We start from the raw sequence: 110887 nt of genomic DNA, 5'->3' as shown, positions 1-110887 counted from the left end.
ACGCTGATGGTGGGTGATTCCAGCAACGACGCGCAGGCAGCGCGTGCGGCGGGCTGCCCCGTGGTGCTGGTGACCTACGGCTACAACCACGGCCAGCCGGTGCGTGGGGTGGATGCCGACGGTTTTCTCGATGCGCTGGCCGCTCTGCGGTGACGGTGCCGCAAGCCTGAAACCGCCGCCGGGGTGGTCCTTGGCGCTTATCCAGCCGCCAGCCTGCGAGGCGCAGCACCCGCCTGGTAGCCCAGTCGCGCGGCCCCTGGCGGCGGGGGCGATGCTGCCGGCACCATGGCCGCTGCGGAGGCGCCCGCTGCGAGCCTGAAAACGGCCACCGCGTCCACCAGCAGCCCGGCCTGCGTCTTGAGGCTGTCGGCCGCCGCTGCGCTTTGCTCCACCAGGGCTGCGTTCTGCTGCGTGGTCTGGTCCATCTGGGTGATGGCTTCGCCCACTTGCGACACGCCCTGGCTCTGCTCGCCGCTGGCGGCGCTGATCTCGCCCATGATGTCGGTCACGCGGCGGATGGCGCTGACGACTTCGTCCATGGTGGCGCCCGCCTTATCCACCAGCGCGCTGCCGCGCTCCACGCGCTCCACGCTGGTGTTGATGAGCCCCTTGATCTCCTTGGCCGCCTCGGCGCTGCGCCCTGCCAGGCTGCGCACCTCGCCAGCCACCACGGCAAAGCCCCGGCCCTGCTCTCCTGCGCGGGCGGCTTCGACTGCCGCGTTGAGCGCCAGGATGTTGGTCTGAAACGCAATGCCGTCGATCACGCTGATGATGTCCGCGATCTTCCTGCTGCTGTCGTTGATGCCCTTCATGGTGTCCACGACTTCGGCGACCACTTCGCCGCCCTGCACGGCCACTGTCGATGCGGTCATCGCCAACTGATTGGCCTGGCGGGCGTTGTCCGCGTTCTGGCTGACGGTGGAACCGAGCTGCTCCATCGACGCAGCGGTTTGCTGCAGCGCCGACGCCTGCTGCTCGGTGCGCGCTGACAGGTCGTTGTTGCCCGAGGCGATCTCGGCGCTGGCGGTGGCGACGCCCTCGGCGCTGTGGCGCACGTTGCCCACGATGGTGGCCAGGCGCGTCTGCATGGTGGCCAGCGCCTGCAGCAACTGCCCGGTTTCGTCGTTGCGGCCGCTGTCGATGGGGTGGGTCAGGTCGCCATCGGCAATGTTCTCTGCGGCACGCTGACCCAGCCGCACCGGGCCGACGATCGAATGGGTGACGGTGAAGGCCAGCAGCGCGCCAAGCGCCACGGCGACCAGCGTGCCCACGCCCAGCAGCACCTGGCTGGCCGTGGCCAGGGTGCCGGTGTCGGCCTGGCCCTCGGCCAGTTGGCGGGCCATGGCCTTGCGCAGGTCGTCCAGCGATTGGAGGTACTTGTCCGCCAGCGGGCGCAGGTCCTTGTCCACAAGGGCGGGCACGTTGGGCTCGCCGCCGCGGTGCAGCTCGCGGATTTCCGCGAGCTTGTCGTTGTAGGCAGTGCGGGCAGTGGCGATGGCCGCAAGCAGCGTGCGCGCCTGCTCGCCCTGCGCCAACGCCTCGATGCGCTGCACCTTGGCGTCCATGCCCTTGGCGGTGGCGGCCGTGTCGGTGGTGAGCTTGTCCATGTAGTCGCGGTCGATGGCTTTGAGGAAGGCCTCGGTGCGCACCCAGTTCAGGCGGATGTCGGCCGCCCAGTCTTCGACGAGCAACTGCTGCTCGATCTCCTGCGTGGCCACGCGCTCGCTGGCGCGCTGCAGGCTGCCGATGCGCCACATGCCCATGGCGGCAATGAGCGCGGTGATGAGCAGGATGGCGCCGAACGAGGCGCCCAGGCGCCGGCCAACGGAGAGGTTGCTGAGTTTCATGGTGGTGTCTGGCGCAAGAGGGTCGTCGTCGAAAGCTCAAATCAAGCAGGTTGCAGGCGTCTCGTCCGGGGTGCGGGTGGCAAGCGTGCGAGGCTGCGGCGTGCCGCGATGCAGGTGGTGGCTGCGGCAGGACCAGAGGGTGCTTCAGCGCTGTGGCGGTGCTGAATCAAGGTTACGCGCCCGTGGTGCGGGCATCTGTCGGCCGCGCGACAAGGAATGGCATGTTCGCGTGGGGGTTTGCCCGGGGCTTGACCGGGCGCTCCGGCCATGGGGTCAGCCTGCTGGCTTGCCCAGCAAAGCGTCCTTGAGCTTCCAGTCCGCAGGCGCGTTGCCCAGCCAGATACCCAGCAGCGCATTGAAGAACTCAGGCTCCTTGAACGGCTCGCCCTGGGGTTCTCCCTTGACGGTGATCACGGTGCCGGTGCCAGGCACCCAGTCGATCATGAACTGGTCGCCGGCGCGCAGCTTCTTGTGCTCCGAGAAGATCTGGCTCATGCGCAGCACGCCCGGGATGAGCTTGGAGAACGCGGCCTTGTCCATGTTGTCTTCCATGCCCCGCGAGAACAGCTTGCCCAGCTCGGCGGAATCGATCTCGCGCAGCATGGTGATGCTCACGCGCTTGGGGCCCTTGAGGGCGGCGATCTCCTGGGGAGACTGGGCCTTTTTTTCCAGGTACAGGCCGGCGGTGTAGACCTTGAACACGGCCTTGTAGCGCACACCGGCGCCATTGAGCTGCAGCGTGCTGCCGCTCACGGCGGCGCTCTCCGCGTACTTCACGTCGGCCACGGTCACAGGCTCGGCGGTGGCGCTGGCTGCCAGCATCCAGGCACCCGCCACCACAGCGCACCGCTTGAGAAACTTCATGCGCAACTCCTAAAAAAGAACGGTCGTTCGTTTCAAATTGTTGCTGTGCTCGGAATTTGCCGCAACAGGGTTTTCGAGCGGTTGCGGCGCGGCCCGGAGGCTGATCAAAAAGGGCGCTGCAAAAAACCTTTGCTACACTTTGGCCCATGTTCATTCACCACGTGTTCATCACAGGTTGCAGCGACCGGGGAGCCTGGCCCTGGCGTCCGCCTGTCTGCCTGAACGCCTGATGGCACCTGGGCTCTTGCCCCAGCGTGCACCCGTGGCCCTCGCCCTGCAGCCTGCAGCGGCAGGCCGACCGAATGGACCGTAGCGCCCCGTTGATCTATCTGCTTGCTCACAAAGCCGGGACACGCGCTGCGAAATGCTGGGAGCTCTCCCCGTGATCACAGAACTTGAATTCAAAAGCCTGGCCGGCGAAGGCTACAACCGCATTCCGCTCATGGCCGAAGCCTTTGCGGATCTTGAAACCCCTCTCTCCCTGTACCTGAAGCTGGCCCACAGCAAGGACGGCGGCAAGCACAGCTTCCTGCTCGAATCCGTGGTGGGCGGCGAGCGCTTCGGGCGCTACAGCTTCATCGGCCTGCCGGCGCGAACGCTGCTGCGCGCCAGCGGCTTCGGCGCCAACGCGAAGACCGAGGTGGTGACCGATGGGCAGGTGGTGGAGTCCGCTGCGGGCAACCCGCTCGACTTCATCGAGGCCTACCAAAGGCGCTTCAAGGTGGCCCTGCGCCCCGGCCTGCCGCGCTTTTGCGGCGGCCTGGCGGGTTACTTCGGCTACGACGCGGTGCGCTACATCGAAAAGAAGCTCGAAGACACCTGCCCGCCCGACACCCTGGGCTGCCCCGACATCCTGCTGCTGCAGTGCGAGGAACTCGCCGTCATCGACAACCTGTCGGGAAAGCTCTACCTCATCGTCTACGCCGACCCGGCCCAGCCCGAGGCGTATGCCAAGGCCAAGAAGCGCCTGCGCGACCTGAAGGAGCAGCTCAAGTATTCGGTGAGCGCGCCCATCGTCAAGCCCACCGAAAGCCACCCCGCGCAGCGTGACTTTTCCAAGGCCGATTACCTCGCCGCCGTGGACCGCGCCAAGGAGCTGATCGCCGCGGGCGACTTCATGCAGGTGCAGGTGGGCCAGCGCATCCACAAGCGCTACACCGAAAGCCCGCTCTCGCTGTACCGCGCGCTGCGTTCGCTGAACCCGTCGCCGTACATGTACTTCTACGACTTCGGCGACTTCCACGTGGTGGGTGCGAGCCCCGAGATCCTGGTGCGCCAGGAGAACACACCCGACGGCCAGAAGGTCACCATCCGCCCGCTGGCCGGCACGCGCCCGCGCGGCGCCACGCAGGAAAAGGACAAGGCTGCCGAGGTCGAGCTCATCAACGACCCCAAAGAGCGCGCCGAGCATGTGATGCTGATCGACCTGGCGCGCAACGACATCGGCCGCATCGCCAAGACCGGCACGGTGAAGGTCACCGAGGCTTTTGCCATCGAGCGCTACAGCCACGTGATGCACATCGTGAGCAACGTGGAAGGCATCCTGAACGACGGCATGACGGCCATCGATGTGCTCAAGGCCACCTTTCCGGCCGGCACGCTCACCGGCGCGCCCAAGGTGCATGCGATGGAACTCATCGACCAGCTCGAGCCCACCAAGCGCGGCCTGTATGGCGGCGCCTGCGGCTACCTGAGCTACGCGGGCGACATGGACGTGGCGATCGCGATCCGCACCGGCATCATCAAGAACGGCACGCTCTATGTGCAGGCTGCGGCGGGCGTGGTGGCCGACTCGGTGCCAGAGCTCGAGTGGAAGGAGACCGAGCACAAGGCCCGCGCCCTGCTGCGCGCGGCAGAACTCGTCGAGGAGGGCCTGGAATGAGCACCCTCACCACAAAAGCCATCGACAGGGTGCAGCACTGCACCACCATGGCCGAGGTGCGTGCGCGCATCGACGCGCTCGACGACGTCCTGGTGCCCCTGCTGGTGGAGCGCAGCGGCTACATGACGCAGGCCGCGCGCATCAAGCAGAGCGACGCGCAGGTGCGCGACGAAGCGCGCATCGAGGCCATCGTGCGGCGCGTGCGTGCCGCAGCCCAGGCCGACGGCGGCCACAGCGACCTCATCGAGGCCATCTACCGCGGCATCATGGAAGCCTCCATTGCCCACGAACACCGCGAGTTCGCGCGCCTGCGCGCCGGGCACGCCAGCGACGCGGCCGCGCACGCCGCAGGGAGCGCAGCATGAAACTCTTGATGGTCGACAACTACGACAGCTTCACCTACAACATCGTGCAGTACTTCGGCGAGCTCGGTGCCGAGGTCGAGGTGTTCCGCAACGACGAGATCACCCTCGAAGGCATCGCGCAGCGCGCCCCCGACCGCCTGGTGATCTCGCCCGGCCCGTGCTCGCCCGCCGAGGCCGGCATCTCGGTGGCGGCGATCCAGCACTTCGCGGGCAAGCTGCCCATCCTCGGAGTGTGCCTGGGCCACCAGAGCATCGGCGCGGCCTTCGGCGGCACCATCATCCGCGCGCAGGAGCTGATGCACGGCAAGACCAGCGTCATCACCACCACGCAGCAGGGCGTTTTCGCGGGCCTGCCCGAGAAGTTCACGGTCAACCGCTACCACTCGCTGGCCATCGAGCGCGCCTCGTGCCCCGAGATGCTGCAGGTCACCGCCTGGACGGATGACGGCGAGATCATGGGCGTGCGCCACAAGGAACTGGCCATAGAGGGCGTGCAGTTCCACCCCGAGAGCATCCTCACCGAGCATGGCCACGCAATGCTCAAGAACTTCCTGGAGCAGCGCGCATGATCATCGAAACGCACCAGTTGCTCATGTTCGTCGCCGCCGGCTGGCTGCTCAACCTCACGCCCGGCCCCGACGTGCTCTACATCGTCTCCAACGCGCTGCGCTCCGGCACACGTGCGGGCATCGTGGCGGGCCTGGGGATCACCGCCGGGTGCTTCGTGCACATCTTCGCCGCTGCGGTGGGCGTGGGCGCGCTGCTGGCCGCATCGGCCACGGCGTTCACCGTGCTCAAGTGGGTGGGTGCGGCTTACCTGCTGTGGATGGGCGTGCGCATGCTGTTCTCCAAGGCATCGTGCGACGGCGGCAGCGGTGCGGCGATTGCCGCAGCCCAGGCGGCCCCGGCTGTTCCAGTCTCGCTGCGCAGCATTTTCATGGGCGGCTTCTGGACCAACGTGCTCAACCCCAAGGTCGCCATCTTCTTCCTGGCTTTCGTGCCACAGTTCATTGCGCCGGGCACGGACAACAAGGCGCTGGCCTTCGTGCTGCTGGGGGTGCTGTTCAACGTGAATGCCATCCCTGTGAACACGGCCTGGGCGCTGGCGGCGGGCTGGATGGCGCGCCGCGTGGGCGCGGTCCAGCGCGGCATGCACTGGCTCGACCGCGTCGCGGGTGCGATGTTCATCGGCTTCGGCCTCAAGCTGGCGTTCTCAGACCGCCCGGCGCCCTGAAAACCAAGAGACGGAGACCTCTTCCCATGTCCATCACCCCTCAGGAAGCGCTGCAGCGCACCATCGAGCACCGCGAAATCTTCCACGACGAGATGCTGCACCTGATGCGCATGATCATGAGCGGCGAGCTGTCGCCCGTCATGACGGCAGCCATCGTCACCGGCCTGCGCGTGAAGAAGGAAACCATCGGCGAGATCACGGCCGCCGCGCAGGTCATGCGCGAGTTCTCCACCAAGGTCCACGTGCCGGACAGCAAGCACCTCGTGGACATTGTGGGCACGGGCGGCGACGGCGCCAACACCTTCAACATCTCCACCTGCTCCATGTTCGTGGCCGCAGCGGCGGGCGCCAAGGTCAGCAAGCACGGCGGGCGCGGCGTGTCCAGCAAGAGCGGTAGCGCCGACGTGATGGAGGCCCTGGGCATCCACATCAACCTCAAGCCCGAGCAGATTGCGCGGTGCATTGCAGAGGTGGGCATCGGCTTCATGTTCGCGCCCAACCACCACCCTGCCATGAAGAACGTGGCCCCGGTGCGCAAGGAGCTGGGCGTGCGCACCATCTTCAACATCCTGGGCCCGCTGACCAACCCGGCGGGCGCGCCCAACATCCTGATGGGCGTGTTCCACCCCGACCTCGTGGGCATCCAGGTGCGCGCGCTGCAGCGCCTGGGCGCCGAGCACGCCATGGTGGTCTACGGCCGCGACGGTATGGACGAAGTCAGCCTGGGCGCGGCCACGCTGGTGGGCGAGCTGAAGAACGGGCAGATCACCGAGTATGAAATCCACCCCGAGGACTTCGGCATGTCCATGTCCAGCAACCGCGCCTTGAAGGTCGAATCCCCCGAGCAGTCGCGTGAGATGCTGATCGGCGTGCTCAAGGGCGAACCCGGCGCCGCGCAGGACATCGTCTGCCTGAACGCGGGCGTGGCGCTGTATGCGGCCAACGTGGTCGACTCGGTGCCCGCAGGTCTGGCCAAAGCGCGGGCTGCGGTCGCCTCCGGCGCAGCGCTGGCCAAACTTGAGCAGATGGTCATGCGCACGCATGCGCTGGCTGCATGAAGATCAACCCCCTGAGCGGCAGTGCCGCTTCCCCCTTCTCCTGCGCAAAGGGGGACGACACCCGCAGCCTGACAAAGCCAGCGCTGCGGTGTCCTCCGCTTCGGGCCGCGCGGGCGTTGCGCTCGCGCCATGTTTCAACGTTCAATCGCAACCCCGCCGGGGTTGAAAAGGCAGGTTTCCCATGAGCGACATCCTCAACAAGATCGTGGCCGTCAAGCACGAAGAAGTGGCCGCTGCCAAGAAGCGCACACCCCTCGACGCCATCCGCGCCGATGCCGAGAGCCGTGTGCTCACGCGCGACTTCGAAGGCGCGCTGCGCGCCAAGATCGCCAAGGGCCAGGCGGCGGTGATTGCCGAGGTCAAGAAGGCCAGCCCCAGCAAGGGCGTGCTGCGCGCCGACTTCATCCCCGCCGACATCGCGCAAAGCTATGCCGATGGCGATGGCAAGGTGAGCGCGGCCTGCCTGTCGGTGCTGACGGACAAGCAGTTCTTCCAGGGCAGCGTGGACTACTTGAAGCAGGCGCGCGCCAGCTGCCAGCTGCCGGTGCTGCGCAAGGACTTCATGGTCGATGCGTACCAGATCTACGAGTCCCGGGCGATGGGGGCGGATGCCATCTTGCTGATCGCGGCCAGCCTGGACGACGCCCAGATGGCCGACTTTGAGGCCATTGCGCGCAGCCTGGACATGGCGGTGCTGGTGGAGGTGCACGACGGCGCCGAGCTGCAGCGCGCGCTCAGGCTCAAGACGCCGCTCGTGGGCATCAACAACCGCAACCTGCGCACCTTCGAGGTCACGCTGGACACCACCCTGGGCCTGCTCAAGGACGTGCCGGCCGACCGGCTGCTGGTCACCGAGTCGGGCATCCTGAAGCCCGACGACGTGAAGCGCATGCGCGATGCCGGCGTGCACGCGTTTCTGGTGGGCGAGGCGTTCATGCGTGCGCCGGAGCCGGGCGAAGCGCTGGCCAAGCTGTTCGCCTGATTGTGCGAATGCTCTGTTTTTGATAGCTTATTGCGCTTGTCCATCAAGCGGTAGAGGTCTTTTTGACTATGAGTGACGCCGGTGCGAACCCTACCCAGCTGCAGGCTGCCGACCCCGCAGACTGGTCGGTGGCCCCAGGCTGGCAGCCCCTGGTCGATGCCTTCTTCGCCGGGGCGCGGGGGCAGTCGCTGCGCGCGTTCCTGCAGTCGCGGCTCGATGCCGGCGCGGTGATCTTCCCGCCGCGCCCGCTGCGCGCGCTGGAGCTCACACCGCCCGAAGAGGTGCGCGTGGTCATCCTGGGCCAGGACCCGTACCACGGGCGCGGACAGGCCGAGGGGCTGGCGTTCTCGGTGGCGCCGGGCGTGCGCCTGCCGCCCTCTCTGCAGAACATCTTCAAGGAAATGCAGCGCGACCTGGGCGTGGCCTTCCCGCCGTTCCCGCAGCCCGGCGGCAGCCTGGTGAAGTGGGCAAAAAACGGCGTGCTGCTGCTCAACACCGGCCTCACGGTGGAAGAGGGCCAGCCCGCCAGCCACGCCGGCAAGGGCTGGGAAGCGCTGACCGACGAGGTCATCCGCCACGTGGCCGAGGGCGAGCGGCCCGTGGTGTTCATGCTCTGGGGCTCGCATGCCCAGTCCAAACGGGCCCTCATCCCGCAGGGCCGGGGGCACCTGTTGCTCATGTCCAACCACCCCTCGCCCCTGTCCGCCCTGCGCCCGCCCGTGCCGTTCATCGGCAACGGGCATTTCAGCCAGGCGCGGGACTTCCGGGCGCAGCACGGCTACTGACGGGCCAGGATGCGCCCAGCCGTCAAAGGCTTCGGGCGCGGGATTGCGCGGGGGATTCGCCGTAGCGCGCGCGATAGAACGCCGAGAAACTGCTGGCCGTGGCAAAGCCACAGTCCAGCGCAATCCGCGCGATGCTCTGCGAGGTGCCCTGCAGCAGCAGCCTGCGGGCATGGTCCAGCCGCTGATCGCGCAGCCACTGCATCGGAGACTGGCCAAAACGGCTCTGAAACGCGTACTGCAGGGCTCTGACCGACAGGCCTCCCAGCTCGGCCAGCCCGCTGATGGTGAAGCGGGCCCCCGGGTCGGCCAGCATGGCATCGCACACCCTGTCGATGGCGCGCCGCTCCCGCAGGCTGCCCGCGCGCGGCAGCGGGGGGGCGTCGGTCAGCCAGTCGGGCCTGAACAGCAGGACCAGCTGGCGGTACACGACGTCCTGGAACCCGAGCTGGTGCAAGAGATGCGGATGGTCCGCGTGCAGGTTGATGGTGGCGCCGATGTGGCGTGCCAGCGCCTCCAGGGACGGCCCGGTCGCCGCGGTGAGAAAGCGCGCATGGCCGCAGTCCAGGTCCACCGGGTGGTCGGGCTCCAGCCCCCGCAGCGCCCGCGCCGCCGCGTGCAGCGCCTGCGGATCGATCTGCATCATGAGCACGTTCTGGTCCTGGCCGACGGCCTCCTGCGGGCCGGAGCCCACCGGAACGAACAGGCACCGGGTGCCGTTCAACTCCAGCGTGCGGTTCTGGATGCGCAGCCGGTTGTTCCCTTGCAGCTGGAAGGCGACGGACGTGCGCGTGTTGTCGGACACGGACACCCGAAGCGATGTGAACGACGCAGCCATCACCGACATGCCGGGCAGCAGGATGGACGCGGTCCGCCCCGCAAAGCTCCCGTCGCGCGGCTTGGCATCGCAGTCCTGCAGCCGGGGCCACAGCGGCAGCACAGCGGCTCCGAATGCGGCCGGGGCGGAGAACGTCACGCAACGGTCGTCGCCGAAGAGCAAGGGGGTGGTACTGGCGTGTGAGGCAGGGAGCAATACCGCTGAATGCAAGAGGGTCGGTGCGTGAAGAGGCAGTGCCTGGGGTGTCAGGCCCGGTCCTCGGGCTTCGCAGTGTACCGCCGAGCTGCGCAGCCAACAGCGCTCAACGCACACGCATGATCACACTTTTGCGTTAAACGCGCAGGCAATTGCGCGAATCGTGTATACGCACGGGTAACCCCTTACGGACAATCCCGCAAGGCCGGGGGCACCGGCAGCCCCCGCGCAGCGCGCAGAGCACCCCCGCCGCGCTGCCATCAACCCGGAAAAGGAAACGTCGTCGTGCAATGGTTCAAGAAACTCACGGTGGGAAGCAAGCTGATCGGAGGCTTCCTCACTGTCGCGGCCATCGGCGCGCTGATCGGTGTCAACGGCATTCAGAAGTCTTCGCAGATCAACGACCTCGCCCAACTGATGTACGAGCGCGAGATCGCCGGCATGCTGCACGCCACCGAAGCCAACATCAGCCTCATTGCCGCAGGGCGGTCCATGCGCAGTGCGGTCCTGTCGGCCACCGAGCAGGAGCGCGCAAGGCACCTGCAGTCCGTCACGCGCCGCCTGACCCTGGCGCAGAGCGAGCTGGAGAGCTCGACCCAGTATTTTGTGAGCGACGCCGGGAAGGCGCTGGCGCGTGATGCCGGCGCGGCGCTGCGTGCATATGCCTCCGGCCTGGACCAGGTGGCCGTGCTATTGCAAGGCGAGGAGCTCAACAGCACCCGCGCCTCCATCGACAAGATGCAGGCTGTTCGCCCACTGGCTGACCAGGCCGACGACCTGCTGGGCCAACTGGTCGAGCGCAAGCGCGGCGACGCGAAGGCGTTGAACCAAGAAACCGATGCGATCTACGGCCACATCCGCGTGCTGCTGATCACGCTGACGGCCGGTGGTGTGCTGGTGGGCTTGTTCGTGGGCATTGCCCTGACCCGCAGCCTCACGCGGTCCCTGGGGGGCGAACCCGCGGATGTGGCGCACGCCGCCAACGCGATTGCCGCCGGCAATCTGTCGCTGCCGATCGATACCTCGCGCGCCGGTGCCGGCAGCGTGGTGGCGGCGATGCACGGCATGCAGCGCTCCCTGCGCGAGGTGGTCGGAACCGTGCGCGAGGCCAGCGACAGCATCGCCACGGGCGCGAGCCAGATTGCGGTGGGCAACACCGACCTGTCCCAGCGCACCGAAGAGCAGGCCAGCAACCTGGAAGAAACCGCCGCGTCGATGGAAGAACTGACCAGCACGGTGCAAAGCAGCGCCGACGCGTCGCGCCAGGCGGCCGACCTGGCGCGCACCGCCAGCGCTGCGGCCCAGGACGGCGGCCGGGTGGTGGGGCAGGTCGTGACCACGATGCAGGAGATCAACGCATCGTCCCAGCGTATCTCCGACATCATTGGTGTCATCGATGGCATTGCCTTCCAGACCAACATCCTGGCCCTGAATGCGGCAGTCGAAGCGGCCCGGGCCGGCGAGCAGGGGCGCGGCTTCGCCGTGGTGGCGGGGGAAGTGCGCAGCCTGGCGCAAAAGAGCGCGCTGGCGGCCAAGGAAATCAAGGACCTGATCCACGACAGCGTGGGCCGGGTGGAGAAAGGCAGCCAGCTGGTCAACGATGCCGGCCAGGTGATGGGCGCGCTGGTCACCCAGGTGCGCAGCGTGGCCGACCTGATCGGCGAGATCACCTCGGCGACGCAGGAGCAGACCGCGGGCATCGGACAGATCAACGAAGCGGTGATACAGCTGGACACCGTGACCCAGCAGAACGCGGCCCTGGTGGAAGAGGCTGCGGCCGCGGCGGACAGCCTGAACCACCAGGCGCAGCAACTGGTGCAGGCCGTCGCGGTGTTTGACCTCGGCGATGGTGCGAAGCGCACCGTCGCCGCGGCCGGGCATGTCGCGGTGACCGCTACCGCGAAGCGGCCGGCAGCGGCGCTGCGTCCCGCGCCGGCTGCGCAGGGCGCGGGACGCGTGGCCCTGGCGGGTGACGCCTGGAAGCAGTTCTGACGTTCCGCGCCGGGCGCCAGCTTTGCGCGCCCTGGCCGAGCGCCCGGAGAGACCGCGCATGTCACTGAGACGGATTCCTGTCGAGCAGGCCGTGCCCGGCATGTTCATTCACTCCCTGGACGCACCCTGGGTGGCCCACCCGTTCTGGCGCAGCCGCTTCGCGCTGCAAGGTACGGCCGATGTGCGGGCCCTGCGCGCGAGTGGCGTTGCGCACTGCTGGATCGACGTATCGCGGGGGGCGGATGTTGTCACGACCTCGGTTGCCAACGCTGCTGCCGGCTCTGCATCTGCGGCGGATGCCGCGCAGGACAGGCCAGCGCAGCACGGGGTGGCCACCTTGCTCGGGCACGAGTACGAGCACGGGCGCGGGCGCGGGCAGCGCATGGGGCCGCATCCGCGCACGGCGGCTGGCCCGCCAGAGCCCCGGCACGCCGAGCGCCTGGCGGTGCGGGCGCGGGAAGCGGTACGCGCCTTGTTCACCCAGGCGCGCACGGGCCAGGCGGTCTGCCTGGACCAGAGCCTTGCCATCGTCGATGAGCTGGCCGCCATGCTGGCCAGTCAGTCGGGCGCGCTGGTCGGCCTGGTGCGGCTGCAGCGCAAGGACGACTACACCTTCGCGCACTCCGTGGCCGTGTGCACGCTGATGATCGCCCTGGCGCACCAGATGGGCCTGAGTGCCCCCCAGGTGCGCGAGGCCGGGCTCTGCGGCCTGCTCCACGACGTGGGCAAACTGATGGTGCCCCGGCACATCCTGGACAAGCCCGGCAAGCTCACGCCCGAAGAGTTCCGCGTGATGCAGGCGCATCCCCGGCATGGGGTGGACATCCTGCGCCGCGGCGGCGCCGTTCCGCATTCGGTGATCGACGTCTGCCTTCATCACCACGAGAAGCTGGACGGCAGCGGCTACCCGCATGGGCTGGCCGGGGCGCAGATCAGCTTGTTCGCGCGCATGGCGGCAGTCTGCGACGTGTACGACGCGGTGACTTCCGAGCGCGCCTACAAGAATGCCTGGGACCCGGCCATCGCCCTGGCCCGCATGGCGCAGTGGGAGGGGCATTTCGATTCCGCAGTTCTACATGCCTTCGTGCGCGTGGTGGGCATCTACCCCGTGGGGTCGCTGGTGCGCCTGGCGTCGGGCCGACTCGCCGTGGTGGTCGAGCACAACCCCGCGGCACTGACAGCACCCAAGGTGCGCGTGTTCTTTTCCCTGCGCTCCAGCTCGCACACCGAGCAGCGGGTGGTGGACTTGTCGCTCCCCGGCGAGGCGGACCATATCGTGGCGCGCGAAGACCCGCACGCCAGCGGCTTTCCGCGGATCGCGCACCTGTGGCAGGAGCCGCACTGACCTGGGGGCCTGTCTGCCCGCCTTGCCGAGGCCTTGCCCAGGCAGGCTCACCAGCGCTCGGGCAGCCGCTCCTTGAGCAGGTCCAGAAACGCCTGCACGGCCACTGGCAGGCTGCGGCCGGCCAGGGTCTGCACCTCCAGGTCGCGCAGGTCCATGCCCGGGTCGCTGATGGGCACGGCCACCACGGCCCCGGCGGCCACCAGGTGGCGCGCGGCGATCTCGCTGGCCACCGACAGCCCGCCGCCGTGGGCGACGAAGTTGAGCACCGTCTTGGCGTGGTTGCTGATCAGCACGGCTTCTAGCTGCAGGCCCTGGCGGCTGCAGACGATGTCGATCATCTGGCGCACCGTGGTCTCGGCCGGCGGCAGGGCCAAGGGGTAGGCGGCCATCTGCGCCAGCATCACGCTGGCCGCGCCCGCCAGCGCATGGCCGGGCGGGATCAGCGCCAGCACCGGGGCGTTTTGCCGATAGGCCACCTCGATGTCCTTGTGCGGCGCGCGGCTGAAGCACAGGCCGATGTCGGCCGCGCCGCTGCGCACGGCGTCGGGCACCTGGGCGGTGGGCAGCGAGATCACGCTGAACTGGATGCCTGCGTGGGTGCGCTGGAACTCCACGCACAGGCGCGGCACGAGTTCGTTGGCGAACGCGTCGGAAGTGGCCAGGCGCACCTGCCCCGCACGCAGGCCCTGCAGAGCACCGATCTCGCCCAAGGCCCGCTCGGCGTCCAGCACCGTGCGGCGAGCATGCACCGCCAGAATTTCGCCTGCCGCCGTGAGCACCATGCCGCGCGGGTGGCGGTCGAAGAGCGGCGTGCCCAGCTGCGCCTCCAGCCCGGCGATCTGGCGGCTCAGCGCCGAGGCCGCCACGTGCAGGCGGGTCGATGCCTCGGTGAGCGAGCCGCTGTGGGCCACTTCCAGGAAGTAGCGCAGGGCGGTGTCTTGCAAGAGTTGGGGGCGCATGGGGCAGGGAGGGGGTAAGCGGAGCACGTATTGCCGACGAAGGTGCAAAGTATGAAGTGGTTTGCCGTTGCGGCAAAGCTGCTTGCCTATTTGGCGGTGGTCACGGGCGCACAGGGTTTCTAAGATGGCCTATCCGCTGCCCAAGGCGCTCTGCTGCACGCACTCCGGGGTGCGCCGCAGTGCCGGCTTTCGAGCTTCCTTTTCTTCTGGAGTATCTGTATGCGTCTTTTTTCCTGGGGCCGTGGCGCCGTATGCCTGGCGTCGCTGATGGTGTGGGGCGCAGCCGCACAGGCACAGACCGCGTGGCCCGACAAGCCCGTGCGCGTGATCGTGCCGTTTCCGGCCAGCGGGGCGACCGACCTGGTTGCGCGCGTGGTCACCCAGCGCGTGGCGGCCGACCTGGGCCAGCAGATGGTGGTGGACAACAAGCCCGGCGCGGGCGGCACCATCGGCACGGCCGAAGCCGCCAAGGCCGCGCCGGACGGCTACACGCTGCTCCTGACCACGAGCAGCACGCACGCCATCTCGCCCCACCTGATGCCGCGCCTGGCGTATGACCCGCGCAAGGACTTCACGCCCGTGGCCCATGTGGCCGACGCACCCAGCGTGCTGCTGGTGACCAACTCCCTGCCCGTCAAGAACGTGGCCGAGCTGATCGCCTACGGCAAGGCCCATCCCGGCAAGCTCAACTACGCCACCAGCGGCAACGGCACCATCGTGCACCTGAACACGGCGGCCTTCAGCGCGCAGGCCGGCGTGGAGATGACCCACATCCCCTACAAGGGCACGGCGCTGGCCATTCCCGACCTGATCGCCGGGCAGACCCACGTGCTGTTCGATTCGCTGCCTACGGGCATGCCGCACGCCAAGGCTGGCCGCCTGCGGGCCCTGGCCGTGACCAGCGAAAAGCGCAGCACGCTGGCGCCCGAGCTGCCCACGCTGGCCGAGTCCGGCCTGCCCGGTTATTCGTCGGTGACCTGGTTCGGCGTGTACCTGCCCGCCGGGGCACCGCCCGCGCTGGTCGACAAGGTGCACAAGGCCTTTGCCAAGGCGGTGCAGGCGCCCGAAGTGGCCGAGAGCCTGGCCAAGCTGGGCGTGGAGCCTGCAGCGCCGCGCACGCCCGCGCAGTTCGCCGCCATGGTGCAGGCCGACAGCAACCGCTGGGCGACGGTGATTCGCCAGCACAAAATCACGATTGAGTGACATCCCCCTGATGCCCGATTGCTTTCAGAAATAAATAACGGTGCACGCTTGGCTTGTCGAAGCGCCGCGCAAGGCTTCGACGGGCTCAGCCCGGACGGCTTGGGCAGGAGCCGCCGTCGGTCCCCTCCCCGAGTGAACGGCACCCTCGGTGCGGGGCGGCCCTTCCCCGGCGTCCCTCGCTTTGTGCCGCGCCAGTTTCACGCGCAGCGAACCCTTGTGGGCAACCCATTCAGAACGCCATGAATAACCCAACCCTCGACTGGTCCCTTCCCTACGCCTCCCACCGCAGCGCGGTCATGGGGCGCAATGTGGTCTCCACCTCGCAGCCGCTGGCCGCGCAGGCGGGGCTGCGCATGCTGCTGGCGGGTGGCAACGCGGTGGATGCCGCCATCGCTGCCGCCATGGCGCTCACCGTGGTCGAGCCCACGGGCTGCGGCATCGGCAGCGACGGGTTTGCCATCGTGTGGGACGGCAAGGAACTGCACGGCCTCAATGCCTCGGGCCGCTCGCCGGCCGCGTGGTCGCCGGAGTATTTTGAAAAGCTGGGCGGCATCCCCGAGACGGGGTGGAACGCGGTGACCGTGCCAGGCGCCGTCTCGGCCTGGGTGACACTGTCCAGGCGGCTGGGCAAGCTGCCCTTCGCACAACTGGCGCAGCCCGCCATCGACTACGCGAGGAACGGCTTTCCCGTGTCGCCCACCATCGCCCGCCTGTGGGCGCTGGGCGGTGCCAAGCTCGGCGCGCAGCCGGGTTTTGCCGAGTGTTTTCTGCCCGGCGGCCGTGCGCCGCAGGCGGGCGAGATCTTCCGCAGCGAGGCCCATGCCCGCACGCTGGAGCTGATCGCCGAGACGCAGGGCGAGGCCTTCTACCGCGGCGTCATCGCTGAGCGCATGGTGGCCCATGCGCAGGCCCACGGCGGCGCGATGACGCTCGATGACCTGGCCTCGCACCAGGCCGACTGGGTGGGCACCATCGAGCAGCGCTTCGGCGACTCGGTGATCCACGAAATCCCGCCCAACGGCCAGGGCATCGCCGCGCTGATGGCGCTGGGCATGCTGGACGCGCATGGCATCGGCACCCACCCGCTCGACAGCGTGGAGACGGTGCACGCGAGCATCGAGGCCATGAAGCTAGCGCTGGCCGACCTCGACCAGTACAACGCCGACATCGACGCGATGCCGGTGACTCCAGAGGACCTGCTGCAGGCCGACTACCTGCGCAGCCGCGCGGCGCTCATCGACCCCGAGCGCGCCGGCGACCCGGGCCACGGCGCGCCGCGCGCGGGCGGCACGGTGTACCTGGCTGCGGCCGATGCGTCCGGCATGATGGTGTCGTTCATCCAGTCCAACTACATGGGCTTCGGCTCGGGCGTGGTGGTGCCGGGCACCGGCATCAGCCTGCAGAACCGGGGCCACGGCTTCAACCTCAGGCCCGGCCACGCCAACGAAGTGGGCCCGCGCAAGCGCCCCTCGCACACCATCATCCCGGCGTTTGCGATGCATGCTGACGGCACGCCGCAGATGGCCTTCGGCGTGATGGGCGGCCCCATGCAGAGCCAGGGCCACACCCAGATGGCGCTGCGCGTGCTGCGCTACGGGCAGAACCCCCAGGCCGCGGCCGACGCGCCGCGCTGGCGCGTGACGGGCGGCAAGGGCGTGGCCGTGGAGCCCGCGTTCGACCCCGCTGTTGTGGCGGCGCTGCGCGCGCGGGGCCATGAGGTCACGGTGGAAGAGGGCAACGGCGTGTTCGCCTTCGGCGGCGCGCAACTCGTGCTGCGCGAGGGCGGGCACTACATCGCTGGGTCCGACCCGCGCAAGGACGGGCACGCGGTGGCGTTCTGACAGGCGCTCGCGTGCACGCCTGAAACGCTGTCATATGCTTTGAAATTGATAGCTACCGGGGCATTCCGCAGTAGCGCGGGAGCCGCTTTGCTCGGTCAGCGCGCCTCGCGCACGGTCAGCCATGCGCTGGCCGCACCGCTGAGCACGATGGCTGCGATGCCCGCCATCGACCACGCGTCCGGCACGTGTCGATACACCAGCCAGCCGGCCAGCATCGCAAAGCCGATCTGCGAGTACAGAAACGGCGCGATCGTCACCGGTGTCGTGCGCGCATAGGCGTTGAGCAGCAGCATGTGGCCCACCGCGCTTGACAGTCCCATCGTGAACATCCCCACCCACATCCACGGGTCGGCAATGGGCTGCCACACCAGGGGCACTCCCAGCGACACCAGCGCCGTGGAGATCCAGCTGGTGTAGAGCTGGGTCGTCGCTGGGCTTTCGTGCCCGGCCATCTTGCTGCTGATGACCTGGTAGCCCGTGCCCGAGGCCAGCAGGCACAGGGGCCACAACAGCGCCCAGGTGAATGCGTCACTGCCCGGGCGGATGATCGCCAGCGTGCCCGCAAGGCCCATGGCCACCAGCAGCCAGCGCCAGCCGCTCACGCGCTGGTGGAGCCACAGTGCGGCCACCACGGTCACGCACAGCGGCGTGGTCGCGACCACGGCGGTGAATTCGGGCAGGGGCATGTGCGTGATGCTGATGAAGCCGAACAGGCTGGTGGCCGTGAACAGTGCCCCGCGCAGTGCCTGAAAACGCGGCTGTGTGGTGCGCAGTGCGGCCAACCCCTCGCGATGGAGCACAAAGGCCGTGGTCAGCACGGACTGGAACAGATAGCGCATCCACAGTGCCATCAGCAGCGGAACGCCCACACTCACCAGCTTGGTGGCGGTGTCCAGCAGCGCGAAACATGCGCACGCCACCACGGTCAGCACAATCCCTGCCAGGGCAGAGCGCGCGCGGGTGCGGCGGGCCTGCGGGTGGTCGGTGGCCGGGGGCGCGGGGCTCACGGCGTGCTGCGCGTGCGCTCCAGCAGCATCGCGTCGCCATAGCTGAAGAAGCGGTACTTCTGCGCGATGGCGTGGCGGTACAGGCCCATCACATGCGCGTAGCCTGCGAATGCGCTCACCAGCATCATCAGCGTGCTCTTGGGCAGGTGGAAGTTGGTGATCAGCACGTCCACCACCTTGAACCCAAACCCGGGCGTGATGAAGATGCTGGTGTCGCCCGACGCCTGGCCCGAGCGGGCCCACGATTCGAGCGTGCGCACCGTGGTCGTGCCCACGGCCACCACGCGACCCCCGCGCTGGCGGCAGCGCTCCAGGGCTGCCAGCGTGGCCAGCGGCACTTCGTACCACTCGCTGTGCATCTGGTGTTCGGACAGTTTCTCGGTCTTCACGGGCTGGAAGGTGCCAGCGCCCACGTGCAGCGTGACGCTGGCGCGCTCGATGCCGCGCGCAGCAAGGCCGGCCAGCACGCCTTCGTCGAAGTGCAGCGCCGCCGTGGGAGCGGCCACGGCGCCGGGATTGCGCGCGAACACGGTCTGGTAGCGCTGGGTGTCCTCGGCCTCGTCCGGGTCGTGGCCTGCGTTCTGCTGGCGCTCGATGTAGGGCGGCAGCGGCAGGTGGCCGTGGCGCTCCATCAGCTCCCAGGGCGATTCGCCCGCGGGGCCGTGCAGCGCGAAGCGAAACAGCGGGCCGTCCTCGTTCGGCCAGCGCGACAGCAGCGTGGCGTCGAAGCCGCCGCCGTCGCGCCCGCCGGCCATGTGAACGGTGCTGCCGGGCAGGGGCTTCTTGCTGACCTTCATGTGGGCGACGACTTCGTTGGCTGCCCCACCGGTGGCAGCCTCGGCGGGCAGCACGCGCTCGATCAACAGCTCGAGCTTGCCGCCGCTGGCCTTCTCGCCAAAGATACGCGCCTTGACCACGCGCGTGTCGTTGAACACGAGCAGGTCGCCCGCGCGCAGCAGGCCGGGCAGGTCGCGGAAGATGCGGTCGGCGGGTTCGATGGCGCGCCCGTCGAGCAGGCGCGATGCGCTGCGCTCTGCGGCGGGGTGCTGGGCGATGAGTTCGGGGGGCAGCGAGAAGTCGAAGTCGCTCAGAGTGTGGGCGCGCTGCGCGCCCGAAGAAAGGTCGGTCATGGTGCTTGAGGGCCGGACGGGCCCGTGCCAAGAAAGGCGAAAGTCAGGGAAGGATGGCGTGATTGTCCCACGCGCTTGGGCATGCGGGGCCGCCCCTCACAAGATCACCATGCCTTGTCGGTGAACCCGGACCACAGCTCGTTGAGGTCTGGAAACCTCCACTTGTCCGGGTCCTCGCGCGCCACGATCTTCTCGCTGCACCCCGGCGCCGCCAGGTCCACCAGCTCCGGAGGTATCCGCAAATCCGACTTCGTCGAGAAGAACACCTTCACCATCGGCATCGTCAGCGCCGCCGGCACCTGCTCCGTCACCACCCCGATGCGTCCCGAGGTCAGCCGCACCAGCGAGCCCACCGGGTAGATGCCAATGCTTTTCACGAACGCCTGGAAGATGCGCGCATCGAAATGGTCGCTCGTCCACTCCGCCATGCGCCTGAGCGACTCCGCCGGGTCCCAGCCACGCTTGTACGGCCGGTCGGACGTTACGGCGTCGTACACGTCGCAGATGGCCGTCATGCGCGCGATCACGCTGATGCCCTCGCCCTTGAGCTTGTCCGGGTAGCCCGAGCCGTCCACCTTCTCGTGGTGGTGCAGGCACGCATCCATGACCGCTTCGGGCACGCCCGCGCCTTCCTTGAGCATGTGGTAGCCCTCCACGGGGTGGCTGCGCACCACGGTGAACTCCTGGTCGGTCAGCTTGCCCGGCTTGTTGAGCACCGCCAGCGGGATCGCCGCCTTGCCAAGGTCGTGCAGCAGCCCCGCCATCCCCGCCAGGCGCTGCTGCTCGTCCTTGAGCTTGAGCTGCTTGGCGAGCGCCACCATCAGTGCGCACACCGCCACCGAGTGCATGTAGGTGTAGTCGTCTGCAGTTTTCAGGCGCGCCAGGCTGATGAGAGCGCCGGGGTTGCGTGTGACGGAGTCGGTGATTTCCTCGACCAGGCTTTGCGCGCCGGCGGCGTCCACCGCGCGGCCCATGCGCGCTTCGTTGAACATCGAGACCACAGCCTGCTTGGACTCCACGCAGATGGCGGCCGCGCGCTTGAGCTCGCTTTTCATGTCCGCCGGAGCGCGGTCGCGCTTGGGCGGCGGCGGCGGTGGCGGCAGGGTGACCTTGATGGGGGGCAGGTCCTCCAGGCGGCTGAAGTCCGTCTCGATCTGGGCATCGACCTCCTCGCGCGAGACCGAGGAGGTGCCGGGGGCCACGTCCAGGCCCTTGTCGGTGTCGATCCAGCACTCGTGGATCGCGGTGGACTGGATGCGGGCGAGGTCCTTGGGGTCCTTGAGCAGGAACTTGGCGCGCCAGAAGGGGTGCTCCATCCACGAGCCGCAGAACTCGTGCAGGTACATGCCCAGGGTGAGGTGTTGGATTTGAATGCGTTTGAGCATGGCCTGGAGCCTGGGGAAAAGCGCAGCCTGAGGCTGGGGATGGCGTTAACCATGGTAGCCTTTTTGCTCCATTTTGTTGATCCCCGAATCGCCGTTCATGCCCGCCGCCGCCCCCAGAGTTTCCCCTAGTGCCAAAAAGCCGGGCGCAAGCTCCCCTGGCGGCGCGAAGGGCGGCGCATCGGTCGCGCAGAAAGCACTGCAGAAGCTGGGCCTGAAGCGCGACATCGATCTGGCGCTGCACCTGCCGCTGCGCTATGAGGATGAAACCCGCATCGTCCCGCTGGCCAACGCACGCGACGGCCAGATGGTGCAGATCGAAGCCACGGTGACCGCCAGCGAGATCCAGCTGCGCCCGCGCCGCCAGCTGGTCGTGCGGGTCGAGGACGACACCGGCAATTGCGAGCTGCGCTTCTTCAGCTTCTACCCATCGCACCAGAAGACCCTGGCCGTGGGCGCGCGCCTGCGCATCCGGGGGGAGGTCAAGGGCGGTTTCTGGGGCCGGCAGATGCTGCACCCGGCGTTCCGCCTGGCGGGCGGCGAGCTGCCCGCCGCGCTCACGCCGGTCTACCCGACCACTGCCGGCCTGCCGCAGCCCTACCTGCGCCGTGCCGTGGTGGGCGCGCTGGCGCGCGTGGACCTGTCGGACACGCTGCCGCCCGGCACCGAGCCGCCATATGCGCGTTTTATGAGTCAAAACGGCCTCCCGCGCTTGTTCAGCTTGCGCGAGGCGCTCACTTTTTTGCACCACCCCACGCCGGATGTGGCGCTGTCCACGCTCGAAGACCACAGCCACCCCGCGTGGCAGCGCCTCAAGGCCGAGGAGCTGCTGGCCCAGCAACTGTCGCAGCAGCAGTCGCGGCGCGCGCGGGACATGCTGCGCGCGCCGGTGCTGCGCGTGCCCCGGTCCAGGGACGGCGCGCTGCCGCTGCACGAGCAGCTCATGGCCGTGCTGCCCTTCGGCCTGACCGCCGCGCAGCGCCGCGTGGGCGAGGAAATCGCGGCCGACCTGGCGCGCCAGGTGCCCATGCACCGGCTGCTGCAGGGCGACGTGGGGTCGGGCAAGACGGTGGTGTCGGCCCTCGCGGCCTGCCTGGCCATGGATGCGGGCTGGCAGTGCGCCCTGATGGCTCCCACCGAAATCCTGGCCGAGCAGCACTTCGCCAAGATGATCGGCTGGCTCGAACCCCTGCTGGCCGCACGCGGCCGCAAGGTGGCGTGGCTGGTGGGGGGGCAGAAGAAGAAAGACCGCGCCGCCATGCTGGCACTGGTCGAGACCGGCGAGGCGGCGCTGGTGGTGGGCACACACGCCGTGATCCAGGAACAGGTGCGGTTCAAGAACCTGGCGCTGGCCATCATCGACGAGCAGCACCGCTTCGGCGTCGCGCAGCGGCTGGCGCTGCGGCAAAAACTGGCCGAGCACGGCATGGAGCCGCACATGCTGATGATGAGCGCGACCCCGATTCCACGCACACTGGCGATGAGCTACTACGCCGACCTCGACGTCTCGGTGATCGACGAGCTGCCTCCGGGGCGCACGCCCATCGTCACCAAGCTGATCGCCGACAGCCGCAAGGACGAGGTGATCGAGCGCATCGGCGCGCAGGTGCAGGCGGGCCGGCAGGTGTACTGGGTGTGTCCGCTCATTGAAGAGAGCGAGGCGCTGGACCTCTCCAACGCCACCGCCACCCACGCCGACCTGAGCGAGGCCTTGCCGGGGTGCATGGTGGGCCTGCTGCACTCGCGCATGCCCACGGCCGAGAAGAAGGCGGTGATGGCGCTCTTTACCAGCGGCCAGATGGGTGTGCTGGTCAGCACCACGGTGATCGAGGTAGGTGTGGATGTGCCCAATGCGTCCCTCATGGTCATCGAGCATGCGGAGCGCTTCGGCCTGTCGCAGCTGCACCAGCTGCGTGGCCGCGTGGGCCGCGGCGCGGCGGCGTCGGCCTGCGTGCTGCTGTATGCCACCAATGACAGCGGCCGCGTTGGCGAGACCGCCAAGGAGCGCCTGCGCGCCTTGGCCGAGACCAACGACGGCTTCGAGATCGCCCGCCGCGACCTGGAGATCCGTGGCCCCGGCGAATTTTTGGGCGCGCGCCAGTCGGGCGACGCGCTGCTGCGCTTTGCCGACCTGGCCACGGACTCCATGCTGCTGGAGTGGGCGCGCGAGCTGGCTCCGGTGATGCTGGACCACCACCCTGAATTGGCGGCGCGGCATGTGGCGCGCTGGTTGGGTGGAAAATCGGACTATCTCAAGGCTTGACACCATGACCCTCACCGAACTCAAGTACATCGTCGCCGTCGCGCGCGAGAAGCATTTCGGTCATGCGGCCGATGCCTGCTATGTCTCGCAGCCCACGCTGTCGGTCGCGATCAAGAAGCTGGAAGAAGAGCTCGATGTGAAGCTCTTCGAGCGCAGCGCGGGCGAGGTGTCGGTCACGCCGCTGGGTGAGGAGATCGTGCGGCAGGCGCAGAGCGTTCTGGAGCAGGCTGCGGCCATCAAGGAAATCGCCAAGCGCGGCAAGGACCCGCTGGCCGGGCCGCTGACCCTGGGCGTGATCTACACCATCGGCCCCTACCTGCTGCCCGACCTGGTGCGCCAGGCCATAGGCCGCTCGCCGCAGATGCCGCTCATGCTGCAGGAGAACTTCACCGTGAAGTTGCTGGAGATGCTGCGCACGGGCGAGATCGACTGCGCCATCCTGGCCGAGCCGTTTCCGGATACGGGCCTGGCGATGGCACCGCTCTACGACGAGCCCTTCATGGCCGCCGTGCCCAGCTCGCACCCGCTGGCAGGCAAGAAGTCGGTGACGGCGGCTGAGCTCAAGAGCGAGACCATGCTGCTGCTCGGCTCCGGCCATTGCTTTCGCGACCACGTGCTTGAGGTTTGCCCCGAGTTCGCGCGCTTTGCGAGCAATGCCGAGGGTATTCGCAAGTCGTTCGAGGGATCGTCGCTCGAGACCATCAAGCACATGGTGGCGGCTGGCATGGGTGTGACGCTGGTGCCGCGTCTGTCGGTGCCGCGCGATGCGTTGCTGACCGTGTCGCGCCGCCGCAAGAGCGACGAGACCTATGTGCGCTACCTGCCCATCCGGGAGGAAGACGGCGGTCCGCCGCCCATGCGCCGGGTGGTGCTGGCCTGGCGGCGCAGTTTCACCCGTTACGAGGCGATCGCCGCGTTGCGCAACGCGGTGTATGCCTGCGAACTGCCGGGCGTCAAGCGCCTGTCCTGACCAGGGCGCCGACCCTGCAGGAGCAGGGTGGCAAGGGCTACACTCTCGCCCCGCATGGCGTTGCAGTGTTTTCAGGCACGCCACAGGTGGCCACAACATGCCGCCTGGACCGTAGGCCGAGCCACAGGCGGCCCGCAGGCGCCGTGCGCACTCCACAACCCAAGGAAAACAAGCAATGAAGAAGATTCTGATGGCCGCCAGCCTGGCAGTGGGCCTGGCCGCGTGCACCAGCATGCCCACCAACGCACCCTCGGCGGGAACGCTCAAGAAGGCCGACATGGATCGTCTGGTGGCCGTGCTGCCCGCCTCGGCGCAAGGCAGTTTCAAAGAGTTCCTGGCCCAGGCCGCGCGCGAGAACCCGCTGCTGCGCGCGAGCGTCGCGGCCTATGCGGCCAAGCAGCCGCTGGCGGGCGATGACCTCGTCAACATCAGCCGCCTGCTGGGCTTGTACAACCGCCTGCACAACCAGTCCGCGGTGATCGACGCCACGGCGAAGATGGTGGCCATTCCCACGGTGCGCGCCGACAAGGTGGCGCCGCACGAGGACAAGAACATCATCGCCTTCGGTGCGCTGGTCGAAGGCATGGCCCGCGACTTCGGGCTGGTGTACCGTAACGTGGACAACCGCATCTTCGAGGTGAAATTGCCCGGCACCGGTGCGGAAGAGTTCGGCATCCTTACCCACGCCGACGTGGTGCCTGTGGTGGCCGACGAATGGGTGCTGGACGACGGCACGCGCCTGGACCCGTTCAAGCTCACGCGCGTGGGCGGCAACCTGTACGGCCGCGGCTCCATCGACGACAAGGGCTCCATCGCTGCCGTGCTGTACGCGATGAAGGCCGTGAAGGACAGCGGCCTGCCGCTGTCGCGCACCATCCGCCTCATGATCGAGACGACGGAGGAAACCGGTGGCGACGCGATGAAGTACTACCGCGCCAAGACCGCGCTGCCCGAATACAACATCGTGCTGGACAGCAAATACCCCGCCGTGGTGGCCGAGAAGGGTTCCGGCGCGCTGCGCGCATCCTTCGCGCTGGGCACGCCGGCCGCTGCAGGCGCCACGGCCATCACCGCCATGGCCGGCGCCGCGTCCACCAACGCCGTGCCGCAGACCGCCACGGCCCGGCTGCAGGGCGGCAACACCGCCGAGGTGGCGGCGCGCCTGAACGCCGCGAAATCGGCGTTCATCGAGAAGTACAAGCCGCAGGGTGGGGTGTTCAGCATCGATGTGGCGCAGGACGGGGCCGCCGTGCAGGTGAAGGTCACCGGCGCATCGGCCCACGGCTCGCGCCCCGAAGAGGGCGTGAACCCGCTGCCGCGCCTGGCGCTGTTCCTCAAGGAGTCCGGCGTCGCGCTGGCCCCCAACGGCTACGCACAGGCCGTGCGCTACCTCAGCGACCTGTACGGCACCGACTACCTGGGCCGCACCCTGGGCCTGGCGTATGCCGACGACTTCATGGGCCCGCTGACCATGTCGCCCAACCTCATCCGCGAGAAGGATGGCAAGGTCGACGTGCTGGTCAATGTGCGCATGCCCCGGGGCAGCACGCCCGAGGCGCTCTCCCAGGCCACGACCGCGAAGATCAAGGCCTGGGGCGCCCAGGCCGGCGTGGCGGTGGAGGTGGACCACCAACAGGGCAACTGGATGGCGCGCGACCCCAAGGGCGCCTGGCTTTCCACGCTGCTCAACACCTTCGGCGACACCACGGGCCTGGAAGCCAAGCCCGTGCCCACGGCCGGCAGCACCACGGCCAAGCTCATGCCCAACGCCATCAACTTCGGCCCCGCCATGCCTGGCAAGAAGTACACGGCCCACAATGCCAAGGAGTTCAAGGAAGTGGTGGACCTGGACGCGGACATGCAGATGTTCACCGAGATGCTCGTGCGCATCGGGAATTTGAGCCAGATGCAGTGATGGCCGCGGCGCCTGCGCTACAGTGACCACCAGCCGCCGTGCGCCGCGGCTCCGGAGCCTTCCGGACCACTGCGCACGGCGGATTCCATCGATTGACCGCCATCCCAACGAAGGAGCTCCCCATGGCCAAGGCCTCCAAGACCACCACCCTCACCACCGCAGCACCCCGCATCAATATCGGCATCAGCGACAAGGACCGCGCCGCCATCGCGCAAGGCCTGTCGCGCCTGCTGGCGGACACCTACACGCTGTACCTGACCACGCACAACTTCCACTGGAACGTCACGGGCCCGATGTTCAATACGCTGCACACCATGTTCATGGCGCAGTACACCGAGCTGTGGAACGCGGTGGACCCCGTGGCCGAGCGCATCCGCTCACTGGGCCATGTGGCGCCGGGCTCGTACGCCGAGTTCGGCAAGCTGGCCACCGTGCCCGACGCGCCCAGCCAGCCGCCCAAGGCGCTGGAGATGGTGCGCATCCTGGTCGAAGGCCACGAAGCCGTGGCCCGCACCGCGCGCAGCCTGTTCCCCCTGGCCGACAAGGCCAGCGACGAGCCCACGGCCGACCTGCTGACCCAGCGCCTCACGGTGCACGAGCAAACCGCCTGGATGCTGCGCTCGCTGCTGGAAGAGTGAGCACTGCGGGGGGCGCGGTCTGCAAAGTGCGTTTTGTCCTACAAGAGGTGTGAGCAGTTGTACGGATGATGCGACCTTTGGTCATGCTGGCTCCGCCCCGTGCGGATGGCGGCATGGCGGCTGGAACCACCGGTGACCTATGCGAATCCTGTACGTTGAAGACAACCCCGAGTTGCGCGAGACCATCGGCATGCTGATGGAAGGCGACGGCCAGACGGTGACATCCTGCGCCACGGCCGAGGAAGCCTTGCTCCTGGATGCCGCAGACCCCTTCGATCTGCTCGTCTCGGACGTCAGCCTGCCCGGCATGTCGGGCACGGACCTGGCCAAGAAGGTCCTGGCCGAGGATCCGCAGCGCTGGGTGGTGTTGTGCACGGGCTATGAGCTGGGCGACTACGCCTCGGCCTGGGGGCCGAACGTGCGCACGCTGCTCAAGCCTTTCGAGCTGGAGGATCTGGAGAGCCTGCTCGGCTCGATCCGTGCCGCCGTCCACGGCACTGCCGTCTGAGCGCGGCTTTTCTGCACCTTCACCGCTGGCCAGTCCTGTCGCACCGCGCAGGCACCCACACCAGTCGGCCCTGGCCCGCCCAGGGGCGCCCCGAGGCACAGGAAGCGATCTAGCCGCGCTTTTCGGCCAGGGGGCAAGGCGACACGCGGGGCAGTTCCACCCGAAAGCGCGTGATGCCGTCCTTTGACGTCACCTCAATGCACCCCCCATGCGCCCGCACGATCTGCTGGGCGATGAAAAGGCCCAAGCCCAGTCCCTGCTGCCGGCCCGCGGAGCGTTCGCGCCCGCGGAAAGGGTCGAACAGGTGGGGCAGCAGATCCGGCGCGATGGTGCCGCCGTTGGCCACCTCCAGCACCAGGGTCTCGGAGCTGCGGCCGTCCAGCAGGACCTGCACGGGCCTGTCCTGGTCACCGTGGTGCACGGCGTTGCCGACGAGGTTGGTTACCACCTGGCACAGGCGCTCTGCGTCCCAGGTGCCGGCCAGGTCGCCCTGCAGCGTGGATTCGATGCGGCGCTCGGGGTGTCCGGTCTGTATCTCGTCAAGGATGCGCGTCACAACCGCCTGCATGTCGGCGGGGCCAGGCTGCAGCGCCAGCCCACCCGCCTGCCGGATGCGCGTGATGTCCAGCAGGTCCTCGATCATGCCGGCCATGCGCTGGCTGCTGCTGAGCACGCGGTCGGCCATGGCCTCGATCTTGTCGACCTCAGGCTGGCGCTTGAGCAGGCTGGCCGCCGCCGTGATCGACATCAGGGGCGTGCGCAGGTCGTGGCTCAGCACGGCCATGAACATCTCGTTGATGCGCAGCGCCTCGGTGCGCTCGTGCAGTTCATGGGCCAGAGCCTGCTTGCGCCGGTGCAGCTCGAAGAACACCTGGGCCTTGGTGGCGAGCATATGCGGGTCGATCGGCTTGTACAGGAAGTCCACTGCACCGCTTTCGTAGCCACGGAACTGCCAGTTCTGCTCGCGCGAGCCGGCGGTCATGAAGATCAGCGGTATGTGCCGGGTGCGCTCGCTGCCGCGCATCAGCTCGGCCAATTCGAACCCGTTCATTTCGGGCATCTGCACATCCAACAGCGCGAGGGCAACATCTGAGTGGTCGAGCAGCAGCTCCAGGGCCTCGGGGCCGGACTGGGCCTTCAGGATCTCGATGCCATCGCGCTGCTGCAGCAGGGCTTCCAGCGCGATCAGATTTTCCTGCACGTCATCGACCAGCAGGCACTTGATGCGGGTTGTGGGAGGGGGTGGCGATGGGAAGGGGGTCATCGGGCGGTCCGGGTACATCATCGTCACAGCAAGCGTTGTTGGTGCAGCCGTGCAAGCAAGGCCGCTATGCCCGCAGGGGGCAGGGTATGGTCCATGGGGGCGCATGCGAGCGCCGCCAGGGGCATGGCCGGCATGGGGGCGCTGGCCGGGTCCTGCACGATGGTCAGGCCCCCGGCGGCGTGAATCGCTTCCATGCCCCTGGCTCCGTCTTCGTTGGCGCCGGACAAGAGGATGCCCACGAGGCGCGGGCCGTACAGGTCGGCGGCGGATTCGAACAGCACGTCGATGGACGGCCGCGAGAAGTGGACCGGGGTGTCCACTGACAGAGACAGGCGCGGTCCTTCGTCGATCAGCAGATGGTAGTCCGGCGGCGCGAAGTACACGGTGCCGGGCTGCAGATCGTCCTTGTCCCCGGCCTCCTGCAATGGCAGGGCGCAGCGCTGGCGGAAGATGTCCGCCAGCAGGCTGCGCCGGTCGCGCGGCAGGTGCAGCACCACGACCAGGGGGGCCTGCAGCGTGGCCGGCAGGGCCGGCAGCAGGGCCACGAGGGCTTCCACGCCACCCGAGGAGCCGCCCACCACGATGGCGTCGTAGGCGGGGCGGGGGACGGCCGCCGCAGCGGTGGTTGCGGCGCTCACAGGCCGGCCTTCTTGCGGTAGATGCGGTCTTCGAGCACGAAGTCGTCGAACGCCGAGGCCTCGGCCGAGAAGCGCAGCGATTCCTTGGAGCCCAGGCCCAGAAAGCCCCGGTGGCACAGCGCCTCGCGAAAGAGCCCGAGCGCGCGGTTTTGCAGGTCGCGCTCGAAGTAGATCAGCACGTTGCGGCAGGATACCAAGTGCACCTCGGCAAACACGCTGTCGGTGGCCAGGCTGTGGTCGGAGAACACCACGTGTTCGCGCAGCGACTTGTCGAACACGACGCGGCCGTAGCGTGCCGTGTAGTAGTCCGACAGAGAGCTGCGGGCGCCGGAGCGGGCGTGGTTCTCGGTGAAGGCGGCCACGCGCGCCAGGTCGAAAACGCCGGATTCGGCCAGCCGCAGCGCTTGCGGATTGATGTCGGTGGCGTAGATCAGGGTGCGCTCCAGCAGGCCCTCCTCCTGCAGCAGGATGGCCAGTGAATACACCTCTTCACCCGCGCTGCAGCCGGCCACCCAGACCTTGAGAGACGGATACGTGCGCAGCAGCGGCACCACCTCTTCACGCAGCGCGCGGAAGTACGTGGGGTCGCGGAACATGTCGCTCACCTGCACCGTGAGGTATTCGAGCAGCGCGGGGAACACGCTTGGCTCGTGCAGCACGCGGTCCTGCAACTGCGACAGCGTCTTGCACTCGAACTGGATCAGCGCCGTGTTCAGCCGGCGCTTGAGCGACGCCGGCGAGTAGCCCCGGAAGTCGTAGTGGTAGCGGTGGTAGATCGCGTCGATCAGCAGATGCTGCTCGATGTCTGCGGTCTTGACTCTCTTGGGGTGGGACATGGGCCGGTCGTTCTGGCTTGATGGCGTGCTACTTGGGCATCCAGACGCGCACCAGCGACAGGAGCTTTTCCACGTCGAGCGGCTTGGCGATGTAGTCGTTGGCACCGGCGGCCAGGCATTTCTCCTGGTCGTCCTTCATGGCCTTGGCCGTGAGCGCGATGATGGGCAGTCGGCGCCATGCGGGGCGCGTGCGGATCTCGCGCATCGCGGTGTAACCGTCCATCTCGGGCATCATGATGTCCATCAGCACCAGGTCCACCGCAGGGCCGTTGGCGTCGGCACGCTCCAGGGCTTCCAGCGCCTCGCGCCCGTTGCGCGCGATCTGCAGCTTGATGCCGGTGGGCTCCAGGATGCTGGAAAGCGCGAACACGTTGCGCACATCGTCTTCCACCACCAGCACGTTGCGGCCTTCCAGAGCCGTCTCGCGGCTGCGCGCGGCCTGCAGCATCTGGCGGTGCTCTGCGGAGAGCTCGGACTCGACCTGGTGCAGGAACAGCGTGACTTCGTCGAGCAGCCGCTCGGGCGAGCGAGCGTCCTTGACGATGATGGATTTGGAGAAGCGCCGCAGTTGCTGCTCTTCGTCGCGCGAGAGTGCGCGGCCGGTGTAGACGATCACGGGCGGGAAGGACACGCCGTCCTGCTCGGTCATCTGCTCGAGCAGCTCGAAGCCGGTGAGGTCGGGCAGGTTCAGGTCCATCACCATGCAGTCGAACGTGGAGCCGCGCAGATGGTCGAGTGCCACGCTGGCGGTGCCGGCGCAGACGATCTCCACGTCATCGCGGCTGAGCAGGTGGCGCACGCTTTCGCGCTGGCGCTCGTCGTCCTCCACCACCAGCACCCGGCGCAGGTTCTGCGTGAACTTGGCTTCCAGCCGGTGCAGCGCCTGCACGAGTTCGTCACGCTTGACCGGCTTGAGCGCATAACCGACGGCACCGCGGCCCATGGCCTCCTGCGAGTAGTCGGCCACGGACACCACGTGCACGGGAATGTGGCGCGTGACGGGGTTGCGCTTGAGTTGGTCGAGCACGCCCAGGCCGGAGAAGTCGGGCAGGTTCACGTCCAGCACGATGGCGCTGGGCAAGAGCCGCGCAGCCATTGCCAGCCCGTCGGCAGCGTTGTGCGCCATGTGGCTTTCGAAGTCCATCTCGCGGGCCAGGTCGCTCAGGATCTGGGCGAAGCGCTCGTCATCCTCCACCACCAGGATGCTGCGCGCGCCGGCACGCACCGGGGCAGGAGGCGCCGCACCATGGGTGTCCGCGCCACCTGTTGCGTCCAGGGGGGGCAGTGCGGATCCGGCCTGTGCATGTCCGGGCGCCAGGGCTGCAGCCGGCGCAGCCAGGGCGGGCTGCTGCGAGTACGAGGCCGTCGCCGTGGCCACGGGCTGCCCCTGCAGCGCCGCGAGCCGTGCAGGCAGCGTGAGCGTGAAAACGCTGCCTTCGCCGGGCGTGCTCTGCACCGTGATCGCGCCGCCGAGCAGTTGCGCCAGGTCGCGTGAGATCGACAGGCCCAGGCCGGTGCCGCCGTACTTGCGGTGCGTGCTGCCATCGGCCTGGCGGAAGGCTTCGAAGATCAGTTCCTGCTGGTGCGCGGGGATGCCGATGCCAGTGTCCCGCACGGCGAAGGCGACGGTGTCGCCCGCCCCGCGCGACACCTGCAGCGTGATCGAGCCCTTCTCGGTGAACTTGAGCGCGTTGGACAGCAGGTTCTTGAGTACCTGGCCCAGGCGCAACGGGTCGGTTTCCATGGTGGGCACGTCGGGGGCCACGCTGGCCGACAGCGCGAGGCCCTTTTCCTGGGCCAGCAGGCGCAGCGGCTCCACCAGGGCCTGCACGGCCTTGCCCACGTGCACCGGCTCGACCGACACGGTGGCCTGCCCGGCTTCGATCTTCGCCAGGTCCAGGATGTCGTTGATCAGCGCCAGCAGGTCGTTTCCCGCCGAGTAGATCGTCTGTGCGTACTTCACCTGGTCGCCGGAGAGGTTGCCGGGCTTGTTGTCGGCCAGGAGCTTGGCAAGGATCAGCGTGGAGTTCAGCGGAGTGCGCAGCTCGTGGCTCATGTTGGCCAGGAACTCGCTCTTGTACTGGCTGGCCGTTTCCAGCTCGCGGGCCTTGTCGGTCAGCGCGCCCTGGGCGCGCAGCAGCTGCTCGCGCTGGTATTCGAGCTGCTGGGTCTGTTCTTCGAGGTGGGCGTTGGTCTGCTCCAGCTCGGTCTGCTGCACCTCCATTTGCGCCTGCGATTCCTGCAGGATGCGGCTTTGTTGCTCCAGCTCTTCGTTGTTCACGCGCAGCTCTTCCTGCTGCGTCTGCAGTTCCTCGGACTGGCGCTGGGTTTCTTCGAGCAGCGCTTCCAGGCGGGTGCGGTCGGCACCGGAGCGGATGGCGATCGCCAGCATTTCCGAGGCACGCTCCATGAGGCTGCGCTCGGCGTCATCCAGCGCACGGTAGAAGCCCAGTTCGATCACGGCATACACCTTGCCGTTTTCGACCGCCGGGGCCACCAGCAACTCCGCCGGGCTCGACTGGCCGGTGCTGGACGACACCAGCAGGTGGGTGGATGGGACGTCGCGCACATGCAGCAGCGTGCGCGTGCGAGCGGCCTCGCCCACCAGACCCTCGTCAGCCAGCAGGGTCTGCGTGAGCCGCTCGCGCGGCAGCGCATAGCCGCCGAACAGCGAGAAGCCGCCGCCTTGCTCGGCCACGTAGCCCGCGCCCACGTTGGCCTTGAGGTAACCGGCCAGGTATTCGAGCGCGAGCCGGCCGATGTCTTCGAGCCGGTGGTCGCCCTGCAGGCGCTGGCCCAGACCGGTGAGGCCGGCGGATACCCACGATTGCCGGGACTTGGATCGGTACTCCCGCGAGGTCATCGCGGCCGACGCACAGATCAGCCCCAGCAACAGCAGCGAGCCGCCCCATGAGTAGTAGGCCGACATGGTGGCCGCGTCCACCCAGGCCTGGCGGCGGGTTTCCAGTTGCTGGCTCTGCAGTGTGAAGAGGTCGGACGACAAATCCCGCACGCGGTCCATCAGGTTCTTGCCCGCGTCGGTGCGCACCACCGCCATGGCGGCCTCCCTGTTGCCGGCCTTGTACAGATCGATGGTGTCGTTCAGTTCGCGCAGCTTTTGGCGCGAGAGGTCATCGATCTGCGTGATCAGGCGCAGGTGGATGGCTTCGCCGGCGCTGCTGGCCTTGAGCGCCGTCATCTGCCGCTCCAGCGTCGTCAACGCCAACTGATAGGGCTGAAGGTAGGCCGCTTCGCCTGTGAGCAGAAAGCCGCGCTGACCGGTTTCGGCATCCTTGAGCGCCGAGTTGAAGAGGTTCAGCTGGCGCATGGCCAGCGTCGTGCGGTCCATGGCCGCCACGGCGTCGCCGCGCGTTTCGGAGGCGCGGAAGTTGACGAGGGCGATGACCAGTGTGGCCAGAGCCGCCACGACGAAGCCCGCCATGAGCGTGCGAGGAATGGCAAAACGGGCGGCAGACTGGGTGCTGGAGGATCTGGGCATGCGGTGCAGGTCCTTGGGATGGGGTGACCTGGGGACTTTACCGGGTTTGGGCCGCTCGTTGCAGGCAGAACCAGGTCGATGTGGCGGTGCCTGTGCCGGCAAGGGCGGCCGGGGGCCCATGCCCCGGGGCCGGGTGGCTGCTACATTCGCACAGCCCGCGCTACCGGCGGGCTGGATTGGCCCCTTTTTTGCACTCTCCCCCGCATGTCCACCGTCGCTTCCCGCAGCCGCTTCGCCCTGTACCTGGACCTCATCCGCTGGGACCGCCCCGCTGGCTGGCTGGTGTGTCTGTGGCCCACCCTGTCCGCACTCTGGATCGCGGCGGACGGGTTTCCTGGCTGGCATCTGCTGGCGGTGTTCGTGCTGGGAACCGTCCTGATGCGCAGCGCCGGCTGCTGCGTGAACGATGTGGCCGACCGCGACTTCGACAAGCACGTCAAGCGCACCGCGCAGCGCCCGGTGACCACCGGCGCCGTGAGCGTAAAGGAAGCGCTGGGCCTTGGCGCCGCGCTCGCGCTGGTGTCATTTGGCCTGGTGCTGACCACCAACACCGCCGCCATCGCCTGGTCGGTGCCCGCCGTGCTGGTGGCCATTGCCTACCCGTTCACCAAGCGCATCATTTCCATGCCCCAGGCGGTGCTGGGCATTGCGTTCAATTTCGGCATCGTCATCGCGTTTGCCGCCGTGCAGGGCAGCGTGCCTGCGGTGGCCTGGTGGATGTGGCTGGGCAATATGTTCTGGGTGCTGGCCTACGACACCGAATACGCCATGGTGGACCGCGACGACGACCTCAAGATCGGCATCAAGACCTCCGCCATCACGCTGGGGCGTTTCGATGTGGCGGGCATTGTGCTGTTCTACCTGCTCTTCATCGGAATTTGGGCGGTGGCCCTTGCCCCCTATGCGCTGGGTGCTCTGTTTTATGTAGCGCTTGCTGCCGCGCTGGCGCAAGCTGTGTGGCACTTCACGCTGATCCGCACCCGCACCCGCGAGGGCTGCTTCAAGGCGTTTCGCATCAACCACTGGCTGGGCGCCACGGTGTTTGCGGGTATTGCGGGCAGCTATGTGGTGCGGTCAATGCTCTCAAACTGATAGCTGTCGGCGCTTGATGCGCGTGCGTGGAAGGCCAAAAAGGCTCTGAAAAATGTTCACGGCTCCCCATGGCGCCGTGAACAGGATGCCCAGGGTCAGGCCCCGAACTCGTTGCCAAGTTCGTTGGCGCGTTTTTCGGCGGCGCGCATGGCGGCCTCGAACGCCTGCGACACGCCGCTGGCTTGCATCGACTGCAGGGCGGCGTAGGTCGTGCCGCCCTTGGAGGTGACGCGTTCGCGCAGCACGGCCGGGGGCTCGTCCGAGCGGCGGGCCAGTTCGGAGGCGCCCACGAAGGTGCCCACTGCCAGTTGGTGCGCCTGTGCTTCTGTCAGGCCCATGCTGACGCCCGCGCGCGCCATGGCTTCGAGAAAATAGAACACATAGGCCGGACCCGAGCCCGAGAGGGCGGTGACCGCGTCGAGCTGGGTTTCGCTCTCCACCCACAGGAATTCGCCGGTGGACGCCATGATGGCCTCCACACTCTGGCGCTCCGCCGGGGCCACGGCGGGGCGCGCGTAGATCGCGCTCATGCCCTTGCCCACCAGCGCGGGCGTGTTGGGCATGGTGCGCACGACGCGCTCGGTGCCCAGCCACTGGGCGATGCTGTCCGAACGGATGCCTGCGGCCACGCTCAGGTGCAGGGCCTGCGGGGTATGTGCCTTGGCTTGCGCGGCGGCGTCCTTGAAGGTCTGTGGCTTGACCGCCCAGACCACGATGCTGGCGCGCTGCAGTGCGGGGCCTGCCTCGGCGTGTGCCGTGAGGCCGAAGTTCTTGAGCAGCGCCTCGCGCGTGGGAGCGTAGGGCTCGACCACCTCGATCTGGCTGGCCGGGTGGCCCTGGCCGATCAGGCCGCCAATGATGGCGCTGGCCATGTTGCCGCCGCCGATGAAGGCGATGGTGGGAAGTGGGGGGGTTGCTGCGGCGGAAGCGGAGGAGGTCATGCTGCGGTCAGGCAAGAAAGGGAGGCGCCATGGTAGCGCCGTGGGCCTGTGGTTGCCCGAATGGCGTGCGCAACGGGCGCTGCCCGGACCAGGCCTGCCGCGCAAGAGCCGCGCAGCGCCTCAGGGGGTGTTCCGGATCACTCTGCCGTGGTCTGGCGCACCGCATGCTCCCACTTGGCCATCAGCTCCTGCGCGCGGGCACTGCCCAGCGTGGGCACGAAGCGTCTGTCGGCGCGCCACAGCTTCGACAGTTCCGCCGTGCTGCTGTAGACGCCGCAGGACAGGCCCGCCAGGTACGCGGCGCCCAGCGCCGTGGTCTCGATGACGGCAGGGCGCACCACCGGAATGCCCAGCAGATCGGCCTGGAACTGCATCAGCAAGTCGTTCACGCAGGCGCCGCCGTCCACGCGCAGCTCGCTCACAGGCGCGCCGCCAGCGGCGGTGGCGTCGCGGCTCATGCCCTGCAGCAGCGCGGCGCTCTGGTAGGCGATGCTTTCCAGCGCGGCGCGGGCGATGTGGGCAATCGTGGTGCCGCGCGTGAGGCCCGTGATCGTGCCGCGCGCCTCGGGCTTCCAGTACGGCGCGCCCAGGCCGGTGAAGGCGGGCACCATCATCACGCCGCCGGAGTCGGGCACGCTCTCGGCCAGGGACTGCACCTCGCTGCTCGACGGAATGGCGCGCAGGCCGTCGCGCAGCCACTGCACCACGGCGCCGCCGACGAAGACGCTGCCTTCCATCGCGAACTCGGGGGTGGCCGATGTCTGCGCTGCACTGGTGGTGAGCAGTCCGTTCTGGCTGGTCTGGAACTTTTGGCCGGTGTGCATCAGCATGAAGCAGCCGGTGCCATACGTGTTCTTGGCCATGCCCGCCGTGAAGCAGGCCTGGCCGAACAGCGCGCTCTGCTGGTCACCCGCCACGCCGCCGATGCGGATGCCGTGGCCCAGCAGGTCGGGGGCTATGTCGCCGAAGTGCGAGCTCGACGGCTGCACCTGCGGCATCAGCGATCTGGGGATGCGCAGCAGGGCCAGCAGTTCATCGTCCCACTGGTTGGTGTGCACGTTGAACAGCATGGTGCGCGAGGCATTGCTCACGTCCGTCACGTGCACCTGGCCGTGGGTGAGCTGCCAGATCAGCCAGCTGTCCACGGTGCCGAAGGCCAGCTCGCCGCGCTCGGCCGCGTCGCGCGCGCCGGGCACGTTGTCCAGCAGCCACTGCAGCTTGGTGCCCGAGAAGTAGGCATCGACGAGCAGGCCGGTCTTGGCCTGGATGGTGCCGGCATGGCCCTGTTCGCGCAGCTGCGCGCAGGCGGGCTCGGCGCGCCGGTCCTGCCACACGATGGCGTGGTGCACGGGCTTGCCGGTCTTGCGGTTCCACAGCACCGTGGTCTCGCGCTGGTTGGTGATGCCCACGGCGCGCACGCTGCTCGCGGCGATGCCCGCCTTGGACAGCGCATCGCGCGCGGTGGCCAGCTGCGTGCGCCAGATCTCCAGCGGGTCGTGCTCCACCCAGCCGGGCTGCGGGTAGATCTGCGGCAGCTCCACCTGCGCCTGCGCCACGATGTGGCCGCCTTCGTCGAAGACGATGCTGCGGGAGCTGGAGGTGCCTTGGTCGAGTGCGAGCAGGTAGGTCATGGCGGGCAAGGATAAGTCAGCAGCGCACTGCCGCAAAGGGGTGGCGGGGGCTTGCGTTCAACTCATGAAGACCGTTCGGACTGAGCCTGCCGAAGCCTTGCGCAGCGCTTCGACAGGCTCAGCGTGAACGGTTGGTTGCTTGGTTGAAAGCAAAGGGTGAGACCGGGTCAGGCCGCGACCGTGCACAGCACCTCTGCATCCTGCAGCAGGGCCGGGAAGGGCTCCGGCGGGGGCGCGTCGGTGAACAGGCGGTCGATCTGGTTCAGTGTGGCCAGTTGCACCATCGCCGGGCGGTTGAATTTGCTCTGGTCGGCAGCGAGCCAGACCTCGCGCGATTGCTCGATGATGGTCTGGGCCACCTTCACCTCGCGGTAGTCGAAGTCGCGCAGGGAGCCGTCGGGCTCCACGCCCGAGATGCCGATGAGCGCGATGTCCACGCGGAACTGGCGGATGAAGTCCACCGCCGCTTCGCCCACGATGCCCCGGTCGCGGGTGCGCACCACGCCGCCGGCCACGATGACCTCGCATTCGGGGTTGCCGCTCAGGATGGCGGCCACGTTCAGGTTGTTGGTGATCACGCGCAGGCCGCGGTGGTGCAGCAGGGCCTTGGCGATGGCTTCGGTGGTGGTGCCGATGTTCAGGATCAGCGAGCAGTCGTTGGGCACCTGGGCTGCCACGGCGCGCGCGATGCGCGCCTTGCCCTCGGCGTGCAGGGTCTCGCGCTGGGTGTGGGCCAGGTTCTCCACGGTGGAGCTGGGCACGCGCACGCCGCCATGAAAGCGGGTGAGCAGGCCGGATTCGGCCAGGCGCTGCACGTCGCGGCGCACAGTCTGCAGGGTCACGCCCAATGTGTCGGCCAGTTGCTCCACGGTAGCGGACTTGCGCGCGCGGACCTCTTCCAGAAGCAGTAGTTGTCGGGGATTCGTATTCACGCGTATTAATCGGCTAGAGAGTGCGAATACTTTAAATCGAACAAAAAGGAACCTGTTAAGGGTAAACCTTGATTCAATACGATCAGAAAAGAACAAAAATGAACGCAATCGAAACCGAGAGGGCTGGCTGTGTCCCGTGGGCGCAGTGGCGCAGGATTCACAGGCCCCCGGGCTACAAAAGAAAGGTTGCGGGATGCAGCTGGCATTGGACAGCATCAGCAAGAAGGTGGGAGCGCAGACCTGGCTCTACGACATGAGCCTTCAACTGCACAGCGGCGCCGTGACGGTACTGCTGGGCGCCACCCAGGCGGGCAAGACGAGCCTGATGCGCATCATGGCGGGGCTGGATGTGCCCACAGCCGGCCGCGTGACGGTCGACGGCGTGGACGTGACGGGCATGCCCGTGCGCGAGCGCAACGTCGCCATGGTCTACCAGCAGTTCATCAACTACCCATCGATGAAGGTGGCGGCCAACATCGCGTCGCCCCTGAAGCTGCGCGGCGAAAAGAACATCGACGCCCGGGTGCGCGAGATCGCCAGCCGCCTGCACATCGACATGTTCCTGGACCGCTACCCGGCCGAGCTGTCGGGCGGGCAGCAGCAGCGCGTGGCGCTGGCGCGTGCCCTCGCCAAGGGCGCGCCCCTGATGCTGCTGGACGAGCCCTTGGTCAACCTGGATTACAAACTGCGTGAGGAGCTGCGCGAAGAGTTGACGCAGCTGTTCGCCGCAGGTCAGTCCACCGTGGTCTATGCCACCACCGAGCCGGGCGAGGCGCTGCTGCTGGGTGGCTACACCGCCGTGCTGGACGAGGGCGAGCTGCTGCAGTACGGCCCCACGGCCGAGGTGTTCCACGCGCCCAATTCGCTGCGCGTGGCGCGTGCCTTCAGCGACCCGCCGATGAACCTGATGCCGGCCACTGCCGCACCGCAGGGCGTGCGCCTGCAGGGGGGTGCCGAGTTTGCCGTGCCGCTGCCCGAGGGCCTGGAGGCCAGCGGTCTCACGGTGGGCGTGCGAGCCAGTGCGCTGCGCGTGCACGCCCGGCCCGGCGATGTGAGCGTGGACGGCGTGGTGGAGCTGGCCGAGATCTCGGGCTCCGACACTTTTGTGCACGCCGCCACGCCCTGGGGCGACCTGGTGGCGCAGCTCACGGGCGTGCACTATTTCGAATTGGGGGCGGCCATCACGCTGCACCTGGACCCTGCGCAGGTCTACGTGTTCGGCGCCGACGGCCGGCTGGCCTGGGCGCCTGCGCGGCACATCGCACAAGGAGGCCGCTGACATGGCCCGTATCAGTCTGGACCTGGCGCACTCGTACAAGCCCAACCCGCAACAGGACAGCGACTACGCGCTGCTGCCCCTGAAGATGGAGTTCGAGGACGGCGGCGCCTATGCGCTGCTGGGCCCTTCGGGCTGCGGCAAGACCACCATGCTCAACATCATGTCGGGCCTGCTCGTTCCGTCGCACGGCAAGGTGCTTTTTGACGGCCGCGACGTGACGCGCGCGAGCCCGCAGGAGCGCAACATCGCGCAGGTGTTCCAGTTCCCCGTGATCTACGACACCATGACGGTGGCCGAGAACCTGGCGTTTCCGCTCAAGAACCGCAAGGTACCCGAGGCGCAGATCAAGCAGCGCGTGGGCGTGATCGCCGAGATGCTGGAGATGAGCGGCCAGCTCAACCAGCGCGCGGCGGGCCTCGCTGCCGACGCCAAGCAGAAGATCTCGCTGGGCCGCGGCCTGGTGCGTGCGGACGTGGCGGCGGTGCTGTTCGATGAGCCGCTCACCGTGATCGACCCGCACCTCAAGTGGCAACTGCGGCGCAAACTCAAGCAGATCCACCACGAGCTCAAGCTCACGCTGATCTACGTGACGCACGACCAGGTCGAGGCGCTCACGTTCGCCGACCAGGTGGTGGTGATGACACGCGGCAAGGCGGTGCAGGTCGGCTCGGCCGATGCACTGTTCGAGCGCCCCGCGCACACCTTCGTGGGGCACTTCATCGGCTCGCCGGGCATGAACTTCTTGCCTGCGCACGGCGATGGCGCGCAACTCTCGGTGGCCGGGCACCGCCTGGCCAGCCCCGTGGGCCGCGCGCTGCCAGATGGCGCCCTGCAGGTGGGCATACGGCCCGAGTACCTGGCCCTGGCCCAGCCGCAGCAGCCCGGCGCGCTGCCCTGCACGGTGGTGCAGGTGCAGGACATCGGCACCTACCTGATGCTCACCGCCAAGGTGGGCGAACACACGCTCAAGGCGCGCTTTGCGCCCGAGGCCCGCCTGCCTTCCGCCGGTGACCCGGTGTGGCTGCAGGTGCTGGGCACCCACACCTGCTTCTACCAGAACGAACAGCTGCTGACCGCGGAGGTCGCACCATGAGCTCTACAACCAAACCCGTGAACCAGAAGGCCTGGTTCCTGATCCTGCCGGTGATCCTGTGCGTGGCCTTCTCGGCCATCCTGCCGCTGATGACGGTGGTGAACTACTCGGTGCAGGACATCATCTCGCCCGAGCGCCGCGTGTTCGTGGGCACCGAATGGTTCGTGCAGGTGATGCGCGACGAGGAGCTGCACGCCGCGCTGCTGCGCCAGCTGACCTTCTCGCTGGCGGTGCTGGCGGTGGAGATCCCGCTCGGGATCATGCTGGCCCTGTCCATGCCCGCGCAGGGCTGGAAGTCGTCCGCCGTGCTCGTGGTGGTGGCGCTGTCGCTGCTGATCCCGTGGAACGTGGTGGGCACCATCTGGCAGATCTACGGCCGCGCCGACATCGGCCTCATGGGGCGCCTTCTGCAGGAGGCGGGCATCGAATACAGCTACACCGGCAATGCCACGCAGGCGTGGCTCACGGTGCTGCTGATGGACGTGTGGCACTGGACGCCGCTGGTGGCGCTGCTGGCGTTCGCCGGGCTGCGCTCCATTCCGGATGCGTACTACCAGGCCGCGCGCATCGATGGTGCGAGCAAGTTCGCGGTGTTTCGCTACATCCAGCTGCCCAAGATGCGCGGCGTGCTCATGATCGCGGTGCTGCTGCGCTTCATGGACAGCTTCATGATCTACACGGAGCCCTTCGTGCTCACCGGCGGCGGGCCGGGCAATGCGACCACGTTCCTGTCCCAGTACCTCACGACCAAGGCGGTCGGCCAGTTCGACCTGGGGCCTGCTGCGGCGTTCTCGCTGATCTATTTCTTCATCATCCTGCTCTTGTGCTTCATCCTCTACAACTGGATGCAGCGCGTGGGCACCGCCAGCAACGAAGGGGCCGGCCATGAATGAAAAGCGCTTCCAGAAGCGGTCGATCTTCCTCGTCGTCTACCTCGTGTTCGCGGTGTTGCCCATCTACTGGATGGTCAACATGAGCTTCAAGACGAACGCGGAGATCCTGTCGACGTTCTCGTTCTTTCCCCAGCACTTCACCTGGGACAACTACAAGACCATCTTCACTGACGAGTCCTGGTACTCGGGCTACATCAACAGCCTGATCTACGTGGCCATCAACACGGCGATATCGCTCACCGTGGCGTTGCCTGCGGCCTATGCCTTCAGCCGCTACCAGTTCCTGGGCGACAAGCATGTGTTCTTCTGGCTGTTGACCAACCGCATGACGCCGCCGGCCGTGTTCCTGCTGCCCTTCTTTCAGCTGTACACCACGGTGGGCCTGATGGACACGCACATTGCCGTCGCGCTGGCACACCTGTTGTTCAACGTGCCGCTGGCGGTGTGGATTCTGGAAGGCTTCATGAGCGGCATCCCGCGCGAGATCGACGAGACGGCCTACATCGACGGCTACAGCTTCCCGCGGTTCTTCATGACCATCTTCCTGCCGCTGATCAAGGCCGGCGTGGGTGTGGCGGCGTTCTTCTGCTTCATGTTCAGCTGGGTGGAGCTGCTGCTGGCGCGCACGCTGACCAGCGTGAACGCCAAGCCCATCGTGGCCACCATGACGCGCACCGTGAGCGCCAGCGGCATGGACTGGGCGACGCTCGCCGCCGCCGGCGTGCTGACCATCGTGCCCGGCGCCATCGTGATCTGGTTCGTGCGCCACTACATCGCCAAGGGCTTCGCGATGGGCCGCGTCTGACGAGAGAGGGAGCACAACCATGAACTACACACATTCACAGCAGCGCGCGCGACGCGCTCCCGGCCACCAGCAGCCATGGAGCGGGCTTTGCCCGGCCATCGGCTGCGTCCGCCTGGGGGAAAGCGCCGCAGGCGCTCATGGGGGTACCGATGCTTGACTGGATGGCCTGGACGCTGCCGGTGGCAGTGTTCTTCACATGCATCGTGCTGATGCTGGTGGGGATGGCGGTGTGGGAGATCAAATCCCCCACCACCCTGCGCAAGGGCTTCCTGCCGCTGGAGACGACTCGCGGCGACAGGCTCTTCATCGGGCTGCTGTCGGCAGCCTACGTGAACCTGATCTTCGTGGGCATCAGCGGCAAGCTGGCCCAGTGGTTTGGCCTGTCGGCCGAGCCATCGGTGTGGATCAGCTTCGTGCTGTCGATGGCGCTGCTGGCGCTCATCCTGCGCAAGGGCTAGCTAGCCCGCGACCGGTACTGAAAAAGATAGCAGCTGGCGCATGGTGGGCAAGGATCTGGGCATGAAAAGAAATCCAAACAAAGCAGCAGAAAGCGCTGGCAGCTATCGTTTTTGATGATGACAAGCGCCGGCCCGACTTCCCCCCGGGCCGGTGTTCATCCACCACGGGGGTTTCATCTGAGGAGACAACAATGAAGATGCAGTTCACGGCGATCGCTTTCGCCGCCGCAACTCTGGCTTTAGGGCAAGCCGCTTGGGCGGGCGAGGCCGAAGCCAAGAAGTGGATCGACAGTGAGTTCCAGCCATCCACGCTGAGCAAAGACCAGCAGATGGCCGAGATGAAGTGGTTCATCGAGGCGGCCAAGAAGCTCCAGGGCAAGGGGGTCAAGGAGATCTCCGTGGTGTCCGAAACCATCACCACCCACGAATACGAATCCAAGACGCTGGCCAAGGCGTTTGAGGAAATCACGGGCATCAAGGTCAAGCACGACCTGATCCAGGAAGGCGACGTGGTTGAGAAACTGCAGACTTCCATGCAGTCCGGAAAGTCGATCTATGACGGCTGGATCTCGGACTCGGACCTGATCGGTACGCACTACCGCTACGGCAAGATGATGAACCTGACGGACTACATGGCCGGCGCGGGCAAGGAGTGGACGAACCCGGGCCTGGACCTCAAGGACTTCATCGGCACCAAGTTCACCACGGCGCCCGATGGCAAGCTCTACCAGCTGCCCGACCAGCAGTTCGCCAACCTGTACTGGTTCCGCGCCGACCTGTTCGACCGCAAGGACATCAAGGACAAATTCAAGGCCAAGTACGGCTACGACCTGGGTGTGCCGCTGAACTGGAGCGCGTATGAGGACATCGCCGAGTTCTTCACCAACGACGTGAAGAACATCGACGGCAAGGCCATCTACGGCCACATGGACTACGGCAAGAAGGACCCGTCGCTGGGCTGGCGCTTCACCGATGCCTGGCTGTCCATGGCGGGCACCGCCGACATCGGCGCGCCCAACGGCCTGCCCATCGACGAATGGGGCATCCGCGTGGCCGACGACAAGTGCACCCCCGTGGGCGCCTCGGTGGCCCGGGGCGGTGCGACCAACTCGCCTGCGGCCGTCTATGCGCTGACCAAGTACGTCGACTGGATGAAGAAGTACGCGCCCAAGGAAGCCACGGGCATGACCTTCGGTGAAGCCGGCCCCGTGCCCGCCCAGGGCCAGATCGCGCAGCAGATCTTCTGGTACACCGCCTTCACGGCCGACATGGTCAAGCCCGGCCTGCCCGTGGTGAATGCCGACGGCACGCCCAAGTGGCGCATGGCCCCCGGCCCGAACGGTCCGTACTGGAAGCAGGGCATGCAGAACGGCTACCAGGACGTGGGTTCGTGGTCCTTCTTCAAGGGCCATGACGCCAACAAGACGGCAGCGGCCTGGCTGTATGCCCAGTTCGTCACGGCCAAGACCACCTCGCTCAAGAAGACCATCGTCGGCCTGACGCCGATCCGCGAAAGCGACATCCAGTCCAAGGCCATGACCGACATGGCCCCCAAGCTGGGCGGCCTGGTCGAGTTCTACCGCAGCCCCGCCCGCGTGGCCTGGTCGCCCACCGGTACCAACGTGCCCGACTACCCCAAGCTGGCCCAGCTGTGGTGGAAGAACGTGGCCCAGGCCGTCACGGGGGAAAAGACGCCCCAGGGCGCCATGGACACGCTGGCCGACGAGATGGACCAGGTGATGGCCCGCCTGGAGCGCGCCGGCATGGCCCATTGCGCGCCCAAGCTGAACAAGAAGGAAGACCCCAACAAGTGGCTGAGCGACAAGCAGGCCCCCTGGAAGAAGCTGGCCAACGAAAAGCCGAAGGGCGAGACCATCGCCTATGACAAGCTGCTGCAGGCCTGGAAGGACGGCAAGACGCGCTGATCCGGCTCTCCTGCCGCCGCGGTGATCGCGGCGGTTTCACCGGCAGCCGGAGCCCACAAGGCCCTCGGCTGCCTTTTTTACTGGCGCGCAACACCTTCGGCATCCCCGGAGTGCACGGAGCTGTTTCCCGCCGATATGTCAAGAATTTAAGGGTTAACCCTTGAATTTTGTCCCACCCATGGACAATCGCCCTATGACCACAGCATCCGCTTCCGCTCCTCTTGCCACACGGCGCGCCGATCTTCTGGCCCGTCTGGCCCAGCCCCACGACTATGACCTCGCCGTGATCGGCGGGGGGGCGACCGGGCTGGGAGTGGCGCTGGACGCAGCGGCGCGTGGCTTCAGCGTGGTCCTGGTGGATTCGCACGATTTCGCCAAGGGCACATCGTCGCGTGCGACCAAGCTGGTGCACGGCGGCGTGCGGTACCTGGCGCAAGGCAACATCGCGCTGGTGCGCGAAGCGCTGCACGAGCGCACCACGCTGCTGAACAACGCGCCCCACCTGGCGCAGCCGCTGCCGTTCGTGATGCCGTCCTACCGCGTCTGGGAGACACCGTTCTACGGCATCGGGCTCATGATGTACGACGCCCTGGCAGGCAAGGCCGGCCTGGGCGCCACGCAATTCCTGGGCCGCGACCGCACCCTGGCGTGCCTGCCCACCGCCCGCACCGAAGGGCTCAAGGGCGGCGTCAAGTACTGGGACGGGCAATTCGACGACGCGCGGCTGGCCCTCGCCCTGGCGCGCACCGCCGCCAGCCGTGGGGCACTGCTGGTCAACTATTGCCCGGCGCGTTCGCTCATCCATGAAGACGGCAAGGTGGCCGGCTTCATCTGTGAAGACGTGGAGTCGGGCCGGCAATTCACCGTGCGCGCCCGCGCGGTGGTCAACGCCACGGGCGTGTGGGTCGATGCCCTGCGCCAGATGGACGGCGAGGCCATCGGCCGGCCGGTCAAGCCCATCGTGGCGCCCAGCCAGGGCGTGCACATCGTGGTGGACCGTGAGTTTCTCCCGTCCGACCACGCCCTGATGGTGCCCAAGACCGCGGACGGCCGCGTGCTGTTCGCCGTGCCGTGGCTGGGCAAGCTGATCCTGGGCACCACCGACAGCCCGCGCCAGGACATCGTGCGCGAGCCCGAGCCCTTCCGCGAGGAAGTCCGCTTCATTCTGGAAGAGTCCGCCCGGTACCTGACCCGCGCGCCCAAGATCGAAGACATCCGCAGCGTGTGGGTGGGCCTGCGCCCCCTGGTCAAGCCGCAGGACGACGACGGCGACAACACCAAGAAGATCAGCCGCGAGCACACCGTGCTGGCCAGCAAGAGCGGCCTGATCACCGTGACCGGGGGGAAATGGACGACCTACCGTGCCATGGCGGAGGATGTGTTGCAAAAATGCTTCACCGTCGGCCTGCTGCCGGAAAAGGCTGCGGGTGTCACCAACCGCCTGCCCTTGGTCGGCACGCCCTCCGAGCCCGTGCGCCACCGCATCAGTGATGCCCAGGGGCTGCACTCCTATGGCGGCGAGGCGCAGTCGGTTCAGTCGCTGCCGGGCGCCGACGTGGCGCTGGGTGGCGGGTTGACCGAGGCCATGGTTCGCTTCGCAGCACGCTTCGAGTACGCGTGCACCGTCGAGGACGTGCTGGCCCGCCGCTCGCGCATGCTGTTTCTGGATGCCCGGCAGGCGATCGCTACCGCCCCCCGGGTGGCAGCCATCCTGCAGGAGGAGCTGGGGGGCGATCCGCAGTTGAATGCATTTTTGTCGCTCGCCGAGCAATATTTGCACGCTCCGGTGTGATAGGCGCTTGACTTCGCATAGTGCCTTTGCAATAATCGAGGGCTTCGCGTTTCCTACGTGAAGTTTCTGCCCAGCGGGAAGTGCTGCAAATGGTTTGCGGTGCGGACGACGGGCCCAAGACTGACTGGCTGATCTGCAGCCCTTGAGAAGTTCTCTGGGGCTGTTGTCTTCTGGTGCAAGTTGGGAATATTGAAATGATCCAGACAGAATCTCGGTTAGAGGTTGCCGACAATACCGGCGCCAAGTCCGTCCTTTGCATCAAGGTGCTGGGTGGCTCGAAGCGTCGCTATGCAAGCGTTGGCGACATCATCAAGGTGAGCATCAAGGAAGCTGCTCCGCGCGGCCGCGTCAAGAAGGGCGAGGTCTATAGCGCAGTGGTGGTCCGTACGGCGAAGGGTATTCGTCGTGGCGATGGCTCGCTCGTCAAATTCGACGGCAACGCAGCAGTGTTGCTGAATGCAAAGTTGGAGCCTATCGGCACCCGCATCTTTGGACCCGTGACGCGTGAACTGCGTACCGAGAAGTTCATGAAGATCGTGTCCCTGGCTCCTGAAGTTCTCTAAGGACGCGCCATGAACAAGATTCGCAAGGGCGACGAAGTCATCGTGCTGACCGGGCGCGACAAGGGCAAGCGCGGCACTGTGTCGCTGCGCAAGGACGACTCGTATCTCGTCATCGACGGCATCAACCTCGTCAAGAAGCACGCCAAGCCGAACCCCATGAAGGGTACGACGGGCGGCATCGTTGAAAAGGCCATGCCGATCCATCAGTCCAACGTGGCCATCTTCAATGCTGCCACCGGCAAGGCTGATCGCGTGGGCATCAAGGTGCAGGCTGACGGTTCGCGCGTTCGCGTGTTCAAGTCCAGCGGCGCTGAAATCAAGGCGGCCTAAGGGGTAAACATGGCACGACTCCAAGAAATCTACCGCGACAAGATCGCTCCCGAACTGACCAAGCAGTTCGGTTACACCTCGCCTATGCAGGTGCCCCGTCTGACCAAGATCACCCTGAATATGGGCGTGAGCGAAGCTGTGTCGGACAAGAAGGTCATGGACAACGCCGTTGCCGACCTGACCAAGATCGCTGGCCAGAAGCCCGTGGTGACCAAGGCCAAGAAGGCTATCGCCGGTTTCAAGATCCGCGAAGGCCAAGCCATCGGTTGCATGGTCACGCTGCGCGGCGTGCAGATGTATGAGTTCCTGGACCGTTTCGTGACCGTGGCACTGCCCCGCGTCCGTGACTTCCGTGGTATCTCCGGCCGCGCCTTCGATGGCCGCGGCAACTACAACATCGGTGTCAAGGAACAGATCATTTTCCCTGAGATCGAGTACGACAAGGTCGACGCACTGCGCGGTCTGAATATCAGCATCACCACGACGGCCAAGTCCGACGAAGAAGCCAAGGCGCTTCTCGCTGGTTTCCGTTTCCCGTTCAAGAACTGAGGCGAAGCATGGCTAAAGTAGCTTTGATCCAGCGCGAACTGAAGCGCGAAAAACTGGCCGCCAAGTACGCAACGAAGTATGCGGAACTGAAGGCGATCGCTGGCGATGCCAAGCGTAGCGATGAAGAGCGCGATGCAGCCCGTCTGGGTCTGCAGAAGCTCCCCCGCAACGCCAACCCCACGCGTCAGCGCAACCGTTGCGAAATCACCGGTCGTCCACGTGGCACCTTCCGTCAATTCGGTCTGGCTCGCGCCAAGATCCGCGAACTGGCTTTTGCAGGCGACATCCCCGGTGTCACCAAGGCCAGCTGGTAAGCAGGCAGGAGAGATACAACATGAGCATGAGTGATCCCATCGCTGACTTGCTGACCCGCATCCGCAATGCACAAATGGTCTCCAAGGCCACGGTGCTGGTGCCTTCTTCCAAAGTGAAGGTTGCCATCGCCCAGGTGCTGAAGGACGAAGGCTATATCGACGGCTTCCAGGTCAAGACCGAAGCCGGCAAGTCCGAACTTGAAATTGCCCTGAAGTACTACGCAGGCCGTCCCGTGATTGAGCGCATCGAACGCGTCAGCCGCCCTGGTCTGCGTGTCTACAAAGGCCGTGATTCCATTCCACAAGTCATGAACGGTCTGGGTGTGGCAATTGTCACGACGCCCAAGGGCGTGATGACCGATCGCAAGGCGCGCGCTACCGGTGTCGGTGGCGAAGTGCTCTGCTACGTGGCCTAACCCGCGGCATTGAGGAGAACACTGAAATGTCCCGAGTAGGAAAAATGCCCGTGACCATCCCCGCAGGCGTGGATGTGTCCGTGAAAGAAGACCAGATCTCCGTGAAGGGCTCTGGCGGCACCCTGTCGCTCGCACAAAACGTGCTGGTGAAGGTGTCGAGCAACGACGGCAAGCTCAGCTTCGAGCCTGCCAATGAATCCCGCGAAGCCAATGCCATGAGCGGCACGATTCGCCAGTTGGTCAACAACATGGTGGTCGGCGTCAGCAAGGGCTTCGAGAAGAAGCTGACGCTGATCGGCGTGGGCTACAAGGCTGCTGCCTCCGGCGCCAAGCTGAACCTGGCAGTGGGCTATTCGCATCCGGTCAACATCGAAATGCCCGCCGGCATCACGGTGGCCACCCCGACCCCCACGGAAGTGGTGATCAAGGGTGCCGACCGCCAGCGCGTCGGCCAGATCGCTGCTGAGATCCGTGCTGTTCGTCCACCCGAGCCCTACAAGGGCAAGGGTATCCGCTATGCGGACGAAAAAGTCACGATCAAAGAGACCAAGAAGAAATAAGGAGCTGCAACATGTTGACCAAGAAAGAGCAGCGTCTTCGTCGTTCGCGCCAGACCCGCATCCGCATTGCACAGCAAGGCGTGGCCCGTCTCACGGTGAACCGTACGAACCTCCACATCTATGCCAGCGTGATCTCCGAAGACGGCAGCAAGGTGCTGGCAAGTGCATCCACGGCAGAAGCCGATGTGCGCAAGTCGCTCGGCGGCTCGGGCAAGGGTGGCAACGCCGCTGCAGCCCAGATCATCGGCAAGCGCATCGCTGAAAAGGCGAAGGCTGCTGGCGTCGAGAAGGTTGCATTTGATCGCTCAGGCTTTGCCTACCACGGTCGCGTCAAGGCTCTGGCCGACGCAGCCCGTGAAGCCGGCCTGCAGTTCTAAGCGGAGCGGAATACAAAATGGCTAAATTTCAACCCAAGGTGCAGAGCGAAGGCCAGGACGACGGTCTGCGCGAAAAAATGATCGCGGTCAACCGCGTGACCAAAGTCGTGAAGGGTGGCCGTATTCTCGGTTTCGCCGCACTGACTGTGGTTGGCGATGGTGATGGCCGCGTTGGCATGGGCAAGGGCAAGTCCAAGGAAGTGCCAGCTGCCGTGCAAAAGGCGATGGAAGAATGCCGTCGCAATCTGGTGAAGGTCGCGATCAAGAGCGGCACCATCCACCACTCGGTGAAGGGTCATCACGGTGCGGCATCGGTGGAACTCCACCCCGCTCCCAAGGGTACCGGCATCATCGCCGGCGGCCCGATGCGCGCTGTATTCGAAGTTGTGGGTATCACGGACATCGTGGCCAAGAGCCATGGTTCCTCCAACCCCTACAACATGGTCCGCGCCACGTTCGACGCGCTGGTGAATTCCACGACGCCTTCGCAAGTGGCAGCCAAGCGCGGCAAAACGGTCGAAGACATCTTCGCCTGATTGGAAGCTGGAAATGACTACGCAACAAACCGTCAAGATTCAACTGGTGCGCAGCCCTATCGGCACCAAGGAATCGCACCGCGCCACCGTCCGTGGCCTGGGTCTGCGCAAGCTGAACAGCGTCAGCGAATTGAAGGATTCGCCCGAAGTTCGCGGCATGATTAACAAGATCAGCTACCTGGTCAAAATCGTCTGAGAGATAGATCATGGAACTCAATAGCATCAAGCCCGCCGACGGCGCCAAGCATGCCAAGCGCCGCGTAGGCCGTGGTATCGGCTCCGGCCTGGGCAAGACCGCTGGCCGTGGTCACAAGGGCCAGAAGTCTCGCTCCGGCGGCTACCACAAGGTAGGCTTCGAAGGCGGTCAAATGCCTCTGCAACGTCGCTTGCCCAAGCGCGGCTTCAAGTCGCACCTGCTCAAGTTCAATGCAGAAGTCACGCTGACGGCACTGGACCAACTCGGTCTGGCCGAAGTGGATGTGCTGGCCCTCAAGCAAGCCGGCCTGATCGGCGAGCTGGCCAAGGTGGTCAAGGTCATCAAGAGCGGCTCCCTCACGAAGGCTGTCAAGCTGAATGGCATCGGTGCCACGGCTGGCGCCAAGGCGGCCATTGAAGCTGCCGGCGGCAGCGTCGCCTGAGTTTGACTCCGAAGGAAGGCATCTGTGGCTACTAGCGCGGCTCAAATCGCAAAGACCGGCAAGTTCGGCGACCTGCGTCGTCGTCTGGTTTTTCTGTTGCTGGCGCTGGTCGTGTACCGCATCGGGGCTCATATCCCGGTGCCCGGTATCGATCCAGCCCAACTTCAGCAGCTGTTCAGTGGCCAGCAAGGCGGGATCCTGAACCTGTTCAACATGTTCTCGGGTGGTGCGCTGTCGCGTTTCACGGTTTTCGCCTTGGGGATCATGCCGTACATCTCGGCATCGATCATCATGCAGCTGATGAGCTACGTGGTGCCGACCTTCGAGCAGTTGAAGAAAGAAGGCGAAGCGGGCCGTCGCAAGATCACGCAGTACACCCGTTACGGCACACTGGCTCTGGCTCTGTTCCAGTCGCTGGGCATTGCAGTGGCGCTGGAAAGCTCTGCGGGCCTCGTGATCAGCCCTGGCTTCGGTTTCCGCCTGACGGCAGTGGTCAGCCTGACGGCTGGGACGATGTTCCTGATGTGGCTGGGTGAGCAGATCACCGAGCGCGGTCTTGGCAACGGGATCTCGATCCTGATCTTCGCCGGTATCGCGGCTGGCCTGCCGAGCTCCATCGGTGGTCTTCTGGAACTGGTCCGTACGGGTGCGATGAGCATCCTGGCTGCGATCTTCATCGTCGCTGTCGTGGGTCTGGTGACTTACTTCGTGGTGTATGTAGAGCGCGGTCAGCGCAAGATATTGGTGAACTACGCTCGCCGGCAGGTGGGGAACAAGGTGTATGGCGGTCAGTCGTCACATCTGCCCCTGAAGCTGAACATGGCGGGTGTGATTCCCCCGATCTTCGCGTCGTCGATCATCTTGCTGCCCGCTACGGTGGTCAACTGGTTCAGTGCTGGTGAGTCGATGCGCTGGTTGAAGGACATTTCTGGTGCGTTGACCCCTGGCCAGCCCATCTATGTGATGTTCTATGCTGCTGCCATCGTCTTCTTCTGCTTCTTCTACACGGCTCTGGTATTTAACAGCCGCGAGACTGCAGACAACCTGAAGAAGAGCGGTGCATTCATTCCAGGCATTCGCCCGGGTGAGCAGACTGCACGCTACATTGACAAGATCCTGGTTCGTCTGACGTTGGCTGGCGCGGTGTATATCACCTTCGTATGCCTGCTGCCGGAGTTCCTGATCTTGAAGTACAACGTACCGTTCTATTTTGGTGGAACGTCGCTGCTGATCATCGTGGTGGTGACCATGGACTTCATGGCCCAGGTGCAGAACTACATGATGTCGCAGCAATATGAATCGCTGCTCAAGAAAGCCAACTTCAAAGGCAACGCGGGCGGTTGATGGTCAGGAAGGCAGAGATCGCACCGCGAGCGCTGCCTGCAAGCTGGATATCGGTTGAGTCGACGCCCCACGGTTTTGCGGGCACAAATTGTGTTCCGTGCGAAGCAGCCGGGACGGATGGAAAAGTTTTAGGAGAATGCAATGAGAGTTTCGGCTTCGGTCAAAAAAATCTGCCGCAACTGCAAGATCATCCGCCGCAAGGGTGTGGTGCGCGTGATCTGCACGGACCTGCGTCACAAGCAGCGCCAAGGTTGATTGGAAAGTATTAGAGGACGCATATGGCACGTATCGCTGGCATTAACATTCCGCCGCACAAGCACGCGGAAATCGGTTTGACCGCCATTTTTGGCATTGGTCGCACCCGCGCTCGCAAGATTTGCGAAGCGACTGGTATCGCTTACTCCAAGAAGATCAAGGATCTGACGGACGGCGATCTGGAAAAAATTCGCGAGCAAATCGAGCAGTTCACCATCGAAGGTGACCTGCGCCGCGAAACCACGATGAACATCAAGCGTTTGATGGACATCGGCTGCTATCGTGGCTTCCGCCATCGCCGCGGTCTGCCAATGCGTGGTCAGCGCACCCGTACCAATGCCCGCACCCGCAAGGGTCCGCGCAAGGGCGCAGCTGCACTGAAGAAATAAAGAGATTGAAAGATCATCATGGCTAAGTCTCCTGCCAACAACGCAGCCCAGCGCGTCCGCAAGAAGGTCCGGAAGAACGTTTCCGACGGTATTGCCCACGTGCACGCCTCGTTCAACAACACCATCATCACGATCACCGACCGTCAGGGCAATGCGCTGTCGTGGGCATCGTCCGGTGGCCAAGGCTTCAAGGGCTCGCGCAAGTCCACTCCTTTCGCTGCCCAGGTGGCATCGGAAGTGGCTGGCCGCGCCGCCATCGACCAAGGCATCAAGAACCTCGACGTCGAAATCAAGGGTCCTGGTCCTGGCCGTGAGTCTTCGGTGCGCGCTCTCGGCGCACTGGGCATCCGCATCACGTCGATCTCTGATGTGACCCCGGTGCCCCACAACGGCTGCCGCCCTCAAAAGCGCCGTCGTATCTAATTCTTCATAAGCCCACCGCCGCCTGTGAACGCGCAAGCGCCTCAGGCGGCTCCCGCAATGGTTTGCGGTAGATGACACAAAGGAAGCTCAAGTGGCACGTTACCTCGGCCCCAAGGCCAAACTCTCCCGCCGTGAAGGCACGGACCTGTTCCTCAAGAGCGCCCGCCGCTCGATCGCCGACAAGTCCAAGTTCGACTCCAAGCCTGGCCAACATGGCCGTACCTCCGGTGCGCGCACGTCCGACTACGGACTGCAACTGCGTGAAAAGCAGAAGGTCAAGCGCATGTACGGCGTGCTGGAAAAGCAATTCCGCCGTTACTTCGAAGCCGCTGACGGCAAGAAGGGCAATACCGGCGCCAATCTGTTGTTCCTGCTGGAATCGCGTCTGGACAACGTGGTGTACCGCATGGGTTTCGGCTCGACCCGCGCTGAAGCGCGCCAGCTGGTTTCCCACAAGGCCATCACGGTGAACGGCAAGTCCGTGAACATCGCTTCCTACCTGGTCAAGGCCGGCGACGTGGTGGCCGTTCGCGAAAAGTCCAAGAAGCAAGCCCGTATCGTGGAAGCTCTGCAACTGGCTGCCCAGGTTGGCATGCCTGCATGGGTGGAAGTGAATGCCGACAAGGCAGAAGGCATCTTCAAAAAGGCGCCTGACCGTGATGAGTTTGGTGCCGACATCAACGAATCGCTGATCGTTGAGTTGTACTCGCGCTAATCGGTCGAGTCAGTAGATCAAGAAAACCGTCCCTGAACCGCGAGGCATCGCGGTTTAGGCGCTTCACCAGCCTTACCGGTGTAACGAGCTGGGGGTATTGAGAGGAAGTCTGAATGCAAACCAATTTGCTGAAACCCAAGGCGATCAATGTCGAGCAGCTTGGCCACAACCGTGCCAAGGTCGCGCTGGAGCCGTTCGAGCGTGGTTACGGCCACACGCTGGGCAATGCCATTCGGCGCGTCCTGCTCTCGTCCATGGTGGGTTACGCAGCGACGGAAGTCACCATTGCAGGTGTTCTGCACGAGTACTCGTCCATCGATGGCGTTCAGGAAGATGTGGTCAACATCCTGCTGAACCTCAAGGGCGTGGTGTTCAAGCTGCACAACCGCGACGAAGTCACGCTGAGCCTGCGCAAGGATGGCGAAGGTGTGGTGACAGCGCGTGATATCCAGACCCCCCACGATGTCGAAATCGTGAACCCTGATCATGTGATTGCCAACCTGTCGCAAGGCGGCAAGCTGGACATGCAGATCAAGGTGGAAAAGGGCCGTGGCTATGTGCCTGGCAGCCTGCGTCGTTATGCTGACGAATCGACCAAGTCGATCGGCCGCATCGTGCTGGACGCCTCGTTCTCCCCCGTGAAGCGCGTGAGCTACACCGTGGAAAGCGCCCGTGTCGAGCAACGTACCGACCTGGACAAGCTGGTTGTAGAGATCGAGACCAATGGAGCCATCACTGCCGAAGACGCAGTGCGCGCCTCGGCCAAGATCCTAGTGGAGCAGCTGGCTGTGTTCGCGCAGCTGGAAGGTGGCGAGCTGGCTGCGTTCGACGCACCTGCAGGCCCACGTGGCAATGCAACGTTCGATCCGATCCTGCTGCGCCCCGTGGACGAGTTGGAACTGACCGTGCGTTCCGCCAACTGCCTGAAGGCCGAGAACATCTACTACATCGGTGACCTGATCCAGCGTACCGAGAACGAGCTGCTCAAGACGCCTAACCTGGGCCGCAAGTCGCTCAACGAAATCAAGGAAGTGCTGGCCTCGCGTGGCCTCACGCTGGGCATGAAGCTCGAGAACTGGCCACCGGCTGGCCTGGACAAGCGCTGAGCTGCCGTTTTATAATCGCAGGCTTTCCCGCTAAACGGGAAGCCCGGTTTCCAAGTCCCCCGCGAGGGGACTTTTCGTTCCCACAGGCGATAACGCCGAAAGGGAACAGTGCCTCGGACAGTACCTGACACGGCTGCCCGATTTAATTACATAGACAGTAGAAGGAAAGCACCATGCGCCACGGACACGGCCTCCGCAAACTCAACCGCACCAGCTCGCACCGCCTCGCGATGCTGCAGAACATGATGAACTCGCTCATCGAGCATGAGGCCATCAAGACCACGGTCCCCAAGGCCAAGGAACTGCGCCGCGTGATCGAGCCCATGATCACCCTGGCCAAGGAAGATTCCGTCGCCAACCGTCGACTGGCGTTCAACCGCCTGCGCGACCGCGACAGCGTCACCAAGCTGTTCAACGATCTGGGTCCCCGCTTCAAGGTGCGTCCTGGCGGCTACACCCGTATCCTGAAGATGGGTTTCCGCGTGGGCGACAATGCACCCATGGCCCTGGTCGAGTTGGTCGACCGCGCTGCAGAAACCGAAAATAATTCGGCAGCCGCTGAATAATAGGGTATAATTTATTTCTTACCGCGCGATGGAGCAGTCTGGTAGCTCGTTGGGCTCATAACCCAAAGGTCGGAGGTTCAAATCCTTCTCGCGCAACCAAAATAAGCAAAACGCCCGCAGCAATGCGGGCGTTTTTGTTTTTGCGGCTCACATGCGTGTCCCGCATGCCGATGCTCTGGGTTTGCTGCCCGCTGGCGGGCGCTGTGCCGCAGTCCTGTGACCCACGGACAGTAGAGTAGGCGTCATTTCGCGAACAGATCCGCCTTCGCCGCCTTGGTGATCGCTGCCACGCAGGGGTGCGTAATGCGGCGTTCCACCGAGATCGCAAAAAACTCCTCCACCAATTCGCTCGATCTTCCGATCACCTCGACGCCGAACTGCGCCGTGGTTTCGTCGTCCAGCACAGTGGGCGAGGTGAACACCCCGCGCCCCTCGCGCCCGAATGCATTCATGAGCGCGCTGTCGTCGAACTCGCCGACCAGGCGGGGCTGCAGCTGGTACTTGTTGAACCAGTGGTCAAGCTGCTGCCGGACCGACGACATGGGGCCCTGGATCAGCATCGGGGCGCCCTGAAGGCAGCCGGGGAAATCGCCTTGGAGTTCGGCGCGCAGGCCCGGGGCGCACAGGAAGCTCATGCCACTGGTGCCCAGGGGGTGGTTGAACGCCTTCACGCCGATCTTCTTGGACACCGGCTCGTCGGCGAGCACCAGATCCAGCTTGTGAAGGCTCAGCTGGGCGATCAGCTCGGGAAACTTGCCTTCCTGGCAGGTCATGTGCACCTGCTGCGGCATGCCCAGAGCGGGTTCAAGCAGGTGATAGGCGACCGACTTGGCAATGGAGTCAGCAACGCCCACTCGGAACTCAAGCGGCTTGGCCTGGCCCCGTGACAGTCGCACGGACTTCTCCAGCTCGTCGCCGAGCGCAAAGATTTGCTCCGCGTAGCCAAGGGCCACGCGCCCTTCGCTGGTCAGCTCCAGGCCCCGCCCCCGTTTGCGAAACAGGTCGTGCCCCAGCCATTCCTCCAGTTGCTTGATTTGTCCCGACAGCGTCTGGGGAGTGGTGTGCAGCTGCTCGCCGGCTCGCATCACCCCGCCCGCCTTGGCCACTGTCCAGAAGTAGCGCAAGTGCTTGAAATTCATGATGGACCCCTATGTATCGAAAAAAGCGAAGTATTTGCGCCGATAAAACGAATATACGCGAAGTGTCAAACTCTCTACATTGAACGCTTGGCCCCATTCCACGGCGAGCGCCGGGACTGGAAATTGTCGTGTTCACAAGGAGTAGCAACGATGCGAATCACCACCAGAGGACAACTTGCGGTGTCGGCAATGACCGATCTCGCGCTGCGCCAGAAGATTCGACCGGTGGCGCTGTCGACGATCAGCGCGCGCCAGGGCACCTCGCTGTCGTACCTGGAGCAGCTGTTCAGCGCGCTGCGCCGAGCGGGGCTGGTGGACAGCACGCGCGGCCCTGGCGGCGGCTACACGCTGGCCCGCCGCGCCGACCAGGTGTCCGTGGCCGAGATCATTCTCGCCGTGGAAAACCTCAAGGCCGACGACCTGCAGAACCTGGGTGAAGGCCAGGCGGCGCAGGTCAAGTCGATGACGGGCGACCTGTGGTCCACCTTCAATGCGCGGGTGATGGACTACCTGCAGTCCGTGACCTTGCAGGATCTCGTGGCGCAGCAACTGGAGAAGGGCGTGGTCGCGCAAGAGCCGGCACCCGCAGCTGCGCCACGCCCCAAACTGAGCGCCAAACCGCGCCCGCTGATGGCACGCGTTGGTGTGCCCAATTCGGTGTTTGCGCTCGGAACGATTCCGCTGCTGCAGCGCCGCTGAGCACCGGGGACTGGCCCTCGGCGGCCCGCACTTGCAGTCGTGCGTGGCGGGTGTGGCCGATGGCCGCCACGCCGGAGCCCAGAGCTGGCGCCTTGCACTGGCGGGCCACACCTGTGACCCGCCGGATTGACCGCGCCAGAAGCGAGAAGACCACGCTCTGGCGCGCTCGAGGCCGCTTTATGACTTCCTAGGCCGCATAGACTGCGTCGAGCGATCGGAAACCCTTGATTTCGATCGGATTGCCGCTCGGGTCGTGGAAGAACATGGTCCATTGCTCGCCGGGCTGGCCCTCGAAGCGCACCTGCGGCTCCAGCACGAACTCGGTCTGTGCGGCGCGCAGGCGGCCGGCCAGGGCGTGCCAGTCGGGCAACTCCAGGATGGCGCCGAAATGTGGCATGGGCACCATATGGTGGCCCACGTGACCGGTACGCGCACTGGCAAAGGGCTCGCCCAGGTGCAGGGAGATCTGATGGCCGAAGAAGTCGAAGTCCACCCAGGTGTCGGTGCTTCGGCCTTCCTGGCATCCCAGCACGCCGCCATAGAAGCGGCGCGCGGCGTCGAGGTCGGTGACGTGAAAAGCGAGATGAAAGAGGCTGCGCATGCCGGCAGGATAGCAGCGGCTCCGAGGGCGTCGGATGCTGCGCTGGGCGCTACTTGCCCCGGCTCAGCATTTCTACCGTATTGGTCTTGCGGTCCGCATTCACGCGCTGCACGTGCGGGCGTTCGGACATGCGGGCCAGGTACTCGCGCACTGGCAGGTCCGCCAGGTAGTCGCGGCCGTAGACGATTTTGGTGGCAGAGCTCACCAACGGCAGGTGCACGATGGCGGCGCAGTCGGCCAGGGTGAAGGTGTCACCGCCCACGCAGGGGCTGAATTGCGCCAGTTGCGCAAAGGCGGCGATGTTCTTCGTGAGCTGCGCGCCCACCTTCTCTTTGGCGGCGTCGCTCACCGTGCCTCCGAAAAAGGCCTGCGGGTACAGATTGCGCGCCACCAGCTCCAGGTGCAGCTCCAGGAAGGTGATCAGTTCGCGCACCTTGGCAGCCTGGTAGGGGTCGGCGGGGATCAGGGGGTGCTCGGGGTGGGCGGCTTCGATGTAGTCGGCGATCACCGCCGATTCGCACAGCGGGCCGTGGGGCGTGCGCAGGTACGGCACCTTGCCCAGGGGCGACGCGTTGCGGTCGGTCTCACCGACCCAGGCCAGCTCCTCGGTGAAGGGCAGGCCCTTTTCGAGCAGGGCGAGCTTGACCTTGTTGTAGTAGTTGCTGGCCGAAAATCCGCAGAGCGTGAGCATGGTGTGTCTCCGTTGTTGTCGTTGAAGGGGGGGCGGTGCAGGCAGGCGCCAGACCGGAGCTTAGGCCCGGCCCGCCAGGGCGCCCGTCGCCCAGATGACCCCCGTCAACGCCGCGGCAGGTGCGGCATCTACAATCGGGCCTCCATGGTGCCGTCCCTGCAAACCCTCCGCAGCCTTCGCTGGCTCGCCCGCTGTGTGCTGGCGTGGTTTGTGGTGTCCATCGGGGTGGCGGTGGCGTCGCCGCTGGTCAGCCCCCAGGCCATGGAGCTGATCTGCTCGGGCTCGGGCGCGATCAAGCTGCTGGTCAAGACCGACGACGGCGTGCAGGAAGTGACGAGCCACGCGCTCGATTGCCCGCTGTGCGCCCATGTCGGCGCGCCGCCGCCCGCCGCGCAGGGCCCGCTGCCGGTCGTTCATCCTCTGGCGCACGCCCTGCGCCCGATCCCCGCCGCGCACATCGCCGCGCGCACCGCCGCGCCGCTGCCGCCGCGCGGGCCGCCTGCATTCTCCTGAATTGCTATTGATTCAATAGCTGCTGGCGCTTGTCCATCAAGCGGTAGCAGCCTGTTTGGCTTGTATTTCAGGAGTTTCCATGCGCAAAAGCCGCAGGGTGCTGGCCGTGGCCGGTGCCTTTCCTCTCGCCCTGTTGGGGGCTGCGCCCGCGCCAGCCCAGACCGCCGATGGCGCGCCCGTCAAGGAGTTGGGCGTCGTCACCATCACCGGCGGCCAGCCCACTTCGCTGCCCACGCAGATCCCCACCACCATCGAAGGCGTGACGCGCGAGCAGATCGAGCACTCGATCAATGCCACCGACAGCGAAGACGCGCTCAAGTACCTGCCCAGCCTGCTGGTGCGCAAGCGCTACATCGGCGACTACAACCATGCGGTGCTGTCCACGCGCGCCTCGGGCACGGGCAACCCGGCGCGGTCCATGGTGTTTGCCGATGGCATCCTGCTCTCCAACTACCTGGGCAACGGCCCCACCAACGCGCCGCGCTGGATGCTGGTCACGCCCGAGGAGATCGAGCGCGTGGACGTGCTCTACGGCCCTTTCTCCGCCGCCTACGCTGGCAACTCGGTGGGCGCGGTGGTGGACTACGTCACGCGCATGCCGACCCAGTTCGAGGCCCACGGCAAGGTCAGCTTCCAGCACCAGCCGTTTGACTTGTACGGCACCAGCACCAGCTATGCGGGCAAACAGGTCAGCGCCTCGGTGGGCAACAAGAACGGCGACTGGTCCTGGTTCCTACACTTCAACAAGACCGATAGCGAAGGCCAGCCGCTCACCTTCCCCACGCGCCTCGTGTCCGCAGGCACCGTGGGTAACGCGGGCACACCCGTGACGGGCGCCGTGCTGGGCAACAACCGCAGCAACCAGCCCTGGTACCTGCTGGGCACCGCCACGCAGTACCACACGCAGCAGGACCACATCAAGGCCAAGCTCGCCTACGACCTTTCGCCCACGGTGCGGGCCGCCTACACGTTCGGCTGGTGGCACAACGAATCCGAAGGGCGGCCCACCAGCTACCTGCGCGACGCCAATGGCAATGCGGTCTACAGCGGCACGGTCAACATCAATGGCCGCTCGTTTGCGCTCACCCCCACCGACTTCAACGTCTCGAACGAAGACCTCACGCACTTCATGCATGGGCTCTCGGTCAAGAGCAACACCAAGGGCGTGTTCGACTGGGAAGTGGCCGCCAGCCTGTACGACTACCGGACCGACACCCTGCGTGCCGCCACCGTGGCGCTGCCCGCCGCACTCAACGGTGGCGCGGGCCGCATCGTCGACAGCAAGGGCACGGGCTGGAACACCCTGGCCGCCAAGGGCACCTGGCGGCCCGATGGGGTGCATGGCGCGCACATTGTGGACTTTGGCCTGCAGCGCGACAGCTACCAGCTGCGCACCATCGAGAACGCCACGGCGAACTGGATCAACGGCGCGGCAGGCGCCCGCAGCCAGGCCTTCAACGGCGACACCCAACTGCTGGGCCTGTGGGCGCAAGACACCTGGAAAGTCGCGCGAAAGTGGAAGGCCGTGCTGGGCGCCCGCGCCGAACGCTGGAGTGCCAGCAACGGCCAGACCGGCAACGCCACCACCACGGTGAACCACGCCGAGCGCAGCGAAACCTACTTCTCGCCCAAGGCCGCCGTGGCCTATCAGGCCAATGATCTGTGGGTGCTCAAGGCATCCACCGGCCGCGCCGTGCGCATGCCCACGGTGTCCGAGCTGTACCAGGGGGGCATCAGCGGCAGCGGAACCCTCATCAACAACGACCCGAATTTGAGGCCCGAAAAGAGCTGGACCACCGAGCTGACCGCAGAGCGCGACCTGGGCAATGGGCTGCTGCGCCTGACCGCGTTTTTTGAGCGCACCAAAGACGCGCTGTACTCGCAGACCAATGTGCTCGTCACCCCCAACGTGACCAACGTGCAGAACGTGGACGCCATCGCTACCCGTGGCCTGGAGCTGTCTTACCAGGCCGCGAACGTCTTTGTGCGCGGGCTGGAGCTGGGCAGCAGCCTGACCTGGACGGACTCCAAAATCACGCGCAACGACAAGTTCCCGGCCAGCGTCGGCAAATGGCAGCCGCGCATCCCCGAGTGGCGCGCCAGCGCCGTGGCCACCTACCGGCCCGACGACAAATGGTCGTACACGCTGGGCGCGCGCTATAGCGGCAAGCAGTACAGCACGCTCGACAACTCCGACCCCAACGGCTTTGCCTACCAGGGCGCGAGCCGCTACTTCACCACCGATGTGCGGGTGCGCTACCAGATCAGCAAACACGTCAGCGCCGCCGTGGGCATCGACAACCTCAACAACTACAAGTTCTGGAACTTCCACCCGTATCCACAGCGCAGCTATCTCGCTGAACTCAAGGTCAGCCTCTGAAAGGAACACATCTCATGTCTCTCAAAACTATGAAAAAGATAGCTGCAATCGCTTTGCTGTCAGGCGCAGGAGGTCTTTTTTGCTCTGCATTCGCCCATGTGGTGCTCGAATACCAGGTCGCCCCCGCAGGCGCCAGCTACAAGGCCACGTTCAAGGTCGGCCATGGCTGCGGGGCATCGCCCACGCGGCAGATCGCGGTGGACATTCCTGCAGGCATGCGCGGCGCGCGCCCCATGCCCAAGCCGGGGTGGGCTCTGGAGGTGCAGCGCGAAAAACTCGCCCAGCCCTACACCAGCCACGGCCGCAGCATCACCGAAGACGTGGTGCGGGTGACCTGGACGGCCAAGACCGCAGACGACATGCTGCAGAGCGCCCACTACGACGAGTTCGTGCTGGTCGCCACAGCCCCCGAACAAGCGGGCACTGTGTACTGGCCCGTGCGCCAGGTCTGCGCCGAAGGCCGCAACGACTGGGTGGACATGCCCAAGGCCGGGCAGAAACTGTCGGACCTGAAGTCCCCAGCCGCAGCGCTGGAAATCCTGCCCGGCGCGGGCGCCGGTGCCCACAATCACTGACCCAGCGTGGCCTTCAGCCCGCACACATCCCCGTCCTCCGCTGAACAAGGAACCTTCTCCATGAAAAAAATGCTCCATACCGCCGCCCTGGCTGCCACGCTCGTCGCCGCAGTCGCCAGCGCCCCCGCCTGGGCGCAGACCGCAGCCGTCAAGGTCGAGGGCGCCTGGGCCCGTGCCAGCGTGCAGGGCCAAAAGGGCACTGGCGCCTTCATGCGCCTCACGGCCCAGGACAGCGCCCGCCTGGTGCGCGCCGAGTCACCTGCTGCGGGCGTGACCGAGGTGCACGAGATGAAGATGGAAGGCGACGTGATGAAGATGCGCGCCATCCCCGCGCTTGAACTGCCCGCTGGCAAGGCGGTGGACCTCAAACCCGGCGGCTATCACATCATGCTGCTGGACCTGAAGGCCCCGCTGGCCAAGGACACCGCCGTGCCCCTGACCCTGGTGTTCCAGGACGCCAAGGGCGCAGAGAGCAAGCTCAACCTCAGCGTGCCCGTGGCCACCACGCCGCCTGGCGGCGCTGCGGCACCGGCCGCTGCAGGCCACGGGCACGGCCACAAGCACTGAGGGGGCAGGGGCGGGAATCTGCCCCTTCCGTCCGCAACACATTGGAGTAAGCTGTGACCCCATCACAGACCCACCCAGATCTCTTGCGGAGCGGCCATGAGCGACACATCCAACAACTTCGGTTTCGGCAAATTCGTCCCCGGTTTTGACTTTCTGCAAAGCCTGGCCAAGGGGGCGTCCAGCAGCATTCCGCAGTTGCCCAATCTCTCCAACTGGGTGGCCCCCACCATCAGCGTGGAAGAGCTGGAAAAGCGCATCGAGGAGCTGAAGGCCGTGCAGTTCTGGCTGGAGCAGAACTCGCGCGCGCTGGCCGCCACCATCCAGGCGCTGGAAGTACAGAAGATGACCCTGGCCACGCTCAAGGGCATGAACTTCAGCATGGGCGATGTGGCCAACGCATTCAAGCTCAAGACCGCCGACACCGTGATGAGCGGCGTGCAGAAGGCCGCCGACACCGTCACCGGTGCCGCCGAGGCCGTGACCAGCGCCGCCGCCCGCGTGACGGGCCGCGATGCCGGAGCGCAGGAAGAAGAAGATCCGGCGGCAGAGGAGGCCCCTGCGCCCAAGGCCCGGGCCGGAAAGGCCAAGGCCGTGAGCGCAGCCGAGGGTACGGTGGTGGACCCCATGCAGTGGTGGGGCGCGCTGACCAGCCAGTTCCAGCAGATCGCCGCCAACGCGATGAAGGACGCAGCCAAGCAGACTGCCATCGACACCACCAAGAACATGGCCACGGGCCTGGCCAAGGAGGCGTTCAAGACGGCCTCGGGCATGGCCAGCCAGTTCGCTGCCAAGGGCATGCAGACCGTGCAGGGCGCGGGCAAGCGCGCTGCATCGGCCTCTGGCGCGGGCAAGAAATCCGCTCCAGCGTCTGCAAGGAAGGCAGCTCCCCGCAAGACAGCCGCCAAGACGGCGGCCAAGAAAACCACCTCCCGCACCAGCGCCTCGCCGCGCAAGCGCGCGGGCTGAAGGGGCTGGCAGGAGGCCGCCTGCGCCGCAGTTCCGCCTGCCACGCGCCCGCCCACGAGAGACCACGATGAAGCTATTTCCTTCCGGCCACGCCACCCACCCCCAGTGGCGCATGGCTGCGGCCCTGGTGCTGGCGCAGTTGCGCGCGCAGATGGCGCTGCCAGGCTACGCCACAGCGCCCACGCTGGGCCTGATGTACATCACCGACCACTACGCTGACGAAGCCCAGGCGCTGCTCGAGTACGTGGCGGGCGAGTTGCCCGAGGTGACCGACTGGAGCGGCACCGTGGGCGTGGGTGTGTCGGCGAACAATGCCGAATACTTCGACGAGCCCGCGCTGTCGGTCATGCTGCTCGACATCCCCGCCGACCAGTACCGCGTGTTCTCGGGCGTGGCGCCGCTGCCGACGCATCCAATGCACCCGCTGCACGGCGACGGCGGGTTCACCGCGCACACGGCGCTGGTCCACGCGGACGGCCACACGCCGGAGCTGGCCGAGCTGATCCACGAGATGGCTGAGCGCACCGACACAGGCTATCTTTTTGGCGGCCTCACCGCCAGCCGCCATGCGAGCGTGCAGTTCGCGGTGGGCGGCAACGGCAACATCGCGGGGCATGGCGCTGCGTCAGGAGTGTTCGACGGCGGCTTGTCGGGCGTGGCCTTCGGGCCTGGCGTGGCGCTGGTCTCGCGCGTGACCCAGGGCTGCCAGCCGGTGGGGGCACTGCGTGCCGTCACGGCCGCGCAGGAGAACGTGGTGCTCGAGCTCGATGGCGAGCCTGCGCTCGACGTGCTGCTCGACACCCTCGAAGTGACGCTGGAAGGCGACCCGCAGCCTGCGCTGCGCAAAGTGCGCGCCACGCTTGCCGGCCTGGTCAACGCGGGCGAGCAGCCCCAGAGCCAGCGCCGCACGGGCCACTTCGGTACCGACACGCGCGTGCGCCACATCGTGGGGCTTGACGGCACCCGCCGTGGCGTGGCCCTGGCCGACCGCGTGGAGACCGGCATGCACCTGGCGTTCTGCCAGCGCAACGTGGCCGCCGCCCGTGCCGACCTCATGCGCATCTGCGCTGAGATCCGCGAGGAGCTGGAGCCCGAAGAGCTGGAGCCGCTGCACGTGGTGTCAGACGCAGACGGCGACACCCTGCCCGCGTCGCTGGCGCCCAGCACTGCCGCACCGCCCAGGGCCGGCCAGCGCATCTGCGGGGCGCTCTACGTGAGCTGCTCGGGCCGTGGCGGGCCGCACTTCGGCGGGCCCAGCGCCGAGCTGCAGATCGTGCGCCATGCGCTGGGCGACGTGCCGCTGGCGGGCTTTTTTGCGGGCGGAGAGATCGCGCACCACCATCTGTACGGCTATACCGGCGTGCTGACGGTGTTCGTGGCGCCCTGAGGCTCTCGCCACGCACCTTGGAAAGAAAAAGGCGGCTGCGGGCCGCCTTGTTCCGAGGGGCCCCGCCTGTGACGGCGGGGGCGCCCTCGTCTATGCTGCAGGCAGGCTTTCGGGCTCGCTGCGTTCTTCGTCGGACAGCCTGGTGGCCAGGATCTTGTCGATGGTCTTGCCGTCCATGTCCACCACTTCGAGCTTCCAGTTCTCCCACTGCACGGTGTCGGTCACCTTGGGCAGGCGGCCCGTCAGCAGCATGATCATGCCGCTCAAGGTGTGGTAGCGGCCGCGCTCTTCCTCGGGCACGGTGTCCAGGTTCAGGCGGTCCTTGAGTTCGGGCACGGGGATGTGGCCGTCCAGCAGCCAACTGCCGTCGTCGCGCTGCAGCGCCCAGGAAGTCTCGGGGTCGCGCGGCTGGAACTCGCCGGTGATGGCCTCGATCAGGTCCTGCAGCGTCACGATGCCCTGCACCTCGCCGTATTCGTCGATCACGAACGCCATGTGCACGTCCTGCAGCCGGAAGTTGTCCAGCAGCTCCATGCCCGTGATGGTCTCGGGCACGTACAGCGCGGCCTGCAGCGCCTGGTCGGCAAGACCCTGCTGGCGGTCGCGCAGCGCCCGCGACAGCCACTGGCGCGCGTTGATCACACCGAGGATGTTGTCCATGCCGCCGCGCACCACGGGGAATCGGGCGTGGTCCGATTCCTCGATGCGAGCCAGGTTCTCCTCGAAAGGGGCTTCGATGTCCAGGCACACCACGTCACCGCGCGGCAGCATCAGCGAGCCGATCTGGCGGTCGTCCAGCCGGAACACGTTGCGCACCATGGTGTGCTCGTGCGACTCGATCACCCCGGCCGTCGTGCCTTCCACCAGCATCGCGTGGATCTCCTCTTCCGTCACGGGGCTGCCGCTGGTTTCCTTCACGCCCAGGAGGCGCAGCAGGGTGCGGGTGGACGTGGACAGCAGCAGCACGAACGGCTTGGTGGCCAGCGCCAGGAAGTTGATGGGGCGTGCCACCAGGCGGGCAAAGGTCTCGGGGTACGACTGGCCGATGCGCTTGGGTACCAGCTCGCCCACCACGATCGAGAAGTACGTGATCAGCACCACCACCAGGCCGGTGGCGGCATAGCTGCCGTACTGCATCGGCACGCCCAGCGAACCGAGCCACGCGGCCAGCGGTGCGGCCAGTGCGGCCTCGCCCACGATACCGTTGAGCACGCCGATGGACGTGATGCCGATCTGGATGGTGGAGAGAAAACGCGTGGGATCTTCGCCCAGCTTCACGGCGGCGGCGGCACCGCTATCGCCCTCGTCAATCAGCTTTTGCAGCCGGGCCTTCCGCGCCGTGACCAGAGCGATCTCCGACATGGCAAACAGGCCGTTGAGAAAGATGAGGGCGAACAGTATTGCTATTTCCATACAAAGGGTGCCTTGCGCGCCCTTGGGTGTTGAGAAGCTGATGATTGTAGGGACACACGCGGTAACACCCGTCGCAGGCACGCGCGGGACCGTGGGCATTTGGCTTCGCGCCGCGCCGGGCCTGGGGCTGCGCGGCTACTCGGCGCGCGTCTGATCAAGTGCCTTCCTGGGGCCGGGCCGGGCCTAGCCCCCTTCGGTGGGCAGCCCGTTCTCATCCCACTCCGGCAGGCCGCCGCGCAGCCAGTGCACCGAGGTGAAGCCCTTGGCGGCAGCCACCTTGGCAGCTTTGTACGACTTCCAGCATTCGGCGCCATTGCACGCAAAGATCACCGGTTTGGCCTTGTCGAGCTGCGGCACCTTGTCGAGTGATTGGAAGTCGTCCTGCGCCGCATTGAAGGCCACGTCCTTGAGGCTTTTTTCGACGTATGCCGCGAACACGGCGCCCCGGATGCGCTTGGCCTTGTATTCCTTTTCGGTGCGGGTGTCGACCAGCGTGGCGCCACGCGCCAGCAGGTCGCGCGCTTCCTTGGCGCTCACGCGGTTCACGCCCGGCAGACTGCTGGGCGTGAACAGGCCCAGCTCCGCCAGGCGCTTGTACTCGGTACTTTCCGGCTTCACGGCCACGGCCGGCAGGCCGACGCCTGTAGAGGATGTGCCGAACCACTGGGCGAGCTTGCCGCGCGTCTCTGCGGGCAGGTCTTTCTTCACCACGACGGAAAAGCCCCCCGGCACCGGCTGCGATGTGGCCAGCACGCGCGCTGTCTTGGGGTGGGCGGCGGACCACTCGGCCCATTCGTCCTCGCGCACCACCGTCGCGTCGGCGGAGCCCAGGGCCAGTGCTGTCAGGCCGGCCTGCGGAAACTTCTCGTACTGCACGCTGCGCAGGTCCTGGAATGACAGGCCTGCCTCGTTGAGCATGCCGCGCGCCATGTACGTGTAGACCGAGTCCTGCTGCGGCAGGTACAGGCGCCGGCCTTTCATGGCGCCCAAGGCATCGATCTGCTGCGCGCCCACCAGCAGGTACCTGTCGGACTTTTGCGTCGCGCCCACCAGCTCGTAGCCCCGTTGCAAGGCGGAGGCGGCCACCTGCGGCGGGCCGATGAAAATGTCGAAGCCGGCACTGCGCGTGGCCCGCATCACATCCGACAGGTCCTCGCTGGTGCTGACGGTGACGGACTGGCCGGCTGCCTTGGAAAGACCGGACTCGGCCGCGCCGCGCAGGATGGTGTGCGCCGCTTTCTTGGCCGTGGGCTCCACCGCGACCAGCGCGCTGAGCTGTGCCTGCGCGCCACAGGGCGCGCCAGCGACCAGCAGCGCAGCGCCGATCCTCGCACCCAAAAATCTTCTGCAGCGGTTCATGGCAACCCCCTTTCCCTGGAAGCGGCAATATGCCGCAGCTCACCGCCATGCGCACGAATGTTTCCATATGCTTATTACTATTACATCTGATGACAAACTTGAAAGGGGTGAATAGGGGATCTTGACGCACAGAATGCGGCTTGCGCCGGTACGGGCGCGCAACGGCAGGGTTTTGCGCGGAGCCCGGCATGTAGCTGTTTGTGTTGATTCGTTTACAACTTCCCGGAGACTGAGCCCATGAAAGATTCCCTCGCCCTGCCGCGCCGTCACCTGCTGGCCGGAAGCGCCGCGGCGCTGAGCGCCATTGGCCTCGCAGGCTGGAGCGGCCGCGCCGTCGCACAGGCCGCTGCAGCCCCAGCTGCCGCGAAGCCGTTGCCCGCGTATGCGGGGTGGAAGACATCCGATGCGCTCATCGTGCACAGCAGCAGCACGCTGGAGACCAAGCGCTCGGCCTTCGGCACCAGCGTGATCACGCCGTCCAATCAGCTGTATGTGCGCAACAACCTGCCCGCACCGGACGCGGCCATTCTGGACAACCGCGACGCCTGGACGGTGGCCTTCGAAGGTGTGAAGAATCCGCGCAGCCTCACGCTTGCCGAGCTCAAGAGCCTGGGCGTGGAGACCGTGGCGACGGTGCTGCAGTGTTCTGGCAACGGGCGTGGTTTCTTCCCCAGCAAGCCCAGCGGCACGCCGTGGGCCGTGGGTGCTGCAGGCTGCGTGGTGTGGAGCGGCGTGCCGTTGCGCAACGTGGTGGCAGCGCTCGGCGGCCTGGCTGATGGCGCCGCGTACCTCACGGGCACTGGGGGCGAGAAGTTGCCCGAGGGCGTAGACCCGCTGTCGGTCTTGGTGGAGCGCTCGGTGCCTGTCAAGGCCACCGAAGATGCGCTGCTGGCCTGGGAGATGAACGGCGAACCGATCTCGCTGGCCCATGGAGGCCCGCTGCGGCTGGTGGTGCCGGGATACCAGGGGGTGAACAACATCAAGTACGTCAAGCGCGTGGCGTTCTCCAGCGCGCAATCGCAGGCGCGCATCATGTCGCACGGCTACCGCATGTCGCCCCCTGGCACCAAGGCAGCGCCCGACCAGCCCTCGGTGTGGGAGATGGGCGTGAAGTCCTGGATCAACGGCCCGCTGCCCGAGAAAGGCACGCTCAAGCCCGGGCTGGTGCAGGTGCACGGAGTGGCCTTTGGCGGCACGCAGGCCATCAAGGGCGTGGAGGTATCGGTGGACGGCGGCAAGACCTGGCAGGCCGCGCGCCTCATCGGGCCCGACCTGGGCAAGTTCGCCTGGCGCCAGTTCGTGCTGCCCGTGCAGCTCGGCGCGGGCACCCATGTGCTGGCCAGCCGCGCCACCGACGCAGCGGGCACGGTGCAGGCCGAGCAGCGCGAGGAAAACCTGGGCGGCTACAACAACGCCAGTTGGCGCGACCATGCCGTGACGATCACCGTCGCATGACAAGGCTCCCCCCTGAGGCGCTGCGCGCCTTCCCCCCTGGGGGGGGACGCCACCGGCGGACTGGCGCAGCCAGATCCACGGTGGCACTGGCTTGGGGGCGTGCCCTCGCATTGGCACTGCTGTTGCTGTCGACAGGCGGCAGTTGGGCCTCCGACGCGGCAGAACTGGCGCGGGGCAAGGAGCTGTTCACCACGATCCAGCCGGCCTGCGCCGTGTGCCACACGCTGCAGGCGGCCGGTGCCGAAGGCCAGGTGGGCCCGGTGCTCGATGAGCTCAAGCCCGATGCACCGCGCGTGCTGCGGGCGCTCAAGGCGGGCATCGGTGTCATGCCCTCGTATGCCGAACGCATGAGCGAGAAGGACATGCAGGCCGTGGCGAGCTTTGTGGCGCATGCCACGGGGGCTGCCAAGTAGGCCTCCCCCGGGGTCTGGGGTCTTGCTCAGGCCGTGGTTCTCGACGGCAGCAGCGCCGCCGGACGGCCCGAGCGCTCCAGCCCCTGGAAATCGAAGTCCACCTGCGGCACCCGCCCGCTCACGATGTCGGCCAGCGCCTGGCCCGAGCCGCAGGCGTGCGTCCAGCCCAGCGTGCCGTGGCCGGTGTTGAGGAACAGGTTGGCGAGCTTCGTCTTGCCGATCAGCGGCACATTGCTGGGCGTGGCGGGGCGCAGGCCCGTCCAGAACTGGGCCTGGCTGGCGTCGCCCGCACCCGGGAAGAGCTGCTCCACGCGGCGCACGATGGCGTCGCAGCGCACCTGGTTCAGGTGGCGGTCGTAGCCGTTCAACTCCGCCGTGCCGGCGATGCGCAGGCGGTCGCCCTGCGCGCTGGTGTAGCGCGAGAACACGAGCTTGAACTCGTCGTCCGTCAGGCTCACCTGGTGGGCCCGGGCCGCGTCCTTGACCGGCATGGTCACCGAATAGCCCTTGGCCGGGTAGATCGGCAGGCGAATGCCCAGCGGCTGCGTCAGCAGCGGGCTGAACGAGCCCATGGCCAGCACGAAGGCATCGCCCTGCACGCGCTCGAAGCGGCCCTCGGGCGTGGTCACCTCCACATGGTCGATGCGCCCACCTGCCTCGCGCAGCGCGGTGATGTGGTGGCCCAGCCGAAACTGCACGCCCGCCGTCTCGCAGAGGGCGGCCAGCACGCGCGTGAACTGGTTCGCATCGCCCGATTCGTCTTCGGCGGTGAAGGTGGCGCCCGCCAGCTGTGGGCGGATGTGGGCGAGGGCCGGCTCGATGCGCACGGCCTCGTCGGCGCTGATGACCTGGCGCTCGCAGCCCAGGGCGCGCATCTGCTCGGCCGGTTCCAGGGCGCCGTCGAATTCCTTGGCGTTGGTGTAGAAATGCAGGATGCCCTGCGTGCGCTGGTCGTACTGGAGTCCGGTGGCAGCGCGCAGTTGCTGCAGCACGCTGCGGCTGTAGGTGCCCAGGCTCACGATCTGCTCGATGTTGTGGCGCGTGCGCGCCGGCGTGCAGTTGCGCAGAAAGGCCAGGCCCCAGAGCCACTGGCGCATGTCGGCGCGCAGGCGGAACAATAGCGGCGCGTCTTCCTGGCCCAGCCACTGCAGCACCTTGAGCGGTGCGCTCGGGTTGGCCCAGGGCTCGGCGTGGCTCACCGAGATCTGCCCGCCGTTGGCAAAGCTGGTTTCGGCGCCGGGCGCGCCCTGGCGGTCGATGACGGTCACGTCGTGGCCGAGTTGCGAGAGGAAATAAGCCGAAGTCACGCCGAGCAAGCCGGCGCCCAGAACAATCACGCGCATGGTTCAGAACCTTTTGACGGTCTACCGCCCGGCAGACGTGCGCTGACAGCTATGTTTTCAATAGCAAGCAGCTGGCGCGCGTTTGCCAGGCTGCCGCTCCCCCTGTCCTTGGTACCTGAGAGATTCACCGCCGCGCCCACATGGCGTGCGGTTTGCTCCTTCGGTGCGCCACGTGGCGTGGCGGCTCTCCAGACGGCTTTGATGAATGGGCAGTACGGGACCTGAGCGTGTATGGGAGTTTGCGCCTTCGGTGCAGCAGCGGGTGGTGCCCGCCGTGCTCTCCTGCTGGGCGGATTCTAGGCGCGGCCCCGCGCCCGTGGCCGCGCCGCAGTCGCTAATGCACCGCAACGTTTGCTGATGCAGCGCGTAGCGGCAGCCGGCCTGTGGCGGTTCAGGCGCTCTGCGGAAAGACGGCTTGGCCCAGGTTGAGCATGAGCCGGTTGGCCCAGGCGAACAGTGCGCTGGCGTGGAGAGCGTCGAGGATTTCCAGGTCCGACAAACCGGCGGCGCGCAGCGGCTGCAGGTGTTGTGCTCCGAAGCTGCCGGGGCTGCGCGTGAGCGCCAGGGCGGCCTGCACGATGGCGCGCTCGCGGGCGTTGGTGCCGGCCTGGTCGGGGTCGGCAAAGATCTGCGCCATCACATCGTTGCGCCGCGCCAGTTGCTCGAAGCGCTGGGCATGCACCGAGGCGCAGTACACGCAGCCGTTGGCGCGCGACACCGCCGTGCTGGCCACCTCGCGCTCGGCGCGGGAGAGGCCGCCGGGCGCGTACATGATGGCGTTGAAGGCCTGCGAGCGCTCCGACAGCACACGGGCGTGGTGCACCAGCAGCAGGTAGAAGTCCGAGCTGCGCGCCTTGGGGTGGCTCAGGTCCAGCACGGCCTGCTGTTCCGGCGTGGCCGTGGCGGGGTCCACCACGGGCAGCCAGGCGGTCCAGCCCAGCGTCTCGCTGGTGTAGCCGTTCAGCCGCAGCGGCTCGCCGGGGGCGGGCAGGTTGGCGGGGTGCACGAAAGGGGCAGAGTCAGTTGCTGCGGCTGCGGCTGCTGCAGGCGCTGCAGGCGCATCGCCTTCGCCGCCCAGCGCGTCCAATGCCGCCACGCCGGCCACCAGCCGCAACTGGTAGGTCACGAAACCGATGAGCTGCGCCAGCAGCACCGTGTCCGGCACCGACAGGCCGGCGGCAGGCAGGGCCAGCAGGGCGGCACGGTCGCTGCGGTCCGGGTGGGTGGCGAGGGTGCGGGTGAACTGCGCCACGGCCTGCAGGCGCGCATCGGTGGGCGCGCTGCCGGGGTGCTGCAGCAGCGCTTGCAGCGGTTGCGAGAGCACGGTGTGGGCGGCGCTGCGCAGCAACTGATCGCGGTAGTGCGCTGCCAGCTGCGGCAGGCCGCTGGCATCGGCGATGTCGCTGGCCACCCACAGGCGCTCGGTGTGGGTCAGGGTGCCGGGCAGCTCGGGGCTGAACAGGGCTTCGTAGCAGCCCTGCGTGGCCACGGCCACCTTGTCGCGCGCGTGGCGCGTGGCGAATGCGGGCCGCTCGGGCGTGAGGCCGAGCAAGGTGTCGATGGTGTCGGGTGTGGAGGCGGTCATGAAGGTGATGTCCAGAAGAGGGGGCCGCGCGCAGGCGGCCCGGGTGCGTCAGGCTCGGTCGGGGTGGTGCGCGGGCCCGGGGGCTGGCTGCTCGACGCGTTGCGCGGTGTCGGCCACCGTCCATTCGTCGCCCACCAGTTCGGGCTCGGCATAGGCCTGTAGGTTGGCGAAGTGCTGCTCGATGTCTTCGCGGTAGAACAGGCTGGCCAGGCCCTGCGCCAGGCGCCGCGCGCCGTCGCTGATGGCCGGTATGTCGCCCGACACAGTGCCGTGCGACAGCGCCGCCGGGTAGCAGAAGCAGTGGATGCGATCCAGCCCCGGGCAACCGCCGGGCTCTTTTTCCTGGAACTCGAACACCGGGCCGAGGTCGGGCGAGTCAGCCAGCTCCTGGTCTTCGTCGCCCGGTGGTGGCTGGTAGCGGTGACCCCAGGCACGCACGTGGGGCGCAATGTGCGCGAACTCGGGCTTTTGCAGCCAGTCGATGGCAAAGCCGGTGGAGACGATGAGGAAGTCGAGCACGAAGGTGCCCCGGGGCGTGGCCACGCGCAGGGTGCTGCCCTGCTGCTCCACACGCTCTACCGGGCAACCGAGGTGAAAGTGCGCGTTGGGGTGGCGCGATACGCGCAGCGTGCTGCCGTGCGGCGGCGGCACCTGCTGCACGTTGATGTAGTGGCGCAGGCGCCATTTCCAGGCATCCGGCAGGTCGTAGTGGCCGTGGGTGAGGCCCGGCACGCCCGAGCCCTTGGACTTGTTGATGCGGGGCAGATCGGTGCGGCGCACCAGCAGGTCGACGCTGGCGGCGCCACTCTCGAGTGCCGTGGCCGCGCTGTCCATGGCGGATGAACCCGCGCCCACCACGCCCACGCGCAGGCCGCGCAGCGTGGCGTAGTCGAGCACGTCCGACGAATGCGCCCAGCGGCTGCGGTCCACTGCCTGCATGAAGGCCGGAATCTGCGGGCCACCCAGGCCGTCGCGGCCGGTAGCCAGCACGACGCGGCGCGCCAGCCAGGTGCGGGGGCCGCCGGGGCTTTGCACGTCCACCTCCACCAGCGCATCGGCCCGCGGGCGCAGGGCGGTGACGGCATGCCCGTTGCGCACGTCGGCCCCGGTCACGCGGCGGTACCAGCGCAGGTAGTCCATCCACTGCAGGCGCGGAATCTTGTCGAGTGCAGCCCAGGCGGTACGCCCCCATTGCGCTTCAAACCAGGCACGAAAGGTCAGGCTGGGCAGGCCCAGTGCAGGGCCGGTGAGCTCCTTGGGCGAGCGCAGGGTTTCCATGCGCGCTGTGGTGGCCCAGGGACCTTCATGGTCGCGCGGCGCGCGGTCGAGCAGCACGGCGCGTATGCCCAGTTGCGCCAGCGCTGCAGAGGCCGCCAGGCCCGCCTGGCCCGCGCCGATGATGAGCACGTCGACCACGGCATGGCCCGCGTGGGTGCGCGGCGGCACCCAGCTGCGTGCCGGCCAGCCCAGCATGGACAGGTCGTCCTTCAGGCGCTGCTCCAGCGCAGCCAGGCCGGTGCTGGCTGGGGAGGGGTGGTTGGTTTCTTCGTTCAGTGGCATGGGGTCGGAGGTTTCCCCCGCGGCAATGGTGCCGCGGTGCGAAGCCAGCAGTTCAGTCGATGCTGATTTTCGCGTCCTTCACCACCTGCGCCCACTTGTTGCGGTCGGTGTGCACCGTCTGGCGGAACTGCTCGGGCGTTTCGATGCGCACGGTGTTGCCGTTGGCCTCGAAGCGGGCGCGCACGTCGGGCAGCTCCAGCACCTCACGCACAGCGGCGTTGAGCTTCTTCACGATGGCCGCATCCGTGCCCTTGGGCGCAAAGATGCCAAACCAGATCGAGCTGTCGAATCCCTTGGTGCCCGGCAGCCCGCTTGAAGCGATGGTCGGCACCTCTTTCACGGCGTTGACCGGCTTGGCGGTGGTCACACCCAGCAGGCGCACCTTGTCGGCCTTGTAGTGCGGCAGCACCGTCTGCACCTGGTTCATGATGCAGCAGGTCTCGCCCCGCACCACCGACGCAATGGCTTCCGGACCGCCCTTGTAGGGCACGTGCACCATGTTAAGGCCCAGGCGGGCGTTGAATTCGGCAAACGCCATGTGCGTGCCCGCGCCGTTGCCGGTGGACGCGAAGTTGTACTTGCCCGGGTTGGCCTTGACCAGATCCACGAACTCCTTGAGCGTTTTCACGTCGATGACGGTCGGGTTGATGGTCAGCACGTTCGACACGTCGATCAGCGGCGCGACGGGCACGAAGTCCTCTTCCACATCGAACGGCAGCTTCTTGTACAGCGCGGCGTTGCTGCCGTGCGTTGCGGCGGTACCGAAAGCAAAGGTGTAGCCGTCCGGCTTGGCGCGGGCGACATATTCGCTGGCGATGTTGCCGGCCGCGCCGGACTTGTAGTCGATGATGACCGGCTGGCCCAGGCGCTGGGCCAGGGGCTCCTGCACGGCGCGGGCGATCACGTCCACGCCCGAACCGGCCGGGAAGCCGAGGATCAGCGTGATAGGTTGTTGGGGCCAGGTGGCGGGACCGGCGGCGTGGGCGCCCGTGGCGCAAAGCCACGAGGCGCAGGCCAGTGCGACAGCTGGAATCCAGCGGGAAAAGGACAGGGCGCGCATGGGAAATCCTTGGGTGTGGTCTGCAGGGATGCCCTATTGTGGGAAACCCCACATGCGCGGTGCCGTATATGCATATGGCGGCTTTGACTTTGGCCTCGACGGCGGGGCAGCCGCATGCCCTCTCGATGACACGGCATGGCGTGCAGTGCCGCCATGCCGGGGCCGTCGATCGATGGGCGTAGGCGGGCGCGCCCACCGTTGGGGACGGTCAGTTGCGGCGCGGGTTGTCAGGCTGCTGGTCGCGCCGGTTGGGCACGCCGTCGCCATCGCGGTCGCGGTCGTGGCGGTTGACGACGCCGTCGCCATCACGGTCCCAGCCGCCGCGCTGGAATTCCCAGCGGCCATTGCGTTCGGCCCAGTGCGGCTGGCGATATTGATAGCCGGCGCGGGCCTGCACCCAATGGCCGCGCACCCACTGATAGCGGTTCCCACGCCATTCCCAATGGCCTTCTTCCCAGACCTGGCCACGGCGTGCGCGGGGAACGGGCTCATGGCGTGGGGGCGGTGGCGCGGGGATGACCTGATAGGCCTGGGTCTGGTGGATTCCGCGGTCCGAAGGCACCACCACAATGCCCGGCTGCGCGGCGTGTGCGGCAGCGAAGGGCAGCAGCGTTGCCAAGGCGAGCGAAGCGGCGGTCAAGGTGAGACGATGGTTGTTCATTTTTTTCTCCTGTTGTGCTGGCGTGCCTGCCGCAGTGCTGTGGCAGACCGACCGGCGCGTTCAGTGGTCGGAACGTCGCCGGGTGGCTGGTCAGGGCTGGGCGGTATCGCCGGGCCCTGACCGGGGATGGCGGTCAGTTGCGGTACGGGTTGTCCGGACGGCGGTCATGGCGGTTGGGTACACCGTCGCCGTCGCGGTCCCAGCCGCCGCGGCGCATTTCCCAGCGCCCGTCGCGCTCCACCCAGCGGGGTTCGCGGTACGCGTATCCAGGGCGGGCCTTTACCCAGTAACCCTGCATCCACACGTGGCGGTTGCCGCGCCATTCCCAGTGGCCGGGAACCCAGGCCATGCCTCGGCGTGGGTGGGGCACGGCTTCATAGCGGGGTGGAGGGGGCGGGCCGTACTGGACCCGCACGGGCGCAGCCGTGTGGTACTGGTACTGCGGCTGTCCCGACTGGATGACAACGGTGGCGCTGGTCTGTGCCTGCGCTACCGTAGCGGCGCCCAGCGACAGCAGGGCGATGGAAACAGCGGCGAGTGCATTGCGAGCCATGATGGATCTCCTGGAAAAGGCTCCTTGCGGAACCGGAGACTTCATGGTGCTCGTCCTGCGTCAAGCGGGTGTAGGCGGTTTGCTAAGTATTGTGAACGGGTGTTTCGACGGGACGAACCGCCTGCGCGGGCTTTGTGATGGCCCTTGAAAATACCCGGAAAAATCGGTCCTGGGGCTCTTGATGCCTCTGTAGGTAGCTATCACAAATATAGCAATTTGCCTCAAAGCCTCCAGTGGTGGACATGCGCAGGCCGTTCATTGCGCTGCAGGATGGATTTCACGTCGGCCACCACGATGGGCTGATCTGCCCGTGCCAACTGGTGAACCAGTTGCCAGCCCTGCTGGCGAAACGGCGCGTGGGGCACTGCCAGCATGATCGCGTCGGCGCGTATGGCCCTGGATGGTTCCGTGATGAACAGGGCTTCCTCGCGTTGCAGCGCGTCGGCGTCGGCCAGGGGGTCGATGAGCTGGACGGTGATCCCAAGCGTTGACAGCTGGCGGTGAATGGCGACCACGCCAGAGTTGCGCACGTCGCGCACATCCTCCTTGAAGGTAGCGCCCAGGATGGTGACCACGGTGTCGGGCCTCAGCAGCCCGTGCCGCACCAGGCGATGCAGCAGCTGCTCGGTCACGAAGGAGGCCATGCTCTCGTTGAGCTTGCGTGCCGACAGGATCACGTCCGCGACGATGCCCTGGGATGCGGCCTTGTGGCTCAGGTAGTAAGGGTCCACCGAAATACAGTGGCCGCCCACCAGGCCGGGGCGGAAGTCCATGAAGTTCCACTTGCTGCGTGCCGCATCGATGACGTCGCAGGTGTCGATGCCCAGCCGGCAAAAGATCTGGCTCAGTTCATTCATCAGCGCTATGTTCACGTCGCGCTGCGTGTTCTCGAGCACCTTGGCCGCTTCGGCCACCTTGATACCCTGTGCGGGGTACACCTGCGTGATGCGCCCGTAGATGGCGGCCAGTGCGTCGCGCACTTTGGGCGTGTCGCCGGCCACGATCTTGGTCGTGGTGGTCAGCGTGTGCACGCGGTCTCCCGGGTTGATGCGTTCGGGCGAGTAGCCCACATGGAAGTCACCTGGGTAGCGCAGCCCGGAAGTGCGGGCCAGCAGCGGGGCGCAGATGTCTTCCGTCACGCCAGGGTAGACCGTGCTCTCGTACACCACGGTGGCGCCCCTGCGCATCCACTGCCCGATGGTCTGCGTCGCCGAGCGAACGGCGCCCAGGTCGGGCACGCGGAATTCGTCGATGGGCGTGGGCACGGTGACGATGATCACGTCGGCCTGGCCGATGCAGTCGGGCTGCGCCGTCCACCGCGCCGTGGTGTGGGCCAGGAGGTCGGGTGCGATCTCGTTCGTGCGATCGTTGCCAGCCTGCAATTGGGCCACGCGTTCGGGGTCCACGTCATAGCCGGTGACCGCGAAGTGCGCGGCGAGCGCCACTGCAAGCGGAGCGCCCACATAGCCCAGGCCCACAATGGCGATGCGGCTCATGGCTGGCCGCCGTTGAGTCCCAGCCAGGACTGCAGGTAGCTCTGGCGCGCTTCCGTGTCTGCCAGTTCGGCGTCGGTGGCCAGGATTTCGGTGCGCAGGTTGCGTGCCAGGCGTGCGGCGGCTGCCGTGTCGCTGCCCTGCAGGGTGTCGAGCGTCTCGCGCAGCACGCGGCGCCGCTCCAGCAGCCCGGTACGCACCATCTCACCGGCCGCGTGCGCGCCTGCCACGGCGTCGCGGGTTCGCTGGAGCTTGTACAACGGGCCCTCCTGCTGGTCTGCCAGCCAGCGTGCGGCCAACGCGCCCGTCTCCTGCGCGGCACTGCGCGATGCGCCTTCACCAAAGCTGCGTGAGAGCGCCACGCTGGCAAAGGCAGACTGCCCGCCGTCGGAAAGTCCCCGCCGCATGCCCACCGCGACACTCACGTCCCATCCCGACTCGGCCTGCAGCAGCGCGCCCAGTTCCGTCACACGGGCCTGGTCGGTGATGGCGCGCTCGGCGTCAGGCAGCAGCGGCGCTTCTTCGATGGGCGCGTGCGCGGCCAGATAGTTCAAGCGCTGCGCGGCGCGGGCGCGTTTTTCCTGGAGACGGTCGCGTGCTTCGAAGGCGCTGCGTACATCGAGCAAGGTAGCCTGGCTGCGCGCGAGCAGCAGGCGCTCCTGGCGCAGGTGCGCATCGGCGGCGGCCAGTGCGGTCTCCAGAGCCGCGGTCAGAGCGACCAGGCCGCGCTGCTCGGTCACCACCTCCACGCTGGCCAGTCGCAGGCCCAGGCGCTGCTGCGAGCGGTAGGCTGCGCACTGGGCTTCGGCCAACTCAGTGGCCAGGCGGCCCTGGCGGTCGCGCGAGAAGCTCTTGCGCACACCGACCACCACGCTGCGCTTGTCGGTTGCGGGGTCACCCAGGCTGGCAAAGGCCTCAGGGGCGGACAGCGTGGCGGCCTGCACGCGACCCAGCGCGGTGGCCAGCGCGCAGTAGCTTTCAGCTTCGCCAGCAGCGCTGAGCAGGGGCAGCAACGCAAGGCTGCACAACAGGAGAGGGGAACGCATGGTGGCCTTTCAGAACAACATAGGAGCGCGACCAATGAACAGCACGCGGGATTTGGCTGCCTGGGGGGCAGCGAGGTCGAGTTCGACGAGGAAGCCCCGTGTCTCGAGCTTGAAAAGCGGGTGCTGCGCGCGCTCCTCGTCACGGTGCACGCGCGTCACGGTGCCGACGCGGCTGCACAGGAGCACCTGCAGGATGCAGTCGAAGACGGGCTGGCCCGGTTGGGCCACGGCCTCGTTGTCGTACGGCACGAAGGCGAAGAACAGAGGCTCGTCCGCCTGCGTGACGCGAAAGTACGGGCTGTCGGACAGCGTCGTGACGATCTGGCGCAGTTGCTGTGCCTCGCGCTGCTTGCTGGCCGTGTCCTGCATGTTCTGTTGCAGTTTCAGGCGCAGGTTGTCCAGCTGCATGCGGTAGCCTGCGGTGCGGGCGAGCACCTCCAGCGCCTGTGGCATCTGCGCGGGGCCACCGGCCAGTGTGGTGGCCGAGCGTCGCAGGTCTGACAGCTGGCGCTCCAGCGCCACCGCGGTCGCGGTGGCATCGGTGGCCGATGTCTTGTAGCCATTGATGGTGGCACGCATGCGGATTGCGTCTTCGCGCGTCATGAGCCCTGCTTGCAGGTCGCGCTCGATGGTGTCCTCGAGTGTGGAGATCTCCGACAGCACCTTGCGGGTCTTTGCGATGTCGCCCCGCTTGGCGGTGCCAATTTCCTCGACCTGGTGCGAGAGCTGCAGATCGGCCCGCTGCTGTTGTGACGCGGCGCGCTCGGCGCTGGCCACGAGCTGTTCGAACACGCGCGATTGCTCGCGCAATGCCTCGGATTCGCGCGACAGGGCCTTCCATGCGCTGTCGAGCCCGTCGGCTGCCTGGCGGGTGCGGAACACCTCGGCGGTGAGGCGCAGGATTTTCTCGTTGGTCCGCGAGATGACGACCGGCGCGGCCCAGCTCTCGTTGACGGTGTAGAACAGGGTGAGCGCTGCGTAGGCCAAAGCGGTGGACAGCACGGCGCCCAGTACCACGATGGCGAGGTAGCGGTAGGCCGTGACGATGATCTTCTGCGTGCGGGTCATGCCTGCTGCTCCGGGAATGGGGGTGGGGTGACAGGTGCGCAGGCGTGGGCGGGTGGCGAGGTGGGCTCAGGCTGGATGGCCGGCTTTTCGCGAGTGCCCCAGGTGCCCACGTCGAAGGTGAACAGGGCCACGAGCGTGATCAACAGCGCGTCCACGAAGAACCAGGCGCCCGAGACAGCCGCCAGCACCGGGGCGCGGATGCGGATGGAGCCCGGCGCGAGCCTGTGGCATGTGAGGTTGTAGAGCAGTGCAGCAGCCACGAAGAGCCCCGAGAACGTCAGGATGGCTGCGATCAGAGCGGTGGCAGCCTGAGATATGCCGTTGGCGAGCAAGGTGGCGATCAGCAGGAACGACCAGATGGCCGTGAAGGTCTCGGGCACCAGGGCCGCCAGCAGCGGCAGCATGCCGATCAGGCGCAGGTGCTCTGGCATGCGGCGCCAGGTCCAGAACAGGTCACGCAGTCCTGAGCGGCGCCAGCGCACCTGCTGCGAGAAGAACTGCGCAAGCTGTGTGGGAGCCGCCGTCCAGCACGTGGCGTGCGGGTTCACGATGGTCTTCCATCCGCGCATCATGATGGCGTGGGTCATGTAGCGGTCTTCGCCGTCGCGAACGCCCAGTCCGAACCAGTTGCGGCCCTTGACCTCGGCCTCGACCTGTTCGAACAGCGGGCGGCGCACCGCGAACAGGCAGCCGCTGATGCAGAACACATGGCCCGACAGGTTCTGCGGCATCTTGCCGAACTGGAAGCTCATGTAATAGACCATGGTCTGGCCTATCGTGAGGACGTTGTCGTTCACGTTCGTGATGCCGATGTTGCCCCCCACCGCGCCCACCTGCGGATCGGCAAAGCAGGCCACGAGTTCGCGCACGGCCTGTCGGTCAAAAATGCAGTCACTGTCGATGCAGATCAGCACGTCCCCGCACGACTGGCCGAGCGCGTGCGACAGCGACACATGCTTGCCGCTGTTGACCGCGTTGCGGTGAATGCGCACATGCTGCGGCCAGCGCTGCGCAGCCACCTGCAGCCAGTGCCATGAGTCGTCGGCGCTGCAGTCGTCCACCGCGACGATTTCCAGACGCGCCGCAGGCCAGTCGCAGTCCAGGATGCTGTCGATGGTGGCCAGCACATGCTCGCCCTCGTTGTAGACGGGCAGCAGCACGCTCACCATCGGTTGGTAGCCGTAGTCACGCACAGGGTTGCCCGCACGCGTGGCCAGGCGAACCAGCAGCCCGCCGCCGAACTGCAGCAACACCATGATGATCGGAAAGTAGAACCAGAAGTGAAAGACGCCCTCAAGCATGGCCAGGCCCGGGCATGAAGGGGTGGGTACGAGGGCCGATGGAATCGGCGCGGGGCGAGGATGGCAGTGGCCGGTGGGAAGGAGCAGGTTGGTCTGTTGCGGCGGGAGGCTGTGCGTGCAGGCTTGGAAGGCGGGTCATTTTTCAGTGGCGCTTCGGTCTGTGCCGGGCTGGCAGGGGCTTTGCAATGGATCGGTGGAGGCGGCGCGCTCGCCGCGCCGGGGCGTGTACAGGCCCGGGGTGTGAGGGGCGTTCTTCGCGGTGAAGCCTTCTGCCGGTGCTCCGGTGGTTTTGCCGACGGCTGCGCAACGCGCTGGCGGAAGGGCTCGGTGGTACAGCTTTGGGCACGCAAAGCGCCCACGCAGCGGTGGACAGACCGACCGAGCAGGCAGCCCTGGCGACCGAGGGAACGCACGGATACTCAGCGCTTCGATGTCGAGAAGGGTTTCGTTCAGTTTCATTCCTAAGGCGGGAAGTGGACGTTCGCGCCTGCAGATCCAACTGAATCAATGAGAGAGACCGCGCTTCAAGGAGTCCATCCGAAACGCGTTGACTGTCTTCCGCGGGGGGCCGGCGCCGCGGACAGATTGTCTTGGCCGATGATGTTTTGAATGTGCCGAAACAAAGCCGCCGGCACAGCAATATGCCGTTTTGGGAAAGATATCGGTCGAATACGGCGAGTCATGCCGAGGGGATCAGGCCCTCAGCGATGAGCACGTTGCGCACGGCCCAGGCCGGATATGGTGGGTGCCCGTGGAACGGTGCTTTGTGCTGCAGTGGGCAGCATCAAAGGCAGTCAGCCTTCAGGCCGCGCTGTGCAACAAGGAGTGGTCAGCGCCACCACACCAGTGCGGCCACGGCCATCAGCGGTATCCATGCGGGATGTCTGCCCCGGGTGGCGAAGAACACCAGCAGGCCACTGGCCAGCGTGGCCATGCCTGCAGTGTCCGCGATCCAGGCGGCCAGGGCTGTGTCTGTCCAGGGTATGGTGCCCAGTCGCCACAGCACCGCACTCAGGGCCAGGCCCAGCACACTGACCAGATGCCAGCTGCCCCAGAGAATGCGCACATGGGCCTCGCGCAGCACCGGCCGGCCCGCAGTGGGCACCACGCCATGCGTCCGCAGGCTGCGAAACACCAGGATTTCGCCCAACACGGAATGGGCCAGGGCAACGGCGGCCAGCATGGCAGAAGCGATCATGAAAAGCGGGTTCATGGTGTGGCCTTTGGTGAAGGGTGTGGATCAGGTGCCGAAGGCGGCAATCGACGCTGCAGGCTCAGTGCCAGCGCGGGCGGCATCACAAGCCAGAAGCCGGAGGCGGGCATCAGCACGATGCCCAGAAGCGTCAACACGAGCAGACCCCAGCCCAGCGGCCGCAGCGTCGCAGGCGTGGCCGACGCCTGGCGCTCCAGTTGCAGCACGGCCCATCCCAGCAGTGCAAACACTGCGCCGAACAGCACGAACCACACGACAGCGCCGCGCATCGGGTCTAGCCCCACGCTGTCGAACACGCCGCGCCGCAGCATCTCGCGCAGCGGTTCGGTGAAGGCGAGCAGCGCATAAGCCGTGTGCACGGCAGCGACGGACATCAGCCACAGGCCCTTCCAGCGGCGAAACGGATGGGACCTGGGCCCATCAGCGGGCGGATGTCGCATGGGTATGGCCTGTGGCGAGGGGGTGGCGATGCACCCAGGGATTGGTGGTGCGCACCTGCGCACCCAGGCGGGTGAGCAGATGCATCAACCCGAGCCACATGCGCTCGAAAGATGGCATCTCGGGTGGCACGCCCGCCATGTGGCGGCCCAGCACGCGCTGCTGGTCTGCGTCGGGCAAGGGCGGGGGCTTTTTCGCGGCGAAGTCGAACACTTCCGCCGTGAGAGGTTCGAGCTGCCAGTCCTGCATGGCCGAGAGCAGCGGCAGGGTGGCGCTGAACTCCTCTGCCCCCAGGTCCGGACCGACGAGACCGAGTGATTGGTACGCCTGCATCACCTGCAGGTCTCGCGCGGGGCTGGCAGGCTGCAGCAGCGCCGTCCAGGCCTGCGCCACGCAGGCGCGAAAGTGGGGGGACAGCGCCCGCGTGCAGCCGAAGTCCAGCACGCCCAGGTGGCAGTCGCCATCGCCCACCGGCCGGAAGAGGAAGTTGCCAGGGTGCGGGTCGGCATGCACGCGGCCCAGCGCAAAGATGCAGTGCAGGTACCAATCCCACAGCCGCTGGCCGGCCTGGTTGCGCTGCGCCTGCGTGGGGCCGGTGGCAAGCCAGGCGTCCAGGTGCAGGCCTTCGAGATGTTGCTGCGTGAGCACCTGGGCGCGCGTGTGTGATGCGATGGGTTGCGCCATGGCCACACCGGGCCAGGCGGCATGCTGGGCGAACCAGGCCAGCTCCTCGGCCTCCTGCAGGTAGTCCACCTCGCGCAGCAGCGTGGCTTCGATCTCGTCCATCACGCTGTCGACAATGGCGGCCGACGGCAGGGGCATGCCGGTGTGCGCCAGCGCCTTGAGCGCGGCGCGCATCAGTTGCATGTCGCTGGCAATGGTGGAGGCAATGCCCGGGTACTGCACCTTCACCGCCACCGTGCCGTGGCCCGCGAGTTCGGCGCGGTGCACCTGGCCCAGGCTGGCGGCTGCGAAGGCTGTGGGCTCGAATCGGCTGAACAGCGCCTCGGGTTCGTGTCCGAACGCCTGGCGGAACACACGGCCCACGAGCGCACGGTTGAGCGGCAGCGCCTGGTGCTGGCCGCGCGCGAGTTCTCTTCGAATGCCCTCGGGCAGCAGGCTGGGGTGCATGCTGAGCATCTGGGATACCTTGAGCGCGGTGCCGCGCAACTGGGCCAGCGCGCCGAAGAGGATGCGGCCGAGCGCGGCCTCGTGATCGGCCTGGGCCTGCTCCGACGGGGTGCGCACGCTGTGCCCGATGCGTGCCAGGCCGATGCGCGCCACCGCCACGCCGGAGATGGCGCCGCGCGCGAGGCGGCTGGTGCGGGGCGGGGTGTTGCGGGCCATGTCAGCGGTGTCCGGCCGCCACGCGCCGCAGCATGCTTCGCACGATGGCGCAGTGGAACGGCGTGATGACCGCCATGTACGCGTGTCCCAGCGTGTTGTGGATGTGCACCACGGTGCTGAGGACCAGCATGGGGTGGCCGGCCACGAGCCGCTTGCACAGCGACACCTGCACATCGAGGTGCTTGTCGTCCTGGCCCATCACCACCTCGCGCTCGCCCAGGTGGCGCAGGATGAAGATGCCCACGCGGTCGCCCGGGCGGTAGCTGGCGGCATTGCGCGGGTCCGCGACCTGGCCGTGCACATCGTGCAACTGGCCCACGTCTTTCAGGCCCACCAGCCGGACCAGCCGGTTGCGCAGCGCCATGAGTGCGCGCGTCCAGCGGGGCGTGCGCGCCACCACGTCGAGCCAGGCCTGCAGCGCGCTGGCGTCGGGGTGCGGGTCGGGTGTCTGGTACGCGTCGGCGTATTGCGCACCGGGCAGGGCGGCGTGGATCACCGTGCCCTCGGGCAGCGGCACCGCGTGCACAGTGCGCAGGGTGGTGGCGTTCATGGTGCGGCCTTGCGGGCGCGGCGGCCCGGGGCGGCGGCTACAGGGGGGGCATCTGCCCGGGGGGCTGCAGCGGGTGAGGGACCACCGGCCTTCTTGCGCGCCATGCGGGGCTTCGGCTCGGCAGCCTCCTCGGGCGGGGGCGGGGCTGCAGGGGTCGTGGGATGGGTACGGCGCACGGGCACGGAGCCCATGCCGTCCAGCGTCTGCTGCGCCGCGCGCAGCACGCCCACCAGCCCACTGCCGCGCTGCATGAAGCGCGCCATCTGGCTGCGCAGGACAAAGCCCCCCAGCTGCAGCGCGCGCCCCACCAGGCCGGTGCGCAGCGTGAGCACCAGCACGCCCAGCGACAGATCCACAAGCTGGGTGGTGTCGGCAAACCCCTCGGAATCATCGGCCAGCCAGTAGGCCACCACGCCGCCCAGGTAGTCGGCATACAGCCCGCCTGCCACGCCCTTGAAGTCGCAGGGCTCGATCTCGCCGCTGGCCTCGGCGGCTTCCAGGAAGCTCACCACCGCATCACGCAGCGCCGCGCGCGCGGGCAGCGGCTCAGCCATCAGCGCCAGGGGCGAGCGCCGGGCCACCTTGTGCATCTCGGCCACGAACTCGCGGTCGGCCAGCAGGCGCTCCAGCACGGCATCGGTCAGGCGCTGCAGCTTCTCCTGCAGGCTGTAGGTCGCAAAGCCTGGCGCCTGAAGGGTGTCGGCCAGCGATGTGTGCACCACCTCGTCCAGGTAGCCCAGCACGATGCGGTCCTTGGTGGGGAAGTACTTGTAGATCGTGGCGTCGCCGATGCCGGCGGCGCGGGCGATGTCCTTCATCGTCGTGCCGTCGAAGCCCTGGCGGGTCATCAGATCCACCGCGCTGGCCACGATCTGGCGGCGGGTGGCGTCTTGCTGTTGGCGGGTGGTTTTCAATTTACTATCTTTAAATTGGTTAAATTTCTAATTTAAAGGATAGTTAATTTACTTTGTGGCGTCAACAAGGATGTGCAGGCTCGGCGTGCGCCCCGCTGCGCGGCAGGGCTTCACGCGGGGGGGCCGGGCTCAGTCCTCGGGCACGAAGATCTGCTCGATGGACCGCTGCAGCACCTGGGCGATCCTGAAAGCCAGGGGCAGGCTGGGGTCGTACTTGCCCGCTTCGATGGAGTGCACCGTCTGGCGGCTCACGCCCAGCGCGTCGGCCAGCGCCTGCTGGGTCATGCCGCGGTCCTGCCGCAGGGCTTTGAGATGGTTGCGCATGGGAAGGCCTTACGTGGGTGCGAGGCCATCAGCCATGAGCTGCTCCACGTGCTCGCCGAGTGTGTCGATCGCGGGTCGGTACGCCACCCCGAGTTCGGTGCGGCTGCGCTTGGTGTCGAACTGCAACGGGTGCCCGACGTTGTGCTGCACATACCGACGCGCCATGCCGGCTGCGGGCGCGATCAGCCACATCAGCCACTTGGGCACTTCCTTGGTAGGCAGCCGGGCGCTGCGGGCGGGGTGGCTCTGGCGCAGGCGCTGCGCGATTTCCAGCAGGCGCAGGCTCTCGCCCACGACGATGTAGCGTCCTGAAGCGCCGGGCAGCAGCGCGGCGCTGACGTGGGCCTGCGCGACGTCGCGCACGTCGACCGTGCCCAGCCACAGCTGTGGCACGCCCTGGCGGAAGGAGCCGTTCAGAAACTGGCGCAGCAGCTGCACGCTGGTGGCATCGTCGCGCTGCGACAGCGACGGCCCGAAGATGGCGCCCGGGTGCACGCTCACCATCGACCAGCGGTTCTGGCGCCCCTGCATGTCCCAGGCCAGTGCCTCGGCGCGGGTCTTGGACAGTGCGTATGCATTGCTCTGTGCGGTGGACGTGCGGTTGACGTCCGTTTCGGCCAGCGCCTGCCCGGGCCGTGCGTGCAGCTCGTCGCTGTCCCCGTACATCGCCACGATGCTGCTAGTGACGACCACGCGCTGCACGCTGGCCGCGCCGTTGACGGCCTCCAGCACATGGCGGGTGCCCACCACGGCGGGTGCGATCAGCTCGCGCTCTGGGTCGGCCGAGGTGCCCAGCCGGTAGGGCGAGGCGGTGTGCACCACGGCGCTACAGCCTTCGAAGGCCTTGTCGAACCCCTGGGCTTTCAGCAGATCGGCCTCGAAGAGTACGAGCCGGCCGGGGTGCTCCGCCGACAGCCGTTGCAGGTGCGCCAGCTTGCGGCCGTCCTGCAGGCTGCGCACCGTGCCGTGCACGGTATGGCCTTGTTCGAGCAGCAGCTTCACCACCCACGATGCGAGATACCCGGCTGCGCCGGTCACGGCAACGCGCGCCATGTTCAGTTCACCCGGTGGTGGGTGATGCACAGCCCCAGGCCCCACGCGGCGACAAGCCCTGCAGCAACTGCCAGCGGATGCACCGACGGTGCCAGGCCCAGGGCCTGCAGCGCCGACACCACGAGCAAACTGGCCAGCACCAGCCCCACCGCCCACTGGCATGCGCGGCCATGCATCTGCCGCTGCAGCTCATCGAGCCGCCGGTATCTGCGCCACCCCAGCCATGCGAGCAGCGCACACGCCCCCGCCAGCAACCCCGCCGCCCAACGCACGGATGTGCCCGGCAGATGCGCCAGCTCCAGGCTGGCCAAGCCCAGCAGAATGATCACCAGCAGCCCCGCCAGCACCTTGGCCAGGTAGCTGATCTGCTCCACGGGAGAAGAAAGTTCGTCCATGCGCACCCCTGAAAGTAAAGTTTGCTTGACAAAATTCTCGTGCAGAGCGTTTCTCGATGTCAAGCTTCTTTTACTTTTGCCAGGAGCGTGACGAGCCAGAAATTACAGAATTTCTCAGTCATTTCGGCCCCCGGTGCGCGCTGTGTCGACGCAAGCAGCTACTAAAAATATAGCAATACCAGCCGCCACCCACCGGCTCACCAGCTCACCAGCCCACAAAACCGGCGCGCCCTCAAGCCAGTGCACCCGTGGAACCGGCTTTGCCGGGCCAGGGGGTGCGTCACCCTTCGGGGGAAGCGGCGCAGCCGCGCAGGGGGCTGGCAATCCTTCCCGTGGAACCGGCTTTGCCGGGGCAGGGGGTGCGTCCCCCTGAGGGGGAACACGCGCAGCGGCTCAGGGGGACCTCCTCATCGTGGTGAACGCCTCGAACTCCCAGCTGCGCATGGCCAGCAGCAGCGTGTAGCCCTCCAGCTCGCGGGGCGGCAGCTTCTGGTCGGCCAGATGCTGCTGTGCAAAGTCCTGGGCCACGCGCTGCATGCGTTCCATGAACGCGGGCGCCAGGCCCCGGCTGATGGTGCCGTGCACCAGCAGCACGCCTTCGCCCGGGCCGTCGAAGCCGCCCGCGAAGTAGTCGAGCAGCGCGTGCTCGCGAAAGTAGTTCATCACCGGGCCGTGGGGCCGCCAGCGGAAAGTTTTGGCGAGCTTGAGGCGGTAGCGGTTCAGGGGGCGCAGATCGATGATGCCGATACGGTCGAGCTGCGCCAGGTACTTGATGCCGTCGGCCTCGGACAGGCGGTAGGTGGTGGTCACCTGCTCCAGCGTCCACTGGCTGAGCACGCAGATCGCCATCAGCAACAGCTTCTTGTCGGCCACCACGGCGCGCTCCTGCTCCTGCGTCAGCTCCTTGAGCAGGGGCTGGTTCTCGGCCACGCGGCGCGCCAGGTCGGCAAAATCCAGCGCCAGCGCGCGGCAGATGGCGTCGATGCGCGACAGGGGCATGTCGCCCTTGGCCAGCATGCGCTTGACGCTGGACTCGGCCATGCCCAGGGCCTGCGCCAGGTCGGCGTAGGTCATCTGCGCGGTCTTGAGTTCCTTTTTCAGGGCGGTGACGAGGTCGGCAGTGGTGCTCATGCGGGGGCTCTCCTGGGTATCGATTATCAATACCCACGGTTTCCCGGGTGGCGCCTTGCGCGACTTTCGATGGGGCGATTGCAAAGCCGCTCTCCACACTGCGCTCCATCTCGTTCACAACGCCCTGAAAGACGGTCCCGCATGTCCTCTTCCTACCTGTTTTCCACCGCGCGCGGGTCCGGCCTGCCCGCCACCGAAGCGGCCTTGCTCGCTCTGGCGGTGCTGCTGGCCGCGCTGGCGCTCTTCGGTCCGGTGCTGCCCGCCAGCGTGCACCAACATGGCTTTGCCGACCAGCGCGTGCTGTGGGGCATCCCGTGCGCGCTGGATGTGCTGAGCAACCTGCCGTTCGCCGCCGCAGGGCTGTGGGGGTTGCTGTGGCTGCGCGGCGTGGATCGGCAAGCTGTCGACGCGGTCTCTCGCGCCGGCGCGTACCTGTTCTTTGTCGGCCTGGTCTTCACGGCCGTTGGCTCCACGCTGTACCACCTGCGCCCCGACGATGCCGGCCTGCTGTGGGACCGCCTGGGCATGGTGCTGCCATTCGCGGGGTTGTTGGGCCTGGCGGCTGCGGGCCGCGTGAGCGGCCGTGCCGGCTGGGCCGCGATGGGCGCCGTGCTGCTGGCGGGCCCTGCAGCCGTGCTGTGGTGGGCGCATGCCGGCAGCCTGCTGCCCTGGGCCGTGGTGCAGCTGGGCGGCATGTTCGTGGTGGTGGTGCTGGCCCTGCTGCCGCGGCGTGCGGGCACGCTGCCCGTGCACCTGGGGGCCGTGATCGCGATGTATGGCCTGGCCAAGTTGTTCGAGGCGGCCGACCACGCGGTGTTCGACGCCACGGCGCAGTGGGTGTCGGGCCACAGCCTCAAGCACCTGCTGGCCGCGGGCGCCGCGTGGCCGGTGCTGATGGCGGTGGGGGCTTTGCGCCACAAAGCAACGCCGGGGGCCGCGTTCGTCACCGTGTCCGGGCAGAATGGCGCCCACACCGGGGGTGCCGCGCGCAGAGTGCGCGCCGGTCCATACCAACACACGGCCGCGGCCGCTACCGCCGACCCATCGGACACGAGGAGAAACGCATGAACCCCGAGACCACCTCACCGAACGTGCCGCAGGCGCCCGCCTTGCCGGCGCAGGCCCCGGCCGCCGCCACGCACGGCCCCGCCCTGGGGCATGAGGACCCGAACCAGTTCGCGCTGCTGCGCCAGCGGCGTTTCGCGCCGTTCTTCTGGACCCAGTTCTCGGGCGCGGCCAACGACAACCTCTTCAAGTTCGCCTTCACCGTCATGGTGACCTACCAGCTCAGCGTGTCGTGGCTGCCACCAGCGATGGCGGGGCTGGTGATCGGCGCGCTGTTCATCCTGCCGTTCCTGCTGTTCTCGGCCACGTCGGGCCAGCTCACCGACAAGTACGACAAGACGAAGATGATCCGCTTCGTGAAGAACCTGGAGATCGCCATCATGCTGGTGGCGGCGGGCGGCTTCATCGCGGGCAACGTGCCCATCCTGCTGCTGTGCACCTTCCTGATGGGTGTGCACTCCACGCTGTTCGGGCCGGTCAAGTTCGCCTACATGCCCCAGGTGCTCAGCGAGCGAGAGCTCACGGGCGGCAACGGCATGGTCGAGATGGGCACCTTCGTGGCCATCCTGCTGGGCAACGTGGCGGGTGGCCTGCTGGTGGCCCTGCCCGGCATCGGCCACACCACGGTGGCGATCGCATGCGTGGCGCTTGCGCTGGCGGGGCGGCTGGTGGCGCAATTCATCCCGTCGGTGCCGGCCACCGACCCGGGTCTCACCATCAACTGGAACCCCTTCACCGAAACCTGGCGCAACCTGCAGCTGGCGCGGCAGAACGTGGTGGTGTTCCGCTCGCTCCTGGGCATCAGCTGGATGTGGTTCTTCGGCGCGGTGTTCCTGAGCCAGTTTCCGAGCCTGGCCAAGGAGGTCCTGCACGGCAACGAGCAGGTGGCCTCGCTGCTCCTGGTGGTGTTCTCCATTGGCATTGGCATCGGCTCGCTGCTGTGCGAGGTGCTCTCGCGCCGGCATGTCGAGATCGGCCTGGTGCCACTCGGGGCCATCGGCATGAGCGTGTTCTCCATCGATCTGTACTTCGCGTCGCGCAGCCTTGCGCCGTCCGAGATCATGGGGCTGTCGGCCTTCCTGGCGCAGAGCCAGCACTGGCGCGTGATGCTCGACCTGGCGCTGCTCAGCCTGTTCGCCGGCTTGTACAGCGTGCCCATGTATGCGTTGATCCAGATGCGCAGCCAGCCCACGCACCGCGCCCGCATCATCGCGGCCAACAACATCCTGAACGCGCTGTTCATGATCGGCAGCTCGCTCATCGCAGGGGCCCTGCTGGGCGCGGGCTTCTCGGTGCCGCAGATATTCCTGTTCACCGGCCTGGCCAATGCGGTGGTGGCGTTCTACATCTTCATGCTGGTGCCCGAGTACCTGCTGCGCTTCGTGGCGTGGGTGTCGTCGCGCTTCGTGTACCGCTTCAAGGTGCAGGGCGACGAGCACCTGCCTTCCACCGGCGCAGCCATCCTGGCCTGCAACCACGTGAGCTTCGTCGATGCGGTGCTGCTCATGGCCGCGAGTCCCCGGCCCATCTACTTCGTGATGGACCACCGCATCTTTAGCGTGCCGGTGCTGGGCTGGCTGTTCCGCCTGGCCAAGGCGATCCCTATCGCCCCGTACAAGGAAGACCCCGCCACCTACGACGCCGCCTTCGAGCGTGCGGCCCAGGTGCTGCGCGAGGGGGACTTGCTGGCCATCTTCCCGGAGGGCGGCATCACCAAGGATGGTCAGCTGCAGGAGTTCAAGGGCGGCATCATGAAGATCATCGAGCGTGCGCGCGAAGAGGGTGTCGAAGCCCCCGTGATCCCCATGGCGCTGACCAACCTGTGGGGCTCGTACTTCAGCCGCATCGAAAAGGGCGGTGCCATGGTGCGGCCGTTCCGCCGCGGGTTCTACAGCCGCGTGGGCCTGAATGTGGGCCAGCCTGTTTCCGCGTCACAGGTGCAGCCGGCGGACCTGCGTTCGCGAGTGGCCGCGCTGCTGCAGGCCTGAGCCGTGCACAGGCGGGTCCCGCCCCCCTGCTGAGCCGCATTTCCGGGCGCATGGATACATGGCCAGGGCGGCCGCTTGCCGGCGGCCTGGCCCGGCCGACCGGGTCAGCCCTTGGGCGCACCCCGGCGGGCTGGTGGTTTGGCGCCCGGTGCCTCGTCCCCGGCCGAGAGCAGCTTTTCGTAGTTGCGGCGCAGGATCAGCCCTGCGTAGTAGACGTGCTCGCGCATCAACTGCTCGGCGCGCACGCAGTCCCGCGCGATAACGGCTTCGACGATGCGGTGGTGGTCGCCGTGCGAGCGCAGGATGATGGGATGGTCGTCCCACAGGATGATGCGGTCCGAGGCGAAGGGAATGTTCTGCGCCTGCTCCGCGAAGCGCGTGACCCAGGGGTTGCCCGAAGCCTCCAGCAGCGTGTCGTGGATTGTCACGTTCATCTGCTGGTAGGGCTCGTGGTCCTCGGGGCGCAGCTCGCCACGCGACAGGATGCGGTCGCCATCCGCCAGCGCGTCGCGCAGCCGCTGTTCCTGCTCGGGCGTGAGTCCGCGCATGGCTGCGTTGCGGCAGGCCAGGCCCTCCAGGACGGCGCGCACCTCGTACGCCGCGACGATCTCCTCCATCTTGAATCCACGCACCAGGTAGCCGCGCTTGGGCTGGTGGTCGACCAGACCCTCGCCGGCCAGGGTGCTCAGGGCCGCGCGCACAGGGGTGCGCGAGACGCCCAGCTTCTCGGCCAGCGGGATTTCCTCCAGCCGCTCATCGGGCCGTATCTCCCCGTTGAGGATCCAGTTGCGCAGCGTCTCGGTCACGTCCTGGGCCAAAGTTCTCATCCCTGCCGCTCCGGTGGAAGTTTTTGTCAAGTATACATGTGAAGCTGAAAATTGCCGTTTTAGGGGTTATCCCTGAGATTGCATGGTGATCATGTATACATAATTGCCCCCGTCGCGCATTCTGCGTGACAGTGATCAATCAAGGGGCAGGCGTGAACATGGCAAGGCTTGGAAGTGGCGACGATGGCTGGTTGGGACTGGCGGATCGCATCTGTGTGGTGACGGGCGCCGGTGGCGGCATCGGCTTCGAAATCGCCGCGCAACTGCTGGACGCAGGGGCGCGCGTCGCGCTGCTTGACAGCGACGCGCAGCGCCTGGAGGAGCTTGCCACCGGGCTGCCGGAACATGCGGGCCGGGTGCTGGCGATCCGCTGCGACGTGACCGACCCCCTCAGCGTGCAGGCTGCGGCGGACCAGGTGGAAAAGACCTGGGGGGCTGCGGAGCTGCTGGTCAACAATGCCGCAGCCCTGTATGCCGATGCGCTGATGGACATCGCCATCGACAAGTGGAACCAGCTGCTGTCGGTCAACCTGACGGGCTACCTGCTGTGCGCCCAGGCCTTCGGGCGGCAGATGATCGCCCACGGTGGTGGCGCGATGGTCCACATCGCCTCCATTTCCGCCAGCATTCCGCAGCCCTACAGCGGCTCCTACAGCGTGAGCAAAGCGGGCGTGAAGATGCTGTCGCAACTGCTGGCCGTCGAACTGGGCGAGCACGGGGTGCGCAGCAACGTGGTCAGCCCCGCGATGATCCGCACGCCCATGAGCGAGGGCATCTACCAGGACCCCGCCGTGCGCCAGCGGCGCGAACAGATCGTGCCGGCCGGGCGCATCAGCACGCCGTCGGACATCGCCGGCGCCGTGCTCTTCCTCTCCAGCGACCGGGCGAGCTACATCAGCGGCCAGGAGCTCCTCATCGACGGCGGCCTGACGCAGGCCTGGCTGGGGATGATTCCCCGCCCCGGATTCGAGAAGAAGGACACGGCAGCCCAGCCGACCGCCTGACGCCGTTCGCACCCCTCACCTCACCACCATAAAAAGGAGACTCTCGTGAAACCAGCCAAGTCCTTGCTCGTGGCCTGCGTGGCCGCGCTTTCCACCCTCTGTGCCCAGGCGCAGACCGATCCGGGCCTGACCGACAAGACCATCAAGCTGGGCCTGTTCGGGCCGCTGTCGGGCAACTCCATGGCCTACGGCTTCGACGTGATGAACGCGGCCAAGATGTACTACGACAAGGTCAACAAGGAAGGCGGCATCCACGGGCGCAAGATCGAGCTGGTGGTCGAGGACGACCGCTGCAATGCCAACGACCTGTTGGCGGCCGTGAAGAAGCTCACCGAGCAGGACAAGGTGTTCGCCCTCAACGGCGGTTCCTGCTCTGCCGCAGTGGTAGGCGCACGCGAATACGTGGAGCGCTCGCAGATTCCCCTGGTGATGCTCAACGCATCGGGCGACGGAGCCCTGTACCCCCCCTCCAAGTACATCTACGGCGCGTTCTCCATCTCGCAGCGCGCTGTGGGCGGCTCGATGGTGCAGTTCGCCGCGGAGCACCTCAAGGGCAAGAAGATCGGCTACATCAACCACGATGACGCCTACGGCGGCTGGAACCTTGAGGCCGCCGAGTTCCAGGCCAAGAAGCTCGGCGTGGACCTGCAGGTCCAGTCGGTCGCGCCCAACCTGACCGATGTGACCGCGCCGATGCTCAAGATCCGCGCGTCCAACCCCGACGTGCTGCTGATCACCACCTACGCACGCCCCGTCAGCCTGCTGGTGAAGAAGGCGCAGGAGCTGGGCTGGACCAAGCCCATCGTGATTGCCGTGAATGGCACGGCCGATCTCAAGCAGCTGGTCGAGAACGTGGGCAGCAAGGAAGCGTTCAAGAACGTCTATCTGCAGGAAGTGATGGCGGACGTGGCCGGCGGCCCCAAGCTCAAGTGGGTCTACGACATGTACAAGGCTTACTACCCCGAGCTGGCCGCCAAGCCAGGCTATCCCCAGACCTACATGCCCTACGGCATCCCCTCGGCGATGACGGTGGTCAATGCACTCAAGGCAGCAGGGCCCCAGCTCACGCGGGAGAAGTTCCTCACGGCGCTGTCTCAGACCAAGTTCGAGTCGAACGTGATGGCTGGCCCGATCGAGCTGACCCCCACCGACCATGCAGGCCAGAAGTCGGCCATCTACCTCAAGTTCGATGGCACCAACATGACCGCAGTCCCCGGCGCTTACCGCAGCCTGTGGACCTACCAGCCCAAGTAAGCAACCAACCAGGAGAAGGGGTCGGTACGCAACTCGCGTGCGCGCCGCCCCTCCATTGACATGAGTTTCAGTGAGATTTGGCTGTTCCTGCAGCAGGGCGTCCTGTCCGGCCTGGTGACGGGCAGCGTCTATGCGCTGCTGGCCATCGCCATCGTCGCGATCTTCAAGACCACCGACGTGCCGAACTTCGCCCAGGGCGAGATCTTCATGATCGGCGGCTATGTGGCGCTGTCCCTGTTGCTGATCGCGGGCTGGTCCTACGCCGTGGTCATCCCTGTCACGGTGGTCGCCGTGGCGGTGGGCGCCGCGCTCTTTCAGCGCGTGGTGATGGAGCGCGTGACCCGCTCCAAGGGGGTGGGGCCGCAGTTGGTGATCGCCACGCTCGGCCTGGCCTACATGCTCAAGGGCCTGGTGCGCCAGACCGGGCTGGGCGACACGCCGCGTTCGCTGCCGTCCCTCGTCTCCAACGACCCGGTGATCATCGGCGATGCCTTCCTTACGCGGCTTGACGTGGCGATCTTTGTCGCATCCCTCATCGCGATGGTGCTGATCTACCTGATGTTCAACCACACGCGCATCGGCAAGGCGATGCGGGCCGTGGGCATGAACCCCCGCGCGGCGCAGATCGTCGGCATCCGCCTGTCGCGCATCCGCATGCTGGTGTGGGCCATGGCGGGCCTGCTGTCCGCGCTGGCGGCACTGCTCATCACGCCCAAGATACTGATCACGCCGGACATCGCGCACATCGCCATCCTGGCCTATGCGGCAGCCATCGTGGGCGGTTTCACCAGCCTGCCGGGTGCCGTGCTGGGCGGTCTCATCATCGGCATCGTCGAGAACCTGGTGGGCCTTTTCATTTCCACCAATGCCATCGTGGTCGCTCCCTTCCTGGCCATCCTGGTCACGCTGATCCTGCGTCCGCAGGGCATCCTGGGTGGCAAGCCCCAAGTCAAGAAAGTATGAAAACCATGACCCGCGATCACTGGGCATTGCTCGCTGCCGCCCTGGTTCTGTTGATCCTCCCCTTCGCCGTGTCGGGCTATGTCCTGTACGTGGTCAACCTGCTGATGGTCTTCGTGGTGCTGGCCCTGGGCATGCACGTCGTGATCGGCGAGTCGGGCCAGTTCGCGCTGGCGCACGCCGCCTTCTTCGGCATCGGCATCTATACGGCCGGCATCATCAACACGGCCTGGCATCCGCCTTTCGTGCTGTCCATCCTGGCTGGCGGCGCCCTGTCGGCCGTGCTGGGCTACCTCATCGGCTACCTGGCGCTGCGCATGCGCGACATCTACCTGGCCCTGGCGACCTTTGCCTTTGGCGAGGCGATGCAATGGGTCTTCCTGAGCTGGGAGAAAGTCACAGGCGGCTCCAACGGCATGAAGATGGACCCGGCCGACCTGTTCGGCTACCGCCTGACCAACGACCTGCAGGCCTACCCATTCGTGGTGGTCTTGACCGGCCTGATGCTGTGGCTGACCGTGGCGCTGGCGCGCTCGCAGTACGGGTCATCGCTGCGGGCCGTGCGCGAGAGCGATGTGGCCGCGATGGCCATGGGCATCAACGTCAAGGCCATGAAGCAGAGTGCCTTCGCCATCTCGGCGGCGTTTGCCGGCATCGCTGGCGGCATGTACACGCTGTTCACCTCCTTCATCCACCCGGAAAGCCTGGGCTTTCAGACCACCATCCTGGTACTCACCATGGTCGTCGTGGGCGGCATGGGCTCGGTGCGCGGGGCGGTGGCCGGTGCCATCGCGTTTGGCCTGATCTCCGAGCTGCTGCGCCAGCTGATGTCGGTGCAGGAAATCATCTATGGCGTGATCCTCATGGGGTTCATGATGTTCATGCCCAAGGGTTTGTTCGCAGACCGCAACCGCCGGGTCGCCCGCAAGCCAGGCAATGGGGTGCAGGCATGAGCACGCGCCCCTTCCTCGAAGTGTCGGGCATCACCGTGCGCTTTGGCGGCCTGGTGGCCGTGAACAACCTCTCCTTCGACGTGGCGCGTGGCTCCATCCATGCACTGATCGGTCCCAACGGGGCGGGCAAGTCCACCACCTTCAACTGCATCTCGCGTTACTACCAGCCCACCGAGGGCCGCATCGTTGTGGATGGCGAGGACGTGACGCACCATGCACCTTCGCGCATGGCAGGCATGGGCATCGCCCGCACTTTCCAGAACCTGGAGCTGTTCGGCGACCTCAGCGTGTACGAGAACGTTTTGCTGGGCTGCCATTCGCACAGCGCCAACACTCTTGGCCGCCTGCTGCGCCGTCCCGGCGGCGAGATCCGCGATCTGGTGGACAGCCTCATCGAGCGTGTGGGCCTGACCCACGACCGCAACACCCGCGCCAAGGAGCTCGACTTTGGCCACCAGAAGCTGCTGGAGATCGCGCGCGCCCTGGCGCTCAAGCCGCGCCTGCTGCTGCTCGACGAACCGGCGGCCGGCCTGCGCAACCGGGACATCGAGAACCTGGACCGCCTGCTCACGCAGCTGGCCGAGAAGGACGGCATCACCGTGCTTCTGGTCGAACACGTGATGCAGCTGGTGATGTCGATCTCCGACCGCATCACCGTCATGTCCTTCGGCCAGAAGATCGCCGAGGGCACCCCCAAGGAAATCAGCGAGAACCCCACCGTGATCGAAGCCTACCTCGGCAAGGGAGCCGCCCATGCCTGACTCCCTGCAGCCAGCAACTCAGGGCGCGCTGCTCGAAGTTCGCGGCATCAGCGCTTCCTACGGCGCCATCCAGGCGTTGTCTGGCGTGAGCCTGTCCGTACCGCAAGGCTCCATCGTGGCCCTGCTGGGCAGCAATGGCGCCGGCAAGAGCAGCACGCTCAACGCCATCTCGCATCTGATCGAGCCCACCGCGGGGGAGGTCCTCTTTGCAGGCGAAGCCATCCACCGGCAGCCCTCCGACGACATCGTGCGCAAGGGACTCGTGCAGGTGCCCGAGGGCCGCGAGGTGTTCAAGGAAATGAGCGTGCGCGAGAACCTGGAGCTGGGCGCCTTCCTGCGCCGCGACCGCGCCGCGATTGCCGAAGACCTGGACAAGGTCTACGCGATGTTCCCGCGGCTCAAGGAGCGCTCGGAGCAGCGCGCCGCCACCTTGTCGGGCGGCGAACAGCAGATGCTGGCCATCGGCCGGGCGCTGATGTCGCGCCCACGGCTCATCATGTTCGACGAGCCTTCGATGGGGCTGTCGCCGCTGCTCGTGGAACAGATCTTCGAGGCGATCCTGCGGCTCAACCGGGAGCAGGGCCTGACCATCCTGCTGGTGGAGCAGGACGTGCGCCTGGCGCTCACGGTCGCCAGCCATGCCTACATCCTCGAAAACGGTGAGATCACGCTGCAAGGTGCTGCAGCCCAGCTCATGGACGATCCGGCCGTGCGCCGGGCCTACCTCGGCGTCTGAACGGCGCCCTTCAATTTGAGGAGTAATCGGATGGACTTGTTGAAAGGCAAGCTCGCGCTGGTGACCGGCGCGGGCGGCGGACTGGGTTCTGCCATTGCGCTGGGCTTTGCGAACGAGGGGGCGCGGGTGGTTTGCGCCGACATCGATGCAGGCAAGGCCGAGGCCACGGCCCAGCGCATCCGCGATGCCGGGGGCGAGGCCTTCGGCGTGGCGATCGATGTGTGCGACAGGGCGGCGGTCCAGGCCTGCGCGGCAGACCTGCGCGCGCGGCTCGGCCCCATCGACGTGCTGATCAACAACGCGGGCATCTCCGGCCGCGCGTGCATCGATGATCCGCAGGCGCCCGAGGTATGGGACCGCCTGATCGACGTCAACCTGCAGGGCCTGTTCAACGTCACCCACGCCTTCGTGCCTGCGCTCAAGGAGACCCGGGGCTGCATCGTGAACCTGTCGTCCATCGTCGCCTTCGTGAGCGGCATCTCCTCGGCAGGGTACGTCGCGTCCAAGGGCGCCGTGCGCTCGCTGACGCAGGTATTGGCCCGCGACCTGGCGCCTTTTGGGGTGCGTGCCAACGCGGTGGCGCCCGGGCTGATGCTGACCGAGATGGTGGCTCCCCAGCTGGCGGTGCCCGGCGGCACGGACTGGTACATGAAGCGCGTGCCTGCTGCGCGCGGCGGCGAGGTCCAGGAGATCGTCGGTCCCGTCGTCTTCCTGTGCTCCCCCATGGCCAGCTACGTGAACGGTGTGGTGCTGCCGGTCGATGGCGGCTTTCTCTCGGCTTGATCGGAATCTTCGGAAAAAACATGGACGACAACAACAGCAAACCGATTGCCCTGGTCACCGGCGGGGCCGGTGGAATGGGCCTGGCCACCGTCGAACGCCTGGCCCGCGACGGCTACGCCGTGGTGATGGTGGACCGCGATGAAGCCCTGGCGCAGCGCGAGACCGGCCGTTTGAAGGGCCTGGGCCTGGATGTGCAGTGCCGCGTGCTCGACCTGACGGACGAAGCGGCCGTGCGTGGCCTGGTGCAGTCCCTGCCCCCGGTGCGCGCTCTGGTCAACAACGCCGGCATCTTCGACGAGCGCAAGTTCCTGGAGGTGAGCAACGACGACTTCCGCCGTGCCTACGAGGTCAACCTCATCGCCGTGGCCACGCTCACACAGGAAGTAGCCAAGACCATGCCCGAGGGCGGCCGCATCGTGAACATCGCTTCGCGCGCGTACCTGGGGGCGAAGAACCACCCGCACTACGTGGCCTCCAAGGCGGCCGTGGTGGGCTACACGCGCGCCAGTGCCATGGAACTGGCGCCGCGCGGCATCCTGGTCAACGCGATCGCGCCGGGGCTGATCGACACGCCCATCCTGCGCGCGCTCACGCCCGAGCGGCTGGCGGCGCAGCTCGCGCTGCAGCCCACGGGCAAGGCCGGCAGTCCGCAAGACATCGCCCAGGCGGTGGCCTTCCTCGTGTCGCCGCAGACGGGCTTCATCACCGGGCAGGTGCTGTTCGTCGATGGCGGCAAGTCGCTGGGCGGGTCGGGCGCATGACGGCGCCGCATTGGGACGCCGAGTACGACGTCGTCGTCATCGGTGCGGGCGCGGGTGGCATGGCCGCCGCGCTGACCGCGAAGATCGAAGGCTGCAGCGTGCTGCTGGTGGAGAAGACCGACCGCGTGGGCGGCTCCACCGCCATCTCCGGCGGGGCCGTGTGGGCGCCGCTCAATGCACAGTCGGCGCAGGTGGGCCACCCCGACAGCTTCGAGAAGGTCTGGACCTATCTGCGCAACACGGTGGGCGATGCCGCGCCGGCAGGGATGCAGCAGGCCTTCGTGCGCCACGGCGCCGGCATGGTCGACTACCTGGAGAAGCACACCGCGGTGCGGCTGGTCGCGCGCAGCTACTCGCCCGACTACTACCCCGACCGCGAGGGCGCGGCCTTCGGCGGCCGCTCGCTCGACCCGGCGATGTTCGACGGGCGTGAACTGGGCGCGCATTTCAAGGAACTGCGCGATCCCCTGCCCGAATTCATGGTGCTGGGCGGGATGATGGTGACCATGACCGATGCCAAGCACCTGCTGGCGGTCACGCGCTCGTTCACGTCCTGGCGCGAAGGCATGAAGCTCGTACTGCGCTATTTTTCCGACCGGCTGCGCGGCTACCACCGTGGCACGCGCCTGGTGCTGGGCAATGCGCTGGCGGCCCGGCTTTTCAAGAGCGTGATCGACCGTGGCATCGACTACTGGCTGGACACAGCGGTGCAGAAGCTGGACGTGTCCCATGGCGCGGTGGTGGGCGTCTCACTGGTGCGCGCGGGCAAGCCGGTGCAGGTGCGGGCACGCCGCGGCGTGGTGGTGGCCACGGGCGGATTCCCCTGGGGCGAAGAACTGCGCAGTGCGCACTACCCCGCGCCGACGGGGCCCTGGTCCATGTCGCCGCAGGGCAACCGGGGCGAGGGCATCGCGCTGGCGCGCCAAGCCGGCGCGGTGCTGGGGCAGGGCCATACCAACCCGGCGTTCTGGGCGCCGGTCTCCATCCTGCAGCGGCCCGATGGCTCGGTCGTGCGCTATCCGCACCTGGTCTGGGACCGTGCCAAGCCCGGCCTCATGGCCGTGAACGGTGCAGGCCAGCGCTTCGTCAACGAGTCGACGTCTTACCACGAGTTCGTGCGGGCGATGTACCGCTCGCACGAGACAGTGCCCACCCTGCCGGCTTACCTGGTGTGCGACAGTGACTTCATGGAGCAGTGGGGCATGGGTCTGGCGCTGCCTGGCGGACGCCCGCGCGATCACCTCGTCAAGGCGGGCTACCTGGTGAAGGCCCCGACGCTCCAGGCGCTGGGCGATGCCCTGGGCATCGGCGGCGCCGCGCTTGCGGCCACCGCCGCGCGCTTCAACGCGCAGGCCGAGCAGGGGCGCGATGACGACTTCGGCAAGGGCAGCACCGAGTACAACCGCTACCTCGGGGATGCGGCGCACCAGCCCAACCCCTGCATCGGTGCGCTGGGCCAGGGACCGTTCTATGCCGTGAAGGTGTTCGCTGGCGACATCGGCACTGCCGTGGGCATTGCCTGCAACGAGGATGCCCAGGCGCTCGATGCGGCCGGCCAACCCATTGAGGGCCTGTACGTGGCGGGCAACGACATGCATTCGGTGATGGGGGGCGAGTACCCCGCGCCCGGCATCACCCTGGGGCCGGCTCTGACCTTCGGGTGGATCGCCGGCCGACAGCTTGCGCAGGCTGCGCCTTCCCATCCATGAACCGGTGAACTTCCATGCAGATCTACTTCTCTCCGTTCTCCCCCTACGTGCGCAAGTGCCTGGTGACGGCGCACGAGCTGGGCCTCAGCGACCGCGTGCAGCTGCTGCCGTCCAACGCCAATCCGGTGCAGCGCGACCGGGACATCATCGCCAGGAACCCGCTGGGCAAGGTGCCGACCTTCATCACCGATGAGGGCGCCGTGCTTTTCGACAGCCGCGTCATCTGCGAGTACCTCGATGTGCTGGGCAATGGCTCGCTGCACCCCCGCAGCGGCGATGCGCGCTGGGACGCGCTCACGCTCCAGGCGCTGGGCGACGGGATCCTCGACGGTGCCCTGATCGCCCGTTACGAAGATGTGGCGCGGCCCGAGCCGCTGCGCTGGCCCGAGTGGCGCACCGCGCAACTGGACAAGGCCGAGACGTCGCTGGCGCACCTGTCGGACCATCCGCAGCTCATCGCGCCGCAGCGTGTGGACATCGGCACGCTGACGGTGGCGTGCGCCCTCTGGTACCTGGACCTGCGCTTTGCGGACTTCGGCTGGCGCGCCCGGCACCCGGCCGTGGCGGCCTGGTACGAAGCGTTCTCCCAGCGGCCATCGCTGCAGGCGAGCTGGGCGCTTTGATCCGGAATTGGTGGTTGCCGCGCAGCGGCAGGCAGGCTTATTCCGCCCGGATGTTTGCGCGCTGCGCAATGGCCCGCATGCGCGGCAGTTCGTCCTCGATCTGCGCCTGTACCGCATCGCCCGGAGCGTAGGCCTGCTCCAGGCCGCTGGCGATGAGCTTGCTGCGTATCTCGGCATCGGCCATGGTTTCGGACAGTGCCTTGCCGAGCTTGGCCTTGGCATCGGCGGGCAGGCCGCGGGGGGCCACCACCGCCAGCCACGAATCGGCGGCAAAGCCTGCAAAGCCGTTTTCGGCCACTGTGGGCACATCGGGCAACTGCGTGGCCCGCGCGGCGCCGGTGACCACAATGGGCTTGATCTTGCCGCCCTTGAGCTGCGGCAGCGCGGCGGCCACCGTATCGATGGTGAACGGGATCTGCCCGCCGATCAGATCGCTCATGGCCGGTGCGCTGCCCCGGTAGGGCACGTGCATCAGCTTGATGCCGGTGGCCGACCACATCAGCTCGGCCGCGAAGTGGCCGGTGGTGCCAGCGCCGAACGAGCCGTACGAGAACTTGTCCGGAGCTCGGTTCACCGCCGCGATCAGCTGCTTGAGGTTCCCTACCGGCACATCGCGGTGGGCCAGCAGGATCAGCGGCACGCGCGCCACCATGCCTACCGGCTCGAAGCTCTTGACCGGGTCGTAGGGCAGCTTGTTGTTGAGTGCCGGGTTGACGGTGAAGGTGGAGCCCGAGCTGATCAGCAGCGTGTAGCCGTCCGCTGGTGCGTTGGCCACGAAGGAAGCGCCGACGATGGTGCCCGCGCCCGCCTTGTTCTCGATCACCACCGCCTGGCCCAGGCGTTCGCCCAGCTTCTTGCTGATCAGCCGGCCGACGATGTCCACCGCGCCGCCGGGCGGGAAGGGCACGATGAGCTGGACGGGCCTGGCGGGGTAGCTGTCGGCATGGGCCAGCGGCGCGAAGCCCACGCCTGCGGCAGCGGCTGCGATGGCAGCGATGGACATGGCGACGCTCGTGCGTCGTGACAGAGGCAAGTGCTTCATTCGGCGATCCTTCGGGTGAGGGCTGGGCCAGCCAGCCGTTGCTGCCTGCGGACAGGAAGGGGCCAGGGCGTGCCAGTCTTCGTCTCGCCCTGGCCTCGGGAGGCCTGTCGCTACCACGGAACTCTGCAAGGCCGCCACGGCCGGGAGCTTCCGGGCCATGGCGGGGCGACCCGGCGGCACGCGCGGGTCAAGGGGAATGAGAGACGCTCAGATCATCGACAGCCCGGCCAGCCGGCACAGGCGTTGCTGCTCCGTCTCCTCGCTGGGCGCGTCAGCCGTTGCGAAAAAGAAAGCTGTAGGCGTTGAGCGCCGGCACCCCTCCCAGGTGCGCGTACAGGACACGGGAGCCTTCGGGGAATTCGCCCTTGCGCACCATGTCGATCATGCCGTGCATGGACTTGCCTTCGTACACCGGGTCGGTGAGCATGCCTTCCTGGCGTGCGCACAGGCGGATGGCTTCGAGCGTGCCCTCGTTGGGCAGGCCGTATTCGGGGCCGCCGTAGCGGGTGTCCAGGATCACATCCTCGGCCGTGATCTCCTGGCCCAGTTCCACCAGCTTGGCCGTGTTCTGCGCGATGCGCAGCACCTGGGCATGGGTCTTTTCGGGCTTGGCCGATGCGTCGATGCCGATCACCTTGCGCGCCCGGCCGTCGGCCGCAAAGCCCACCACCATGCCAGCCTGCGTGCTGCCCGTGACCGAGCACACGACGATGTAGTCGAACTGGAAGCCCAGCTCTTTCTCTTGCTGGCGCACTTCCTCGGCAAAGCCCACGAAGCCCAGGCCGCCGTAGGGGTGCTCGGAGCAGCCGGCCGGGATGGGGAAGGGCTTGCCGCCGGCCTTCTTCACGTCCTCCATGGCCTGCTCCCAGCTGGGGCGGATGCCGATGTCGAAGCCCGCAGCGTCCAGGCGCACGTCGGCGCCCATGATGCGGCTCATCTCGATGTTGCCCACGCGGTCGTACACCGCGTCGGAGTAGTTGACCCAGTTCTCCTGCACCAGCACGCACTTCATGCCCAGGTGCGCGGCCACGGCAGCCACCTGGCGCGTCTGGTTGGACTGGATGCCGCCGATGGAGACCAGCGTGTCGTAGCCGCCGGCAATCGCCTCGGGGATCAGGTATTCAAGCTTGCGTGTCTTGTTGCCGCCAAAGGCCAGGCCCGAGTTGCAGTCCTCGCGCTTGGCATACAGGTGCACCTTGCCGCCCAGGTGGGCCGACAGGCGCGGCAGCGCGGTGATGGGCGAGGGCCCGAAGGTCAGCGGGTGGCGGGCGAATTTCTGCAGGTTCATGGCGGTTTCCTCAAGCGGTGATGGGAGCGCAGACCGGGGCGTCTGCCGTGCATCCATCGTAGGAAAACAAGCACTTAACGTGGTTGTGAACTCTGCGTGAAAGTTGGCGTTTTGATGCTGATCAATGAATAATGAGTGATACAAATTTCGGTGATGAGCAAATGAGCGCAACAAAAGTTCGTGCAAAGAATGTGGATGCCACAGCGGAAACGATGGAGACCCTGGATCGCACCGACAAGGCCATCCTGCGGCTGCTGCAGCGCGACGCCTCGCTGTCGAACGTGGCACTGGCAGAGAAGGTGCACCTGAGCCCGCCCGCCTGTCTGCGGCGCGTGGAGAGGCTCAAGCGCCTGGGGCTGATCGACAAGGTCGTGGCGCTGCTCAGCCCGCGCGCGGTGGGTGCGGGCATGCTGGTGATGATCGGCGTGGTGCTGGACCGCTCCACGCCCGACTCGTTCGCGGCGTTCGAGAAGGCCGCGGCCAAGGTGTCCGGCTGCATGGAATGCCATGTGGTCACCGGCGAGTTCGACTACTTCATGCTGGTGCGCACGCGCGACAACGACAGCTTCAACCGCCTGCACGCCGAGCAGTTGCTGTACTTGCCGGGCGTGCGCCAGGTGCGCTCGTTCATGGTGCTGCGCAATGTGCTGTCGACCACGGAGTTGCCGTTGGCGGTGTGATTCGCCTGCGTTCACGGCTTGCGAGAGTTCTCATGCGGCGGCCACACCAACCGTTCGGGCTGAGCCTGTCGAAGCCTTGCGGGTGCTTCGACAGGCTCAGCCCGAACGGTTGCAGAGTTTGTCAGCGTGCTTGCGCCCGCCCCCGGCCCTTGAGCCTCTCCCACACAGCCCCTCCAAACACATTCACCGCGAGCCCCGCCATCAGCAGCCCGGCCCCCGCAAAGTGCACCGCCTGCAGCGCCTCGCCAAACACCAGCCAGCCGGTGGTCAGGCCCACCACGGGCACGAGCAGTGTGAACGGCGCCACGCGGTTCACGGGGTAGCGCGACATGAGGTACGTCCACAGCCCGAAGCCCAGCAGCGTGGAGATCCATGCGATGTACGCGACGGCGGCCATCGACTTCAACGACAGGTGCTGCACCGCCGACAGCACCGCGCCGGGCCCGTCCACCCACAGCGACAGTGCCACGAAGGGCAGCGGTGCGACCAGGCTGGACCACACGATGAAGGCGAACTGGTTCATCGGCCCGTGGCGGCCCACGGCGCGCGTCACGATATTGCCGCAGCCCCACATCGCGGCTGCGGCCACGGTGAGCGCAAACCCTGCCAGCGGCATGGACGCGCCGTGCGCGCTGCCGATCAGCACCAGCCCTACCGCCGCCAGCGCCAGGCCCGCCACCTGGTTGCCATGCCACGGCTCGCGCAGCCACCACGCGGCCAGCAGCAGTGTGAAGAACGACTGTGCCTGCAGCACCAGCGACGCCAGGCCCGAGGGCATGCCGATGTGGATGGCGGTGAACAGCAGCGCGAACTGGCCCACGGCCATCGTCATTCCGTACAGCAGATACAGGCGCAGTGGAACCTTGGGCGGCCGCACGAACAGCAGCGCCGGGAATGCCGCCAGCAGGTAGCGCAGCGCGCCCAGGAGCATGGGCGGAATGTCGGTTACGCCCACCTTGATGACGGCGAAGTTCAGGCCCCAGACCAGGATGACGAGCAATGCCAGGCAGAGGTCGCGGGGGCGCAAGGAGGTGTTCATGGCAGGTGGGCAGCGGCAACAACAGGGGCCCTGATTGTCTGACAGCCTCAGGGCGCGCGCCGTGCGTGGCCGGCCGGGTTTCGGTCAGAAACGGACACGCCCTGCACGTGTCCGAGGGGCGCGATCAGCCGGCCTCGACCGCGAAACTCAGCCCTGCGTTCGCCTGTAGCCGCGTGATCAGCTTGTCGCCCATGGCGGGCGCCGTGGTCCAGATGCCTCCGGGGGTGTCCGTGGCCTCCAGCAGCAGGCACACGGCTGCCTCGGCGATCATCTTGGAGGTAGAGCCGTAGCCCGGGTCGCGGTCTCCCTTCACGCCCACGCGCAGGCTGTGGCCGTCCGCGTCGGTGCCGAGAAAGAGCACGTCGTAGAAGCCGGCGTCGCGCTCTTCGCGCGAGGGGCCTTCGCCAGGCTTGGGGCCCTTGTCGGAGCCGAGCGACTTGTCGCCTGCCACGGCGTTGGCGATGGCCTCGCCTTTCTCGCCGGTGCCGGTGATCAGCATCTCGTCGTAGACGAAGTCGGCGCCGTAGGCGTGCTGCAGCAGAAAGTTGGACCGGTGCACGTTGCGCGTGTTGATGGCGGCCATGACGAATGGCGCAACCCAGACACCTTCGCCGCCCGGGCCTGCCAGGGCCTCGTCCACCATGGGCTTGTGGCCGGTGGGCTGGCGCGGGCCTTCGAAGCCGGGCGTGAGCGAGAACGGGTTCTTGAGCAGGTCCAGCACGGCGGGGTTGGTGGCGGCTGCGGCCATGGTGGCCTTCAGGCTGGCCGCGGTGCCGCCCGAGAACGTTCCTTTCATCTTGCGCACCCGGCCGCGCACGCGCGGCGCAGGGTGGCCGAAGCGGTGGCGGAATTCCTTTTGCAGCAGGAACACGCCCAGATCGAACGGGATGGAGTCGAACCCGCACGAGAACACGATGCGCGCGCCGCTGGCCTTGGCTGTGGCTTCGTGCGCGTCGATCATGTGGCGCATCCAGGCGGGCTCGCCGCACAGGTCCACGTAGTCCACGCCGGCGGCGGCGCATGCGGCCACGAGTTCGTTGCCGTAGAGCTGGTACGGGCCCACGGTGGTGAGCACCAGGCGGGTCTGGGCCATCAGGGCCTGCAGGCTGGCCGGGTCGGTGCTGTCGGTCACGATGAGTGGGGTGTCGGCGGGCGCGCCGACTTCGTCCCGCACGGCGGCCAGCTTGTCGGCGCTGCGCCCGCCCATGGCCCAGCGCAGGCCGCTGCCGGCGGGGTAGCGCTGCAGCAGGTATTCAACGACCAGGCGGCCCGTGAAGCCGGTGGCGCCGTGGACGACGATGTCAAAGGGTTTGGCGGTGGTCATGGGGGGTCTCCGTGCAGGCTTTGCAATCAATGGCTGCGATTGTCAAAGACAAGCAGGTGTTGTCATGTCGCCCAGGTTCCGCGTTTGGGGTGATAAAAGTATCGCCAGACGATACCCGGGAGCCGTGCAACTGCCACTGGCGCAACTGGTGGGGGCGGGCGGCGGGTCGGGGCAGCACTATCCGCTCCGTGTTCAACCACGGCCTTGTCTGGCCACCCCCTGTATGTCGTCCTCTTCCACCCTCATCCAGCGTGACACCCGTGCATGGCAGCTCCAGGTGTGGGTCTCGTTCGGTATCGCCGTGTTCCTGTGCGCCGTGGGGCTGGCCTGGCTGCCGGGCGAGCAGCTCGAGCAGGCGTTCATGGTGATGGGCTATGTGTTCTGCCTCTCGGCCGCCTTCGTGCTGGCCAAGTTCGTGCGGGACAACGAGAGCGCCACTCGCCGTGGCGCTGGCGACACACCGATGTGGAAGCTGGTGGTCTGGGGCGGCTTCGTGGTGGCCATGGGCCTCACCGGATGGGGCCTGTTCGGCATGGAGATCAACGTGACCTACAAGGCCTTCCTGGGCGTGAGCTGGCTGTACCTGATCACCACCGCCTTCACGCTGGCCAAGATGCTGCGCGACCGCCATGAGGCGGACCTGCTCGAAGCGCGCCTGCAGGGCCGCCGCGAAGCGGCCGCAGCACATCCTGCTACGTCTGGTAACAACGCCAGCTGAGTTTCCGGCGCCCGCCATGAAGCCATGGCGGATGCTCGGAGGTTGCCCTGAAAAATCCGGTGTTGCAGACAACCCGTGCAGCACCTTCTCTGAGGAGTGAAACCATGAAGAAAAACCAAGTCTCGAAGATCCTGGCCTTGGCGCTGGCCGCCGGCCTGCTGTGCACCCTGGCTACCACGCCCGCACGGGCCCAGAGCGAAGCTTCGGCAGCGCTGTCGCTGCTGCCCATCGCCTCGGTGGTGGGCACGGCGTCCGTCGCGTCCGCCGCAGCAGGTGCTGTGGTGGCGGTGCCTGCTGCGCTTTCGGTGGCGGGCGCGGCGCTGACCGTGAAGACGGTGGAGGCATCGGCCACCGGCACGGTGTACCTGCTGGAGCGCGCGTCCGATGGCGCGCAGGTCAGCGTCGAAGTGGCGGGCCGGAGCGTGGGTGCCTCTGCCCATGCCGTGGGCACGGTGGTGACCTGCAGCGTGATCGGTACGGGCGTGGTGCTGTCGGTGGCGGGCGAGGCGATCGCCTTTGTGCCCAACGCCATCGGCCGTGCGCTGCTGCACAACGAGCGCCTGTAAGGAGGGCTCCGCGATGGCTGTGCTGCAGATGACGATGACGACTCCGGCGCACGCCCGCGTGCGCGCCTTCTTCAACCCCGCCATGCTGGGCGTGGCGCTGGTCGCAGGCGCTGGCCTGCTGGCGGCGCCGCAGGCCCGTGCGGGCCGCTCGTGCGAGGCCGCCAAACCCGTGCCGGCCAAGGTGATCGAGCGCGGGATGCAACTGGCGCAGCAGACTTCGGCCGCGCTGGATGCCGAGCATGCCAAGTCCGGTGCCCAGGTGGTGGTGCTCGGCAGGGCCGGGCAGGACCTCTCCAAGTACGGCCTGCGCTATTCGCACCTGGGCTGGGCCTACAAGACGCCCGAGGGCCCCTGGCGCGTGGCCCACAAGCTCAACGAATGCGGCACGGCCGTGGGCTACCTGTACCGCCAGGGACTGGGCGAGTTCTTTCTGGACGACCTGTGGCGCTACGAGGCCGTCTACGCCGTGCCCACGCCCGAGGTGCAGCAGCGCCTGCTTGCCGTGCTGCAGGACACGGCCCGCACCAAGGTGCTGCAGCATCCGCCCTACAGCATGGTCAGCTACGTGTGGGGCCGCAAGTACCAGCAGTCCAACCAGTGGGCGCTGGAGACCCTGGCCGTGGCCATGGAACCCGCCACTGTGCGTACGCGCGAGCAGGCGCAGGCCTGGCTGCAGTTCAAGGGGTACGAGCCCACCACGCTCAAGCTGGGGCCGCTGACCCGGATGGGCGGGCGCGTGGGCTCGGCCAACATCGCGTTCGATGATCACCCGAACGACAAGCGCTTCTCGGACCGCATCGAGACCGTCACGGTCGATTCGGTGCTGGCGTGGCTGCAGCGCGCGCAGCTGGCATCGGCGCCCGTGATCATCAAAAATTGAATGAAAAGTGCCGCTACCGCTTGATTGACAAGCGGTAGGTGCTATCGAAAATGAAGCATTGCGCTTCAAAAGACCATGAGGAGAAGACGAGCATGAGCAAATCCCTGCGCCTGTCCGAGAAGTGGTTTCGCCGCGGCCTGTGGCTGGTGGCGGTGGTTTTCGCCAGTTTCCTGATCGGGCTGGGCGGCACCATCGTGGGCGACCTGCCCAAGGTCGAGACGCCGCTGCGCGTGGACGATTTCCTGGACCGCGCTGCCGCCGAGGCGTTGCGCGCCCAGGTCAAGGCGGCCCGCCAGGCCGAGCAGGAGGCACAGACCGCGCTGGAGCAGGCCCAGCTGCAGCGCAGCAAGGCCCGCAGCGAGACCCAGGGCGCGCGCGAGACCTTCAACAACTGGCTGGCAGCGCGCAGCGTCACCCAGCGCGCCGAGCAGGACCCCGAGGTGCTGGCCCGCACACTGGCGCTTGACGAGCTCAAGCTCGCCGAGCGCAAGACGCAGCAGGCGGTCGAGCAGCAACAGCAGGCGGCTCTCGACGCCCGCCAGGCCGCTGCCGCCACACAGGAGCGCCTGAGCGCGATGGAGGCCGAGGGCTATGTAAAGCTCGAGGCCGAGCGCCGAAAGGTCGAGCTGCGCGTGTTCCTGTACCGCCTGGCGCTCACGCTGCCCCTGCTGGCCATCGCGGGCTGGCTGTTCGCCAAGAAGCGCAAGGGCACGTACTGGCCGTTCGTGTGGGGCTTCATCTTCTTCGCGCTGTTCGCGTTTTTTGTGGAGCTGGTGCCCTACCTGCCGAGTTACGGCGGTTATGTGCGCTACGTGGTGGGCATTGGCGTCACGGCGCTGGTGGGGCGCTACGCCATCCTCGCGCTCAACCGCTACCTGGAGCGCCAGAAGCTAGCCGAGGCCCTGCCCGACCAGGAGCGCCGCAAGGAGCTGAGCTACGACGTCGCTCTGGCCCGCCTGGCCAAGAACGTGTGCCCCGGCTGCGAGCGGCCGGTGGATCTGAAGAACGAAAAGATCGATTTCTGTCCGCACTGCGGCATCGGCCTGTTCGACCACTGCGGCGCCTGCACCACGCGCAAGAGCGCCTTCGCCAGGTTCTGCCATGCGTGCGGCACGGGGGCCGGGGTGAAGCTGGCGCAGGAGTAAGCGCTGCGGTGGTGGCGGCGACGGCAGCTTCGACCCCAAGGAGCTGGTCGTTGGAATAGCGATGCTTAACAAAGCCGGGGCTGCCCCGAAGGGGCTTCATTCCCCAGTACCTGAGAACAAGCACGCCGCAAGCCAGCGCACCCGAGGAACCGGCTCTGGCGGGTCACGGGTTGCGTCCACCTGGGGGGAAGCCGCGCAGCGGCTCAAGGGGAGTCGTCCCTACCCCACC

The 110887-nt window shown here is 66.8% G+C and carries 112 protein-coding genes, 1 tRNA gene and 1 riboswitch (2 of these 114 running past the window's edge); of the genes, 69 read left to right on the top strand and 44 right to left on the bottom strand.

The features are described 5' to 3' along the window. Nucleotides 1-153, top strand: the final stretch of a protein-coding gene (gph, locus tag KW835_RS18310; protein ID WP_339385444.1) for a phosphoglycolate phosphatase. 543 nt of this gene lie to the left of the window's left edge; 153 of the gene's 696 nt are visible here — the last part of the coding sequence; its start codon lies off the left edge, out of view; its stop codon occupies nt 151-153. Nucleotides 154-197: 44 nt separating this feature from the next. Here gph and KW835_RS18305 read toward each other — a convergent pair whose 3' ends face one another. Beyond that, complete coding sequence (locus KW835_RS18305) at nt 198-1847, bottom strand: methyl-accepting chemotaxis protein (protein WP_218385030.1); 1650 nt, start codon at nt 1845-1847, stop codon at nt 198-200. 273 nt (nt 1848-2120) lie between these two features. Continuing rightward, nucleotides 2121-2711: a chalcone isomerase family protein gene (locus KW835_RS18300; RefSeq protein WP_218385028.1), complete on the bottom strand. Its 591-nt coding sequence runs from the start codon at nt 2709-2711 to the stop codon at nt 2121-2123. A 382-nt stretch (nt 2712-3093) separates the two neighbouring features. Between KW835_RS18300 and trpE the strand changes: the two genes are divergently transcribed. The 7 genes from trpE to KW835_RS18265 all read left to right on the top strand — a co-directional run bounded on the left by trpE (nt 3094) and on the right by KW835_RS18265 (nt 9017). After that, nucleotides 3094-4593 carry an anthranilate synthase component I gene (gene trpE, locus KW835_RS18295; RefSeq protein ID WP_218385026.1) on the top strand — a complete coding sequence of 500 codons (1500 nt, stop codon included), beginning with the start codon at nt 3094-3096 and terminating at the stop codon, nt 4591-4593. Beyond that, nucleotides 4590-4958 carry a chorismate mutase gene (locus tag KW835_RS18290; RefSeq protein WP_218385024.1) on the top strand — a complete coding sequence of 123 codons (369 nt, stop codon included), beginning with the start codon at nt 4590-4592 and terminating at the stop codon, nt 4956-4958. The genes trpE and KW835_RS18290 overlap by 4 nt, the downstream gene beginning before the upstream one ends. Next, the gene (locus KW835_RS18285) at nt 4955-5527 is read left to right on the top strand and encodes an aminodeoxychorismate/anthranilate synthase component II (RefSeq protein WP_218385022.1); all 573 of its coding nucleotides are present in this window, start codon (nt 4955-4957) and stop codon (nt 5525-5527) included. The genes KW835_RS18290 and KW835_RS18285 overlap by 4 nt, the downstream gene beginning before the upstream one ends. Then, nucleotides 5524-6192 carry a LysE family translocator gene (locus KW835_RS18280; RefSeq protein WP_218385020.1) on the top strand — a complete coding sequence of 223 codons (669 nt, stop codon included), beginning with the start codon at nt 5524-5526 and terminating at the stop codon, nt 6190-6192. The genes KW835_RS18285 and KW835_RS18280 overlap by 4 nt, the downstream gene beginning before the upstream one ends. A gap of 26 nt (nt 6193-6218) precedes the next feature. Beyond that, complete coding sequence (gene trpD, locus KW835_RS18275; protein ID WP_218385019.1) at nt 6219-7250, top strand: anthranilate phosphoribosyltransferase; 1032 nt, start codon at nt 6219-6221, stop codon at nt 7248-7250. A gap of 181 nt (nt 7251-7431) precedes the next feature. Next, nucleotides 7432-8232, top strand: coding sequence for an indole-3-glycerol phosphate synthase TrpC (gene trpC / locus KW835_RS18270; RefSeq protein ID WP_218385017.1), 801 nt, complete (start codon nt 7432-7434; stop codon nt 8230-8232). A 68-nt stretch (nt 8233-8300) separates the two neighbouring features. After that, on the top strand, nt 8301-9017 hold the full coding sequence (locus KW835_RS18265; protein ID WP_218385014.1) for a uracil-DNA glycosylase: 717 nt from the start codon (nt 8301-8303) through the stop codon (nt 9015-9017). A gap of 22 nt (nt 9018-9039) precedes the next feature. Here KW835_RS18265 and KW835_RS27150 read toward each other — a convergent pair whose 3' ends face one another. Next, nucleotides 9040-9990: a helix-turn-helix domain-containing protein gene (locus tag KW835_RS27150; protein WP_218385012.1), complete on the bottom strand. Its 951-nt coding sequence runs from the start codon at nt 9988-9990 to the stop codon at nt 9040-9042. Nucleotides 9991-10332: 342 nt separating this feature from the next. On the opposite strand from KW835_RS27150, the gene KW835_RS27145 reads away from it, so the two are divergent. Together KW835_RS27145 and KW835_RS18250 are read left to right on the top strand one after the other, a co-directional pair. Continuing rightward, entirely contained in the window at nt 10333-12039 is a 1707-nt protein-coding gene (locus KW835_RS27145) for a methyl-accepting chemotaxis protein (protein WP_339385443.1), read from the top strand. A 58-nt stretch (nt 12040-12097) separates the two neighbouring features. After that, the gene (locus KW835_RS18250) at nt 12098-13384 is read left to right on the top strand and encodes an HD-GYP domain-containing protein (protein WP_218385011.1); all 1287 of its coding nucleotides are present in this window, start codon (nt 12098-12100) and stop codon (nt 13382-13384) included. A 47-nt stretch (nt 13385-13431) separates the two neighbouring features. On the opposite strand, the gene KW835_RS18245 is transcribed toward KW835_RS18250, so the two are convergent. After that, a complete protein-coding gene (locus KW835_RS18245) occupies nt 13432-14343 on the bottom strand; it encodes a LysR family transcriptional regulator (protein ID WP_218385009.1) in 912 nt (303 codons plus the stop codon). A 219-nt stretch (nt 14344-14562) separates the two neighbouring features. Between KW835_RS18245 and KW835_RS18240 the strand changes: the two genes are divergently transcribed. Beyond that, complete coding sequence (locus KW835_RS18240) at nt 14563-15546, top strand: tripartite tricarboxylate transporter substrate binding protein (protein ID WP_218385007.1); 984 nt, start codon at nt 14563-14565, stop codon at nt 15544-15546. A gap of 239 nt (nt 15547-15785) precedes the next feature. Continuing rightward, nucleotides 15786-17387, top strand: coding sequence for a gamma-glutamyltransferase family protein (locus KW835_RS18235; RefSeq protein WP_218385005.1), 1602 nt, complete (start codon nt 15786-15788; stop codon nt 17385-17387). A gap of 95 nt (nt 17388-17482) precedes the next feature. On the opposite strand, the gene KW835_RS18230 is transcribed toward KW835_RS18235, so the two are convergent. The 3 genes from KW835_RS18230 to KW835_RS18220 form a co-directional block, all read right to left on the bottom strand. After that, a complete protein-coding gene (locus KW835_RS18230; RefSeq protein ID WP_218385004.1) occupies nt 17483-18394 on the bottom strand; it encodes a DMT family transporter in 912 nt (303 codons plus the stop codon). After that, nucleotides 18391-19524 carry a tRNA preQ1(34) S-adenosylmethionine ribosyltransferase-isomerase QueA gene (gene queA / locus KW835_RS18225; RefSeq protein ID WP_218385002.1) on the bottom strand — a complete coding sequence of 378 codons (1134 nt, stop codon included), beginning with the start codon at nt 19522-19524 and terminating at the stop codon, nt 18391-18393. The genes KW835_RS18230 and queA overlap by 4 nt, the downstream gene beginning before the upstream one ends. Nucleotides 19525-19628: 104 nt before the next feature. Then, a complete protein-coding gene (locus KW835_RS18220; RefSeq protein ID WP_218385000.1) occupies nt 19629-20909 on the bottom strand; it encodes an HD-GYP domain-containing protein in 1281 nt (426 codons plus the stop codon). A gap of 97 nt (nt 20910-21006) precedes the next feature. On the opposite strand from KW835_RS18220, the gene recG reads away from it, so the two are divergent. The 5 genes from recG (at nt 21007) to KW835_RS18195 (ending at nt 27200) form a co-directional block, all read left to right on the top strand. Further along, nucleotides 21007-23169 (top strand): ATP-dependent DNA helicase RecG, encoded by a 2163-nt coding sequence (gene recG / locus KW835_RS18215; protein WP_218384998.1) that lies wholly within the window; start codon nt 21007-21009, stop codon nt 23167-23169. 4 nt (nt 23170-23173) lie between these two features. Beyond that, nucleotides 23174-24139, top strand: coding sequence for a LysR substrate-binding domain-containing protein (locus KW835_RS18210; protein ID WP_218384996.1), 966 nt, complete (start codon nt 23174-23176; stop codon nt 24137-24139). Nucleotides 24140-24314: 175 nt separating this feature from the next. After that, complete coding sequence (locus KW835_RS18205; RefSeq protein ID WP_218384994.1) at nt 24315-26054, top strand: dipeptidase; 1740 nt, start codon at nt 24315-24317, stop codon at nt 26052-26054. Between the two features lie 122 nt (nt 26055-26176). Beyond that, nucleotides 26177-26692 carry a Dps family protein gene (locus KW835_RS18200; protein WP_218384992.1) on the top strand — a complete coding sequence of 172 codons (516 nt, stop codon included), beginning with the start codon at nt 26177-26179 and terminating at the stop codon, nt 26690-26692. A 139-nt stretch (nt 26693-26831) separates the two neighbouring features. Further along, nucleotides 26832-27200 (top strand): response regulator, encoded by a 369-nt coding sequence (locus tag KW835_RS18195; protein WP_218384990.1) that lies wholly within the window; start codon nt 26832-26834, stop codon nt 27198-27200. Nucleotides 27201-27309: 109 nt separating this feature from the next. Here KW835_RS18195 and KW835_RS18190 read toward each other — a convergent pair whose 3' ends face one another. Genes KW835_RS18190 through KW835_RS18175 form a run of 4 tightly spaced genes read right to left on the bottom strand, consistent with a single transcriptional unit; the run spans nt 27310 to nt 33437 of the window. Next, complete coding sequence (locus tag KW835_RS18190; RefSeq protein ID WP_218384988.1) at nt 27310-28464, bottom strand: hybrid sensor histidine kinase/response regulator; 1155 nt, start codon at nt 28462-28464, stop codon at nt 27310-27312. 23 nt (nt 28465-28487) lie between these two features. Next, nucleotides 28488-29102: a chemotaxis protein CheB gene (locus KW835_RS18185; protein WP_218384987.1), complete on the bottom strand. Its 615-nt coding sequence runs from the start codon at nt 29100-29102 to the stop codon at nt 28488-28490. Beyond that, nucleotides 29099-29938, bottom strand: coding sequence for a protein-glutamate O-methyltransferase CheR (locus KW835_RS18180; protein ID WP_218384985.1), 840 nt, complete (start codon nt 29936-29938; stop codon nt 29099-29101). Before KW835_RS18180 ends, KW835_RS18185 begins: the two co-directional genes overlap by 4 nt. A gap of 28 nt (nt 29939-29966) precedes the next feature. Then, the gene (locus tag KW835_RS18175) at nt 29967-33437 is read right to left on the bottom strand and encodes a response regulator (protein ID WP_218384983.1); all 3471 of its coding nucleotides are present in this window, start codon (nt 33435-33437) and stop codon (nt 29967-29969) included. A 204-nt stretch (nt 33438-33641) separates the two neighbouring features. Between KW835_RS18175 and ubiA the strand changes: the two genes are divergently transcribed. Then, nucleotides 33642-34529: a 4-hydroxybenzoate octaprenyltransferase gene (gene ubiA / locus KW835_RS18170; RefSeq protein ID WP_218384981.1), complete on the top strand. Its 888-nt coding sequence runs from the start codon at nt 33642-33644 to the stop codon at nt 34527-34529. Between the two features lie 95 nt (nt 34530-34624). Here ubiA and proC read toward each other — a convergent pair whose 3' ends face one another. The 3 genes from proC to KW835_RS18155 all read right to left on the bottom strand — a co-directional run bounded on the left by proC (nt 34625) and on the right by KW835_RS18155 (nt 38033). After that, nucleotides 34625-35470, bottom strand: a complete 846-nt coding sequence (gene proC, locus KW835_RS18165; RefSeq protein ID WP_218384979.1) for a pyrroline-5-carboxylate reductase — start codon at nt 35468-35470, stop codon at nt 34625-34627. A 137-nt stretch (nt 35471-35607) separates the two neighbouring features. Beyond that, entirely contained in the window at nt 35608-37101 is a 1494-nt protein-coding gene (gene glpK, locus KW835_RS18160; RefSeq protein ID WP_218384977.1) for a glycerol kinase GlpK, read from the bottom strand. A gap of 167 nt (nt 37102-37268) precedes the next feature. After that, on the bottom strand, nt 37269-38033 hold the full coding sequence (locus KW835_RS18155; RefSeq protein ID WP_218384975.1) for a DeoR/GlpR family DNA-binding transcription regulator: 765 nt from the start codon (nt 38031-38033) through the stop codon (nt 37269-37271). A gap of 193 nt (nt 38034-38226) precedes the next feature. On the opposite strand from KW835_RS18155, the gene KW835_RS18150 reads away from it, so the two are divergent. The 25 genes from KW835_RS18150 to KW835_RS18030 all read left to right on the top strand — a co-directional run bounded on the left by KW835_RS18150 (nt 38227) and on the right by KW835_RS18030 (nt 55458). Next, nucleotides 38227-39312 carry an ABC transporter ATP-binding protein gene (locus KW835_RS18150; RefSeq protein ID WP_218384974.1) on the top strand — a complete coding sequence of 362 codons (1086 nt, stop codon included), beginning with the start codon at nt 38227-38229 and terminating at the stop codon, nt 39310-39312. 1 nt (nt 39313) lies between these two features. After that, the gene (locus tag KW835_RS18145) at nt 39314-40405 is read left to right on the top strand and encodes an ABC transporter ATP-binding protein (protein ID WP_218384972.1); all 1092 of its coding nucleotides are present in this window, start codon (nt 39314-39316) and stop codon (nt 40403-40405) included. Further along, nucleotides 40402-41298: a carbohydrate ABC transporter permease gene (locus KW835_RS18140; RefSeq protein WP_218384970.1), complete on the top strand. Its 897-nt coding sequence runs from the start codon at nt 40402-40404 to the stop codon at nt 41296-41298. The genes KW835_RS18145 and KW835_RS18140 overlap by 4 nt, the downstream gene beginning before the upstream one ends. Then, nucleotides 41291-42103 carry a carbohydrate ABC transporter permease gene (locus tag KW835_RS18135; RefSeq protein ID WP_218384969.1) on the top strand — a complete coding sequence of 271 codons (813 nt, stop codon included), beginning with the start codon at nt 41291-41293 and terminating at the stop codon, nt 42101-42103. The genes KW835_RS18140 and KW835_RS18135 overlap by 8 nt, the downstream gene beginning before the upstream one ends. A 149-nt stretch (nt 42104-42252) precedes the next feature. Then, nucleotides 42253-42561, top strand: a complete 309-nt coding sequence (locus KW835_RS18130) for a DUF2160 domain-containing protein (protein ID WP_218384968.1) — start codon at nt 42253-42255, stop codon at nt 42559-42561. A gap of 191 nt (nt 42562-42752) precedes the next feature. Beyond that, nucleotides 42753-44486, top strand: coding sequence for an ABC transporter substrate-binding protein (locus tag KW835_RS18125; protein WP_218384966.1), 1734 nt, complete (start codon nt 42753-42755; stop codon nt 44484-44486). Between the two features lie 193 nt (nt 44487-44679). Next, nucleotides 44680-46278, top strand: coding sequence for a glycerol-3-phosphate dehydrogenase/oxidase (locus KW835_RS18120; RefSeq protein ID WP_218384965.1), 1599 nt, complete (start codon nt 44680-44682; stop codon nt 46276-46278). A gap of 194 nt (nt 46279-46472) precedes the next feature. Beyond that, the gene (gene rplN / locus KW835_RS18115; protein WP_007861702.1) at nt 46473-46841 is read left to right on the top strand and encodes a 50S ribosomal protein L14; all 369 of its coding nucleotides are present in this window, start codon (nt 46473-46475) and stop codon (nt 46839-46841) included. A 9-nt stretch (nt 46842-46850) separates the two neighbouring features. Continuing rightward, on the top strand, nt 46851-47171 hold the full coding sequence (gene rplX, locus KW835_RS18110; RefSeq protein ID WP_218384963.1) for a 50S ribosomal protein L24: 321 nt from the start codon (nt 46851-46853) through the stop codon (nt 47169-47171). A 9-nt stretch (nt 47172-47180) separates the two neighbouring features. Beyond that, entirely contained in the window at nt 47181-47720 is a 540-nt protein-coding gene (gene rplE / locus KW835_RS18105; protein ID WP_005793632.1) for a 50S ribosomal protein L5, read from the top strand. Nucleotides 47721-47728: 8 nt separating this feature from the next. Then, entirely contained in the window at nt 47729-48034 is a 306-nt protein-coding gene (rpsN, locus tag KW835_RS18100) for a 30S ribosomal protein S14 (protein WP_007861712.1), read from the top strand. Nucleotides 48035-48054: 20 nt separating this feature from the next. Continuing rightward, nucleotides 48055-48450: a 30S ribosomal protein S8 gene (rpsH, locus tag KW835_RS18095; protein WP_056420320.1), complete on the top strand. Its 396-nt coding sequence runs from the start codon at nt 48055-48057 to the stop codon at nt 48448-48450. Nucleotides 48451-48476: 26 nt separating this feature from the next. Continuing rightward, the gene (rplF, locus tag KW835_RS18090; RefSeq protein ID WP_218384959.1) at nt 48477-49010 is read left to right on the top strand and encodes a 50S ribosomal protein L6; all 534 of its coding nucleotides are present in this window, start codon (nt 48477-48479) and stop codon (nt 49008-49010) included. 11 nt (nt 49011-49021) lie between these two features. Then, complete coding sequence (gene rplR, locus KW835_RS18085; protein WP_218384958.1) at nt 49022-49387, top strand: 50S ribosomal protein L18; 366 nt, start codon at nt 49022-49024, stop codon at nt 49385-49387. A gap of 17 nt (nt 49388-49404) precedes the next feature. Beyond that, entirely contained in the window at nt 49405-49923 is a 519-nt protein-coding gene (gene rpsE, locus KW835_RS18080) for a 30S ribosomal protein S5 (protein WP_218384957.1), read from the top strand. A 13-nt stretch (nt 49924-49936) separates the two neighbouring features. Continuing rightward, nucleotides 49937-50119, top strand: a complete 183-nt coding sequence (rpmD, locus tag KW835_RS18075; RefSeq protein ID WP_005793644.1) for a 50S ribosomal protein L30 — start codon at nt 49937-49939, stop codon at nt 50117-50119. A gap of 10 nt (nt 50120-50129) precedes the next feature. Further along, on the top strand, nt 50130-50561 hold the full coding sequence (rplO, locus tag KW835_RS18070; protein ID WP_218384955.1) for a 50S ribosomal protein L15: 432 nt from the start codon (nt 50130-50132) through the stop codon (nt 50559-50561). 24 nt (nt 50562-50585) lie between these two features. Further along, on the top strand, nt 50586-51905 hold the full coding sequence (secY, locus tag KW835_RS18065; protein ID WP_218384954.1) for a preprotein translocase subunit SecY: 1320 nt from the start codon (nt 50586-50588) through the stop codon (nt 51903-51905). Between the two features lie 141 nt (nt 51906-52046). Continuing rightward, nucleotides 52047-52160 (top strand): 50S ribosomal protein L36, encoded by a 114-nt coding sequence (rpmJ, locus tag KW835_RS18060; RefSeq protein ID WP_005793651.1) that lies wholly within the window; start codon nt 52047-52049, stop codon nt 52158-52160. A gap of 23 nt (nt 52161-52183) precedes the next feature. After that, nucleotides 52184-52549, top strand: coding sequence for a 30S ribosomal protein S13 (gene rpsM / locus KW835_RS18055; protein ID WP_008906516.1), 366 nt, complete (start codon nt 52184-52186; stop codon nt 52547-52549). 18 nt (nt 52550-52567) lie between these two features. Next, nucleotides 52568-52972 (top strand): 30S ribosomal protein S11, encoded by a 405-nt coding sequence (rpsK, locus tag KW835_RS18050; protein WP_005793662.1) that lies wholly within the window; start codon nt 52568-52570, stop codon nt 52970-52972. Between the two features lie 91 nt (nt 52973-53063). Then, nucleotides 53064-53687: a 30S ribosomal protein S4 gene (gene rpsD / locus KW835_RS18045; RefSeq protein ID WP_056420303.1), complete on the top strand. Its 624-nt coding sequence runs from the start codon at nt 53064-53066 to the stop codon at nt 53685-53687. Nucleotides 53688-53800: 113 nt separating this feature from the next. After that, nucleotides 53801-54793: a DNA-directed RNA polymerase subunit alpha gene (gene rpoA / locus KW835_RS18040; RefSeq protein ID WP_056420300.1), complete on the top strand. Its 993-nt coding sequence runs from the start codon at nt 53801-53803 to the stop codon at nt 54791-54793. Nucleotides 54794-54966: 173 nt separating this feature from the next. Then, nucleotides 54967-55359 carry a 50S ribosomal protein L17 gene (gene rplQ / locus KW835_RS18035; protein ID WP_063462385.1) on the top strand — a complete coding sequence of 131 codons (393 nt, stop codon included), beginning with the start codon at nt 54967-54969 and terminating at the stop codon, nt 55357-55359. A 22-nt stretch (nt 55360-55381) separates the two neighbouring features. Further along, nucleotides 55382-55458, top strand: a tRNA-Met gene (locus KW835_RS18030). A 143-nt stretch (nt 55459-55601) separates the two neighbouring features. Here the strand turns inward: KW835_RS18030 and nhaR are convergent. After that, the gene (nhaR, locus tag KW835_RS18025) at nt 55602-56498 is read right to left on the bottom strand and encodes a transcriptional activator NhaR (RefSeq protein WP_218384953.1); all 897 of its coding nucleotides are present in this window, start codon (nt 56496-56498) and stop codon (nt 55602-55604) included. Between the two features lie 150 nt (nt 56499-56648). On the opposite strand from nhaR, the gene KW835_RS18020 reads away from it, so the two are divergent. After that, nucleotides 56649-57197, top strand: a complete 549-nt coding sequence (locus KW835_RS18020) for an Rrf2 family transcriptional regulator (protein ID WP_218384951.1) — start codon at nt 56649-56651, stop codon at nt 57195-57197. Nucleotides 57198-57384: 187 nt separating this feature from the next. On the opposite strand, the gene KW835_RS18015 is transcribed toward KW835_RS18020, so the two are convergent. Next, nucleotides 57385-57798 carry a VOC family protein gene (locus KW835_RS18015; protein WP_218384950.1) on the bottom strand — a complete coding sequence of 138 codons (414 nt, stop codon included), beginning with the start codon at nt 57796-57798 and terminating at the stop codon, nt 57385-57387. A 49-nt stretch (nt 57799-57847) separates the two neighbouring features. Further along, complete coding sequence (locus KW835_RS18010; protein WP_218384949.1) at nt 57848-58489, bottom strand: glutathione S-transferase; 642 nt, start codon at nt 58487-58489, stop codon at nt 57848-57850. Nucleotides 58490-58633: 144 nt separating this feature from the next. Here KW835_RS18010 and KW835_RS18005 point away from each other — a divergent pair, with 144 nt between their 5' ends. The 6 genes from KW835_RS18005 (at nt 58634) to KW835_RS17980 (ending at nt 64877) form a co-directional block, all read left to right on the top strand. Continuing rightward, nucleotides 58634-59002, top strand: a complete 369-nt coding sequence (locus KW835_RS18005; RefSeq protein ID WP_218384939.1) for a DUF2946 family protein — start codon at nt 58634-58636, stop codon at nt 59000-59002. 79 nt (nt 59003-59081) lie between these two features. Then, complete coding sequence (locus KW835_RS18000) at nt 59082-61382, top strand: TonB-dependent receptor (RefSeq protein WP_218384938.1); 2301 nt, start codon at nt 59082-59084, stop codon at nt 61380-61382. Nucleotides 61383-61396: 14 nt separating this feature from the next. Beyond that, on the top strand, nt 61397-61957 hold the full coding sequence (locus tag KW835_RS17995; RefSeq protein ID WP_255593631.1) for a YcnI family protein: 561 nt from the start codon (nt 61397-61399) through the stop codon (nt 61955-61957). A gap of 60 nt (nt 61958-62017) precedes the next feature. Continuing rightward, a complete protein-coding gene (locus KW835_RS17990; RefSeq protein WP_218384936.1) occupies nt 62018-62524 on the top strand; it encodes a copper chaperone PCu(A)C in 507 nt (168 codons plus the stop codon). Nucleotides 62525-62620: 96 nt separating this feature from the next. Next, entirely contained in the window at nt 62621-63490 is an 870-nt protein-coding gene (locus KW835_RS17985) for a PhaM family polyhydroxyalkanoate granule multifunctional regulatory protein (protein WP_218384935.1), read from the top strand. A gap of 67 nt (nt 63491-63557) precedes the next feature. Then, complete coding sequence (locus KW835_RS17980; protein WP_218384933.1) at nt 63558-64877, top strand: FIST N-terminal domain-containing protein; 1320 nt, start codon at nt 63558-63560, stop codon at nt 64875-64877. Nucleotides 64878-64967: 90 nt separating this feature from the next. Here the strand turns inward: KW835_RS17980 and KW835_RS17975 are convergent, their stop codons facing one another. Next, the gene (locus tag KW835_RS17975) at nt 64968-66290 is read right to left on the bottom strand and encodes a hemolysin family protein (RefSeq protein ID WP_218384925.1); all 1323 of its coding nucleotides are present in this window, start codon (nt 66288-66290) and stop codon (nt 64968-64970) included. 183 nt (nt 66291-66473) lie between these two features. Further along, nucleotides 66474-67649, bottom strand: coding sequence for a rhodanese-like domain-containing protein (locus tag KW835_RS17970; protein ID WP_218384924.1), 1176 nt, complete (start codon nt 67647-67649; stop codon nt 66474-66476). A 237-nt stretch (nt 67650-67886) separates the two neighbouring features. On the opposite strand from KW835_RS17970, the gene KW835_RS17965 reads away from it, so the two are divergent. Together KW835_RS17965 and KW835_RS17960 are read left to right on the top strand one after the other, a co-directional pair. Beyond that, a complete protein-coding gene (locus tag KW835_RS17965; protein WP_218384922.1) occupies nt 67887-69104 on the top strand; it encodes a sulfite oxidase in 1218 nt (405 codons plus the stop codon). An 86-nt stretch (nt 69105-69190) separates the two neighbouring features. Beyond that, complete coding sequence (locus KW835_RS17960) at nt 69191-69517, top strand: cytochrome c (RefSeq protein WP_255593639.1); 327 nt, start codon at nt 69191-69193, stop codon at nt 69515-69517. Nucleotides 69518-69543: 26 nt separating this feature from the next. On the opposite strand, the gene KW835_RS17955 is transcribed toward KW835_RS17960, so the two are convergent. The 19 genes from KW835_RS17955 to KW835_RS17865 form a co-directional block, all read right to left on the bottom strand. Continuing rightward, entirely contained in the window at nt 69544-70860 is a 1317-nt protein-coding gene (locus tag KW835_RS17955) for a D-amino acid dehydrogenase (RefSeq protein WP_218384918.1), read from the bottom strand. A gap of 92 nt (nt 70861-70952) precedes the next feature. Beyond that, a riboswitch (glycine riboswitch) is annotated at nt 70953-71062 on the bottom strand. A 189-nt stretch (nt 71063-71251) separates the two neighbouring features. Next, nucleotides 71252-72445 carry a peroxidase-related enzyme gene (locus KW835_RS17950; protein ID WP_218384916.1) on the bottom strand — a complete coding sequence of 398 codons (1194 nt, stop codon included), beginning with the start codon at nt 72443-72445 and terminating at the stop codon, nt 71252-71254. 48 nt (nt 72446-72493) lie between these two features. After that, complete coding sequence (locus KW835_RS17945; protein WP_218384915.1) at nt 72494-74005, bottom strand: NAD(P)/FAD-dependent oxidoreductase; 1512 nt, start codon at nt 74003-74005, stop codon at nt 72494-72496. Nucleotides 74006-74057: 52 nt separating this feature from the next. Continuing rightward, a complete protein-coding gene (locus tag KW835_RS17940; RefSeq protein WP_218384913.1) occupies nt 74058-75065 on the bottom strand; it encodes a tripartite tricarboxylate transporter substrate binding protein in 1008 nt (335 codons plus the stop codon). Nucleotides 75066-75273: 208 nt separating this feature from the next. Next, complete coding sequence (locus KW835_RS17935) at nt 75274-75726, bottom strand: thrombospondin type 3 repeat-containing protein (protein ID WP_218384911.1); 453 nt, start codon at nt 75724-75726, stop codon at nt 75274-75276. A 133-nt stretch (nt 75727-75859) separates the two neighbouring features. After that, on the bottom strand, nt 75860-76279 hold the full coding sequence (locus tag KW835_RS17930) for a YXWGXW repeat-containing protein (RefSeq protein WP_218384909.1): 420 nt from the start codon (nt 76277-76279) through the stop codon (nt 75860-75862). A gap of 221 nt (nt 76280-76500) precedes the next feature. Continuing rightward, nucleotides 76501-77775: a nucleotide sugar dehydrogenase gene (locus KW835_RS17925; RefSeq protein WP_218384908.1), complete on the bottom strand. Its 1275-nt coding sequence runs from the start codon at nt 77773-77775 to the stop codon at nt 76501-76503. Further along, complete coding sequence (locus tag KW835_RS17920; RefSeq protein WP_218384906.1) at nt 77772-78818, bottom strand: hypothetical protein; 1047 nt, start codon at nt 78816-78818, stop codon at nt 77772-77774. The genes KW835_RS17925 and KW835_RS17920 overlap by 4 nt, the downstream gene beginning before the upstream one ends. Before the next feature lie 9 nt (nt 78819-78827). Then, nucleotides 78828-79886: a hypothetical protein gene (locus tag KW835_RS17915; RefSeq protein WP_218384904.1), complete on the bottom strand. Its 1059-nt coding sequence runs from the start codon at nt 79884-79886 to the stop codon at nt 78828-78830. Then, nucleotides 79883-81187: a glycosyltransferase family 2 protein gene (locus KW835_RS17910; RefSeq protein ID WP_218384902.1), complete on the bottom strand. Its 1305-nt coding sequence runs from the start codon at nt 81185-81187 to the stop codon at nt 79883-79885. Before KW835_RS17910 ends, KW835_RS17915 begins: the two co-directional genes overlap by 4 nt. An 829-nt stretch (nt 81188-82016) precedes the next feature. Further along, the gene (locus tag KW835_RS17905) at nt 82017-82400 is read right to left on the bottom strand and encodes a hypothetical protein (protein ID WP_218384900.1); all 384 of its coding nucleotides are present in this window, start codon (nt 82398-82400) and stop codon (nt 82017-82019) included. Next, nucleotides 82397-82840 carry a DUF6463 family protein gene (locus tag KW835_RS17900; RefSeq protein WP_218384898.1) on the bottom strand — a complete coding sequence of 148 codons (444 nt, stop codon included), beginning with the start codon at nt 82838-82840 and terminating at the stop codon, nt 82397-82399. The genes KW835_RS17905 and KW835_RS17900 overlap by 4 nt, the downstream gene beginning before the upstream one ends. Further along, nucleotides 82821-84185 (bottom strand): AarF/ABC1/UbiB kinase family protein, encoded by a 1365-nt coding sequence (locus tag KW835_RS17895; RefSeq protein ID WP_218384896.1) that lies wholly within the window; start codon nt 84183-84185, stop codon nt 82821-82823. Before KW835_RS17895 ends, KW835_RS17900 begins: the two co-directional genes overlap by 20 nt. A 1-nt stretch (nt 84186) precedes the next feature. Continuing rightward, the gene (locus tag KW835_RS17890; protein WP_218384894.1) at nt 84187-84735 is read right to left on the bottom strand and encodes a DUF2867 domain-containing protein; all 549 of its coding nucleotides are present in this window, start codon (nt 84733-84735) and stop codon (nt 84187-84189) included. Then, nucleotides 84732-85649, bottom strand: a complete 918-nt coding sequence (locus KW835_RS17885) for a TetR/AcrR family transcriptional regulator (RefSeq protein WP_218384892.1) — start codon at nt 85647-85649, stop codon at nt 84732-84734. Before KW835_RS17885 ends, KW835_RS17890 begins: the two co-directional genes overlap by 4 nt. Before the next feature lie 129 nt (nt 85650-85778). Further along, nucleotides 85779-85973, bottom strand: coding sequence for a helix-turn-helix transcriptional regulator (locus tag KW835_RS17880; protein ID WP_218384890.1), 195 nt, complete (start codon nt 85971-85973; stop codon nt 85779-85781). A 9-nt stretch (nt 85974-85982) separates the two neighbouring features. Continuing rightward, a complete protein-coding gene (locus KW835_RS17875; protein WP_218384888.1) occupies nt 85983-87026 on the bottom strand; it encodes an NAD-dependent epimerase/dehydratase family protein in 1044 nt (347 codons plus the stop codon). Nucleotides 87027-87028: 2 nt separating this feature from the next. Continuing rightward, nucleotides 87029-87421, bottom strand: a complete 393-nt coding sequence (locus KW835_RS17870) for a hypothetical protein (protein ID WP_218384887.1) — start codon at nt 87419-87421, stop codon at nt 87029-87031. Nucleotides 87422-87814: 393 nt separating this feature from the next. Continuing rightward, nucleotides 87815-88552: a helix-turn-helix transcriptional regulator gene (locus KW835_RS17865; RefSeq protein ID WP_218384885.1), complete on the bottom strand. Its 738-nt coding sequence runs from the start codon at nt 88550-88552 to the stop codon at nt 87815-87817. A 141-nt stretch (nt 88553-88693) separates the two neighbouring features. Here KW835_RS17865 and KW835_RS17860 point away from each other — a divergent pair, with 141 nt between their 5' ends. Both KW835_RS17860 and KW835_RS17855 read left to right on the top strand, forming a co-directional pair. Next, nucleotides 88694-89620, top strand: a complete 927-nt coding sequence (locus KW835_RS17860; RefSeq protein ID WP_255593630.1) for a hypothetical protein — start codon at nt 88694-88696, stop codon at nt 89618-89620. Further along, on the top strand, nt 89617-91605 hold the full coding sequence (locus KW835_RS17855; protein ID WP_255593629.1) for an MFS transporter: 1989 nt from the start codon (nt 89617-89619) through the stop codon (nt 91603-91605). Before KW835_RS17860 ends, KW835_RS17855 begins: the two co-directional genes overlap by 4 nt. A gap of 104 nt (nt 91606-91709) precedes the next feature. Here KW835_RS17855 and KW835_RS17850 read toward each other — a convergent pair whose 3' ends face one another. After that, nucleotides 91710-92432: a GntR family transcriptional regulator gene (locus tag KW835_RS17850; protein WP_218384883.1), complete on the bottom strand. Its 723-nt coding sequence runs from the start codon at nt 92430-92432 to the stop codon at nt 91710-91712. Nucleotides 92433-92590: 158 nt separating this feature from the next. On the opposite strand from KW835_RS17850, the gene KW835_RS17845 reads away from it, so the two are divergent. From KW835_RS17845 to KW835_RS17800, 10 genes are read left to right on the top strand one after another with little or no spacing between them, the layout of a single operon-like run. Beyond that, the gene (locus KW835_RS17845; RefSeq protein ID WP_218384881.1) at nt 92591-93436 is read left to right on the top strand and encodes an SDR family NAD(P)-dependent oxidoreductase; all 846 of its coding nucleotides are present in this window, start codon (nt 92591-92593) and stop codon (nt 93434-93436) included. A gap of 45 nt (nt 93437-93481) precedes the next feature. Beyond that, a complete protein-coding gene (locus tag KW835_RS17840) occupies nt 93482-94690 on the top strand; it encodes an ABC transporter substrate-binding protein (RefSeq protein WP_218384880.1) in 1209 nt (402 codons plus the stop codon). Nucleotides 94691-94750: 60 nt separating this feature from the next. Continuing rightward, nucleotides 94751-95653 carry a branched-chain amino acid ABC transporter permease gene (locus KW835_RS17835; protein WP_218384878.1) on the top strand — a complete coding sequence of 301 codons (903 nt, stop codon included), beginning with the start codon at nt 94751-94753 and terminating at the stop codon, nt 95651-95653. Next, nucleotides 95650-96603: a branched-chain amino acid ABC transporter permease gene (locus KW835_RS17830; RefSeq protein ID WP_255593628.1), complete on the top strand. Its 954-nt coding sequence runs from the start codon at nt 95650-95652 to the stop codon at nt 96601-96603. The genes KW835_RS17835 and KW835_RS17830 overlap by 4 nt, the downstream gene beginning before the upstream one ends. Continuing rightward, a complete protein-coding gene (locus tag KW835_RS17825) occupies nt 96600-97364 on the top strand; it encodes an ABC transporter ATP-binding protein (protein WP_218384876.1) in 765 nt (254 codons plus the stop codon). Before KW835_RS17830 ends, KW835_RS17825 begins: the two co-directional genes overlap by 4 nt. Next, the gene (locus tag KW835_RS17820; RefSeq protein WP_218384874.1) at nt 97357-98100 is read left to right on the top strand and encodes an ABC transporter ATP-binding protein; all 744 of its coding nucleotides are present in this window, start codon (nt 97357-97359) and stop codon (nt 98098-98100) included. Before KW835_RS17825 ends, KW835_RS17820 begins: the two co-directional genes overlap by 8 nt. Before the next feature lie 30 nt (nt 98101-98130). After that, the gene (locus tag KW835_RS17815; protein WP_218384872.1) at nt 98131-98883 is read left to right on the top strand and encodes an SDR family NAD(P)-dependent oxidoreductase; all 753 of its coding nucleotides are present in this window, start codon (nt 98131-98133) and stop codon (nt 98881-98883) included. Nucleotides 98884-98903: 20 nt separating this feature from the next. Further along, nucleotides 98904-99644 carry an SDR family NAD(P)-dependent oxidoreductase gene (locus KW835_RS17810; RefSeq protein ID WP_218384871.1) on the top strand — a complete coding sequence of 247 codons (741 nt, stop codon included), beginning with the start codon at nt 98904-98906 and terminating at the stop codon, nt 99642-99644. Beyond that, nucleotides 99641-101353 (top strand): FAD-dependent oxidoreductase, encoded by a 1713-nt coding sequence (locus KW835_RS17805; RefSeq protein ID WP_218384869.1) that lies wholly within the window; start codon nt 99641-99643, stop codon nt 101351-101353. The genes KW835_RS17810 and KW835_RS17805 overlap by 4 nt, the downstream gene beginning before the upstream one ends. Before the next feature lie 14 nt (nt 101354-101367). Next, nucleotides 101368-101976: a glutathione S-transferase gene (locus KW835_RS17800; RefSeq protein ID WP_218384867.1), complete on the top strand. Its 609-nt coding sequence runs from the start codon at nt 101368-101370 to the stop codon at nt 101974-101976. A gap of 37 nt (nt 101977-102013) precedes the next feature. On the opposite strand, the gene KW835_RS17795 is transcribed toward KW835_RS17800, so the two are convergent. Further along, the gene (locus tag KW835_RS17795) at nt 102014-103018 is read right to left on the bottom strand and encodes a tripartite tricarboxylate transporter substrate binding protein (RefSeq protein ID WP_218384865.1); all 1005 of its coding nucleotides are present in this window, start codon (nt 103016-103018) and stop codon (nt 102014-102016) included. A 271-nt stretch (nt 103019-103289) separates the two neighbouring features. Continuing rightward, entirely contained in the window at nt 103290-104306 is a 1017-nt protein-coding gene (locus KW835_RS17790) for a 1-aminocyclopropane-1-carboxylate deaminase (protein ID WP_116750176.1), read from the bottom strand. 161 nt (nt 104307-104467) lie between these two features. Here KW835_RS17790 and KW835_RS17785 point away from each other — a divergent pair, with 161 nt between their 5' ends. After that, entirely contained in the window at nt 104468-104986 is a 519-nt protein-coding gene (locus KW835_RS17785; RefSeq protein WP_218384864.1) for an Lrp/AsnC family transcriptional regulator, read from the top strand. Between the two features lie 121 nt (nt 104987-105107). Here KW835_RS17785 and KW835_RS17780 read toward each other — a convergent pair whose 3' ends face one another. Together KW835_RS17780 and KW835_RS17775 are read right to left on the bottom strand one after the other, a co-directional pair. Beyond that, complete coding sequence (locus tag KW835_RS17780; RefSeq protein ID WP_218384862.1) at nt 105108-106025, bottom strand: EamA family transporter; 918 nt, start codon at nt 106023-106025, stop codon at nt 105108-105110. A 124-nt stretch (nt 106026-106149) separates the two neighbouring features. Further along, a complete protein-coding gene (locus KW835_RS17775; protein ID WP_218384861.1) occupies nt 106150-107349 on the bottom strand; it encodes a trans-acting enoyl reductase family protein in 1200 nt (399 codons plus the stop codon). 223 nt (nt 107350-107572) lie between these two features. Between KW835_RS17775 and KW835_RS17770 the strand changes: the two genes are divergently transcribed. From KW835_RS17770 to KW835_RS17755, 4 genes are all read left to right on the top strand, one after another. Further along, nucleotides 107573-108067: a YiaA/YiaB family inner membrane protein gene (locus KW835_RS17770; protein ID WP_218384859.1), complete on the top strand. Its 495-nt coding sequence runs from the start codon at nt 107573-107575 to the stop codon at nt 108065-108067. Nucleotides 108068-108171: 104 nt separating this feature from the next. Beyond that, nucleotides 108172-108633 (top strand): hypothetical protein, encoded by a 462-nt coding sequence (locus KW835_RS17765; protein ID WP_218384858.1) that lies wholly within the window; start codon nt 108172-108174, stop codon nt 108631-108633. A gap of 13 nt (nt 108634-108646) precedes the next feature. Then, nucleotides 108647-109513: a DUF2145 domain-containing protein gene (locus tag KW835_RS17760; protein ID WP_218384856.1), complete on the top strand. Its 867-nt coding sequence runs from the start codon at nt 108647-108649 to the stop codon at nt 109511-109513. A 92-nt stretch (nt 109514-109605) separates the two neighbouring features. Next, nucleotides 109606-110658 carry a serine endopeptidase gene (locus KW835_RS17755; protein ID WP_218384855.1) on the top strand — a complete coding sequence of 351 codons (1053 nt, stop codon included), beginning with the start codon at nt 109606-109608 and terminating at the stop codon, nt 110656-110658. Nucleotides 110659-110877: 219 nt separating this feature from the next. Here the strand turns inward: KW835_RS17755 and KW835_RS17750 are convergent, their stop codons facing one another. Then, nucleotides 110878-110887 carry the end of a sensor domain-containing diguanylate cyclase gene (locus KW835_RS17750; RefSeq protein ID WP_255593627.1) on the bottom strand. 1367 nt of this gene lie beyond the right edge of the window, so 10 of the gene's 1377 nt are visible here — the last part of the coding sequence; its start codon lies off the right edge, out of view; it ends in the stop codon at nt 110878-110880.

The sequence above is a fragment of the Acidovorax sp. sic0104 genome (genome assembly GCF_019219095.1).
Lineage (GTDB): Bacteria > Pseudomonadota > Gammaproteobacteria > Burkholderiales > Burkholderiaceae_C > Acidovorax.
The sequence above is the reverse complement of the archived record's forward strand: the minus strand, read 5'-3'. Positions and strand labels throughout refer to the sequence as shown.

Excerpts from the sequence above, each read along its gene's own strand:
- KW835_RS18305 (WP_218385030.1), bottom strand. The coding sequence starts at position 1,847 with ATGAAACTCAGCAACCTCTCCGTTGGCCGGCGCCTGGGCGCCTCGTTC.
- KW835_RS18300 (WP_218385028.1), bottom strand. The coding sequence starts at position 2,711 with ATGAAGTTTCTCAAGCGGTGCGCTGTGGTGGCGGGTGCCTGGATGCTG.
- KW835_RS18290 (WP_218385024.1), top strand. The coding sequence starts at position 4,590 with ATGAGCACCCTCACCACAAAAGCCATCGACAGGGTGCAGCACTGCACC.
- KW835_RS18285 (WP_218385022.1), top strand. The coding sequence starts at position 4,955 with ATGAAACTCTTGATGGTCGACAACTACGACAGCTTCACCTACAACATC.
- KW835_RS18280 (WP_218385020.1), top strand. The coding sequence starts at position 5,524 with ATGATCATCGAAACGCACCAGTTGCTCATGTTCGTCGCCGCCGGCTGG.
- trpD (WP_218385019.1), top strand. The coding sequence starts at position 6,219 with ATGTCCATCACCCCTCAGGAAGCGCTGCAGCGCACCATCGAGCACCGC.
- trpC (WP_218385017.1), top strand. The coding sequence starts at position 7,432 with ATGAGCGACATCCTCAACAAGATCGTGGCCGTCAAGCACGAAGAAGTG.
- KW835_RS18265 (WP_218385014.1), top strand. The coding sequence starts at position 8,301 with ATGAGTGACGCCGGTGCGAACCCTACCCAGCTGCAGGCTGCCGACCCC.
- KW835_RS18250 (WP_218385011.1), top strand. The coding sequence starts at position 12,098 with ATGTCACTGAGACGGATTCCTGTCGAGCAGGCCGTGCCCGGCATGTTC.
- KW835_RS18245 (WP_218385009.1), bottom strand. The coding sequence starts at position 14,343 with ATGCGCCCCCAACTCTTGCAAGACACCGCCCTGCGCTACTTCCTGGAA.
- KW835_RS18240 (WP_218385007.1), top strand. The coding sequence starts at position 14,563 with ATGCGTCTTTTTTCCTGGGGCCGTGGCGCCGTATGCCTGGCGTCGCTG.
- KW835_RS18235 (WP_218385005.1), top strand. The coding sequence starts at position 15,786 with ATGAATAACCCAACCCTCGACTGGTCCCTTCCCTACGCCTCCCACCGC.
- queA (WP_218385002.1), bottom strand. The coding sequence starts at position 19,524 with ATGACCGACCTTTCTTCGGGCGCGCAGCGCGCCCACACTCTGAGCGAC.
- KW835_RS18220 (WP_218385000.1), bottom strand. The coding sequence starts at position 20,909 with ATGCTCAAACGCATTCAAATCCAACACCTCACCCTGGGCATGTACCTG.
- recG (WP_218384998.1), top strand. The coding sequence starts at position 21,007 with ATGCCCGCCGCCGCCCCCAGAGTTTCCCCTAGTGCCAAAAAGCCGGGC.
- KW835_RS18210 (WP_218384996.1), top strand. The coding sequence starts at position 23,174 with ATGACCCTCACCGAACTCAAGTACATCGTCGCCGTCGCGCGCGAGAAG.
- KW835_RS18205 (WP_218384994.1), top strand. The coding sequence starts at position 24,315 with ATGAAGAAGATTCTGATGGCCGCCAGCCTGGCAGTGGGCCTGGCCGCG.
- KW835_RS18200 (WP_218384992.1), top strand. The coding sequence starts at position 26,177 with ATGGCCAAGGCCTCCAAGACCACCACCCTCACCACCGCAGCACCCCGC.
- KW835_RS18195 (WP_218384990.1), top strand. The coding sequence starts at position 26,832 with ATGCGAATCCTGTACGTTGAAGACAACCCCGAGTTGCGCGAGACCATC.
- KW835_RS18190 (WP_218384988.1), bottom strand. The coding sequence starts at position 28,464 with ATGACCCCCTTCCCATCGCCACCCCCTCCCACAACCCGCATCAAGTGC.
- KW835_RS18180 (WP_218384985.1), bottom strand. The coding sequence starts at position 29,938 with ATGTCCCACCCCAAGAGAGTCAAGACCGCAGACATCGAGCAGCATCTG.
- KW835_RS18175 (WP_218384983.1), bottom strand. The coding sequence starts at position 33,437 with ATGCCCAGATCCTCCAGCACCCAGTCTGCCGCCCGTTTTGCCATTCCT.
- ubiA (WP_218384981.1), top strand. The coding sequence starts at position 33,642 with ATGTCCACCGTCGCTTCCCGCAGCCGCTTCGCCCTGTACCTGGACCTC.
- proC (WP_218384979.1), bottom strand. The coding sequence starts at position 35,470 with ATGACCTCCTCCGCTTCCGCCGCAGCAACCCCCCCACTTCCCACCATC.
- glpK (WP_218384977.1), bottom strand. The coding sequence starts at position 37,101 with ATGACCTACCTGCTCGCACTCGACCAAGGCACCTCCAGCTCCCGCAGC.
- KW835_RS18150 (WP_218384974.1), top strand. The coding sequence starts at position 38,227 with ATGCAGCTGGCATTGGACAGCATCAGCAAGAAGGTGGGAGCGCAGACC.
- KW835_RS18145 (WP_218384972.1), top strand. The coding sequence starts at position 39,314 with ATGGCCCGTATCAGTCTGGACCTGGCGCACTCGTACAAGCCCAACCCG.
- KW835_RS18140 (WP_218384970.1), top strand. The coding sequence starts at position 40,402 with ATGAGCTCTACAACCAAACCCGTGAACCAGAAGGCCTGGTTCCTGATC.
- KW835_RS18135 (WP_218384969.1), top strand. The coding sequence starts at position 41,291 with ATGAATGAAAAGCGCTTCCAGAAGCGGTCGATCTTCCTCGTCGTCTAC.
- KW835_RS18130 (WP_218384968.1), top strand. The coding sequence starts at position 42,253 with ATGCTTGACTGGATGGCCTGGACGCTGCCGGTGGCAGTGTTCTTCACA.
- KW835_RS18125 (WP_218384966.1), top strand. The coding sequence starts at position 42,753 with ATGAAGATGCAGTTCACGGCGATCGCTTTCGCCGCCGCAACTCTGGCT.
- KW835_RS18120 (WP_218384965.1), top strand. The coding sequence starts at position 44,680 with ATGACCACAGCATCCGCTTCCGCTCCTCTTGCCACACGGCGCGCCGAT.
- rplN (WP_007861702.1), top strand. The coding sequence starts at position 46,473 with ATGATCCAGACAGAATCTCGGTTAGAGGTTGCCGACAATACCGGCGCC.
- rplX (WP_218384963.1), top strand. The coding sequence starts at position 46,851 with ATGAACAAGATTCGCAAGGGCGACGAAGTCATCGTGCTGACCGGGCGC.
- rplE (WP_005793632.1), top strand. The coding sequence starts at position 47,181 with ATGGCACGACTCCAAGAAATCTACCGCGACAAGATCGCTCCCGAACTG.
- rpsN (WP_007861712.1), top strand. The coding sequence starts at position 47,729 with ATGGCTAAAGTAGCTTTGATCCAGCGCGAACTGAAGCGCGAAAAACTG.
- rpsH (WP_056420320.1), top strand. The coding sequence starts at position 48,055 with ATGAGCATGAGTGATCCCATCGCTGACTTGCTGACCCGCATCCGCAAT.
- rplF (WP_218384959.1), top strand. The coding sequence starts at position 48,477 with ATGTCCCGAGTAGGAAAAATGCCCGTGACCATCCCCGCAGGCGTGGAT.
- rplR (WP_218384958.1), top strand. The coding sequence starts at position 49,022 with ATGTTGACCAAGAAAGAGCAGCGTCTTCGTCGTTCGCGCCAGACCCGC.
- rpsE (WP_218384957.1), top strand. The coding sequence starts at position 49,405 with ATGGCTAAATTTCAACCCAAGGTGCAGAGCGAAGGCCAGGACGACGGT.
- rpmD (WP_005793644.1), top strand. The coding sequence starts at position 49,937 with ATGACTACGCAACAAACCGTCAAGATTCAACTGGTGCGCAGCCCTATC.
- rplO (WP_218384955.1), top strand. The coding sequence starts at position 50,130 with ATGGAACTCAATAGCATCAAGCCCGCCGACGGCGCCAAGCATGCCAAG.
- rpmJ (WP_005793651.1), top strand. The coding sequence starts at position 52,047 with ATGAGAGTTTCGGCTTCGGTCAAAAAAATCTGCCGCAACTGCAAGATC.
- rpsM (WP_008906516.1), top strand. The coding sequence starts at position 52,184 with ATGGCACGTATCGCTGGCATTAACATTCCGCCGCACAAGCACGCGGAA.
- rpsK (WP_005793662.1), top strand. The coding sequence starts at position 52,568 with ATGGCTAAGTCTCCTGCCAACAACGCAGCCCAGCGCGTCCGCAAGAAG.
- rpoA (WP_056420300.1), top strand. The coding sequence starts at position 53,801 with ATGCAAACCAATTTGCTGAAACCCAAGGCGATCAATGTCGAGCAGCTT.
- rplQ (WP_063462385.1), top strand. The coding sequence starts at position 54,967 with ATGCGCCACGGACACGGCCTCCGCAAACTCAACCGCACCAGCTCGCAC.
- nhaR (WP_218384953.1), bottom strand. The coding sequence starts at position 56,498 with ATGAATTTCAAGCACTTGCGCTACTTCTGGACAGTGGCCAAGGCGGGC.
- KW835_RS18020 (WP_218384951.1), top strand. The coding sequence starts at position 56,649 with ATGCGAATCACCACCAGAGGACAACTTGCGGTGTCGGCAATGACCGAT.
- KW835_RS18015 (WP_218384950.1), bottom strand. The coding sequence starts at position 57,798 with ATGCGCAGCCTCTTTCATCTCGCTTTTCACGTCACCGACCTCGACGCC.
- KW835_RS18010 (WP_218384949.1), bottom strand. The coding sequence starts at position 58,489 with ATGCTCACGCTCTGCGGATTTTCGGCCAGCAACTACTACAACAAGGTC.
- KW835_RS18005 (WP_218384939.1), top strand. The coding sequence starts at position 58,634 with ATGGTGCCGTCCCTGCAAACCCTCCGCAGCCTTCGCTGGCTCGCCCGC.
- KW835_RS18000 (WP_218384938.1), top strand. The coding sequence starts at position 59,082 with ATGCGCAAAAGCCGCAGGGTGCTGGCCGTGGCCGGTGCCTTTCCTCTC.
- KW835_RS17995 (WP_255593631.1), top strand. The coding sequence starts at position 61,397 with ATGTCTCTCAAAACTATGAAAAAGATAGCTGCAATCGCTTTGCTGTCA.
- KW835_RS17990 (WP_218384936.1), top strand. The coding sequence starts at position 62,018 with ATGAAAAAAATGCTCCATACCGCCGCCCTGGCTGCCACGCTCGTCGCC.
- KW835_RS17985 (WP_218384935.1), top strand. The coding sequence starts at position 62,621 with ATGAGCGACACATCCAACAACTTCGGTTTCGGCAAATTCGTCCCCGGT.
- KW835_RS17980 (WP_218384933.1), top strand. The coding sequence starts at position 63,558 with ATGAAGCTATTTCCTTCCGGCCACGCCACCCACCCCCAGTGGCGCATG.
- KW835_RS17975 (WP_218384925.1), bottom strand. The coding sequence starts at position 66,290 with ATGGAAATAGCAATACTGTTCGCCCTCATCTTTCTCAACGGCCTGTTT.
- KW835_RS17970 (WP_218384924.1), bottom strand. The coding sequence starts at position 67,649 with ATGAACCGCTGCAGAAGATTTTTGGGTGCGAGGATCGGCGCTGCGCTG.
- KW835_RS17965 (WP_218384922.1), top strand. The coding sequence starts at position 67,887 with ATGAAAGATTCCCTCGCCCTGCCGCGCCGTCACCTGCTGGCCGGAAGC.
- KW835_RS17955 (WP_218384918.1), bottom strand. The coding sequence starts at position 70,860 with ATGCGCGTGATTGTTCTGGGCGCCGGCTTGCTCGGCGTGACTTCGGCT.
- KW835_RS17950 (WP_218384916.1), bottom strand. The coding sequence starts at position 72,445 with ATGACCGCCTCCACACCCGACACCATCGACACCTTGCTCGGCCTCACG.
- KW835_RS17945 (WP_218384915.1), bottom strand. The coding sequence starts at position 74,005 with ATGCCACTGAACGAAGAAACCAACCACCCCTCCCCAGCCAGCACCGGC.
- KW835_RS17940 (WP_218384913.1), bottom strand. The coding sequence starts at position 75,065 with ATGCGCGCCCTGTCCTTTTCCCGCTGGATTCCAGCTGTCGCACTGGCC.
- KW835_RS17935 (WP_218384911.1), bottom strand. The coding sequence starts at position 75,726 with ATGAACAACCATCGTCTCACCTTGACCGCCGCTTCGCTCGCCTTGGCA.
- KW835_RS17930 (WP_218384909.1), bottom strand. The coding sequence starts at position 76,279 with ATGGCTCGCAATGCACTCGCCGCTGTTTCCATCGCCCTGCTGTCGCTG.
- KW835_RS17925 (WP_218384908.1), bottom strand. The coding sequence starts at position 77,775 with ATGAGCCGCATCGCCATTGTGGGCCTGGGCTATGTGGGCGCTCCGCTT.
- KW835_RS17920 (WP_218384906.1), bottom strand. The coding sequence starts at position 78,818 with ATGCGTTCCCCTCTCCTGTTGTGCAGCCTTGCGTTGCTGCCCCTGCTC.
- KW835_RS17915 (WP_218384904.1), bottom strand. The coding sequence starts at position 79,886 with ATGACCCGCACGCAGAAGATCATCGTCACGGCCTACCGCTACCTCGCC.
- KW835_RS17910 (WP_218384902.1), bottom strand. The coding sequence starts at position 81,187 with ATGCTTGAGGGCGTCTTTCACTTCTGGTTCTACTTTCCGATCATCATG.
- KW835_RS17905 (WP_218384900.1), bottom strand. The coding sequence starts at position 82,400 with ATGAACCCGCTTTTCATGATCGCTTCTGCCATGCTGGCCGCCGTTGCC.
- KW835_RS17900 (WP_218384898.1), bottom strand. The coding sequence starts at position 82,840 with ATGCGACATCCGCCCGCTGATGGGCCCAGGTCCCATCCGTTTCGCCGC.
- KW835_RS17895 (WP_218384896.1), bottom strand. The coding sequence starts at position 84,185 with ATGGCCCGCAACACCCCGCCCCGCACCAGCCGCCTCGCGCGCGGCGCC.
- KW835_RS17890 (WP_218384894.1), bottom strand. The coding sequence starts at position 84,735 with ATGAACGCCACCACCCTGCGCACTGTGCACGCGGTGCCGCTGCCCGAG.
- KW835_RS17880 (WP_218384890.1), bottom strand. The coding sequence starts at position 85,973 with ATGCGCAACCATCTCAAAGCCCTGCGGCAGGACCGCGGCATGACCCAG.
- KW835_RS17875 (WP_218384888.1), bottom strand. The coding sequence starts at position 87,026 with ATGGCGCGCGTTGCCGTGACCGGCGCAGCCGGGTATCTCGCATCGTGG.
- KW835_RS17870 (WP_218384887.1), bottom strand. The coding sequence starts at position 87,421 with ATGGACGAACTTTCTTCTCCCGTGGAGCAGATCAGCTACCTGGCCAAG.
- KW835_RS17865 (WP_218384885.1), bottom strand. The coding sequence starts at position 88,552 with ATGAGCACCACTGCCGACCTCGTCACCGCCCTGAAAAAGGAACTCAAG.
- KW835_RS17860 (WP_255593630.1), top strand. The coding sequence starts at position 88,694 with ATGTCCTCTTCCTACCTGTTTTCCACCGCGCGCGGGTCCGGCCTGCCC.
- KW835_RS17855 (WP_255593629.1), top strand. The coding sequence starts at position 89,617 with ATGAACCCCGAGACCACCTCACCGAACGTGCCGCAGGCGCCCGCCTTG.
- KW835_RS17850 (WP_218384883.1), bottom strand. The coding sequence starts at position 92,432 with ATGAGAACTTTGGCCCAGGACGTGACCGAGACGCTGCGCAACTGGATC.
- KW835_RS17845 (WP_218384881.1), top strand. The coding sequence starts at position 92,591 with ATGGCAAGGCTTGGAAGTGGCGACGATGGCTGGTTGGGACTGGCGGAT.
- KW835_RS17835 (WP_218384878.1), top strand. The coding sequence starts at position 94,751 with ATGAGTTTCAGTGAGATTTGGCTGTTCCTGCAGCAGGGCGTCCTGTCC.
- KW835_RS17830 (WP_255593628.1), top strand. The coding sequence starts at position 95,650 with ATGAAAACCATGACCCGCGATCACTGGGCATTGCTCGCTGCCGCCCTG.
- KW835_RS17825 (WP_218384876.1), top strand. The coding sequence starts at position 96,600 with ATGAGCACGCGCCCCTTCCTCGAAGTGTCGGGCATCACCGTGCGCTTT.
- KW835_RS17820 (WP_218384874.1), top strand. The coding sequence starts at position 97,357 with ATGCCTGACTCCCTGCAGCCAGCAACTCAGGGCGCGCTGCTCGAAGTT.
- KW835_RS17815 (WP_218384872.1), top strand. The coding sequence starts at position 98,131 with ATGGACTTGTTGAAAGGCAAGCTCGCGCTGGTGACCGGCGCGGGCGGC.
- KW835_RS17810 (WP_218384871.1), top strand. The coding sequence starts at position 98,904 with ATGGACGACAACAACAGCAAACCGATTGCCCTGGTCACCGGCGGGGCC.
- KW835_RS17805 (WP_218384869.1), top strand. The coding sequence starts at position 99,641 with ATGACGGCGCCGCATTGGGACGCCGAGTACGACGTCGTCGTCATCGGT.
- KW835_RS17800 (WP_218384867.1), top strand. The coding sequence starts at position 101,368 with ATGCAGATCTACTTCTCTCCGTTCTCCCCCTACGTGCGCAAGTGCCTG.
- KW835_RS17795 (WP_218384865.1), bottom strand. The coding sequence starts at position 103,018 with ATGAAGCACTTGCCTCTGTCACGACGCACGAGCGTCGCCATGTCCATC.
- KW835_RS17790 (WP_116750176.1), bottom strand. The coding sequence starts at position 104,306 with ATGAACCTGCAGAAATTCGCCCGCCACCCGCTGACCTTCGGGCCCTCG.
- KW835_RS17785 (WP_218384864.1), top strand. The coding sequence starts at position 104,468 with ATGAGCGCAACAAAAGTTCGTGCAAAGAATGTGGATGCCACAGCGGAA.
- KW835_RS17780 (WP_218384862.1), bottom strand. The coding sequence starts at position 106,025 with ATGAACACCTCCTTGCGCCCCCGCGACCTCTGCCTGGCATTGCTCGTC.
- KW835_RS17775 (WP_218384861.1), bottom strand. The coding sequence starts at position 107,349 with ATGACCACCGCCAAACCCTTTGACATCGTCGTCCACGGCGCCACCGGC.
- KW835_RS17770 (WP_218384859.1), top strand. The coding sequence starts at position 107,573 with ATGTCGTCCTCTTCCACCCTCATCCAGCGTGACACCCGTGCATGGCAG.
- KW835_RS17765 (WP_218384858.1), top strand. The coding sequence starts at position 108,172 with ATGAAGAAAAACCAAGTCTCGAAGATCCTGGCCTTGGCGCTGGCCGCC.
- KW835_RS17760 (WP_218384856.1), top strand. The coding sequence starts at position 108,647 with ATGGCTGTGCTGCAGATGACGATGACGACTCCGGCGCACGCCCGCGTG.
- KW835_RS17755 (WP_218384855.1), top strand. The coding sequence starts at position 109,606 with ATGAGCAAATCCCTGCGCCTGTCCGAGAAGTGGTTTCGCCGCGGCCTG.